General features: G+C 59.3%; 104 protein-coding genes (1 of these 104 only partly in view). 49 read left to right on the top strand and 55 right to left on the bottom strand.

Annotated elements, in window-relative coordinates:
• Positions 1–203 carry the 5' end (the start) of an exodeoxyribonuclease III gene (gene xthA, locus F6R97_RS06300; RefSeq protein WP_123358309.1) on the bottom strand. It extends 610 nt beyond the left edge of the window, so 203 of the gene's 813 nt are visible here — the first part of the coding sequence; the start codon lies at positions 201–203; the stop codon falls past the left edge of the window.
• A 431-nt stretch (positions 204–634) separates the two neighbouring features.
• On the opposite strand from xthA, the gene F6R97_RS06295 reads away from it, so the two are divergent.
• The 7 genes from F6R97_RS06295 (at position 635) to F6R97_RS06265 (ending at position 11,922) form a co-directional block, all read left to right on the top strand.
• Positions 635–1,285, top strand: a complete 651-nt coding sequence (locus F6R97_RS06295; protein WP_123496620.1) for a GNAT family N-acetyltransferase — start codon at positions 635–637, stop codon at positions 1,283–1,285.
• A 64-nt stretch (positions 1,286–1,349) separates the two neighbouring features.
• Complete coding sequence (locus F6R97_RS06290) at positions 1,350–3,077, top strand: autotransporter assembly complex protein TamA (RefSeq protein WP_038982465.1); 1,728 nt, start codon at positions 1,350–1,352, stop codon at positions 3,075–3,077.
• Positions 3,074–6,748 carry a translocation/assembly module TamB domain-containing protein gene (locus F6R97_RS06285; protein WP_315866257.1) on the top strand — a complete coding sequence of 1,225 codons (3,675 nt, stop codon included), beginning with the start codon at positions 3,074–3,076 and terminating at the stop codon, positions 6,746–6,748. The genes F6R97_RS06290 and F6R97_RS06285 overlap by 4 nt, the downstream gene beginning before the upstream one ends.
• Before the next feature lie 291 nt (positions 6,749–7,039).
• Positions 7,040–7,519, top strand: coding sequence for a MarR family winged helix-turn-helix transcriptional regulator (locus F6R97_RS06280; RefSeq protein ID WP_038982469.1), 480 nt, complete (start codon positions 7,040–7,042; stop codon positions 7,517–7,519).
• On the top strand, positions 7,509–8,978 hold the full coding sequence (locus tag F6R97_RS06275; RefSeq protein WP_315866256.1) for an efflux transporter outer membrane subunit: 1,470 nt from the start codon (positions 7,509–7,511) through the stop codon (positions 8,976–8,978). The genes F6R97_RS06280 and F6R97_RS06275 overlap by 11 nt, the downstream gene beginning before the upstream one ends.
• A gap of 15 nt (positions 8,979–8,993) precedes the next feature.
• Complete coding sequence (locus tag F6R97_RS06270) at positions 8,994–10,196, top strand: HlyD family efflux transporter periplasmic adaptor subunit (RefSeq protein ID WP_315866255.1); 1,203 nt, start codon at positions 8,994–8,996, stop codon at positions 10,194–10,196.
• A gap of 196 nt (positions 10,197–10,392) precedes the next feature.
• Positions 10,393–11,922, top strand: a complete 1,530-nt coding sequence (locus tag F6R97_RS06265) for a DHA2 family efflux MFS transporter permease subunit (protein ID WP_315866254.1) — start codon at positions 10,393–10,395, stop codon at positions 11,920–11,922.
• A gap of 124 nt (positions 11,923–12,046) precedes the next feature.
• On the opposite strand, the gene lpxH is transcribed toward F6R97_RS06265, so the two are convergent.
• Positions 12,047–12,799: a UDP-2,3-diacylglucosamine diphosphatase gene (gene lpxH / locus F6R97_RS06260; RefSeq protein ID WP_217857163.1), complete on the bottom strand. Its 753-nt coding sequence runs from the start codon at positions 12,797–12,799 to the stop codon at positions 12,047–12,049.
• Positions 12,796–13,299, bottom strand: coding sequence for a peptidylprolyl isomerase (locus F6R97_RS06255; protein ID WP_315866253.1), 504 nt, complete (start codon positions 13,297–13,299; stop codon positions 12,796–12,798). Before F6R97_RS06255 ends, lpxH begins: the two co-directional genes overlap by 4 nt.
• A 279-nt stretch (positions 13,300–13,578) precedes the next feature.
• Between F6R97_RS06255 and F6R97_RS06250 the strand changes: the two genes are divergently transcribed.
• Positions 13,579–15,276, top strand: a complete 1,698-nt coding sequence (locus F6R97_RS06250) for a glutamine--tRNA ligase/YqeY domain fusion protein (RefSeq protein ID WP_038982478.1) — start codon at positions 13,579–13,581, stop codon at positions 15,274–15,276.
• Positions 15,277–15,300: 24 nt separating this feature from the next.
• Entirely contained in the window at positions 15,301–16,683 is a 1,383-nt protein-coding gene (gene cysS / locus F6R97_RS06245; RefSeq protein WP_038982480.1) for a cysteine--tRNA ligase, read from the top strand.
• A 188-nt stretch (positions 16,684–16,871) separates the two neighbouring features.
• On the opposite strand, the gene F6R97_RS06240 is transcribed toward cysS, so the two are convergent.
• Positions 16,872–18,707 carry a sigma-54-dependent Fis family transcriptional regulator gene (locus F6R97_RS06240; protein WP_315866252.1) on the bottom strand — a complete coding sequence of 612 codons (1,836 nt, stop codon included), beginning with the start codon at positions 18,705–18,707 and terminating at the stop codon, positions 16,872–16,874.
• A gap of 466 nt (positions 18,708–19,173) precedes the next feature.
• On the opposite strand from F6R97_RS06240, the gene F6R97_RS06235 reads away from it, so the two are divergent.
• The 6 genes from F6R97_RS06235 to F6R97_RS06210 are packed head-to-tail and all read left to right on the top strand — an operon-like array spanning position 19,174 to position 25,109.
• Complete coding sequence (locus F6R97_RS06235; protein WP_052967036.1) at positions 19,174–20,268, top strand: ABC transporter ATP-binding protein; 1,095 nt, start codon at positions 19,174–19,176, stop codon at positions 20,266–20,268.
• The gene (locus tag F6R97_RS06230; RefSeq protein ID WP_038982485.1) at positions 20,268–21,365 is read left to right on the top strand and encodes an ABC transporter ATP-binding protein; all 1,098 of its coding nucleotides are present in this window, start codon (positions 20,268–20,270) and stop codon (positions 21,363–21,365) included. The genes F6R97_RS06235 and F6R97_RS06230 overlap by 1 nt, the downstream gene beginning before the upstream one ends.
• Complete coding sequence (locus F6R97_RS06225) at positions 21,362–22,228, top strand: carbohydrate ABC transporter permease (RefSeq protein ID WP_095053159.1); 867 nt, start codon at positions 21,362–21,364, stop codon at positions 22,226–22,228. Before F6R97_RS06230 ends, F6R97_RS06225 begins: the two co-directional genes overlap by 4 nt.
• Positions 22,229–22,236: 8 nt before the next feature.
• Positions 22,237–23,037: a carbohydrate ABC transporter permease gene (locus F6R97_RS06220; protein WP_007896138.1), complete on the top strand. Its 801-nt coding sequence runs from the start codon at positions 22,237–22,239 to the stop codon at positions 23,035–23,037.
• A gap of 10 nt (positions 23,038–23,047) precedes the next feature.
• Positions 23,048–23,320 (top strand): DUF2160 domain-containing protein, encoded by a 273-nt coding sequence (locus tag F6R97_RS06215; RefSeq protein ID WP_038983664.1) that lies wholly within the window; start codon positions 23,048–23,050, stop codon positions 23,318–23,320.
• 46 nt (positions 23,321–23,366) lie between these two features.
• Positions 23,367–25,109, top strand: a complete 1,743-nt coding sequence (locus F6R97_RS06210; RefSeq protein ID WP_038982490.1) for an extracellular solute-binding protein — start codon at positions 23,367–23,369, stop codon at positions 25,107–25,109.
• A gap of 174 nt (positions 25,110–25,283) precedes the next feature.
• On the opposite strand, the gene F6R97_RS06205 is transcribed toward F6R97_RS06210, so the two are convergent.
• From F6R97_RS06205 to F6R97_RS06190, 4 genes are all read right to left on the bottom strand, one after another.
• On the bottom strand, positions 25,284–25,598 hold the full coding sequence (locus F6R97_RS06205; RefSeq protein WP_315866251.1) for a transcriptional regulator: 315 nt from the start codon (positions 25,596–25,598) through the stop codon (positions 25,284–25,286).
• Positions 25,588–25,938: a toxin gene (locus F6R97_RS06200; RefSeq protein ID WP_315866307.1), complete on the bottom strand. Its 351-nt coding sequence runs from the start codon at positions 25,936–25,938 to the stop codon at positions 25,588–25,590. The genes F6R97_RS06205 and F6R97_RS06200 overlap by 11 nt, the downstream gene beginning before the upstream one ends.
• A gap of 191 nt (positions 25,939–26,129) precedes the next feature.
• Positions 26,130–27,527: a heavy metal sensor histidine kinase gene (locus F6R97_RS06195; RefSeq protein ID WP_315866250.1), complete on the bottom strand. Its 1,398-nt coding sequence runs from the start codon at positions 27,525–27,527 to the stop codon at positions 26,130–26,132.
• Positions 27,524–28,198 (bottom strand): heavy metal response regulator transcription factor, encoded by a 675-nt coding sequence (locus F6R97_RS06190; RefSeq protein WP_315866249.1) that lies wholly within the window; start codon positions 28,196–28,198, stop codon positions 27,524–27,526. Before F6R97_RS06190 ends, F6R97_RS06195 begins: the two co-directional genes overlap by 4 nt.
• 467 nt (positions 28,199–28,665) lie before the next feature.
• On the opposite strand from F6R97_RS06190, the gene F6R97_RS06185 reads away from it, so the two are divergent.
• From F6R97_RS06185 to F6R97_RS06160, 6 genes are all read left to right on the top strand, one after another.
• Positions 28,666–29,925, top strand: a complete 1,260-nt coding sequence (locus tag F6R97_RS06185) for a TolC family protein (protein ID WP_315866248.1) — start codon at positions 28,666–28,668, stop codon at positions 29,923–29,925.
• A 49-nt stretch (positions 29,926–29,974) separates the two neighbouring features.
• Positions 29,975–31,168, top strand: a complete 1,194-nt coding sequence (locus F6R97_RS06180; protein WP_315866247.1) for an efflux RND transporter periplasmic adaptor subunit — start codon at positions 29,975–29,977, stop codon at positions 31,166–31,168.
• Positions 31,169–31,220: 52 nt separating this feature from the next.
• On the top strand, positions 31,221–34,373 hold the full coding sequence (locus F6R97_RS06175; RefSeq protein ID WP_315866246.1) for a CusA/CzcA family heavy metal efflux RND transporter: 3,153 nt from the start codon (positions 31,221–31,223) through the stop codon (positions 34,371–34,373).
• 220 nt (positions 34,374–34,593) lie between these two features.
• Positions 34,594–34,794 carry a co-regulatory protein PtrA N-terminal domain-containing protein gene (locus F6R97_RS06170; RefSeq protein WP_315866245.1) on the top strand — a complete coding sequence of 67 codons (201 nt, stop codon included), beginning with the start codon at positions 34,594–34,596 and terminating at the stop codon, positions 34,792–34,794.
• A gap of 79 nt (positions 34,795–34,873) precedes the next feature.
• Positions 34,874–35,206, top strand: coding sequence for a DUF2790 domain-containing protein (locus tag F6R97_RS06165; RefSeq protein ID WP_315866244.1), 333 nt, complete (start codon positions 34,874–34,876; stop codon positions 35,204–35,206).
• A gap of 523 nt (positions 35,207–35,729) precedes the next feature.
• The gene (locus F6R97_RS06160) at positions 35,730–36,110 is read left to right on the top strand and encodes a DUF6124 family protein (RefSeq protein WP_315866243.1); all 381 of its coding nucleotides are present in this window, start codon (positions 35,730–35,732) and stop codon (positions 36,108–36,110) included.
• Between the two features lie 210 nt (positions 36,111–36,320).
• On the opposite strand, the gene F6R97_RS06155 is transcribed toward F6R97_RS06160, so the two are convergent.
• The 23 genes from F6R97_RS06155 to F6R97_RS06045 all read right to left on the bottom strand — a co-directional run bounded on the left by F6R97_RS06155 (position 36,321) and on the right by F6R97_RS06045 (position 64,402).
• Positions 36,321–37,646, bottom strand: a complete 1,326-nt coding sequence (locus tag F6R97_RS06155; protein WP_315866242.1) for an OprD family porin — start codon at positions 37,644–37,646, stop codon at positions 36,321–36,323.
• A 484-nt stretch (positions 37,647–38,130) separates the two neighbouring features.
• Positions 38,131–39,594 (bottom strand): NADH-quinone oxidoreductase subunit NuoN, encoded by a 1,464-nt coding sequence (gene nuoN, locus F6R97_RS06150; RefSeq protein WP_038982501.1) that lies wholly within the window; start codon positions 39,592–39,594, stop codon positions 38,131–38,133.
• 7 nt (positions 39,595–39,601) lie between these two features.
• The gene (gene nuoM / locus F6R97_RS06145) at positions 39,602–41,134 is read right to left on the bottom strand and encodes an NADH-quinone oxidoreductase subunit M (RefSeq protein ID WP_038982503.1); all 1,533 of its coding nucleotides are present in this window, start codon (positions 41,132–41,134) and stop codon (positions 39,602–39,604) included.
• 39 nt (positions 41,135–41,173) lie between these two features.
• Complete coding sequence (nuoL, locus tag F6R97_RS06140; RefSeq protein WP_038982505.1) at positions 41,174–43,027, bottom strand: NADH-quinone oxidoreductase subunit L; 1,854 nt, start codon at positions 43,025–43,027, stop codon at positions 41,174–41,176.
• Positions 43,024–43,332 (bottom strand): NADH-quinone oxidoreductase subunit NuoK, encoded by a 309-nt coding sequence (gene nuoK / locus F6R97_RS06135; protein WP_007940879.1) that lies wholly within the window; start codon positions 43,330–43,332, stop codon positions 43,024–43,026. The genes nuoL and nuoK overlap by 4 nt, the downstream gene beginning before the upstream one ends.
• Positions 43,333–43,334: 2 nt before the next feature.
• Positions 43,335–43,838, bottom strand: coding sequence for an NADH-quinone oxidoreductase subunit J (gene nuoJ / locus F6R97_RS06130; RefSeq protein ID WP_030130915.1), 504 nt, complete (start codon positions 43,836–43,838; stop codon positions 43,335–43,337).
• A gap of 9 nt (positions 43,839–43,847) precedes the next feature.
• Positions 43,848–44,393, bottom strand: a complete 546-nt coding sequence (nuoI, locus tag F6R97_RS06125) for an NADH-quinone oxidoreductase subunit NuoI (RefSeq protein WP_200889382.1) — start codon at positions 44,391–44,393, stop codon at positions 43,848–43,850.
• Positions 44,394–44,405: 12 nt separating this feature from the next.
• Entirely contained in the window at positions 44,406–45,413 is a 1,008-nt protein-coding gene (nuoH, locus tag F6R97_RS06120) for an NADH-quinone oxidoreductase subunit NuoH (protein WP_038982509.1), read from the bottom strand.
• Entirely contained in the window at positions 45,410–48,124 is a 2,715-nt protein-coding gene (gene nuoG / locus F6R97_RS06115; protein WP_315866241.1) for an NADH-quinone oxidoreductase subunit NuoG, read from the bottom strand. The genes nuoH and nuoG overlap by 4 nt, the downstream gene beginning before the upstream one ends.
• Before the next feature lie 137 nt (positions 48,125–48,261).
• Complete coding sequence (gene nuoF / locus F6R97_RS06110) at positions 48,262–49,617, bottom strand: NADH-quinone oxidoreductase subunit NuoF (RefSeq protein WP_008014896.1); 1,356 nt, start codon at positions 49,615–49,617, stop codon at positions 48,262–48,264.
• Entirely contained in the window at positions 49,614–50,111 is a 498-nt protein-coding gene (gene nuoE / locus F6R97_RS06105; protein WP_038982511.1) for an NADH-quinone oxidoreductase subunit NuoE, read from the bottom strand. Before nuoE ends, nuoF begins: the two co-directional genes overlap by 4 nt.
• Before the next feature lie 2 nt (positions 50,112–50,113).
• The gene (gene nuoC / locus F6R97_RS06100; protein WP_048396917.1) at positions 50,114–51,898 is read right to left on the bottom strand and encodes an NADH-quinone oxidoreductase subunit C/D; all 1,785 of its coding nucleotides are present in this window, start codon (positions 51,896–51,898) and stop codon (positions 50,114–50,116) included.
• Positions 51,899–51,970: 72 nt separating this feature from the next.
• Entirely contained in the window at positions 51,971–52,645 is a 675-nt protein-coding gene (locus tag F6R97_RS06095) for a NuoB/complex I 20 kDa subunit family protein (RefSeq protein WP_050682721.1), read from the bottom strand.
• A 10-nt stretch (positions 52,646–52,655) separates the two neighbouring features.
• The gene (locus F6R97_RS06090) at positions 52,656–53,069 is read right to left on the bottom strand and encodes an NADH-quinone oxidoreductase subunit A (RefSeq protein WP_007905050.1); all 414 of its coding nucleotides are present in this window, start codon (positions 53,067–53,069) and stop codon (positions 52,656–52,658) included.
• Positions 53,070–53,712: 643 nt separating this feature from the next.
• Positions 53,713–55,038, bottom strand: coding sequence for an isocitrate lyase (aceA, locus tag F6R97_RS06085; protein ID WP_007905048.1), 1,326 nt, complete (start codon positions 55,036–55,038; stop codon positions 53,713–53,715).
• Between the two features lie 510 nt (positions 55,039–55,548).
• Positions 55,549–56,310 (bottom strand): secretin N-terminal domain-containing protein, encoded by a 762-nt coding sequence (locus tag F6R97_RS06080; RefSeq protein WP_315866240.1) that lies wholly within the window; start codon positions 56,308–56,310, stop codon positions 55,549–55,551.
• Between the two features lie 224 nt (positions 56,311–56,534).
• The gene (locus F6R97_RS06075; RefSeq protein ID WP_007905044.1) at positions 56,535–56,960 is read right to left on the bottom strand and encodes a GNAT family N-acetyltransferase; all 426 of its coding nucleotides are present in this window, start codon (positions 56,958–56,960) and stop codon (positions 56,535–56,537) included.
• Complete coding sequence (locus F6R97_RS06070) at positions 56,953–58,122, bottom strand: cupin domain-containing protein (protein ID WP_315866239.1); 1,170 nt, start codon at positions 58,120–58,122, stop codon at positions 56,953–56,955. Before F6R97_RS06070 ends, F6R97_RS06075 begins: the two co-directional genes overlap by 8 nt.
• Before the next feature lie 86 nt (positions 58,123–58,208).
• Entirely contained in the window at positions 58,209–59,579 is a 1,371-nt protein-coding gene (purB, locus tag F6R97_RS06065) for an adenylosuccinate lyase (protein WP_007905039.1), read from the bottom strand.
• Positions 59,580–59,706: 127 nt separating this feature from the next.
• A complete protein-coding gene (gene hflD / locus F6R97_RS06060; protein WP_038982517.1) occupies positions 59,707–60,330 on the bottom strand; it encodes a high frequency lysogenization protein HflD in 624 nt (207 codons plus the stop codon).
• Entirely contained in the window at positions 60,327–61,460 is a 1,134-nt protein-coding gene (gene mnmA / locus F6R97_RS06055; protein ID WP_038982518.1) for a tRNA 2-thiouridine(34) synthase MnmA, read from the bottom strand. Before mnmA ends, hflD begins: the two co-directional genes overlap by 4 nt.
• Positions 61,461–61,519: 59 nt before the next feature.
• A complete protein-coding gene (locus tag F6R97_RS06050) occupies positions 61,520–61,966 on the bottom strand; it encodes an NUDIX hydrolase (protein WP_038982519.1) in 447 nt (148 codons plus the stop codon).
• Positions 61,967–62,176: 210 nt separating this feature from the next.
• A complete protein-coding gene (locus tag F6R97_RS06045; RefSeq protein ID WP_050682724.1) occupies positions 62,177–64,402 on the bottom strand; it encodes an NADP-dependent isocitrate dehydrogenase in 2,226 nt (741 codons plus the stop codon).
• A gap of 493 nt (positions 64,403–64,895) precedes the next feature.
• On the opposite strand from F6R97_RS06045, the gene icd reads away from it, so the two are divergent.
• Positions 64,896–66,152: an NADP-dependent isocitrate dehydrogenase gene (gene icd, locus F6R97_RS06040; protein WP_038982523.1), complete on the top strand. Its 1,257-nt coding sequence runs from the start codon at positions 64,896–64,898 to the stop codon at positions 66,150–66,152.
• 59 nt (positions 66,153–66,211) lie between these two features.
• Here icd and F6R97_RS06035 read toward each other — a convergent pair whose 3' ends face one another.
• Positions 66,212–66,493, bottom strand: a complete 282-nt coding sequence (locus F6R97_RS06035; protein ID WP_038983666.1) for a cold shock domain-containing protein — start codon at positions 66,491–66,493, stop codon at positions 66,212–66,214.
• 224 nt (positions 66,494–66,717) lie between these two features.
• Here F6R97_RS06035 and clpS point away from each other — a divergent pair, with 224 nt between their 5' ends.
• Together clpS and clpA are read left to right on the top strand one after the other, a co-directional pair.
• Positions 66,718–67,101, top strand: a complete 384-nt coding sequence (gene clpS / locus F6R97_RS06030; protein ID WP_038982524.1) for an ATP-dependent Clp protease adapter ClpS — start codon at positions 66,718–66,720, stop codon at positions 67,099–67,101.
• A 30-nt stretch (positions 67,102–67,131) separates the two neighbouring features.
• Positions 67,132–69,402, top strand: a complete 2,271-nt coding sequence (gene clpA / locus F6R97_RS06025; RefSeq protein WP_038982525.1) for an ATP-dependent Clp protease ATP-binding subunit ClpA — start codon at positions 67,132–67,134, stop codon at positions 69,400–69,402.
• A 259-nt stretch (positions 69,403–69,661) separates the two neighbouring features.
• Here the strand turns inward: clpA and infA are convergent, their stop codons facing one another.
• The 4 genes from infA to trxB all read right to left on the bottom strand — a co-directional run bounded on the left by infA (position 69,662) and on the right by trxB (position 72,484).
• A complete protein-coding gene (infA, locus tag F6R97_RS06020; protein WP_002553999.1) occupies positions 69,662–69,880 on the bottom strand; it encodes a translation initiation factor IF-1 in 219 nt (72 codons plus the stop codon).
• Positions 69,881–69,980: 100 nt separating this feature from the next.
• On the bottom strand, positions 69,981–70,688 hold the full coding sequence (locus F6R97_RS06015) for an arginyltransferase (protein ID WP_008068329.1): 708 nt from the start codon (positions 70,686–70,688) through the stop codon (positions 69,981–69,983).
• Between the two features lie 87 nt (positions 70,689–70,775).
• Positions 70,776–71,456, bottom strand: coding sequence for a leucyl/phenylalanyl-tRNA--protein transferase (gene aat, locus F6R97_RS06010; RefSeq protein ID WP_315866238.1), 681 nt, complete (start codon positions 71,454–71,456; stop codon positions 70,776–70,778).
• 68 nt (positions 71,457–71,524) lie between these two features.
• Positions 71,525–72,484 (bottom strand): thioredoxin-disulfide reductase, encoded by a 960-nt coding sequence (trxB, locus tag F6R97_RS06005; RefSeq protein ID WP_123358351.1) that lies wholly within the window; start codon positions 72,482–72,484, stop codon positions 71,525–71,527.
• Between the two features lie 307 nt (positions 72,485–72,791).
• On the opposite strand from trxB, the gene F6R97_RS06000 reads away from it, so the two are divergent.
• The 6 genes from F6R97_RS06000 to cysG all read left to right on the top strand — a co-directional run bounded on the left by F6R97_RS06000 (position 72,792) and on the right by cysG (position 80,436).
• Positions 72,792–75,200: a DNA translocase FtsK gene (locus F6R97_RS06000; RefSeq protein ID WP_038982564.1), complete on the top strand. Its 2,409-nt coding sequence runs from the start codon at positions 72,792–72,794 to the stop codon at positions 75,198–75,200.
• Positions 75,201–75,267: 67 nt separating this feature from the next.
• Positions 75,268–75,891: an outer membrane lipoprotein chaperone LolA gene (gene lolA, locus F6R97_RS05995; protein WP_007904916.1), complete on the top strand. Its 624-nt coding sequence runs from the start codon at positions 75,268–75,270 to the stop codon at positions 75,889–75,891.
• A gap of 157 nt (positions 75,892–76,048) precedes the next feature.
• Positions 76,049–77,371 carry a replication-associated recombination protein A gene (locus F6R97_RS05985; RefSeq protein ID WP_038982565.1) on the top strand — a complete coding sequence of 441 codons (1,323 nt, stop codon included), beginning with the start codon at positions 76,049–76,051 and terminating at the stop codon, positions 77,369–77,371.
• The gene (gene crcB, locus F6R97_RS05980; protein ID WP_038982566.1) at positions 77,371–77,745 is read left to right on the top strand and encodes a fluoride efflux transporter CrcB; all 375 of its coding nucleotides are present in this window, start codon (positions 77,371–77,373) and stop codon (positions 77,743–77,745) included. The genes F6R97_RS05985 and crcB overlap by 1 nt, the downstream gene beginning before the upstream one ends.
• A gap of 15 nt (positions 77,746–77,760) precedes the next feature.
• On the top strand, positions 77,761–79,041 hold the full coding sequence (gene serS / locus F6R97_RS05975) for a serine--tRNA ligase (protein ID WP_038982567.1): 1,281 nt from the start codon (positions 77,761–77,763) through the stop codon (positions 79,039–79,041).
• On the top strand, positions 79,042–80,436 hold the full coding sequence (gene cysG / locus F6R97_RS05970; RefSeq protein WP_038982568.1) for a siroheme synthase CysG: 1,395 nt from the start codon (positions 79,042–79,044) through the stop codon (positions 80,434–80,436).
• Between the two features lie 113 nt (positions 80,437–80,549).
• Here cysG and F6R97_RS05965 read toward each other — a convergent pair whose 3' ends face one another.
• The 9 genes from F6R97_RS05965 to F6R97_RS05925 form a co-directional block, all read right to left on the bottom strand.
• Positions 80,550–81,557 carry a glutathione S-transferase family protein gene (locus F6R97_RS05965; protein ID WP_315866237.1) on the bottom strand — a complete coding sequence of 336 codons (1,008 nt, stop codon included), beginning with the start codon at positions 81,555–81,557 and terminating at the stop codon, positions 80,550–80,552.
• A gap of 90 nt (positions 81,558–81,647) precedes the next feature.
• On the bottom strand, positions 81,648–82,649 hold the full coding sequence (locus F6R97_RS05960) for a glycosyl transferase family protein (protein ID WP_038982570.1): 1,002 nt from the start codon (positions 82,647–82,649) through the stop codon (positions 81,648–81,650).
• Positions 82,646–82,981 (bottom strand): TusE/DsrC/DsvC family sulfur relay protein, encoded by a 336-nt coding sequence (locus F6R97_RS05955; protein WP_038982571.1) that lies wholly within the window; start codon positions 82,979–82,981, stop codon positions 82,646–82,648. The genes F6R97_RS05960 and F6R97_RS05955 overlap by 4 nt, the downstream gene beginning before the upstream one ends.
• Positions 82,978–83,271, bottom strand: a complete 294-nt coding sequence (tusB, locus tag F6R97_RS05950) for a sulfurtransferase complex subunit TusB (RefSeq protein WP_048396942.1) — start codon at positions 83,269–83,271, stop codon at positions 82,978–82,980. The genes F6R97_RS05955 and tusB overlap by 4 nt, the downstream gene beginning before the upstream one ends.
• Positions 83,271–83,633 carry a sulfurtransferase complex subunit TusC gene (gene tusC, locus F6R97_RS05945; RefSeq protein ID WP_038982573.1) on the bottom strand — a complete coding sequence of 121 codons (363 nt, stop codon included), beginning with the start codon at positions 83,631–83,633 and terminating at the stop codon, positions 83,271–83,273. Before tusC ends, tusB begins: the two co-directional genes overlap by 1 nt.
• Before the next feature lies 1 nt (position 83,634).
• Entirely contained in the window at positions 83,635–84,027 is a 393-nt protein-coding gene (gene tusD / locus F6R97_RS05940; RefSeq protein WP_038983667.1) for a sulfurtransferase complex subunit TusD, read from the bottom strand.
• A gap of 201 nt (positions 84,028–84,228) precedes the next feature.
• Positions 84,229–84,933 (bottom strand): YoaK family protein, encoded by a 705-nt coding sequence (locus F6R97_RS05935; protein ID WP_048396943.1) that lies wholly within the window; start codon positions 84,931–84,933, stop codon positions 84,229–84,231.
• 25 nt (positions 84,934–84,958) lie between these two features.
• Positions 84,959–85,288, bottom strand: coding sequence for a DUF6388 family protein (locus F6R97_RS05930; RefSeq protein WP_038982575.1), 330 nt, complete (start codon positions 85,286–85,288; stop codon positions 84,959–84,961).
• A gap of 2 nt (positions 85,289–85,290) precedes the next feature.
• Positions 85,291–85,545, bottom strand: coding sequence for a hypothetical protein (locus tag F6R97_RS05925; protein ID WP_008008546.1), 255 nt, complete (start codon positions 85,543–85,545; stop codon positions 85,291–85,293).
• A gap of 162 nt (positions 85,546–85,707) precedes the next feature.
• Here F6R97_RS05925 and F6R97_RS05920 point away from each other — a divergent pair, with 162 nt between their 5' ends.
• On the top strand, positions 85,708–86,058 hold the full coding sequence (locus F6R97_RS05920; RefSeq protein ID WP_038982576.1) for a hypothetical protein: 351 nt from the start codon (positions 85,708–85,710) through the stop codon (positions 86,056–86,058).
• 109 nt (positions 86,059–86,167) lie between these two features.
• Here the strand turns inward: F6R97_RS05920 and F6R97_RS05915 are convergent, their stop codons facing one another.
• The gene (locus F6R97_RS05915) at positions 86,168–86,596 is read right to left on the bottom strand and encodes a GNAT family N-acetyltransferase (RefSeq protein WP_050682731.1); all 429 of its coding nucleotides are present in this window, start codon (positions 86,594–86,596) and stop codon (positions 86,168–86,170) included.
• Between the two features lie 147 nt (positions 86,597–86,743).
• On the opposite strand from F6R97_RS05915, the gene F6R97_RS05910 reads away from it, so the two are divergent.
• From F6R97_RS05910 to F6R97_RS05900, 3 genes are all read left to right on the top strand, one after another.
• Positions 86,744–87,181, top strand: coding sequence for a hemerythrin domain-containing protein (locus F6R97_RS05910; RefSeq protein WP_050682732.1), 438 nt, complete (start codon positions 86,744–86,746; stop codon positions 87,179–87,181).
• 203 nt (positions 87,182–87,384) lie between these two features.
• Positions 87,385–87,627, top strand: a complete 243-nt coding sequence (locus tag F6R97_RS05905; RefSeq protein ID WP_019580101.1) for a hypothetical protein — start codon at positions 87,385–87,387, stop codon at positions 87,625–87,627.
• A 244-nt stretch (positions 87,628–87,871) separates the two neighbouring features.
• On the top strand, positions 87,872–88,465 hold the full coding sequence (locus tag F6R97_RS05900) for an NUDIX domain-containing protein (protein ID WP_315866235.1): 594 nt from the start codon (positions 87,872–87,874) through the stop codon (positions 88,463–88,465).
• Between the two features lie 45 nt (positions 88,466–88,510).
• Here F6R97_RS05900 and F6R97_RS05895 read toward each other — a convergent pair whose 3' ends face one another.
• Entirely contained in the window at positions 88,511–89,029 is a 519-nt protein-coding gene (locus F6R97_RS05895) for a methylated-DNA--[protein]-cysteine S-methyltransferase (protein ID WP_038983669.1), read from the bottom strand.
• 152 nt (positions 89,030–89,181) lie between these two features.
• Between F6R97_RS05895 and ggt the strand changes: the two genes are divergently transcribed.
• From ggt to F6R97_RS05880, 3 genes are all read left to right on the top strand, one after another.
• Positions 89,182–90,909: a gamma-glutamyltransferase gene (ggt, locus tag F6R97_RS05890; RefSeq protein WP_038982580.1), complete on the top strand. Its 1,728-nt coding sequence runs from the start codon at positions 89,182–89,184 to the stop codon at positions 90,907–90,909.
• A gap of 217 nt (positions 90,910–91,126) precedes the next feature.
• Positions 91,127–91,660, top strand: coding sequence for a cysteine hydrolase family protein (locus F6R97_RS05885; RefSeq protein ID WP_038982581.1), 534 nt, complete (start codon positions 91,127–91,129; stop codon positions 91,658–91,660).
• Positions 91,661–91,774: 114 nt separating this feature from the next.
• Entirely contained in the window at positions 91,775–92,797 is a 1,023-nt protein-coding gene (locus tag F6R97_RS05880; RefSeq protein WP_315866306.1) for a helix-turn-helix transcriptional regulator, read from the top strand.
• Between the two features lie 125 nt (positions 92,798–92,922).
• Here the strand turns inward: F6R97_RS05880 and F6R97_RS05875 are convergent, their stop codons facing one another.
• Complete coding sequence (locus tag F6R97_RS05875; protein WP_048397258.1) at positions 92,923–93,279, bottom strand: DUF6124 family protein; 357 nt, start codon at positions 93,277–93,279, stop codon at positions 92,923–92,925.
• A 563-nt stretch (positions 93,280–93,842) separates the two neighbouring features.
• On the opposite strand from F6R97_RS05875, the gene F6R97_RS05870 reads away from it, so the two are divergent.
• The 5 genes from F6R97_RS05870 (at position 93,843) to F6R97_RS05850 (ending at position 100,733) form a co-directional block, all read left to right on the top strand.
• Positions 93,843–95,711: an amidohydrolase gene (locus F6R97_RS05870; RefSeq protein ID WP_315866234.1), complete on the top strand. Its 1,869-nt coding sequence runs from the start codon at positions 93,843–93,845 to the stop codon at positions 95,709–95,711.
• 18 nt (positions 95,712–95,729) lie between these two features.
• On the top strand, positions 95,730–97,472 hold the full coding sequence (locus F6R97_RS05865) for an amidohydrolase (RefSeq protein WP_315866233.1): 1,743 nt from the start codon (positions 95,730–95,732) through the stop codon (positions 97,470–97,472).
• Between the two features lie 110 nt (positions 97,473–97,582).
• The gene (locus F6R97_RS05860; RefSeq protein ID WP_315866232.1) at positions 97,583–98,323 is read left to right on the top strand and encodes a TorF family putative porin; all 741 of its coding nucleotides are present in this window, start codon (positions 97,583–97,585) and stop codon (positions 98,321–98,323) included.
• Between the two features lie 181 nt (positions 98,324–98,504).
• Entirely contained in the window at positions 98,505–99,917 is a 1,413-nt protein-coding gene (locus F6R97_RS05855) for a cytosine permease (RefSeq protein WP_315866231.1), read from the top strand.
• 162 nt (positions 99,918–100,079) lie between these two features.
• Complete coding sequence (locus F6R97_RS05850; RefSeq protein WP_315866230.1) at positions 100,080–100,733, top strand: peroxiredoxin; 654 nt, start codon at positions 100,080–100,082, stop codon at positions 100,731–100,733.
• A gap of 139 nt (positions 100,734–100,872) precedes the next feature.
• Here the strand turns inward: F6R97_RS05850 and F6R97_RS05845 are convergent, their stop codons facing one another.
• Together F6R97_RS05845 and F6R97_RS05840 are read right to left on the bottom strand one after the other, a co-directional pair.
• The gene (locus F6R97_RS05845) at positions 100,873–101,370 is read right to left on the bottom strand and encodes a heme-degrading domain-containing protein (RefSeq protein ID WP_038982590.1); all 498 of its coding nucleotides are present in this window, start codon (positions 101,368–101,370) and stop codon (positions 100,873–100,875) included.
• Positions 101,371–101,380: 10 nt separating this feature from the next.
• Entirely contained in the window at positions 101,381–102,382 is a 1,002-nt protein-coding gene (locus tag F6R97_RS05840) for a LacI family DNA-binding transcriptional regulator (protein ID WP_038982591.1), read from the bottom strand.
• Positions 102,383–102,582: 200 nt separating this feature from the next.
• On the opposite strand from F6R97_RS05840, the gene F6R97_RS05835 reads away from it, so the two are divergent.
• From F6R97_RS05835 to F6R97_RS05825, 3 genes are read left to right on the top strand one after another with little or no spacing between them, the layout of a single operon-like run.
• On the top strand, positions 102,583–103,749 hold the full coding sequence (locus F6R97_RS05835) for a Gfo/Idh/MocA family protein (RefSeq protein ID WP_409999786.1): 1,167 nt from the start codon (positions 102,583–102,585) through the stop codon (positions 103,747–103,749).
• A complete protein-coding gene (locus F6R97_RS05830; RefSeq protein ID WP_315866229.1) occupies positions 103,746–104,849 on the top strand; it encodes a sugar phosphate isomerase/epimerase family protein in 1,104 nt (367 codons plus the stop codon). The genes F6R97_RS05835 and F6R97_RS05830 overlap by 4 nt, the downstream gene beginning before the upstream one ends.
• Positions 104,850–104,903: 54 nt before the next feature.
• Complete coding sequence (locus tag F6R97_RS05825; protein ID WP_315866228.1) at positions 104,904–106,136, top strand: nucleoside permease; 1,233 nt, start codon at positions 104,904–104,906, stop codon at positions 106,134–106,136.
• A gap of 309 nt (positions 106,137–106,445) precedes the next feature.
• Here the strand turns inward: F6R97_RS05825 and F6R97_RS05820 are convergent, their stop codons facing one another.
• Positions 106,446–107,306, bottom strand: coding sequence for a CAP domain-containing protein (locus F6R97_RS05820; protein ID WP_038978335.1), 861 nt, complete (start codon positions 107,304–107,306; stop codon positions 106,446–106,448).
• Between the two features lie 240 nt (positions 107,307–107,546).
• On the opposite strand from F6R97_RS05820, the gene F6R97_RS05815 reads away from it, so the two are divergent.
• The 3 genes from F6R97_RS05815 (at position 107,547) to F6R97_RS05805 (ending at position 109,918) form a co-directional block, all read left to right on the top strand.
• On the top strand, positions 107,547–108,359 hold the full coding sequence (locus tag F6R97_RS05815; RefSeq protein ID WP_038978334.1) for an AraC family transcriptional regulator: 813 nt from the start codon (positions 107,547–107,549) through the stop codon (positions 108,357–108,359).
• A gap of 90 nt (positions 108,360–108,449) precedes the next feature.
• A complete protein-coding gene (locus tag F6R97_RS05810; protein ID WP_048397237.1) occupies positions 108,450–108,836 on the top strand; it encodes a cupin domain-containing protein in 387 nt (128 codons plus the stop codon).
• A 260-nt stretch (positions 108,837–109,096) separates the two neighbouring features.
• A complete protein-coding gene (locus F6R97_RS05805; RefSeq protein WP_038978332.1) occupies positions 109,097–109,918 on the top strand; it encodes a MinD/ParA family protein in 822 nt (273 codons plus the stop codon).
• A 174-nt stretch (positions 109,919–110,092) separates the two neighbouring features.
• Here the strand turns inward: F6R97_RS05805 and F6R97_RS05800 are convergent, their stop codons facing one another.
• From F6R97_RS05800 to F6R97_RS05790, 3 genes are read right to left on the bottom strand one after another with little or no spacing between them, the layout of a single operon-like run.
• Positions 110,093–110,578: an adenosine-specific kinase gene (locus F6R97_RS05800; protein ID WP_050683381.1), complete on the bottom strand. Its 486-nt coding sequence runs from the start codon at positions 110,576–110,578 to the stop codon at positions 110,093–110,095.
• 48 nt (positions 110,579–110,626) lie between these two features.
• A complete protein-coding gene (locus tag F6R97_RS05795) occupies positions 110,627–111,130 on the bottom strand; it encodes an SLATT domain-containing protein (RefSeq protein ID WP_048397235.1) in 504 nt (167 codons plus the stop codon).
• Positions 111,131–111,187: 57 nt separating this feature from the next.
• Positions 111,188–111,760: a thioesterase family protein gene (locus tag F6R97_RS05790; protein ID WP_048397233.1), complete on the bottom strand. Its 573-nt coding sequence runs from the start codon at positions 111,758–111,760 to the stop codon at positions 111,188–111,190.
• Between the two features lie 242 nt (positions 111,761–112,002).
• Between F6R97_RS05790 and yfcF the strand changes: the two genes are divergently transcribed.
• A complete protein-coding gene (gene yfcF / locus F6R97_RS05785; RefSeq protein ID WP_174160253.1) occupies positions 112,003–112,635 on the top strand; it encodes a glutathione transferase in 633 nt (210 codons plus the stop codon).
• Positions 112,636–112,650: 15 nt separating this feature from the next.
• On the opposite strand, the gene F6R97_RS05780 is transcribed toward yfcF, so the two are convergent.
• On the bottom strand, positions 112,651–113,448 hold the full coding sequence (locus tag F6R97_RS05780) for an alpha/beta hydrolase (protein ID WP_315866227.1): 798 nt from the start codon (positions 113,446–113,448) through the stop codon (positions 112,651–112,653).
• Positions 113,449–113,481: the final 33 nt, after the last annotated feature.

Here is a 113,481-nt window from a genome sequence, read left to right as displayed (position 1 = left end):
AGCAGGGCCACGCCGTAGTGGCCTTTTTGCCCATGGAAATGCACGTGATAACCCAGTGCCTGAACCTCGGCCAGGGGAAACTGATCGTCGTGGACCTTGGTTTCCTGCAATCCGATCACGTCTGGTTGATGTTTCTCAATCAGCGCCGCCAGCTGATGCGGGCGAGCGCGCAGCCCGTTGATGTTGAAGGAGACGATCTTCATGGTCGGCAGTCCTGGCAAAAGTGCGATGCTAGCTGACATGTAGGAATGGGGCCAGCCTTGGGGTGAGGCGATTCGTTGTGTTCTGTCAGAGATGATGTGTTGGCAGATCGGGCCTCTTCGCGGGCAAGCCACGCTCCCACAGTGTCCGTGGCGTACACAAAATCTGTGAACGCCACTGAAACTGTGGGAGAGATGTGTTGGCAGATCGGGCCTCTTCGCGGGCAAGCCCGCTCCCACAGTGTCCGTGGCGTACACAAAATCTATGAGCGCCACGGATACTGTGGGAGCGTGGCTTGCCCGCGAAGGCGTCAGCCCAGTCGATGAAGATCCCGGCTTGGTCTATACCTGTGTGGGGAACTGTGAAGCCACCCAAAGGCTCGTACCAATAAGAACGCGGCCTTCTGAGCCGCGCCCAGGGGAGATCTACCGTTATGCCCGAAACCTCGACCGCCATTGCCGATATTCACATGCTCGACAGCGGCTATTCCCGCGAAGCACGCTCCCTGTTGTACCAGGCGTACCGGCACGAGCCGACGTTCGGCTACCTGTTCGAAGCCGAGCGCCCTGGTTATGAACAACGGGTAAGGGCAACGGTGCGCGAACTGGTCAAACAACACTTTCTCCAGGATTTGCCGGCCATCGGCCTGTTGGTGAATGACCGCTTGATCGGCATCGCCCTGATCGCGCCGCCGCAACGCCGCCTGGGCATCACCGAAAGCTGGGCCTGGCGCCTGCGGATGGTGCTCAGCACCGGGTTTCGCTGTACCCGACGCTACCTCGATTACCACGCTGCCGTGATGGCGTGTGTGCCGTCTGACTCGGTGCATGTTTTGCCATTACTGGGGGTTCATCCGCAATTCCAGGGCAAGCACTTCGGCGAACAATTGCTGCAAGCGGTCCATAACTGGTGCGCGGTCGATGAGCACTCACAGGGCGTGATCCTCGACACCGGGAATCCTCGTTATCTGGAGTTCTATAAACGTCAGGGATATGAGGAAATCGGCGAAGTGGCGGTAGGGCCGATTCTTGAACACGTGTTTTTCCACGCGAATCCGCAGGTGTTACAAACGGCAACGGCATAGCAGTAGAACTTTCGCAGCAGGTCAGGCTCTATCAGGCCCCCAGGCTCGTGATAGCATCCGCGCTATGAAGTTTTCCGGAAGATTTACCAGTGGCGTGCTGATGCTGATCTCCAGCTGCGCGGCGCTGGCGCAAAGTGAATTGGATGTGCGGATCAAACCGTCCAACGATGAACTGAAGGCCAATATAGAAGGCTATATCGGTAGCCTCGGCGATCGCGATGAAGAAGCCTTGCTGCGCTTCAGTCGTGGCGCCGAAGAACAGGCGCGCAAGGCCGCACAGGCCTTGGGCTATTACCAGCCGCAAATCGAAAGTGACGTAAAGGGCGGCAAGACGCCGCGCCTGGTGCTGAACATCGACCCCGGTGAGCCGATCCATTTGCGCAACGTCACGGTGCGCATCGACGGCCCGGCAGCCTCGTTCAAATCCTTTCGTGTACCGAAAAGCGACCTGCTGAAACCCGGCGCGGTTCTGAACCATGGCCGTTACGAAGACGCCAAGCGGCTGATCCAGAACCAGGCCTCGCGCTACGGCTTTTTCAGTGGGCGCTTCACCCGTCAGAAACTGTTGGTGGACCCGCGTGCCGGCGTCGCCGACATCGAGTTGATCTACGACAGCGGCCCGCGCTATGCGCTGGGCAAGGTCAGTTTTGAAGGCGACACGCCGTTCGACGAAGACCTGCTGCAACGCATGGTACCGTTCAAGGCCGGTACGCCCTATGACTCCGAACTGATCGCCGAACTCAATCAGGCGCTGCAATCGAGCGGCTATTTCGAGGGCGTGCGCGTGGACGCAGCGCCGACCGCGTCCAAGGACGACGTGATCCCGGTGGCGGTCAAACTGGAAACCCGCAAACCACGGACCATGGGTCTCGGGCTGGGCTTTTCCACCGACGTCGGTCCACGGGTCAAAGCCAACTGGACCCGCCATTGGGTTAATCCTCAGGGGCACAGCTATGGCTGGGAGGCCGAGATCTCGGCGCCACGGCAGAACGTCGGGCTGTTTTACGACGTTCCGCTGGACCCGCCATTGACCGACAAACTGCGCTTTGCCGGTGGTTATCAATATGAAGAAATCGCTGGCACCGATACCCTCAGCAAACTGCTGACCCTCGGCCCCGAGTGGCACAGCAAGTTGCCCAGCGGCTGGCAGCGGGTGGTGTCGCTCAAGTGGCAACGCGAGGAATACAAGCTCGGTGACGATTCGGGGCTCAGCACCTTGCTGATGCCCGGCGTGAGTTATTCGTACCTGAAAAGCGACAACCGCATCGATCCGCACAACGGTTATCGCCTGCAATTCGAAACCAAAGTCGCCAAGGAAGGATTGGGTTCGGACACCAACTTGCTCTACGGCACGGCGCTGGTCAAAGGCCTGACCACGGTCTTCGACAAACACCGCTTGCTCGGTCGGGTGCAGGTCGGCGGTAGCGCCACTAATGGCTACAAATCGGTGCCGCCGTCTCTGCGCTTCTTTGCCGGTGGCGATCAGAGCGTGCGCGGTTACGATTATCAGAGCCTGTCCCCGGAAAACTCCGATGGCGACCGTATCGGTGGCCGCTACATGGTGGCCGGCAGCGTCGAGTATCAATACTCCGTCGCCGAAAAATGGCGGGTCGCAACCTTCATCGACCAGGGCAACTCCTTCAACACACTCGAACTGCCGAACCTGAAGACCGGTGTCGGTATCGGCGTACGCTGGGTTTCGCCGGTGGGGCCGATTCGCCTCGACCTGGCCCACGCGATGGACGACGACGGCGGCATTCGATTGCACTTTTCCATGGGGCCTGAGCTGTGAAGCGTGGTTTGAAAATAACGCTGCTGGCGATCCCGGCGCTGCTGATGCTGATCGTGCTGACACTGGTCACCGTGCTGGGCACTCCGACGGGCAGTCGCTGGGCGCTCGGCTTTGTGCCGGGTTTGACCGTGGAGAATTTCCAGGGCCGTTTGGGTGGGCAGTGGAGCGCCGATCATCTGGTGTGGCAGCAGGACAGCAGCCGGGTTGAGCTGAACAAAGCAATTTTTGCCTGGTCGCCGCTGTGCCTGATGCGCATGACGTTGTGCATCGAGCAATTGCAGGCCGAGCAGGTCAGCCTGCAATTCCCGCCGGGCGTGGAAGAGCAAAGCAGCGGCCCGATCAATCTGCCGGACTTGAAATTGCCGCTGGCCATCGAATTGGGCGACGTCAAAATTGGCCGTCTGCTGTTCAACGGCAGTGAAGAGCTCAAGGGGCTGCAACTGGCAGCACACTGGACCGAGAAGGGTTTGCAGATCGACTCGGTGCATTTGCAGCGTGATGAGCTGAGCCTGAACCTGTCCGGCCTGTTGCAACCGAGCGGCAACTGGCCGCTGGCCGCTGAGGGCAAACTGACCTTGCCTTCGCCGGGTACCGAACCATGGTCGCTGGCCCTGAAAGTCGACGGCGACCTGCTGAAAACCCTGAACCTGAAAGCCGACAGCAGCGGCTACCTGAACGGCCAACTCACCGGGGAGCTGCAACCGCTGGTGGAAAACCTGCCGGCCAAAGTGCGCATCACCGCCGACGGCTTCAAGGCTAGCGCTGATCTACCGGATACCCTGCAACTCAATCAACTGGAACTCACCGGCGACGGCGACCTGAAAAACGGTTACCAGTTGCTCGGCAAAGCCACGTTACCCGCAGAACAAGGCCCGGTCGCGTTATCGCTGCAAGGCAAGGTCGACGCCAAGGGCGCGCAGATCGCCGGCCTTGATCTGACGGCGAACGACAAACAAAGCCTCAAGCTCACAGGGCTGGTGGATTGGAGCAAAGGCCTGAGTGCTGAAGCGAAAATCGATTGGCTGGATTTCCCGTGGCACCGTCTCTATCCGCTGATCGACGAGCCGCAAGTGGCGCTGCGCAGCTTCAACGGTGAAGTCTCCTACACCGACGGCAACTACATCGGTAACTTCAAAGCCGCACTGGATGGCCCGGCCGGGGCATTCAGCCTGAACAGCCCGTTCAGCGGCGATCTGACCAAAATCCATCTGCCACAATTCAAACTCGAAGCCGGGCAGGGCAAGGCTGAAGGGCACTTGAACCTGCAGTTTGCCGACGGTATCGCTTGGGATACGGCGCTGGACCTCTCGGCGATCAACCCGGCGTACTGGCTCGCGGAGTTGCCAGGCACGTTGGCCGGTCCCTTGCGCAGCAAAGGCGAGATGAAAAATGAAAGGCTCAGCCTGACCGCCGACCTGGACCTGAAAGGCAAGCTGCGCGGGCAACCGGCCGTGTTGCAAGCCAAGGCCGATGGCGGCGGCGAGCAATGGAACCTCAGCGCATTGCAGATTCGACTCGGTGACAACAGCATCAATGGCCAGGGCAGCCTGCAACAGAAACTCGCCGGCCGGATCGACATCAAGATGCCGCGTCTGGCCCAGCTCTGGCCGCAACTGCGCGGTCAGCTCAATGGCCGGGTCGATGTCGCCGGCACGCTCAAAGCGCCTCAAGGCAAGCTCGGCCTGCAAGGCACGCAACTGGCCTTCGAAGACAATCGCCTGCAAAGCCTCAATCTGGACGCCACCCTCGACAACGCCCAGCGGGCGAAGATCGACCTCAAGGGCAGCGGCATTCGGACCGGCGACACGTCACTGGGCACGTTGACCGCCAGCGGTCAGGGCGACATCAAAAACCAGAAACTCGCCCTCCACCTGCAAGGACCGAAGCTGAAACTGGCGCTCGGTCTCGACGGCACGCTGGATAAGGGCAATTGGCGCGGGCGTCTGGCCAGTGGCGATATCCAGGCTGGCGGGCAGGACTGGAAGCTGCAAAATCCGGCGAAGCTTGAGCGACTGGCGGACGGCAAAATCAACTTCGGCGCCCATTGCTGGATGTCCGGCCCGGCCAGCCTGTGCGGCGAAGACCAGCGCTTGATGCCCGAGCCGAAGCTGCGTTATCACCTCAAGCAGTTCCCCATCGACAGCCTCGCGCAATGGTTGCCGAAGGATTTTGCCTGGAAGGGCAAGCTCAATGCCGACCTGCAACTGGACCTGCCGGCCAGCGGCCCGAACGGCCAGGTCAGCATTGACGCCAGTGGCGGCACCTTGCGTATGCGTGAGAAGGAGCAATGGCTGGATTTCCCGTACCAGACCCTGAAACTCACCAGCAAACTCACGCCAAAACGCATCGACACCGACCTCAATTTTGTCGGCGGCAAACTCGGTGAACTGATGGTTCAGGCGCAGATCAACCCGCTGCCGAAGAACAAACCGCTGACCGGTTCATTCCGCCTCAGTGGTCTGGACTTGTCGGTGGCGCGGCCGTTTTTGCCGATGGTCGAGAAACTCACCGGGCATTTGAGCGGCAGCGGCACATTGTCCGGCGGACTGCTGGCGCCGCTGGTCAATGGCAACCTTGAGCTGCGCGACGGTGAAGTCTCCGGGCCGGAACTGCCGATGGCGCTTGAAGCCTTGCAACTTCGAGCCGTGATTGCTGGCGAAACCGTGCAACTGAACGGCGGCTGGAAAAGCGGCAAGACCGGGCAGGGCAGCCTCAATGGCAACATCGCCTGGGGCCAGGCGCTGGTGGTGGATCTGGCGCTCAAGGGCTCGCAATTGCCGGTCACCGTCGAACCCTACGCCGAGTTGGAAGTCGCGCCAGACCTGAAGATCTCCATGAAGGACGACAAACTGGCAATCGTCGGCAAGGTGCTGGTGCCCAAGGGCGAGATCACCGTGCGAGAACTGCCGCCATCGACGGTCAAGGTCTCCGATGACACGGTGATCGTCGGTCAGCAAACCGAAGAAGGCAAACCGCCGATGGCCATGGCGATGGATATCGATGTAGTGGTCGGGCAGGACAAACTCAGCTTTGCCGGATTCGGCCTGACCGCCAACCTGCAAGGCCAGGTGCACATCGGCGACAACATGGACACCCGTGGCGAGTTGTGGCTCAACGACGGGCGTTATCGCGCCTACGGTCAGCGGTTGACGGTGCGCCGGGCGCGTCTGTTGTTTGCCGGCCCCATCGATCAGCCGTACCTCGACATCGAAGCGATTCGCCAGACCGACGATGTGATCGCCGGCATCCGCCTGAGTGGCAGCGCCGAGCAGCCGACCACGCAGATCTTTTCCGAACCGGCCATGAGTCAGGAGCAGGCATTGTCCTATCTGGTGCTGGGGCGTCCGCTGAGCACCACCGGTGAAGACAACAACATGCTCGCCCAGGCCGCCCTCGGGTTGGGTTTGATGGGCAGTTCGGGGGTGACCAGCGGGTTGGCCAAGGATTTGGGCATTCAGGACTTCCAGCTCGATACCCAAGGCAGCGGCGCCAATACCGCCGTGGTAGCCAGCGGCAATATCTCCGAGAAGCTCAGCCTGCGTTATGGGGTCGGCGTGTTCGAGCCGGCCAACACCATCGCCTTGCGCTACAAACTGAGCAAAAAGGTCTACCTCGAAGCCGCCAGCGGCGTGGCCAGTTCGCTGGACATCTTCTACAAGCGGGATTTCTAACCCCCTCCAATCTGGCGCGGTCCCTGTGGCGAGGGGGCTTGCCCCCGTTGGGGCGCGTAGCGGCCCCCAAAACCTGCAACTTCATTCCTTCTGAAACTCTGCAAATCAAAAAGCGACGACTGCTTCGCAGCCGAACGGGGGCAAGCCCCCTCGCCACAGGGATTTGTGTGGCCGCTCGGGCGCCATTTATCAATCAAATACAAAGCAACCTAACTATTGCGTTGACATTCTCTGCCTAGGCAGTAACATCTCGACATACATTCTCTGCCTAGGCAGCTAATTGGTGGTCAGATGAAACATTTCTCCTCATACGATTTCCATAATTGCCATCTCGGCCTTTTGCTCGGGCGCGCCGCGCTGCTCAAGGACCGGATCATCGATACGCACATGGAACCCCATGGCATCACCGCCGCGCAGTTCAAAGTGCTGATCATCATGGCCCAGTTCGGCGTCGATACGCCGGCCGAGCTGTGCCGTCACCTGTCGCTGGACAGCGGTTCGATGACCCGCATGCTCGATCGTCTGGAACAGAAAGGTTTCCTCGCCCGCCAACGCTCCGAGGCAGACCGGCGTCAAGTTCAGCTGGTGCTGACCGAGCAGGGCCAGCAGCTGACCGACCAGCTGCCGCAGATCGGCGCCGACGCCATGAATGAGCTGGCTGGCGCCATCACCCCGGAAGAATTGAAAACCCTGGAACAGATCCTGAAGAAAATTCTTGTAGCCGCGGGTGACTCGATCACGCTGCTGCGGGTAGGTGGCAATGAACAGTAAAAGCCTGCGTAGCGGCCTGAGCCTGGTGCTGTTGGCCATGAGCCTCGCCGGCTGCGCCAGTTACAGCGGCCTGACCACCGAAGGCGTCAGCCTCAATGCGAAAAATCTCAAGGCCGGTCAATCCCTCAACGGCGTGACCCTGTCGCCCGCGGCATGGCCGAAAAGCGACTGGTGGAAAAGCCTCGGCGACCCGCAACTCGACGGCCTGATCCGTGAAGCCCTGCACGACAGCCCCGACATGCAAATCGCCGACGCCCGCGCCCATCAGGCCAGCGCCGCGGCCTATGCCGCCGACGCCGCGCGGATGCCGACCCTGGATGCCAGCGCCGGTGTCAGCCGTTCGCGTCTGGCTCGCGATCAGGACCCGAGCGGGCAGGGCGGCACCTACTCCACCGTGCGCAACGTTGGCGCCAGTTTCAATTACAACTTCGACCTTTGGGGCGGTCAGCGTGATGCCTGGGAAGCCGCATTGGGCCAGGCCCGTGCCGCCGAAGTCGATCAGCAAGCCGCGCAGCTGACCTTGTCTGCCGACGTCGCCCGCGCCTACAGCGATCTGGGGCAGGCGCACATCATCCATGACCTGGCCAGCGAAGACCTCAAGCGCACCCAACAAATGCTCGACCTCAGCCAGCGTCGCCTGAGCTCGGGGATCGACAGTCAGTACCAGTTCCAGCAGACCGAAAGCCTGGAAGCCAGCGCCGAAGCCAGCCTGATCGACGCCGAAAAACGCCTGCAAAGCGCGAAAATCGCCTTGGCCGTGCTGCTGGGCAAAGGTCCGGATCGCGGCAACGAAATCGCACGACCGAAGGTTCTTCAGGCCAGTGCCGTGGCGTTGCCGTCGGTGCTGCCGGCGGAATTGCTTGGTCGTCGCCCGGACCTGGTGGCGGCGCGCTGGCGGGTTGAAGCCGCGAGCAAAAACATCGCGGCGGGCAAGACCCGGTTCTACCCCAACCTCAACCTGAGCGCGGCGGCGGGTGTCGAGTCGTTGCTGGGCGATGCGATGTTCGGTTCCGCCAGTCGCTTCTTCAATGTCGCGCCAACGATCTCGGTGCCGATTTTCGACGGCGGCCGCCTGCGGGCTGACCTCGATTCCCGCGACGCCGATTACGACCTCGCGGTGGCGCAGTACAACAAAAGCCTAGTGAAAGCCCTGGGCGATGTCAGCGACACCATCAACCAGTTGCGCGATATCGGCCGGCAAATCGGCGCCCAGCAACATGCGACCGACATTGCTCAGGACTCTTACAACACCGTGGTCCAGCGTTACGGTTCCGGCATCGGTAACTATCTGGACGTGCTCAGCATTGAGCAGCAATTGCTCCAGGCCCAGCGTCAGCTGGCCAACCTGAATGCCGAGCAGATCGACCTGTCGATTCAACTGATGCAAGCGCTGGGCGGCGGCTTCCAGGGCGAAACCCTGACCGCAGCCAACGCAACCCCAGCCACGCAGCACAACTAATTCAAGGTACTCGTCATGGCCACTGTCGATGCAACTCAAGCTCCTGACAACTCTCAAGACGCCAGCAACTCGCGCAAACGCAAAGTCATGCTGTTTGTGCTGACAATCATGGTGATCCTCGCCGGGCTCGGCGTCTGGGGTTATCACGAATTCTTCGGTCGCTGGAATGAAAGCACCGACGACGCCTATGTGAACGGCAACGTGGTGGAAATCACTCCGCTGGTCACTGGCACCGTAGTCAGCATCGGTGCCGACGATGGCGATCTGGTCCACGAAGGCCAGGTGCTGGTCAAATTCGACCCGAACGACGCCGAAGTCGGTCTGCAAAGTGCCCAGGCCAATCTGGCTCGCACCGTGCGCCAAGTGCGCGGCTTGTACAGCAATGTCGACGGCATGAAAGCCCAGGTCAACGCGCAGCAGGCCGAAGTGCAAAAGGCTCAGGACAACTTCAATCGCCGGAAAAACCTCGCCGCTGGCGGGGCGATTTCCCAGGAAGAACTGTCCCACGCTCGCGACGACCTGACCTCGGCGCAAAACGCCTTGGCCAACGCCAAACAACAGCTCATGACCACCAGCGCGCTGGTGGATGACACCGTGGTGTCGTCGCACCCGGACGTGATGTCCGCCGCCGCGCAATTGCGTCAGGCGTACCTCACCCATGCCCGCAGCACTTTGATCGCGCCGGTCACCGGTTACGTTGCCAAACGCAGTGTGCAACTGGGCCAGCGGGTCCAACCGGGCACCGCGTTGATGGCGGTGATTCCACTGGATCAGCTGTGGATCGACGCCAATTTCAAGGAAACCCAACTGCGTGACATGCGCATCGGTCAGCCGGTGGACATCGAGGCCGACCTCTACGGCAGCGACGTCAAATACAGCGGCACCATCGACAGCCTCGGCGCCGGGACCGGCAGTGCGTTTGCCTTGCTGCCGGCGCAGAACGCTACCGGTAACTGGATCAAGATCGTCCAGCGGGTGCCGGTACGCATTCACATCAATGCCGAAGAGCTGGCCAAGCACCCATTGCGGGTCGGCCTGTCGACTCAGGTCGATGTGAACCTGCGTGACCAGAGCGGCCCGGTGCTGGCGCAACAGCCGCCGCAAAAGGCGTCGTTCAGCACCAGCGTCTACGACCGTCAGTTGGCTGAGGCCGACGCGATGATCACCCAGTTGATCCACGACAACAGCGCCGCGGTCATTAAAACCGCGCACCGCTGATTGGTCATCACACCGATCCTGTGGGCGCGAGCTTCTGTGGCGAGGGGGCTTGCCCCCGTTGGGTCGCGAAGCGGCCCTAGAAGATGGGACTGCTGCGCAGTCCAACGGGGGCAAGCCCCCTCGCCACAGGTCGCTCCCACAAGGTCAGCTGCGTCTGTAACAGACGCAGCGCCAATCAGGTTTCAAAGGATTTGCGATGAGCAATAACGCGTCTTTCACGCCGCCCAGCCTGCTGCTCAGCACCATCGGCCTGTCGCTGGCGACCTTCATGCAGGTGCTCGACACCACCATCGCCAACGTGGCCTTGCCGACGATTTCCGGCAACCTGGGCGTGAGTTCGGAGCAGGGCACCTGGGTCATCACCTCGTTTGCCGTAAGCAACGCCATTGCGCTGCCGCTGACCGGTTGGCTCAGCCGGCGTTTTGGTGAGGTGAAGCTGTTTCTCTGGGCGACGATGCTGTTCGTGCTGGCGTCGTTTCTCTGTGGCATCTCGACCTCAATGCCGGAGCTGATCGGCTTTCGGGTGCTTCAAGGCCTGGTGGCCGGGCCGTTGTATCCGATGACGCAGACGCTGTTGATCGCGGTCTATCCGCCCGCCAGGCGAGGCATGGCCCTGGCGTTGCTGGCGATGGTCACGGTGGTGGCGCCGATTGCCGGGCCGATTCTTGGCGGCTGGATCACCGACAGTTACAGCTGGCCGTGGATTTTCTTTATCAACGTGCCAATCGGGATTTTCGCAGTGATGGTGGTGCGCCAGCAACTCAAGGCGCGTCCAGTGGTGACCAGTTACCAGCCGATGGATTACGTGGGTTTGATCACGTTGATTATTGGCGTCGGCGCGTTGCAGGTGATCCTCGACAAGGGCAATGACCTGGACTGGTTTGAGTCGAATTTCATCATCATCGGCGCGGCTATTTCAGTGATTGCGCTGGCGGTGTTCGTGATCTGGGAAATGACCGACAAGCATCCGGTGGTCAACCTGCGGCTGTTCGCTTACCGCAATTTCCGCATCGGCACCATTGTGTTGGTGGGCGGCTACGCCGGGTTCTTCGGCATCAACCTGATCCTGCCGCAATGGTTGCAAACCCAAATGGGCTATACCGCCACCTGGGCCGGATTGGCGGTGGCGCCGATCGGTATTCTTCCGGTGCTGCTGTCGCCGTTTGTCGGCAAGTATGCGCATAAGTTCGACCTGCGACTGCTGGCCGGTGGCGCGTTCCTTTGCATCGGTTTGAGTTGCTTCATGCGCGCCGGATTTACCAATGAAGTGGACTTCCAGCACATCGCGCTGGTGCAGTTGTTCATGGGCATTGGCGTGGCGCTGTTCTTCATGCCGACCTTGAGCATTTTGATGTCGGATTTGCCACCGAGCCAGATTGCCGATGGCGCGGGCCTTGCGACGTTCCTGCGGACCTTGGGCGGCAGTTTTGCGGCGTCGTTGACCACCTGGATCTGGATTCGCCGCGCCGATCAGCACCATGCGTATTTGAGTGAAAGCATCACCACGTACGAGCCGGCGACCCGGGATGCCTTGAATGCGTTGGGCGGGGCGGGTAACCCGGCTTACGCGCAGCTGGATCATGTGCTGACCAGCCAGGCGTACATGCTCTCCACCGTTGATTACTTCACGTTGCTGGGATGGGCGTTCATGGGGTTGATTCTGCTGGTGTGGCTGGCGAAACCGCCGTTTGCGGCGAAGGCGGGACCTGCTGCTGCCGGTCATTGAGATAAACACAAACCCCTGTGGGAGCGGGCTTGCCCGCGATAGCGGAATCACATTCAACAACGTTGTTGAATGATCCACCGTCATCGCGGGCAAGCCCGCTCCCACAGGTTCTTTTGTTCGGCCGTTAGTTTGCGGGTGCTGCCAGTTGTGGCGGCGGGGTGAAGTCGAAAGGCGCCAATGCAAACCCTTGCTCATCCACCTGCAACGCCCAGCCCTGACGATCCCAATCCCCCAACACAATGCGTTTGGCCGACTGCTCGCCAATCTGCAATTTGTGGATGGCGGGGCGATGGGTGTGCCCGTGGATCAAGGTCTTCACACCATATTGCTGCATGACCCGCGGCACTTCTTCCGGAGTGACATCAACAATGTCATTGGCCTTCATCCGCGTTTGTGCACGGCTTTCACTTCGCAGCTTGCGCCCCAGTTTGTGGCGAGTGCGCAAGGGCAGATGCCGCAGGATGAACAGGGTAATCGGGTTGCGCAGGTAGCGCCGCAGCTTCATATAAGCTTCGTCGCGGGTGCAGAGGCTGTCGCCGTGCATCAACAGCACTGGCTCGCCGTAAAACTGCACGACACTCGGGTCTTTCAACAACGTGCAGCCGGCCTGTTTGCAGAAGGCCTGGCCAAGCATGAAGTCGCGATTGCCGTGCATCAGAAAAATGGCCGTGCCGCTGTCGCTAAGTTCGCGCAGGGCCTGGCAGATGGAACGCTGGAAGGCTGTCATGGCATCGTCGCCAATCCACGCCTCGAAAAAGTCGCCCAGAATATACAGCGCACTCGCGGAGCGGGCACGTCTAGCGAGCAAATCCAGAAACGCCCGGGTAATGTCCGGGCGCTCCTCTTCCAGATGCAAGTCTGAAATCAGCAGTATCACTCAATGATCTCGGCTTTCTCGATGATCACGTCTTCTGCTGGTACGTCCTGGTGGCCGGCTTTGGAAGTCGTGGCCACGCCTTTGATCTTGTCGACCACGTCGGTGCCTTCGACTACTTTGGCGAATACGGCGTAGCCCCAACCCTGAGCGGTTTTGCCGCTGTGGTTCAGGAAGCTGTTGTCAGCCACGTTGATGAAGAACTGGGCGGAAGCCGAATGCGGCTCCATGGTGCGGGCCATGGCTACGCTGTACTTCACGTTCGGCAGGCCGTTGTCGGCTTCGTTCTGGATGCTTGGGCGCTTGTCTTTCTTTTCTTTCATGCCTGGCTCGAAACCGCCGCCCTGGATCATGAAGTTGCCGATGACGCGGTGGAAAACAGTGTTTTCGTAGTGACCGGCTTTGACGTACTCGACGAAGTTGGCCACGGTGATCGGGGCTTTCTCAGTGTTCAGCTCCAGGACGATGTCGCCATGGTTGGTGGTCAGTTTGACTTGGGTCATGATCGGTACTCTTTATAAGGAGAAGCGTTTTCAAGAAATTCGTGGGTTTCGGGGCGTTCAGGCCCTCAACCAGTCCGGCCAGTGTCGGCCAAGGCACGCAGTTTAGCGTGCCGGGCGCGAATTTCGAGGCTGTTTTTCATTGGCAACCGATTAAATGCAACCGATTGCCGGCCTGCTCTGTCAGCCACTTGACAGCATCGGCTATGATAAGCCCCTTTGATTTATAACAGCCGCTTTGATTTGGCCAACTGGCCGCGCACTTGTACGTTCAAGGATCCTATGAGCAAGCCCACTGTCGACCCTACCTCGAATTCCAAGACTGGCCCTGCCGTGCCGGTCAATTTCCTGCGCCCGATCATCCAGGCGGACCTGGACTCGGGTAAGCACACGCAGATCGTCACCCGTTTCCCGCCTGAGCCCAACGGCTACCTGCACATCGGTCACGCCAAGTCGATCTGTGTGAACTTCGGTCTGGCTCAGGAATTCGGCGGCGTCACGCACCTGCGTTTCGACGACACTAACCCGGCCAAGGAAGACCAGGAATACATCGACGCGATCGAAAGCGACGTCAAATGGCTGGGCTTCGAATGGTCCGGTGAAGTGCGCTATGCCTCGCAGTATTTCGACCAGTTGCACGACTGGGCGGTAGAGCTGATCAAGGCCGGCAAGGCCTACGTCGACGATCTGAGCCCTGAGCAAGCCAAGGAATACCGTGGTAGCCTGACCGAACCGGGCAAGAACAGCCCGTTCCGTGACCGCTCCGTGGAAGAAAACCTCGACTGGTTCGCCCGCATGCGCGCCGGCGAATTCCCGGACGGCGCACGCGTGCTGCGGGCCAAGATCGACATGGCCTCGCCGAACATGAACCTGCGCGACCCGATCATGTATCGCATCCGTCACGCGCATCACCACCAGACCGGTGACAAGTGGTGCATCTACCCGAACTACGACTTCACCCACGGTCAGTCGGACGCCATCGAAGGCATCACCCACTCGATCTGCACCCTGGAATTCGAAAGCCACCGTCCGCTGTACGAGTGGTTCCTCGAGAACCTGCCCGTGCCGGCGAAGCCGCGTCAATACGAGTTCAGCCGCCTGAACCTGAACTACACCATCACCAGCAAGCGCAAGCTCAAGCAACTGGTCGATGAAAAGCACGTTCATGGCTGGGACGATCCGCGCATGTCCACGCTGTCGGGCTTCCGCCGCCGTGGCTACACGCCGAAATCGATCCGCAACTTCTGCGAAATGATCGGCACCAACCGTTCCGACGGCGTGGTCGACTTTGGCATGCTCGAATTCAGCATCCGTGACGACCTCGACCACAGCGCCCCACGCGCCATGTGCGTGTTGCGTCCGCTGAAAGTCGTGATCACCAACTACCCGGAAGGCCAGGTCGAAAACCTCGAATTGGCGTGCCACCCGAAAGAAGACATGGGCGTGCGCGTCCTGCCGTTCGCCCGTGAGCTCTACATCGACCGTGAAGACTTCATGGAAGAGCCGCCGAAAGGCTACAAGCGCCTGGAGCCGAACGGCGAAGTGCGTCTGCGCGGCAGCTACGTGATCCGTGCCGACGAAGCGATCAAGGACGCCGATGGCAACATCGTCGAACTGCGTTGCTCGTACGATCCGGAAACGTTGGGCAAAAATCCGGAAGGCCGCAAGGTCAAAGGCGTGGTGCACTGGGTGCCGGCCGCGGCCAGCGTCGAATGCGAAGTGCGTCTGTACGATCGCCTGTTCCGTTCGGCCAACCCTGAAAAGGCCGAAGACAGCGCCAGTTTCCTGGACAACATCAACCCTGACTCGCTGCAAGTTCTCACTGGTTGTCGTGCCGAGCCTTCGCTTGGCAATGCACAGCCGGAAGACCGTTTCCAGTTCGAGCGCGAAGGTTACTTCGTCGCGGATATCAAGGACTCGAAGCCAGGTGTTCCGGTGTTCAACCGTACCGTGACCCTGCGCGATTCGTGGGGCCAGTGATTCAGCGTTAAGGAAGGAGCATTCGTGCTTACGATCTACAACACGCTCACCAAGAGCAAAGAAGTCTTCAAGCCTCTGGATGGCAACAATGTGCGCATGTACGTCTGCGGGATGACCGTGTACGACTACTGCCACATTGGCCATGGCCGCAGCATGGTCGCGTTCGACCTGGTGACTCGCTGGTTGCGGTTCAGCGGTTATAACCTGACCTATGTGCGCAACATCACCGACATCGAAGACAAGATCATCAATCGGGCGAAGGAGAACGGCGAGCCGTTCGACGCGCTGACCGAACGCATGATCACCGCGATGCACGAGGATGAGGCGCGCCTCAACATCCTCAAGCCGGACATGGAACCGCGGGCCACCGATCATATCCCTGGCATGCTGAACATGATCCAGACCTTGATCGACAAGGGTTACGCCTACGCCCCAGGCAATGGCGACGTGTACTACCGCGTCGCCAAGTTCATGGGTTACGGCAAGCTGTCGCGCAAGAAGATCGAAGACCTGCGCATCGGCGCGCGGATCGAAGTCGACGAGTCCAAGCAGGACCCGCTGGACTTCGTGCTGTGGAAAGCTACCAAGCCGGGCGAACCGAGCTGGGAATCTCCATGGGGCGCCGGGCGTCCGGGCTGGCACATCGAGTGCTCGGTGATGTCCACCTGCTGCCTCGGCGAGACCTTCGACATTCATGGCGGCGGCAGCGACCTCGAGTTCCCGCACCATGAAAACGAAATCGCCCAGAGCGAAGCGGCCACCGGCAAGACCTACGCCAACGCGTGGATGCATTGCGGCATGATTCGCATCAATGGCGAGAAGATGTCCAAGTCCTTGAACAACTTCTTCACCATTCGCGACGTGCTGGAAAAGTACCACCCGGAAGTCGTGCGTTACCTGCTGGTATCCAGCCACTACCGCAGCGCGATCAACTATTCGGAAGACAACCTCAAGGACGCCAAAGGCGCACTCGAGCGTTTCTACCATGCGTTGAAAGGCCTGCCGAACGTGGCACCGGCGGGTGGCGAAGCGTTCGTCGAGCGTTTCACTCAGGTGATGAACGACGACTTTGGCACGCCGGAAGCCTGTGCGGTGTTGTTCGAGATGGTTCGTGAGATCAATCGTCTGCGCGAGAGCGATCTCGATGCGGCGGCGGGTTTGGCGGCTCGTTTGAAAGAGTTGGCCAGCGTGCTGGGTGTGTTGCAGCTTGAAGCCGATGACTTCCTGCAGGCCGGTGCCGAAGGGCGCGTGGACGCAGCCGAAGTCGAGGCGCTAATTGCTGCACGTCTGGCAGCTCGTGCCGGTAAAGACTGGGCCGAATCCGACCGTATCCGCGACCAGCTCACCGCCATGGGCGTGGTGCTGGAAGACGGGAAGGGTGGGACGACCTGGCGATTGGCTGACTGATTGCAGCGTTTGCTACGCCTTTCACAAAAACGAAAACCCGCCTTGTGCGGGTTTTTGTTTGTTTGGTTGAAGATCAAAAGATCGCAGGCTTCGCCAGCTCCTACAGGGTTTTGTTCGCTCACAATGACGCGGATGGACGCGGACCGGTGTAGGAGCTGCCGAAGGCTGCGATCTTTTGATCTTCGCCTTTAACCTTCCAACTGACGCAATCGCTTGTAAAGGGTATTCCGGCTAACCCCCAACCGCCGGGCCAAGTGCGAAATATTCCCCCCAGCCGCCTGCAACTGCCGATTCAATTCCTCGGCATCATTCAAATCAACCGCTACCGGCTCCGGCGAATCCACCGGCTCCATTTCCAGGTCGACAAAAAAATCATCCGGCAAATGCTCCGGCCGCACGGGTTGTTCCTCGGCCATGGCCAGCGCCACCTGCATCACACTGCTGACCTGGCGCAAATTCCCCGGCCACGGATGACGACTGAACAGCTCCATCACTTCGGAACTCAACCCGGCCCACTGCGACGGTTCGCGATGCTGTTCCCACAAACGCTTGAACAGTGCTTGTTTATCGCTGCGTTCCCGTAGCGGCGGCAGTTCCAGGGTCAAACCACCAATGCGGTAATACAAATCCTCACGAAACCGCCCCAGCTGAACCTGTTCGCGCAACGAGCGGTTAGTTGCCGAAATGATCCGAATGTCCACCGGGAACAACTCGCTGCTGCCCACCGGTTGCACGCAACGCTCCTGCAGTACCCGCAGCAACCGGGCCTGGGTCGGCAGCGGCATGTCGCCGATTTCATCGAGGAACAGGGTGCCTTTGTCGGCCTTGCGGATTAGCCCGATGCTGCCTTTCTGATTGGCGCCGGTGAACGCACCTTTCTCGTAGCCAAACAATTCGGATTCCACCAGTTCGGCGGGGATCGCTGCACAGTTGACGGCAATGAACGGCTGTTTGCTGCGTGAACTGGCCTGGTGCAGGGCTTTGACGAAGACTTCCTTGCCGACTCCGGTTTCCCCGTGGATTAACAGCGGAATGTCCTTTTCCAGCAAGCGCTCGGCCTGGCGCACGGCTTTTTCCACGCGGCTGTCGCCAAAATGCAGGGTATTAAGGCTGATCGCTGTGGGCGCCGACACCGTGGGTTCAGCAAACACTCGGGCTTGAATCGGCGCTAGTTTCGGTCGCTTCAACAGGCATTGAAAACGGTTGCGCCCCGAGGCTTGCAGGGCAAACGGCAGGCCGTCCGGCTGGTTCAGCAGTTCCAGCAAAGAGACTTTGAACAGGCTTTCGACGCTGACCCGCGACAGGCTGATACCCAGCAGATTGTCGGCCCGGCGATTGGCCGACAGCACCTGACCGGTTTCGTCGAAGATCAGCAACCCGGCCCATTGGCTGTCGAGGTTATTCAGCCCGGTGTTGAAGGTCAGCTGGAAATGCTGGCCATGGAACAGGTTGAGGATCAGCCGGTTCTCCACGGTCTGACTCATCATCTTGACCATGCCCAAGGTGTGCGACGGCGGCAGGTAGCTGTCGCTGGATACATCCAGTACCGCGATCACCTTGCGCTCGGCATCGAAAATCGGCGCGGCGGAACCGGTCATGAAGCGGTTGGCCTTGAGGAAATGTTCATCGTGCTCGATATGTACGGCCTGTTCGCAAACTAGCGCGGTGCCGATCGCATTGGTCCCGCTGCAACGCTCCATCCAGCTGGCGCCGGCGCTGAAACCTCGGGTCAGGCTCGGCTCGATGAAGCGCTGGGTGCCCCAGGACGTCAGCACCTGGCCCTGATTGTCGGCGAGCATGATCAGGCAGTTGGAGTTGCTGAGGATGTTCTCGTAATACGGCAGGACTTCCTGATGGGTGGTCTGCACCAGCGAGTGCTGGCTCTCCAGCAATTGGGCGATGCCATCGGCCGGCAGCTGATCGAACGCCGGAGCGCTCTGATGATCGAGCCCGAACGCGCGGCAGCGAGACCAGGAGTCCTGGATGATGGCGTCGTGGGAGAGCGGCGAGGCAGGTGCGGCCATGGCAGTCGATCTCTGAGCAAGCTTTTATTGTTTTTATGGGTTTTGCATACGTTGGGCCGTCGCGATATCGCGCCGAAAACAATACCCGTAGGAGCTGCCGAAGGCTGCGATCTTTTGATCTTGGCGCCCGTAAGACCGCGAAGTTCAAGATCAAAAGATCGCAGCCTTCGGCAGCTCCTACCGGGGGACCGCGTACATTTCAGATGAATGTGGGTGACCGCGTAGATCATGGGGTGAATGTGGCGGCCCACGCAAAAGCATCCATAGAGTGTTGTTCACATTTGTTCATTGTCAACCTTTGAACTGTTCAATTGTTCAGTCACGGTTGTTCATTTCTGTTCAGCAACGAACGCGGTTTTCACTTCTTTTTCGTATTTTCCAAGCCAGATCAACCGCTTGGGATTTCTGGCACGAATGTCGCTGTAGTGCTCCGGTCGCTTGACTCCAATAATAAAAAGGCCGAGCCATGTCACTAATCCTGGAGCACGTCAGCCGTACCGTCGAGGGTCAAACCTGGATCGATGATGCGTGCCTTAACTTCGAACCCGGATCGTTCAATGTTTTGCTCGGTCGCACGCTGTCCGGCAAAACCAGCCTCATGCGCCTGATGGCAGGTCTGGACAAGCCGGACAGCGGCCGCATCCTGATGAACGGCGTCGATGTCACCCAGCGCCCGGTGCGTTTGCGCAACGTGTCGATGGTCTATCAGCAGTTCATCAATTACCCGACCATGACAGTGTTCGAGAACATCGCCTCGCCGCTGCGTCAGTCCGGCGTTTCCAGTGAGCTGATCCAGAGCAAAGTGCTGGAAACCGCGAAGATGCTGCGCATCGAGAAATTCCTCCAGCGTTATCCTTTGGAGCTCTCCGGCGGCCAGCAACAACGCACGGCGATGGCCCGGGCGCTGGTCAAGGATGCCGAGCTGATTCTGTTCGACGAGCCGCTGGTCAACCTCGACTACAAGCTGCGCGAAGAGCTGCGCCAGGAGATGCGCGAGCTGTTCAAGGCCCGGCACACCATCGCGATTTACGCCACCACGGAACCCAACGAAGCCTTGGCGTTGGGCGGCACCACCACGATTCTTCACGAAGGTCGGGTGATTCAGAGCGGCAAGTCCTCCGAGGTGTATCACCAGCCGCAAACGGTGCTGGCGGCGGAGCTGTTCTCCGAGCCGCCGATCAACCTGATGCCGGGGCGAATTGCCGGCAACGAAGTCAGTTTCGCCAATTTTGTGCACTTCCCGTTGAACGTCGATCTGCGACCGGTGGGCGAGGGCGAGTTCCGTTTCGGCGTGCGCCCCAGCCACATTTCGCTGGTGCCGAGCAACGACGACGATCTGGAACTGGCGGTGACCGTCGAGGTGGCCGAGATCAGCGGTTCGGAAACCTTCCTGCACGTGCGCAATGAGTATTTCCTGCTGGTGCTGCACTTGCCGGGTGTTCACGAATACGACGTCGATGCGCCGATTCGCATCTATATCCCGACCCATAAACTGTTTGTGTTCGATATGCAGGGGCAGCTGGTTCAGGCGCCCGGTCGCCGTATTGCGAGGGTAGCCTGATGGCCGAAATCCGTTTGCAGAACCTTGCTCATAGCTACACCCCAACGCCGACCGGCCCTGAGGATTACGCGATCCGCGAGATGGACCACGTGTGGGAGCAGGGCGGTGCTTATGCGCTGCTCGGGCCTTCGGGGTGCGGCAAGTCGACCTTGCTCAACATCATTTCCGGGTTGCTCAGCCCGTCTCAGGGCCAGGTGCTGTTCGACAGCAAAGTGGTGAATGAACTGACCCCGGAAAAGCGCAACATCGCCCAGGTTTTCCAGTTTCCGGTGGTCTACGACACCATGACGGTGTTCGATAACCTGGCCTTTCCATTACGCAATCAGGGCATGGACGAGGCGAAAATTCACACCAAGGTGCACGAAATCGCTGAAGTCCTCGACCTCCAGGCATTGCTGTCCAAGAAAGCGCGCAACCTCACTGCCGATGAAAAACAGAAAGTATCCATGGGTCGTGGGCTGGTGCGCGATGACGTGTCGGCGATCCTCTTCGATGAACCGCTGACGGTGATCGACCCGCACCTGAAGTGGAAGCTGCGGCGCAAGCTCAAGCAGATCCACGAGCAGTTCAACATCACCATGGTCTACGTCACCCACGATCAGCTCGAAGCCTCGACTTTCGCTGACAAGATCGCGGTGATGTATGGCGGGCAGATCGTGCAGTTCGGTACACCGCGGGAGTTGTTCGAGCGGCCGAGCCACACGTTTGTCGGTTATTTCATCGGCAGCCCCGGGATGAACCTGATCGAGGTCCAGCCACAAGCCGGCGGTGTCGGTTTTGCCGGGACTCATTTGCCGTTGTCCGACGCGATGCAGAAACGAATCGCCGAGTCCGAATGGAAAACCCTGAAGGTCGGTATTCGTCCGGAGTTCGTCCATGTGTGGGACGAAGCCTGTGATGACGCGATGCGAGCACAAGTCGTACACGTCGAAGACCTGGGCACCTACAAGATCATGACCCTGAACCTCGACGGCGCGCCGCTGAAAGTACGCCTGGCCGAAGACAAACCAGTGCCCGAAGGCACGGCGTACATCAGTTTTCCGGCGCAATGGCTGATGGTCTATGCCGATGATTACCTGTTGGAGGTGCTGCCATGAACAAGGTGCAGAACAACAAGGCCTGGTGGCTGGTGTTGCCGGTGTTCTTGCTGGTGGCATTCAGTGCGGTGATCCCGATGATGACCGTGGTCAATTACTCGGTGCAGGACATCTTCGACCAGTCCAGCCGCTACTTCGTCGGCGCCGACTGGTACAGGCAGGTGCTGCTCGACCCACGGTTGCATGACTCGTTGCTGCGCCAGTTCATCTATTCCGGCTGCGTGTTGCTGATCGAGATCCCATTGGGCATCGCCATCGCCCTGACCATGCCGACCAAGGGGCGGTGGTCGTCGGTGGTGCTGATCATTCTGGCGATTCCATTGCTGATTCCATGGAACGTGGTCGGCACCATCTGGCAGATTTTTGGCCGGGCCGACATCGGCTTGCTCGGTTCGAGCCTCAATGCCATGGGCATCAGCTACAACTATGCGGCCAACACCATGGACGCCTGGGTCACGGTGTTGGTGATGGACGTCTGGCACTGGACGTCGCTGGTGGCGCTGTTGTGTTTCTCCGGGCTGCGGGCGATTCCGGACGTGTATTACCAGGCGGCGCGGATTGATCGGGCGTCGGCCTGGGCGGTTTTCCGACACATCCAGTTGCCCAAGCTCAAGAGCGTGCTGCTGATCGCGGTGATGCTGCGGTTCATGGACAGTTTCATGATCTACACCGAGCCGTTCGTGCTGACGGGGGGGGGGCCAGGCAATGCCACGACCTTCTTGAGTCAGACCTTGACCCAAATGGCCATCGGGCAATTCGACCTCGGCCCGGCGGCGGCTTTCTCGCTGGTGTACTTCCTGATCATCCTGTTGGTGTCGTGGCTGTTCTACACCGCCATGACTCACTCTGACGCCAATCGGTGAGGCCCGCCATGAGCAAGAGAAAGCTTATCCCGTTGCTGATCTACATCCTGTTCCTGCTGGTACCGATCTACTGGCTGCTGAACATGTCCTTCAAGAGCAACACCGAAATCCTCGGCGGTCTGACGCTGTTTCCCCAGGATTTCACCTTCGCCAACTACAAGGTGATCTTCACTGACCCGAGCTGGTACACCGGTTATCTCAACTCGCTGTACTACGTGAGCCTGAACACGGTGATTTCCCTGAGTGTGGCGCTGCCGGCGGCGTATGCGTTTTCGCGCTATCGTTTTCTCGGTGACAAGCACCTGTTTTTCTGGCTGCTGACCAACCGCATGGCGCCGCCCGCGGTTTTCCTGTTGCCATTTTTTCAGCTGTATTCCTCGATCGGGTTGTTCGATACCCACATCGCGGTGGCGTTGGCGCACTGTCTGTTCAACGTGCCGTTGGCGGTGTGGATTCTTGAGGGCTTCATGTCCGGCGTTCCCAAGGAAATTGACGAAACCGCCTACATCGACGGCTACAGTTTCCCCAAGTTCTTCGTGAAGATCTTCGTCCCGCTGATCGGCTCCGGGATCGGCGTCACGGCGTTTTTCTGCTTCATGTTTTCCTGGGTCGAGCTGTTGCTGGCGCGAACCCTGACCTCGGTGAACGCCAAACCCATCGCGGCGGTAATGACCCGCACGGTCTCGGCGTCCGGCATCGACTGGGGCGTGCTGGCGGCTGCAGGGGTGTTGACCATTCTGCCGGGCATGCTGGTGATCTGGTTTGTTCGCAACCACGTGGCCAAGGGCTTTGCCCTGGGCCGGGTATGAGGAACTGATGATGGAATGGATGAGTTGGACTGGCCCCACGGCAGCATTCTTCAGCGTCATTGCCTTGACTTTGGCGGGCATGACAACCTGGGAATTGCGTTCGCCGAGCATCCCTCGGCGTGGTTTTTTGCCGATTGCCACCACCCGTGGCGATCGGCTGTTTATCGGTCTTCTCGGCAGCGCCTACCTGCATTTGCTGGTAATCGGCGTCACCGACTGGAGCATCTGGGTAGCGTTCGCGTTGTCCCTGGTGTGGCTGTTGGCTGTGATGCGTTGGGGCTAGTCGAGTCGCTCGGCAATCGTGCTCCGCCACTTAAACAGGAGGTCTTATGTTCGATAAAAACAATAAGCTGCGACATAGCATTTCATTGGCAGCCATGCTGGCACTCAGCGGTTTGAGCGCATCTGCCTGGGCCGATGCCTACGAAGATGCTGCAAAGAAATGGATCGGCAGCGAGTTCAAGCCGTCCACTTTGACCGAAGCCCAGCAGCTCGAAGAGCTGAAGTGGTTCATCAAGGCATCCGAGCCGTTTCGCGGGATGAGCATCAAAGTGGTCTCGGAAACCATTGCGACTCACGAATATGAATCCAAAACGCTGGCCAAGGCTTTCACCGAGATCACCGGGATCAAGCTGACCCACGACTTGCTGCAAGAAGGCGACGTAGTGGAAAAGCTGCAGACCCAGATGCAATCGGACAAGAACATCTATGACGGCTGGGTCAACGACTCGGACCTGATCGGTACGCACTTTCGCTACGGCAAGACCGAATCGATCACCGACCTGATGGCCAACGAAGGCAAGGCCTACACCTCGCCGACCCTGGACATTAAAGACTTCATTGGCATCTCGTTCACTACCGCGCCAGATGGCAAGGTCTATCAACTGCCCGACCAGCAGTTCGCCAACCTCTACTGGTTCCGCGCCGACTGGTTCGAGCGGGCGGATCTGAAAGCGAAATTCAAAGAAAAATACGGTTATGAACTGGGCGTACCAGTGAACTGGTCGGCCTATGAAGACATCGCCAAATTCTTCAGCGAAGACGTCAAGGAAATCGACGGCAAGCGCGTCTACGGCCACATGGACTACGGCAAGAAAGACCCATCCCTCGGCTGGCGCTTCACTGATGCCTGGTTCTCCATGGCCGGCGCTGGCGATAAAGGCATACCCAACGGTCTGCCAGTGGACGAGTGGGGCATTCGCGTCGAGGATTGTCATCCGGTCGGTTCCAGCGTAACCCGCGGCGGCGACACCAACGGCCCGGCGGCGGTCTATGCAACCACCAAATACGTCGACTGGATGAAAAAATACGCGCCACCGGAAGCGGCGGGCATGACCTTCTCCGAATCCGGCCCTGTGCCGTCCCAAGGCAACATCGCCCAGCAGATCTTCTGGTACACCGCGTTTACCGCCGACATGACCAAACCGGGCCTGCCGGTGATGAACGCCGACGGCACGCCGAAATGGCGCATGGCACCCTCGCCAAAAGGCCCGTACTGGGAGGAGGGGATGAAGCTCGGTTATCAGGACGCCGGTTCCTGGACCTTCCTCAAATCCACGCCTGAAAAGCAAAAGCTCGCGGCCTGGCTGTACGCGCAGTTCGTAACGTCGAAAACCGTATCCCTGAAAAAAACCATCGTCGGCCTGACCCCGATCCGCGAATCGGATATCAACTCGCAAGCCATGACCGACCTGGCACCGAAACTCGGTGGTCTGGTGGAGTTCTATCGCAGCCCGGCCCGCGTGCAATGGACCCCGACCGGGACCAACGTGCCGGACTATCCTCGTTTGGCGCAACTGTGGTGGAGCCACATCGCGGAAGCCGCCAGTGGCGAGAAAACGCCACAACAGGCACTGGACGGTCTGGCCAAGGATCAGGATGCGATCATGACCCGTCTGGAACGCTCCAAGGTACAACCGACCTGCGGGCCGAAAATGAATCCGGAGCGGGATGCGCAGTACTGGTTCGATCAGCCGGGTGCGCCGAAAGCGAAACTGGCGAACGAGAAGCCTAAAGGCGAAACCGTGAGCTATGCCGAGCTGCTGAAATCGTGGGAGGCGGCGCGTAAATAGTCGTCTGTAATGTGAAACGCAAACGGCACCGTAAGGTGCCGTTTTGCTTTGTGCCTGTCCCTATAGATGAAGATCAAAAGATCGCAGCCTTCGGCAGCTCCTACAGGGAACACGAAACCTATGTAGGAGCTGCCGAAGGCTGCGATCTTTTGATTCTAAAAAAACCACCTGAACCTACGTCAGCGCCGCCAACTGCTCCACCGTCTCCGGAAAGCGCTCAACCAGCCGGATCAGCGTTGTCGCCTGAGCATTAGGTTTCGCCCGTCCCTGCTCCCAGTTCTCCAGCGTTCGGGTATTGGTGCGCAAGTACATCGCAAACACCGGCCTGGAAAGATTCAGTTGCTGGCGGATGCCAACCACTTCCTCTGCCGTAATCGGAACCAGTTTGGCCAGTTTTACTTTGTGGGTTCGTAGTGTGACTTTGCCTTGGCGCTCATCGGCCAAGGCTTCGAACCCCTCTACCAGCTCGGAAAAAATGTCACGTTTCATCGTTCGTCCTCGCTTTGATTTCTCGATAAAGCATTTCTTTAAGCAGTTTTTTCTGTTGTGGCGTCAGATCGCTCTGTTCGTTTTTGCCATACAGGGTAAAGAGCCAGAATTGGTCGAAACCGGACCACCAGTAATAAATCACCCTCAGCCCACCGCGCTTGCCCTTGTTTCGCCGCTCATCCACCACTCGAATTTTGCGCAGACCTCCGGTGCCTTCGACGACATCTCCCGCTTCCGGGTTTTGCAGCAGCTCCTGCTGGAACCGGTGAAACAGATCATCATCCAGGTAGTCACTTCGATGTTTTTGAAATACGGGTAATTCGATAAAAAGAGCGTCCATGTTCTGTACGTTACCTGCGTATATTTCTATCACAAGAATCGAATAGGTCAAGGCTTCTGTGCCTGCCCAATTCGGTCAAGTCATTACGTTAAAGTCGCAGGCAGGATCTGGATGTAGGACGCGGCTGATTCATCCGCGAGGCGATTCTGGATATCGCGGGGAGAGGCGGGTCGGTTAAACGTTTGGAGTCATCACTGAGCGTGAGGAAACCCCAACCGAAACACCGTCATCGTCCCCGGCAAGCTCTTAACCTCGGCCACTCCCTGATGCAGGCTCATGATCGAGCGCACGATGGCCAGTCCCAGTCCGGTGCTACCCTGCGAGCGCGAACGGCTGCTGTCGACCCGGTAGAAACGGTCGAACAGATGCGGCAGATGTTGCGCTTCGATGCCCGCGCCAGGGTTGCTGACCAGCAGCGACACCTGTGTCGCCCCTTGTTCAATCAGCAACGTGACCGTTTTCCCGGCCGGGCAGTGACGCAGAGCATTGGACAGCAGATTCGAGATCGCCCGCTGAATCATCAACCGGTCACCCAGTACCCGTGCGCTGCCGAGCACATTCAAATGGATCTGTTTGTCCTGCGCCGACAGGGAAAACATTTCGGCGACTTTTCGCACTTCTTCTTCCAGCGCAATCGATTCGAATGGCGCCAGCGCCGAAGGGTGACTGACCTGCGCCAGAAACAGCATGTCCGAGACTATCCGCGCGACGCGTTCCAGCTCTTCAGTGCACGACACCAGAACGTTTTTGTACTCCTCGGTCGTGCGTTCCCGAGACAGCGTCACCTGCGCCTTGCCCATCAAATTGTTGATTGGCGAGCGCAGTTCATGGGCCAGATCATCCGAGAACTGCGACAACTGCTGCACGCCGTTATCGAGGCGGTGCAGCATGAAGTTGATGCCGTGGGCCAGTTCGCTGAGTTCCTGCGGCATGTTCACCACCGACAGCCGATGGCTGAGGTCTTGCGCCGACACCATAGCTGCCACTTTGCGAAACTCGCGCATGGGCGCCAGGCCTCGTTGCACCGCCGCCCAGGCACTGAGGCCGATGAAGATCAGCAGCAATGGCAATGCCATCAGCGTCGAACGCAAATAGGCGCTGAGCAAGGCCTGATCGTGAGCATTGTCCATCGACATCAGCACCGGGACGCTGGTGCCGTCTTTCAGGCGAATCAGACGTGTAGCGGTGAGGAATCTTTTGCCCTGGCTGTCGGTGCTACGGGCGTAGGCCAACTGATCGGTGGTCGCTCGCACCGCTTTGAGTTCAAGGCGTGGATCGGTCATGCCAGTGCCTGATTTCAACAGTGGCGAACGCAGGTTACTCCGGTCATAAATGGTCAGCGTGAGGTTGTCATGCCCCATGACCTGATCGAGCAAAATGTGTGGTTTCGAACTGATTTCGCCAGGATCGGTGTACAGCGACAGACTGTGTTCAACCTGTTCCATTTTGCTGGCCAGACTGTCCCGGGACAGCGCATTCAGTTCGTGGGTCAGGGCAAAGTAGGCCAGGATCGCAAGGAACACCACCAGCAGCGCCCCGAGAATACTGACCGTCAGACCGAGGCGCAGCGACAGGCTCATCGGCTTCATTCTCGTGCCTCCAGAACGTAGCCGACACCGCGCAGGGTATGGATCAGTTTGTTGTCGAACGGGTCGTCGATTTTTGCCCGCAGACGCCGGATCGAGACTTCGACCACGTTGGTGTCGCAGTCGAAATTCATGTCCCACACCAGCGAGATGATTTGAGTGCGGGTGAGTACCTCGCCGGACTGGCGCATCAACAGATGCAGCAGGGCGAACTCCTTGGTGGTCAGGTCGATGCGCTGCTCGCCACGGAAGGCGCGGTGACGTCCCGGATCAAGTTCCAGATCGGCGACTTTGAGTACCTGCGGCACCGGCGTGTTATCGCTGCGGCGCATCAGGCTGCGCACCCGGGCGAGCAATTCGGGGAACTCGAACGGCTTGACCAGATAGTCGTCGGCGCCCAGGTCGAGGCCACGAATCTTGTCGGCCAGACGACCGCGCGCAGTAAGCATCATCACCCGGGTAGGGTGGGTGCGACGCAATTGTTCCAGCACGCCCCAGCCATCGAGCTCCGGCAGATTCACATCCAGAATCACCAGGTCATACGCCTGCTGTTGCGCCAGATGCAGTCCATCGGCGCCGGTGGCCGCGTGGTCAACGATATAACCACTTTCCGTCAGTCCCTGATGCAAGTATTCGGCAGTTTTAAGCTCGTCCTCGACGACAAGGATTCGCATGATCAATCACCACTTTTATTTAATGGATATTTAATTAAGGTGGCCGGGAAAGTTGTTGTTTTTGTAGGGTCTTCCGGACGGGATTTAATAACGACTAGATGTTGTGAGTTCCTGGTCTCCTACAGAGTTTTCCCTGTGTGATGGCGTGCAAGGTAAAGGCTGTAGTGGCTACAGGGTCAACTGAAATGCTGGGTCTTGAGCCCTTAAAATGGCGATCTGCGACAGCCTGTCGCAGCAGGAAAGCCCGAATGCCCATACGCCGCATTCAGGCAAGTGCTGTTTGGCAGATAACTACCGTGTATTTGTTTCCATGTATTGCTATGTCGTCTTTCGCACTTCGCATCCTAGACCAAAACAACTTCCACAAACCGCGGATAACGGATTTGTAATGTTCCAGTCACCTTGCCGATAAGTTCAAAACCCTACCGTGGCGGCATCAAAGATTCTTGAATATAGGAAGTCTTCCATTGCCCGGTTTAAAAGAACTGACGGCGCGATCACGCCTGAAAAAAACAGCGAGGACAGTAACGGCCAGCGTTGTGTTGCTGGCCGGCACGGGTCTTGTGCATGCATCGACCCTGACCCTCGATCAAGCCCTGCAAACGGCATTCGCCGGTAACCCGGATCTGGCGGCTGCCCAGTGGGAAATCGGTATCGCCGAAGGTGACCGCAAGCAGGCCGGTCTGATCCCCAACCCCGAAGTGTCATGGGAGGCTGAGGACACCCGCCGCGATTCGCGAACCACCACCGTGATGATCAGCCAGCCGATTGAACTGGGCGGCAAACGCGGTGCGCGGATCGACGTCGCCAGCCGCGCGCAGGACGCGGCCGGGATCGAACTGGAGCGCAAGCGCAATACCTTGCGCGCCGATGTGATTCAGGCGTTCAACAGCGCCCAGACCGCGCAACAACGCTTGCAGTTGTCGCGCCAGTCGCTGCAACTCGCCGAACACGGTTTGCGCGTCGCCCAAGGACGCATCGAGGCCGGTAAATCATCGCCAGTCGAAGGCACCCGTGCGCAAGTGCAACTCTCCGAAGTGCGCCTGGAACTGAGCCGCGCAGAACGCGATCAGGCCAACGCCTATCAGCAATTGGCGCAGGTCATGGGCTCACCGTTGCCAACCTCGACCACCGTGCAAGCGGCCACGCAAAGCATGCCCACCGTGCCACCGCCGACCCGATTGCTTGAGCGCCTGAACGAGACCGCCGAGCTGCGTCTGGCCACATTACAGATCGATCAGCGCGAAGCCTCATTGGGTCTGGAAAAAACGCAACGCATTCCCGACCTGACCGTGAGCATTGGTAGCCAATACAGTGAAACCGAGCGCGAGCGGGTGAACGTGGTCGGGCTGTCGATGCCGATTCCGCTGTTCAATCGCAATCAGGGCAACGTGCTGGCGGCGGCGCGGCGCACTGATCAGGCGCGGGATCTGCGCAACGCCACCGAGCTGCGTTTGCGCACGGAAATCCAGACCACGGTTGCGCAGTGGCAGACCGCCAACGGCGAAGTCAAAGCGTTCAACCAAACAATCCTGCCCGCCGCGCAAAGTGCGGTCGACAGCGCCACGCGCGGCTTCGAAATGGGCAAGTTCGGATTCCTCGACGTGCTCGACGCCCAACGCACCCTGATCAGCGCGCGCAGCCAATACATCCAGGCCGTCAGCGAGGCGACGGATGCGCGAGTTCGCATCGAACGCATCTTCGGCGACCTCTCCGTCAGCCCTTGAATTTCATCTTTTAGATCACTGCGCGATGGTATGGCGTAGAGGAGTTCCCATGGAAAAAAAACTGATCGTGGTTGCTGCGGCGACGTTGGCGCTGGGCATTGGTATTGGCTCGATGTGGCCGGGCAATGCGTCCATCGACGCTCACGCCGATGAAGCGGCGGAACACGCTGATCACGCTGAAGAAGGCGCAGCAGCCGACGGTGAACATACAGAAGAAGGGCACTTGGAGTTGAGCACCGAACAGATCACAGCGGCGGGTATTCAACTGGCCGAAGCGCGGGCGCAGAACATCAGCCTCGGCTTGCCGTTCCCCGGCGAAGTGCGCTTTGACGAAGACCGCACCGCGCATGTGGTGCCGCGAGTGCCGGGGGTGGTCGAGTCGGTGTCGGTCAACCTAGGGCAGTCGGTAAAGAAGGGCCAGTTGCTGGCGGTGATCGCCAGTCAGCAGATCTCCGATCAGCGCAGTGAACAGGCTGCCGCACAGCGTCGCCTGACCTTGGCGCGCACCACCTACGAACGCGAGAAAAAACTGTGGCAGGACAAAATCTCCGCCGAGCAGGATTTCCTCCAGGCCCGCCAGGCATTGGAAGAAGCCGAAATCGCCCTGAACAATGCCCGGCAGAAAATCAGCGTACTCAGTGGCAGCGTCGTCGCCAGCGGCGGCAGTCGCTATGAGTTGCGCGCACCGTTCGACGGCGTGGTCGTGGAAAAACACCTGACGCCGGGGGAGGTGGTCGATGAAACCACGGCGGCTTTTACGCTCTCCGACCTGTCCCGGGTATGGGTGACCTTCGGCGTTTCGCCCAAGGACCTGAACAAGGTGCAAGTGGGCAAACCGGTCACCGTCAGCGCCCCGGAACTCAATGCCGAAGTCGCCGGCGCCGTGGCCTACGTCGGCAGTTTGCTGGGTGAACAGACCCGCACTGCAACGGTTCGCGTGACCCTGGAAAATCCGCAAGGTTCGTGGCGTCCCGGGCTGTTCGTCACCGCACTGGTCGCCACCGACAGCCGCCAAGCCAAGGTCGCCGTACCTGAAACCGCGATCCAGACCGTCGAGGACAAGCCCACGGTGTTCGTGCGCACCGCCGACGGCTTCAAGGCGCAAGCGGTGGAACTGGGCAGTCGCGCGGCCGGTTTGGTGGAAGTCACCCAAGGGCTGGAACCGGGCGTGCAAGTCGCCAGTGCCGGCAGCTTCGTCCTCAAATCGGAATTGGGTAAAGCCTCGGCCGAGCACTCTCATTGAAGAAGCACCTGAAGGCTCCCACTGATCCGTCACCCTCGACCGGAAGGTTCTCATGTTCGAACGCCTGATCCAGTTTGCCATCGAGCAGCGCATCATCGTGCTGCTCGCCGTTCTGCTCATGGCCGGCCTCGGCATCGCCAGTTATCAAAAACTGCCGATCGACGCCGTGCCCGACATCACCAACGTCCAGGTGCAAATCAACACCGGCGCCGCCGGGTTTTCGCCGCTGGAAACCGAGCAGCGCATCACCTTCCCGATTGAAACCGCCATGGCCGGTTTGCCAGCGCTGGAGCAGACCCGTTCACTGTCGCGTTCGGGGCTGTCGCAGGTCACGGTGATCTTCAAGGACGGCACCGACCTGTTCTTCGCCCGGCAATTGGTCAACGAGCGTTTGCAGATCGCCAAGGAGCAATTGCCCGAAGGCGTGGAAGCGATGATGGGGCCGATTTCCACCGGGCTTGGCGAGATTTTCCTGTGGACGGTGGAGGCGCAAGACAGTGCGCTCAAGGACGACGGCACGGCCTACACGCCGACCGACCTGCGGGTGATTCAGGACTGGATCATCAAGCCGCAATTACGCAACGTCCCCGGTGTGGCCGAGATCAATACCATCGGCGGGTTTGCCAAGGAATACCAGATCGCCCCCGACCCGAAACGGCTGGCAGCTTACAAACTGACCCTCACCGATCTGGTCACGGCGCTGGAACGCAACAATGCCAATGTCGGCGCCGGTTACATCGAGCGCAGCGGCGAGCAGTTGCTGATTCGTGCGCCCGGCCAGGTGGCGAGCGTCGAGGACATCGCCAACATCGTCATGGCCAACGTCGACGGTACGCCGATCCGGGTCAAGAACGTCGCGACCGTGGACATCGGCCGCGAGCTGCGCACCGGTGCCGCCACTGAAAATGGCCGGGAAGTGGTGCTCGGTACGGTGTTCATGTTGATCGGCGAAAACAGTCGCACGGTCTCCCAGGCAGTGGCCGGCAAACTTGAGCAGATCAACCGTTCCCTGCCCAAAGGCGTGATTGCGGTGCCGGTGTACGACCGCACGCACCTGGTGGACAAAGCCATCGCCACGGTGAAAAAGAATCTGGTGGAAGGCGCGATTCTGGTGATCGCGATTCTGTTCCTGTTTCTCGGCAACATCCGCGCGGCGCTGATTACTGCGATGGTGATTCCGCTGTCGATGCTGTTCACCTTCACCGGCATGTTCACCAACAAAGTCAGCGCCAACCTGATGAGCCTCGGCGCGCTCGACTTCGGCATCATTGTCGATGGCGCGGTGGTGATCGTCGAAAACACCCTGCGGCGCCTGGCCCATGCGCAGCAGCATCACGGGAGATTGCTGACGCGTTCCGAGCGTTTTCGTGAAGTGTTCGCTGCCGCCAAAGAAGCGCGTCGTCCGCTGATTTTCGGCCAGTTGATCATCATGGTCGTGTACCTGCCGATCTTCGCCCTGAGCGGTGTCGAAGGGAAAATGTTCCACCCGATGGCCTTCACCGTGGTCATCGCGCTGCTCGGTGCGATGCTGTTGTCCGTGACTTTCGTCCCGGCGGCCATTGCGCAGTTTGTCACCGGCAAGGTTAAGGAAGAGGAAGGCGTGGTCATGCGCGGCGCGCGCCAGATGTATGCGCCAGCGTTGGCCTGGGTGATGAGCCATCGAGCAGTGGCCGTGGGCGCAGCGTTGGGCGTGATCGTGCTCAGTGGTGTGCTGACCAGCCGCATGGGCAGTGAGTTCGTGCCGAGCCTCAGCGAGGGCGATTTTGCCCTGCAAGCCTTGCGCGTACCGGGCACCAGCCTGACCCAATCGGTGGACATGCAGCAGCGTCTGGAAACCCTGATTCTCAACAAAGTGCCGGAAGTCGAACGCGTGTTCGCCCGCACCGGCACCGCCGAAATCGCCTCCGACCCGATGCCGCCGAACATCTCCGACAGCTACGTGATGCTCAAGCCGAAAGAGCAGTGGCCGGACCCGGGCAAGTCCCGCGAGACCCTGATGGCTGAACTGCAACAAGCCGCCGCGATGCTGCCTGGCAGCAACTATGAACTGTCGCAGCCGATCCAGTTGCGCTTCAACGAACTGATCTCCGGTGTGCGCAGTGATGTGGCGGTCAAGGTGTTCGGCGATGACATGGCCGTGCTCAACGCCACCGCGGCGAAGATCGCCGCCGCCATGCAGAAGGTCAACGGCGCGTCGGAGGTCAAGGTCGAACAAACCACCGGCCTGCCGGTGCTGACCATCAACATCGACCGCGACAAGGCGGCGCGTTACGGGCTCAACGTCGGCGATGTGCAAGACACCATTGCGGTGGCGGTCGGCGGGCGCCAGGCGGGGACGTTGTACGAGGGTGATCGGCGTTTCGACATGGTGGTGCGCCTGTCCGATGCCATGCGCAAGGATATTGAAGGTTTGTCAGCGTTGCTGATTCCAGTGCCGGCGCCGCTCAATACTGCTGCCGACCAGATCGGCTTCATCGCCCTCAAGGAAGTTGCCAGCCTTGATCTGGTGTTGGGGCCGAATCAGGTCAGCCGTGAGAACGGCAAGCGGCTGGTGATTGTCAGCGCCAACGTGCGTGGGCGGGATATTGGCTCCTTCGTTAAAGAGGCCGGCGAGGTGATCGAGCGCGATGTTCAGGTTCCGGCCGGTTACTGGACCAGTTGGGGCGGGCAGTTCGAGCAGTTGCAGTCGGCGGCCAAACGCTTGCAGATCGTGGTGCCGGTGGCTTTGTTGCTGGTGTTTGGGCTGCTGTTCATGATGTTCAACAACCTCAAGGACGGCCTGCTCGTATTCACCGGGATTCCGTTTGCGTTGACTGGTGGAGTCATGGCGCTGTGGCTGCGGGATATTCCGCTGTCGATTTCGGCGGGTGTCGGTTTTATTGCGCTGTCGGGGGTGGCGGTGCTTAACGGGTTGGTGATGATTGCGTTTATCCGCAATTTGCGGGAGGAGGGGCGTTCACTCTCTGATGCAATCAATGAGGGGGCGCTCACACGACTGCGCCCGGTGTTGATGACGGCGCTGGTCGCGTCCCTGGGCTTCATTCCGATGGCCCTGGCAACCGGCACAGGTGCGGAAGTGCAGCGTCCGTTGGCGACGGTGGTGATCGGCGGGATCCTGTCCTCGACCATCCTGACGCTGCTGATATTGCCTGCGTTGTATCAGTTCGCTCACCGACGCGACGAAGACGCAACTTCAACTAAGTAGGTGATCCCCCTGTGGGAGCGAGCTTGCTCGCGATTGCAGTTTGTCAGTCAGCAATGATGCTGGCTGATCCACCGCTATCGCGAGCAAGCTCGCTCCCACAGGTTTTGTGTCTTGTATCAGAGCTGCGGCCACATAACGGATATGTAATCTCCACGCCACCGTCACGAAAGGTTCGGATTGTTACCTTGACCTCGTTAGTTAATTAAACGAGGAATCAAACATGAAACTTGCACAACTGAGTGCGTTCGCGGCGGCGTTGGTGATGTCTTCTGTGGTCTTGGCTGAAGGCGGTGGCGACCGGGCATTCGAAAAAATGATGGCGGCCAATGACCGGTCGGTAGAGAAGTTTGTCGCGAAAGAGCAGGCGCGCGACCCCATCGTTGTGAATGAAAAGAAGGACGACAAGACCAAATACCTGTAAGCGTGCCGCACTTGAACAAGCCCGTCATCGAGTCCCGATGCCGGGCTTTTTTATGAGCCATGTTTTGAAGGAAGTGGATATGAAGTTCTTTAAGTTGATTACGTTTGCCGGGGTGATGGCGATGTCCCTGAATGTGTTCGCTGAAGGTGGCGGTGACAGGACGTTCGAGAAGATGTTGAGCGCCAATACCAAAGCCATGGCGCAATACGCCGCCAACCAGGGCAAACCGGCGCCGGTGGTGAAAGAGTATGAATACGGGATGACGCTGGATGTGGTGAAAGTGGTGAGCGTCGTGCGTCCGCAGGTGGCTTGCGCTGTGGTGCCCGCCGTAATGACCTATGAGGATTCTCAGGGCCAGCTCAACACCATCAAATACACCGTGGCAGGCGATTGCCGCCGACAGGGTGGGTGAGGGCGCATGACCGACATCCAATCCCCGCGCGCACCGTGACGACTGCCCCCCCGTAGGAGCTGCCGAAGGCTGCGATCTTTTGATCTTGAATTTTCAAAGCAAATCAAAAGATCGCAGCCTTCGGCAGCTCCTACAGGTGCGTATTTCAATCGGAATTCCGGTTTGTCCGCGCACCGCACAGATCGTATTTCAATTCGGGATGTTTAAAAGTTGTGGAGAAAACGCAGAACCTTCCCACAATGTTTTCAGGTTGTCCGTCGGACGTCCGGTCTCTAGCCTGTGCACGTCGCTGCCAATTCAGCGACCGGGATTGGAAACCCCGAGGCGAACTGAGCGCACAAGCGCCTTTCATAACGTATGCTTGCGCACCTTCAATGTGTGCACTCCGTTATGGCGGCTGTGCGCGGGAGACCTTCGGGTCAACCGGGTTCTCCGTTCCCCGGGTTTCCAACCTGCGTACAGCTGCCACCCCTTCGTTCGGAAACCGAATGGGCCAGCTCCACCGCTAGACCGGAGAAACATCATGAAAAAACCAACACCCAACCCTCCCGAAGCAAACACAGCTACGGACACCGACACAACATCCCCCTACGCCTCCCTCGACTCCAAAAAACTCCACGAAGCTGCCGAACGTGCGCTTGATTACTACCTGAACCCTACCGCCCACGTCATGGCCACGCCCTACACCCCCAACCAGATGTATTTCGCCAATCCCAAAGCCGACACCGAATCCCTGCTGGCCAATGCCAGCGAGTCATTGTCCTCGGCCACGGTCATGCTCGGTGACTTCGCCGCGCTGCTGGAAGGCAGCCACCGCAAGACGCTGTTGGGGATTGCGCAGGTGGTCATGTTGGGAGAGTTGGCGGTGAATCAGGCGTTGGATAACGTCGAGCCGGGTGAGTAACCCTCCCGCAACGCGATCCCTGTAGGAGCTGCCGAAGGCTGCGATCTTTTGACTTTGATTTTAAGGATCAAAAGATCGCAGCCTACGGCAGCTCCTACAGTTCTCAACTGTCGACCAAAAAAAAAGGCGCCCCGAAGGACGCCAAAAGATTCACCTCTTACCAAAGGAGCAAGGAGCTTCTAAAGGTGAATTTGCATCAACCAAATGAAGTCAGAGAATCGCCAGCGGGTACTCGACAATCACCCGCACTTCATCCAGATCCGATTCAAACGCCGTGGCGCGGGTATTGGCCTGGCGCAGACGCAACGACATGTCTTTCAGCGAGCCGCTCTGCACCACGTATTTGACTTCGATGTCGCGCTCCCAGCGTTTCTGGTCGGTCAGCGGGTTGCCGTCAGCATCGCGGCGCATGTACACGGCGTTGGCGTTGGAATAATCGGCGTCGGTGCCGCGGCCGTAACGGGTCATGAACGACAGCCCCGGAACGCCGTAGGTCGTCATGTCGAGGTCGTAGCGCACCATCCAGGAACGTTCCTTGGGCGAGTTGAAGTCGCTGTACTGGATGGAGTTGTCGAGGAAGATCGAATCGGACTGGCGCAGATAATCGAAATCGTCATTGCCGTTGTTGCGCTGATGCGACAGCGCAACGGAATGTGCCCCGAGTTTCACCCCGACCCGGCCGCTCCAGATGTTGTTGTCGAACTTGCCGAGCAACTGTTTGCCTTCGTCGACCGCTTTGTAATAGTTGAGGCCGCCAAACAGCGTCAGGTCATCCGACAGTGAGTAAGTCCATGCAGTGCCGGCGTAGTACTGATTCCAGGCGTCCTTGAGGCGGCTGGAGTACAGGCTGAAACTGAGGTTCTTGTTCAGCGCGTAGTCACCACCGAAATAACCGACCCACGGCGAGTCGACCGGGCCGGCGTAGAAGGTCGCGAAGTTCTCGCGCATGTCGCTGGACACCGGTTGGCTCATCGCATGCAGGCGACCGCCCTGTACCGACAAGCCTTCGATACTGGTGTTGGTGGCCGTGACACCCCGGAAGCTTTCGGGCAACAGTCGGGAGTCACCGGCTGCGACGACCGGGTTGGCGGGGAACACATCGCCGACCTTCACCACCGTATCGAAGGCACGCACTTTGGCGGCGCCACCGACTTTGGTGTATTCGTCCCGCGCCTGGCCATCACTGTTGACCGGCAGCACATCAAACGAACTGCGGCCACCGTTACGACCGTCGCCGGTGTCGAGCTTCAAGCCGATCATCGCAAATGCATCGACACCGACCCCAACGGTGCCTTGGGTAAACCCGGACTCGAACTTGCTGATGACCGCGTGGGACCAGGCCTCAGAATAACCATTGCCGGTGGGGCTGGACTGGCCGTTGCGGTGATCACGATTGAAGTAGAAGTTGCGGTTGAGCACCGTCAGGCTGCTGCCCTCGATAAACCCCTCGGCTTTATCTTCCGCCAGCACCATGGACGGCCCGGCGCCGACAACCACCGCTAAAGCGGCCATCGACATTTTTGTATTGTTAACCATCAATCACTCCTTGGGTTCGGCAGAACGGGAACGTGCTTCGGCGTAGGTTTTATTGTTCGGCGGGCAAGGGCCCGCCGGCATGGTCGCCGGGTGACATCGTTGCAATCTGCGGATAACGCCAAGGTGATGGGGGAATTACAATTTCGTCATGTAGGTGTGGCGGGAAGCGAATGGCGGAGTTGTTGGTTCGGGGCAGGTACTTCCTCGGCAGTGATTGGCACCAATTTTGGCATGGTCTTCGAATTTAACGGTAAATGCCTCCCGCCGAATGTCAGCTATTGCCCACTGCCTTGCAGGTAACTTCCTAAAAGAGAGGAGGGCGCTGAAAAGCAAAAGATCGCAGCCTTCGGCAGCTCCTACAGGACGTATGTCATCCCAATGTAGGAGCTGCCGAAGGCTGCGATCTTTTGATGTTGAATCCCCAAACGCAAAAACGGCACCCTGAAGGTGCCGTTTCTGTTTTCTACCAAGTACCGCTAAACAATCAACCCGCCAACCCCGATTGCTGAACCAGGTTCAGCAGCGGCTGTGGATACAGGCCGAGGAAGAATGCCAGTACGGCAATCGCCAGCAGCATCACGCCGCCTGCACGTTGTTCCCAGTGCAGTTGCGCATCGTGGCGGCGCAGGTTCGGTTCCATCAGGTACAGGGTGACCATCACACGCAGGTAGTAGAAAACGCCGATGGCGCTGCCCAGTACCAGGGAGCCGACCAGCCACCATTGCTGCGACTCGACACCGGTGGCGATGATGTAGAACTTGCCGATGAAGCCCGCGGTCAGCGGGATACCGGCCAGCGACAGCATCATCACGGTCAGGACAGCGGTCAGGTACGGACGGCGCCAGAACAGGCCGCGGTATTCGTACAGGGCATCCGCGTCACGGCCGTTGTACGGCGAGGACATCAGGGTGATCACGCCGAACGCGCCGAGGCTGGTGATCACGTAAGTGACCAGGTACACGCCGATGGCTTCCAGGGCCAGACCCTTGCTCGCCACCAAGGCGATCAGCAGGTAGCCGAAGTGAGCGATGGACGAGTAACCCAGCAGACGCTTGAGGTTGCTTTGGGTCAGTGCCAGCAGGTTACCGAACAGGATCGACGCGATGGCGATGATGGTCAGCACGTCGCTCAGCACGCCACTGCTCGCCGCTGGCGAGATCTGGAACAGACGCACCATCACCGCGAATACAGCGACTTTCGACGCGGTGGCCAGGAACGCTGCCACCGGTGCCGGGGCACCTTCGTAAACGTCCGGGGTCCAGAGGTGGAACGGTACCAGCGACAACTTGAACGCCAGGCCGATCAGCATCATGCCCAGGCCCAGTTGAGCCAGAGAGCTTGGCAGACCGGTGGCCGCCAGGGCCTGACCGATGCCGTTGAAGCTCAGGCTGCCAGCGTCGGCGTAGAGCAGGGCCATGCCGAACAACAGGAACGCGGAACCGGCGGCCGACAGCACCATGTACTTGATACCGGCTTCCAGCGAGCGCTTGTTGAAGAAGGCATACGCCACCAGACCGTAAACCGGTACCGAGAGCAGTTCCAGACCGATGAACAAGCCGGCCAGGTGCTGCGCGCTGACCAGTACCAGGCCACCGGCGGCGGCCATCAGGATCAGCAGGTAAAGTTCTTCACGGTTGCCCGGGTAACCCGAACCGCCATCGCCCAGGTAGGCGTGGGCGAGAGTCACACAAGCGAGGGTGGCGACCAGGATCAGCGCCATGTACAAGCAAGCGAACGTGTCGATCTGCAGCAGTGGAGTCACGGCCAGCGGCGCGACTTTCAGGGCTGGCAGGATCGACAGCAGAGCCAGGTTCAGACCTGCCACCGACAGCAGGAAGGTCTGTGAGTGGTTGCGGCGCCATGCGATAGCCAGCATCACCACGATGATCGTGGCGCTGGTGATCAACAACGGCGCAAGCGCGATAAAGTGTTGAGTCGTGAATTCCATAGCGCTCTTACCGGGCCGAAGCGAGTTGAGTGAAGGCGGTGCCGAGCCACTGCTGCACGCCATGCATCGTCGCGGCAGAGGTATCGAGGAACGGTTGCGGGTACACGCCGATGTAGATCAGCAGCGCCGCAAGCCCGACCACCATGATCATTTCGCGACCGTCCATGCCATGCAGTACCGCGTCCGATTTGGCCGGGCCGAAGTACGCACGGTGGATCATGATCAGCGAGTAGACCGAACCGAACACCAGGCCCGACGTCGCGATGATGGTAACCACAGGCGCCGCGGGGAACGTGCCGAGCAGGATCAGGAACTCACCGACGAAGTTACCGGTACCCGGCAAGCCCAAGGAAGCTGCTGCGAAGAACAGGCTGAGGGCCGGCAGGTAAGCGATCTTCGACCACAGGCCACCCATTTCCCGCATGTCACGGGTGTGGGTGCGTTCGTACAGCTGACCGGAGAGGATAAAGAGTGCTGCCGCCGACAGACCGTGCGCCAGCATCTGCATCACTGCGCCCTGCAGCGCCAGTTGGCTGCCGGAGTAGATGCCGATCAGCACGAAGCCCATGTGGGAAACGGACGAGAAGGCAATCAGACGCTTGATGTCGGTTTGCGCGAAGGCCAGGAACGCACCGTAGAAGATCCCGATCAGACCCAGGGTCATGGCGATCGGCGCGAACTCGGCCGAGGCGTTCGGGAACAGCGGCAGGGCGAAACGCAGCAGACCGTAAGCCGCTGTCTTCAGCAAGATACCGGCCAGGTCGACCGAGCCCGCGGTTGGTGCCTGGGCGTGAGCGTCAGGCAACCAGGAGTGGAACGGTACGACCGGCAGCTTGACCGCGAAGGCGATGAAGAAACCGAGCATCAGGATGTACTCGGTGGTGAGCGACATCTTGGTCTTCAACAGGTCGGCGTAGTTGAAGGTAATCACGCCGGTGTCGTTGAAGTTGACCAGTACCAGCCCCAGGATCGCCACCAACATGATCAGGCCGGAAGCCTGGGTGAAGATGAAGAACTTGGTCGCCGCGTAGATCCGGGTTTTCTTGCCGTCCGAAGAACTGTGACCCCAGAGCGCGATGAGGAAGTACATCGGCACCAGCATCATTTCCCAGAAGAAGAAAAACATGAACAGGTCGAGGGCGAGGAACACGCCGACGACACCGCCCAGGATCCACATCAGGTTCAGGTGGAAGAAGCCAACGTGACGTTGAATCTCTTTCCACGAGCAGAGGACCGAGAGCACGCCCAACAGACCGGTCAGCATGATCATCAGCAGCGACAGGCCGTCGAGGGCCAAGTGCACGCTGATGCCGAAGCGCTCGATCCAGATGTGCTTGAACTCACGCACCCAGGTCGGGTCGGCGCCAGGCGCCGGGGCAAATGAATAGTCACCGTTCGCCCACAGCCAGAGGCCGAGAGAGAGCAATAGGGACATGGTGATCAGCGCAATCCAGCGCGGGAGGGTAGCGCCGAAGCGCTCACCCATCCAGCACAGCAGGCCGCCGATGAAGGGGATCAGGATTAGCCAAGGCAGAATCATGACGGGCTCGTTTCCTTTCGCAAGTTCGCAAGGTTCATATCAGACCGCTACCAGCACGACGGCGCCGATTACCAGCACGGCACCAGCAGCCATCGAGGCGGCATACCAACGCAATTGACCGGTCTCGGTGCGGCTCAGGGCGGTGTGACCGCCTTTGGCCATACGCGGGATCAGACCGATAGTCTGGTCGAGCGGGTCTTTGCGCAGAATGTGGCTGATCGCAAGGTAAGGCTTGACGAACAGTTTGTCGTAGATCCAGTCGAAGCCCCAGGCAGCGAACCACCAGGCCGAAAGGAAGCGGCCGACGCCGCTGTTGGCGACGGCGGTGACGAAGCGACGCTTGCCGAGGAACAGCAGCGCGGCCAGCAGGATACCGGCCAGGGCGATGGCGCCCGAGGCGATTTCCAGACTGTGCTTGGCGTCGCCGCCGGCATGGCCGACGCTTTGTGGCAGTACACCGTGCAGCGGCGGAACGATCATCGCGCCAACGAACGTCGACAGTACGATCAGCACCGACAGTGGCAGCCAGTGAGCGATACCGTGACCGGCGTGCGCTTCGGTCTTCGCTTCACCGTGGAACGCGATGAAGATCAGGCGGAAGGTGTACAGCGAGGTCATGAAGGCACCGACCAGACCTGCATAAAGCAGACCCTGGTTACCGCTGGCGAACGCTTCCCAGAGGATTTCATCCTTGGAGTAGAAGCCCGCGGTCACCAGAGGCAAGGCCGCCAGGGCCGCGCCGCCGACGATGAAGCTGGCGTAGGCCAGTGGCAGTTTCTTCCACAGGCCGCCCATCTTGAAGATGTTCTGCTCGTGGTGGCAGGCAACGATCACCGCACCGGAGGCAAGGAACAACAGCGCCTTGAAGAAGGCGTGAGTCATCAGGTGGAAGATCGCGCCGTCCCACGCACCTACGCCCAAAGCCAGGAACATGTAGCCGATCTGACTCATGGTCGAGTAGGCGAGGATACGTTTGATGTCGGTCTGAACCAGTGCGGCAAAACCTGCCAGCACCAGCGTCACGCCACCCACAACGCCCACCAGGTGCAGGATGTCCGGCGCCAGGGCGAACAAGCCGTGAGTACGGGCGATCAGGTAGACACCGGCGGTTACCATGGTCGCGGCGTGGATCAGTGCCGAAACCGGAGTCGGGCCGGCCATCGCATCCGCCAGCCAGGTTTGCAGCGGCAGTTGCGCGGATTTACCGACAGCCCCGCCCAGCAGCATCAGGGTGGCCATGACCATCCAGAAGTCGCCAGCCTGGAATTTCTGCGGCGCCAGCACCAGCAGTTCCTGGATGTTCAGCGTGCCCAGTTGCGCGAACAGGATGAACAGGCCGATGGCCATGAACACGTCGCCGACGCGGGTCACGATGAAGGCTTTGAGTGCCGCGTTACCGTTGTTGCGGTTGCTGTAGTAGAAACCGATCAACAGGTACGAGCACAGGCCCACGCCTTCCCAGCCGAAGTACACGAACAGCAGGTTATCGGCCAGGACCAGGAACAGCATGCTGGCGATAAACAGGTTGGTGTAGGCGAAAAAGCGCGAGTAACCGGCTTCACCGCGCATGTACCAGGACGCGAACAGGTGGATCAGGAAGCCGACGCCGACGACCACACCGAGCATGGTCAGGGACAGACCATCCAGGTACAGCGCGAAGTTAGGCGTGAAGCCTTCCACCGCCATCCACTGCCACAACACCTGGGTGTAGTGACCGCCTTCAGGGGGCGCAACGTTGAACTGCCAGATGATGTAAGCAGTGACGATTGCCGACAGGCCAATGGAGCCGACGCCGATCAGCGCCGAAAGGTTTTCCGACCAGCGACCGCGTGAGAACGACAGCAGCAGGAAACCTATGAGAGGGAATACGAAAGTCAGATAGAGAAGGTTCATCCGCGCATCTCGCTGGCAGCGTCGATATCGAGAGTGTGGAAGCGGCGATACAGCTGCAACAGAATCGCCAGGCCAATACTGGCCTCGGCGGCTGCCAGGCTGATCACCAGGATGAACATGATCTGTCCATCCGGCTGCGCCCAGCGGCTACCGGCAACGATGAACGCCAAAGCGGAGGCATTCATCATGACCTCCAGGCTCATCAGCACGAAAAGAATGTTGCGCCGGACCATCAGGCCGACCAGACCGAGGCAGAACAGGATGCCGGCGACCGCCAGACCATGCTCCAAAGGGATAGCAGGCATCGTCATTGCTCCTTGGCTTCGTTGCGGCCCAAGTGGAACGCCGTGACGGCTGCGGCGAGCAGCAGCATCGAGGCAAGTTCGACCACCAGCAGATAAGGACCGAACAGGCTGATGCCCACGGCCTTGGCGTCTACGGTGGTGTGGCCGATGGCCTGACCGCTGGCGTCGCTGAACAGCACATACAGCAGTTCAGCCAGCAGCAGGGCGCCGAGTGCGACCGGGCCCAGCCAGATACCGGGTTTGAGCCAGACGCGCTCTTGCTGAACCGAGGCGGGGCCCAGGTTCAGCATCATCACCACGAACACGAACAGCACCATGATGGCGCCAGCGTAGGCGATCACTTCCAGTACACCGGCAAACGGTGCGCCGAGGGCGAAGAACGTCATGGCCACGGCGATCAGCGAAATGATCAGGTAGAGCAGGGCGTGCACGGGGTTGGTGTTGGTGATCACGCGAAGCGTGGACACAACAGCGATACCCGATGCGAAATAGAAAGCGAATTCCATCTTTCTTCCTTAAGGCAGCAAGCTCTTCACGTTGATCGGTTCGGCTTCATTCTGCGCGGAGCCTTTTGGCTTACCGGCAATCGCCATACCTGCAACACGATAGAAGTTGTAATCAGGGTTTTTGCCGGGGCCGGAGATCAACAGATCTTCTTTCTCGTACACCAGGTCCTGACGTTTGAACTCGGCCATCTCGAAATCCGGTGTCAGCTGGATCGCGGTGGTCGGGCAGGCTTCCTCGCAGAGGCCGCAGAAAATGCAGCGCGAGAAGTTGATACGGAAAAACTCCGGGTACCAGCGACCGTCATCGGTTTCAGCTTTCTGCAGCGAGATGCAACCGACCGGGCACGCCACGGCGCACAGGTTGCAGGCTACACAACGCTCTTCGCCGTCGGGGTCGCGGGTCAGCACGATACGGCCACGGAAGCGCGGCGGCAGGTACACGGCTTCTTCCGGGTACTGCAGCGTGTCGCGCTTGCGGAAGGCGTGGCCGAAAATCATCACCAGGCTGCGAAGCTGGGTGAAGAAGCCATGCACGATGTCAAATATGTACTTCATGATTCTCTATCCTCACTGAGCCGCGACGGCGGGCGTGTTGAGCAACACGATCGCAGCGGTCACCAGCATGTTGACGAGGGTCAGCGGCAGGCAGAACTTCCAGCTGAAATCCATCACTTGGTCATACCGTGGGCGCGGAATCGAGGCGCGCAGCAGGATGAAGAACATGATGAAGAACGCGGTTTTCAGTGCAAACCAGATGAACGGGATCTGCGGCAGAATGCCGAACGGGCCGTGCCAGCCACCGAAGAACAGGGTCACCAGCAGCGCCGAAATCAGCACGATGCCGATGTACTCACCGACGAAGAACATGCCCCATTTCATGCCGGCGTATTCAATGTGGTAACCGTCGGCCAGTTCCTGTTCCGCTTCCGGCTGGTCGAACGGGTGACGGTGAGTCACCGCGACGCCAGCGATGAAGAAGGTCAGGAAACCGAAGATCTGCGGAATGACGAACCACAGGTTCTGCGCCTGGTATTCAACGATGTCGCGCATGTTGAACGAGCCAACCTGGATCACGATGCCCATCAGCGACAGGCCCATGAACACTTCGTACGACACGGTTTGTGCCGAGGCCCGCAAGCTGCCCAACAGGGCGAACTTGTTGTTACTCGACCAGCCGGCGAACAGCACCGCGTAGACCGACAGACCCGCCATGGCGAAGAAGAACAGGATGCCGATGTTGATGTCCGCCACGCCCCAGGTCGGGGTGATCGGGATGATCGCGAAGGCAATCAGCAAGGCGCTCATGGCCACGACCGGTGCCAACGTGAAGATCACTTTGTCGGCGAACGGCGGGGTCCAGTCTTCCTTGAAGAACATCTTGATCATGTCGGCAGCGATCTGGAACGCACCGAACGGGCCGACGCGGTTCGGACCGTAACGGTCCTGCCAGAGGGCGAGCAGACGACGCTCGACCCAGCTCAGCAGCGCGCCGCACACCACCACGGCGAGCAGAATCACGATGGCCTTGAGGACCGCGATGATTACGTCGATCACTTCAGGAGTGAACAAGGTCATAGCGCTGCCTCCTGCAGACCGTCAACGGATTTGCCAAAGATCGCGGGCGGAATGCCGGCGATACCGGCCGGCAATGCGATCAGACCGGCACCCAGCTCTTCGTTGATGCGCAGCGGCAGACGCAAGGTCTGGCCGGCCACGTTCAGGCTCAGCAGGGCACCGTCATTGACACCCAGACGATCGGCTTCGGACTTGGCCAGCGACAGGTAAGCGGCTGGAATGCGTTCTTGAACCGGCGCGGCTTTGGAAGAGTTCTCTTCGCTGCCGAACAGGTGGAAGAACGGCACGACCTGCCAAGTGCCCGGAGCCGGGTTGAACGCGCGCGGAACACTGGAGAACCAGTTCAGCGAATCACCGGTGCTTTCGATCAGGCGAGTGCCCGGGTCGCCAGCGCGGATGTGACCACCGACTTCGTCCTGGAACTTGTTCCAGGCTTGCGGCGAGTTCCAGCCCGGAGACCAGGCGAAAGGTACTTGCTGACGCGGTTCGACCGAGCCCGAGTAACCTTCCATGGAGAACGAGAACGCGGTGTCGTTGTCCTGGGAAGTACGCGGTTCGTGCACGCTGATGTCGGCGCGCATGGCAGTCCGGCCGCTGTAACGCAGCGGTTCGCGAGCCAGTTTCAGGCCTTTGATGCGGAATGCGGCGGACGGTGCGGCGTCGACGATGCGCGCCAGTTGCGGTTTGCTCGCAGCAACGGCAGCGGTGACGTGGTCCAGTTGGGTCCAGTCGATCGGCTGGTTCAGCAGGGTCGAACGCAGGGCATGCAGCCAGCGCCAGCCTTCGTGAACCAGAATGCTTGCGTCGAGGTAAGTCGGGTCGAAGACCTGGAAGAAACGCTGGGCGCGGCCTTCCTGGCTGACCAGCGTACCGTCGCCTTCAGCGAAGCTGGCGGCTGGCAGAACCAGGTGCGCGCGATCGCTGGTGGCGGTCTTCTGATGGTCCGCCACGATCACCACTTTCGCGGCGTTCAGGGCAGCATCGACCTTAGCTTTGTCGGTACGGGTGTAGAGATCGTTTTCCAGCACCACGATGGCGTCAGCCTTGCCGTCGATCACCGCTTGCAGGGCTGCATCGACCGAGTCACCACCAAGCATGGCCAGGCCGAGGCTGTTGGCCTCTGGCACGATCAGGCTGATGGAACCGTTCTTCTCGCGCAGCTTCAGGGCCTTCGCAATGTTTGCAGCAGCCTCAATCAGTGCCTTGGAACCCAGCGAGGTACCGGCAATGATCAATGGACGCTTGGCAGCGAGCAGGGCGTTGGCGATGCGCTGAGCCAGTTCGAGGGCTTCAGCGTCCAGGCCTTCAACGGCCGGCGCGCTGGCATCGAGGGCGTGAGCCACGGCGAAACCGATGCGGGCCAGGTCGTCGGGCGCTGCGTGAACGCATTCTTCAGCCACGTCGTCGAGCTTGGTTTCAGCCAGGCTGGCGATGAACAGCGGGTTCAACGCGTTCTGACCGATGTTCTTCACCGCGGCATCGAGCCACGGCTGAACGCGCATGGCGTCGGCCATGTCTTCGGCTTTGCCCTTGACCGATTGACGCAGGGCCAGGGCCATGCGCGCAGCAGTCTGGGTCAGGTCTTCGCCGAGGACGAAAATCGCATCGTGATCTTCGATGTCGCGCATGTTCGGGATTGGCAGCGGGCTGTCTTTGAGCACCTGCACAACCAGACGAATGCGTTCCAGCTCAGCGGCTTCGATACCGGAGTAGAAGTGCTCGGCACCGACCAGTTCAAGCAACGCGTAGTTGCTTTCGAGGCTGGCGCGCGGCGAACCGATACCGACGATATTGCGACCGCGCAGCAGGTCAGCGGCTTTATCCAGCGCTTCGTCGAGGCCCAGCTTGGCGCCGTTGGCCAGCAATGGCTGACGCGGGCGGTCTTCGCGGTTGACATAGCCATAGCCGAAACGGCCACGGTCGCACAGGAAGTACTGGTTCACCGAACCGTTGAAACGGTTTTCGATGCGACGCAGTTCGCCGTAACGCTCGCCCGGGGAAATGTTGCAACCGCTGGAGCAGCCATGGCAGATGCTCGGCGAGAACTGCATGTCCCACTTACGGTTGTAGCGCTCGGAGTGAGTCTTGTCGGTGAACACACCGGTCGGGCAGACCTCGGTGAGGTTGCCGGAGAACTCGCTTTCCAGGGTGCCGTCTTCAACGCGACCGAAGTACACGTTGTCGTGGGCGCCGAACACACCGAGGTCGGTGCCGCCGGCGTAGTCTTTATAGAAGCGCACGCAGCGATAGCAAGCGATGCAGCGGTTCATTTCGTGGGAAATGAACGGCCCCAGTTGCTGGTTCTGGTGAGTACGCTTGGTGAAGCGATAACGGCGCTCGTTGTGGCCGGTCATCACGGTCATGTCTTGCAGGTGGCAGTGACCGCCTTCCTCACAGACCGGGCAGTCGTGAGGGTGGTTGGTCATCAACCATTCAACAACACTGGCGCGGAAGGCCTTGGATTCTTCATCTTCGATGGAGATCCAGGTGCCGTCGGTGGCAGGGGTCATGCAGGACATGACGATACGACCACGGGTGTCGTTCTCGTCGGTGTACTGCTTGACCGCGCACTGGCGGCACGCGCCAACGCTGCCTAGGGCAGGGTGCCAGCAGAAATAAGGGATATCGAGGCCTAGCGACAGACATGCCTGTAACAGGTTGTCTGCCCCATCGACTTCGAGCTCTTTGCCGTCTACGTGGATAGTGGCCATGGTTCAAAGTTCTTCGTTGGCCCGGTGTCAGCGGGCGTGGCTAATGGAATCTTGTTATCCGCATGAATCAACACAGCCGTTAAAGGCGTCATCACACGAAAAGCGAAGGGCACGGACCCTTCGCCTTTGTTAAGCGTTTACGCGCCGACTACGATCGGCTTTGCCAGAGGCGGGACGACGGCGCTGGTAGGCGCGATGCCGGCTTCGAACTCATGGCGGAAGTATTTGATTGCGCTGCCCAACGGCTCCACGGCGCCCGGTGCGTGAGCACAGAAGGTCTTGCCTGGGCCGAGGAAACCGACCAGACCCAGCAGGGTCTCGATATCGCCGGCTTGCCCTTCACCGTTCTCGATCGCGCGCAGCAGCTTGACGCTCCACGGCAAACCGTCACGGCACGGGGTGCAGAAGCCGCAGGATTCGCGGGAGAAGAACTCTTCCATGTTGCGCAGCAAGGACACCATGTTGACGCTGTCGTCCACCGCCATGGCCAGGCCGGTACCCATACGGGTGCCCACTTTGGCGATGCCGCCGGCATACATTTGTGCGTCCAGGTGTTCCGGCAACAGGAAACCGGTACCGGCGCCGCCTGGCTGCCAGCACTTGAGCTTGTAACCGTCGCGCATGCCGCCGGCGTAGTCTTCGAACAACTCGCGACCGGTGACGCCGAACGGCAATTCCCACAGGCCCGGGTTCTTGACCTTGCCGGAGAAGCCCATGAGCTTGGTGCCCATGTCTTCACTGCCTTCGCGGGCCAACGATTTGTACCAGTCCACGCCGTCGGCAATGATCGCCGGTACGTTGCACAGGGTTTCAACGTTGTTCACGCAAGTCGGCTTGCCCCACACGCCCACTGCGGCAGGGAAGGGCGGTTTGGAGCGCGGGTTGGCGCGGCGACCTTCGAGGGAGTTGATCAGTGCGGTTTCTTCACCGCAGATGTAACGCCCGGCACCGGTGTGGACGAACAGCTCGAAATCAAAACCCGAACCCAGGATGTTCTTGCCCAGCAGGCCAGCAGCCTTGGCTTCTTCCACGGCACGGTTCAGGTGCTTGGCGGCGGTGGTGTATTCACCACGCAGGAAGATGTAGCCACGGTAGGTTTTCAGCGCGCGAGCACTGATCAGCATGCCTTCGATCAGCAGATGGGGCAGTTGCTCCATCAGCATGCGGTCTTTCCAGGTGTTCGGCTCCATTTCATCCGCGTTGCACAGCAGGTAGCGGATGTTGATGGATTCGTCCTTGGGCATCAGGCCCCACTTCACGCCCGTGGGGAAGCCTGCACCGCCGCGGCCCTTGAGGCCGGAGTCTTTCACGGTCTGGACGATGTCGTCCTGGGCCATGTCGGCGAAGGCCTTGCGCGCAGCCGCGTAACCGTTCTTGGCCTGGTACTCGTCGAGCCATACGGCTTCGCCGTCGTCACGCAGACGCCAGGTCAGCGGGTGAGTCTCGGCCGAACGCTTGATGCGGTTGGCAGGACCGAAGGAAGTCAGGGTCATACGTAGCCCTCGAGCAATTTGGCAACGCCGGCAGGCTGCACATCACCGAATGTGTCGTCGTCGATCATCAACGCCGGCGCCTTGTCGCAGTTGCCGAGGCAGCAGACCGGCAGCAGGGTAAAACGACCGTCGGCGGTGGTCTGACCCAGGCCGATGCCCAGATTGCTCTGGATTTCGCTGACTACCGATTCATGGCCGCCGATGTAGCAGACCATGCTGTCGCAGACGCGAATGATGTGACGGCCGACCGGCTGACGGAAGATCTGGCTATAGAACGTCGCCACCCCTTCAACGTCGCTGGCCGGGATGCCGAGGATCTCGCCGATGGCGTAGAGCGCGCCGTCAGGCACCCAGCCACGTTCCTTCTGGACGATCTTCAGGGCTTCGATCGACGCCGCGCGCGGGTCTTCGTAGTGATGCAGCTCATGCTCGATGGCCGAGCGCTCGGTTTCGCTCAGGGCGAAACGGTCTGTCTGGATAAGCGGGCTGTTCATGCTTAGCGGTCCACGTCGGCCATAACGAAATCGATACTACCCAGGTACGCGATCAAGTCCGCGACCATGCTGCCTTTGATCACCGAAGGGATCTGCTGCAGGTGCGGGAAGCTTGGAGTACGAATCCGGGTGCGGTAGCTCATGGTGCCGCCATCGCTCGTCAGGTAATAACTGTTGATGCCCTTGGTCGCTTCGATCATCTGGAAGGATTCGTTGGCCGGCATGACCGGGCCCCACGAAACTTGCAGGAAGTGCGTGATCAGGGTCTCGATGTGTTGCAGCGTGCGCTCTTTTGGCGGCGGCGTGGTCAGCGGGTGATCCGCCTTGTACGGGCCTTCCGGCATGTTGCGCATGCACTGCTCGATGATCTTGAGGCTCTGGCGCATTTCTTCGACGCGAACGATGCAACGGTCGTAGGCATCGCCATTGGCCGCCAGCGGCACTTCGAATTCGAAGTTCTCGTAACCGGAGTACGGGCGAGCTTTACGCAGGTCGAAATCGCAACCGGTCGAACGCAGGCCGGCACCGGTGACGCCCCATTCCAGGGCTTCTTTGGTGTTGTAGGCGGCGACGCCGATGGTCCGGCCACGCAGGATGCTGTTGTCCAGTGCGGCTTTCTGGTATTCGTCCAGACGCTTTGGCATCCACTCGACGAAATCCTTGACCAGTTTTTCCCAGCCGCGCGGCAGGTCGTGAGCGACGCCACCGATGCGGTACCAGGCCGGGTGCAGACGGAAACCGGTGATGGCTTCGATCACCGTGTACGCCTTCTGGCGGTCGGTGAAGGTGAAGAACACCGGGGTCATGGCGCCGACGTCCTGGATGTAAGTACCCAGGAACAGCAGGTGGCTGGTGATCCGGAAGAACTCGGCCATCATGATGCGGATGACGTCGACCTTCTCGGGCACCTTGATGCCGGCCAGTTTCTCGACCGAGAGCACGTACGGCAGGTTGTTCATCACGCCGCCGAGGTAGTCGATACGGTCGGTGTACGGAATGAAGCTGTGCCAGGACTGACGCTCGGCCATCTTCTCGGCACCACGGTGGTGGTAACCGACGTCCGGCACGCAGTCGACGATTTCTTCACCGTCCAGCTGCAGGATGATGCGGAACGCACCGTGCGCCGAAGGGTGGTTAGGGCCGAGGTTGAGGAACATGTAGTCCTCGTTCGCACCGGAGCGCTTCATGCCCCAGTCTTCAGGCTTGAAGCGCGCGGCTTCTTCCTCAAGTTGTTGCTTGGCCAGGGTCAGGCTGAACGGGTCAAACTCGGTGGCACGGGCGGGGAAGTCCTTGCGCAGCGGGTGACCTTCCCAGGTCGGCGGCATCATGATGCGGGTCAGGTGCGGGTGACCGGCAAAGTTGATGCCGTACATGTCCCACACTTCACGCTCGTACCAGTTGGCGTTGGGCCAGAGACCGGTAACGGTCGGCACGCTGAGGTCGCTCTCGGACAAGGCGACCTTGATCATTACGTCACTATTACGCTCGATCGACATCAAGTGATAAAACACAGTGAAGTCGGCACCGCTTGGCAGCCCTTGACGCTTGGTGCGCAGACGCTCGTCCACGCCGTGCAGGTCATAGAGCATGACGTACGGCTTGGGCAGGTTGCGCAGGAAGGTCAGGACTTCGACGAGTTTGGCACGGGCAACCCAAAGTACCGGCATGCCGGTGCGGGTAGGCTGGGCGGTGAACGCCTCCGGGCCAAAACGGTTGTTCAGTTCGACGACCACATCCTGGTCGTCTGCCTTATAAGGCGGGATGTACAGAGCACTGCCTGTAGTCATGGTTATTTATCGCTTTCGGTCAACGTAAAGAATGAAGCCAGTTTCTCGTTTCTTTGTAAGAACAGATCTGGATCAGACTTCGTCGGGGCTGCGCAGGTTGGTGACTGCGATTCGCTGTTCGCGGCGCTGTTCCTTTTGCGAAGGCATCTCGGCGCGGTACACGCCTTGATCGCCGACGACCCAGGAAAGTGGGCGACGCTCCTGTCCAATCGACTCTTGCAAGAGCATCAAGCCTTGCAGAAAAGCTTCAGGGCGGGGCGGGCAGCCAGGCACGTAGACGTCCACGGGCAGGAACTTGTCCACCCCTTGAACGACGGAGTAGATGTCGTACATGCCACCGGAGTTGGCGCACGAACCCATGGAGATAACCCATTTAGGCTCGAGCATTTGCTCGTAGAGACGCTGAATGATCGGCGCCATCTTGATGAAGCAGGTACCGGCGATAACCATGAAATCCGCCTGACGCGGCGATGCCCGGATGACCTCGGCGCCAAAGCGCGCGATGTCGTGGGGCGCCGTGAAGGCGGTGGTCATTTCCACGTAGCAGCACGAAAGACCGAAGTTATACGGCCACAGGGAGTTCTTGCGCCCCCAGTTGATCGTGCCGTTGAGCACGTCTTCGAGCTTGCCCATGAAAATGTTTTTGTGGACTTGATCTTCTAACGGATCGGAAACGGTTTCCCGTTGGCCAATCGGATACTGCTCGTTAGGAGCATCGGGGTCGATCCTGGTGAGATTGTATTGCATTGCCAAAGCCTCATTGTTTCAGCTTCGCTTGCCGCTTACGACGAGCTTCCGGAGCCCAGTCAAGGGCGCCCACTCGGAATAGGTAGACAAGGCCTGCCAACAGAATTGCTATGAAAACGAGAGCTTCGACGAATCCGGTCCAGCCGCTTTCGCGGACGGACACAGACCAGGCAAAGAGAAAAAGGGCTTCGATATCGAAGATCACGAAGAGCATCGCGACCAGATAGAATTTGGCTGAGAGCCGCAAGCGGGCGCCACCGGTAGGTAGCATGCCGGACTCGAACGGTTCGTTTTTGCTGCGACCCCAGGCTTTTGACCCGAGGAGGCTGGATACGCCGAGCATGAAGGCGCAAAGGCCGCCGACACCCAGAAGGAAAATGGCAAAGCCCCAGTTGTGGGCCATGAGTCCGGTCGCTTCGGGCATGCTGGTAATCCTTAACAGAGAGCAAAGGTCTCTGAGCTTGAAAAGAAACAAAGCAGTGACGATATGTCGCAGCAATCAATCGCGGTGATTTTATGGCTAAACACCGAGCAAGTAAAATTCAGATAGCGAAATTATTTACAAGAATAAGGACATAGCGTGCCTCCAAAGCCCTGTAGCCCATGCCGCTCGGGCATTAGCGGGGGTTTCGTCAAATATGTTTTGTAGGGAATGTAACGAACATAGTTGCCGCTAAATGATAATCAATATTATTTGACGCGATTTTCAAACTGTTTAACGGGGGAGTGGCTGGGAAGTTGTCTTATATGCGCGTTACTGCAAGTAGCGAGCACGGTCGTTTTACCTGATTTTCCGGGCCGTGAAACTGCTCTGGATCAATGTTTTTGCCCGAGCTGCCGCTGACCCTGTAGGAGCTGACGAGTGAAGCGAGGCTGCGATCTTTTGACTTTGTTGCTTAGAGGCAAGATCAAAAGATCGCAGCCTGCGGCAGCTCCTACAGGGGATTGCGATGGCCGAAAAATCGCAGGCAAAAAAAACGCCCCGAACCAGTCGGGGCGTCAGATGAGCGGCTTTGCGGTTAGCTTTTTATTCGGTCCGCAAGGGCCGTTTGCTTAAGCGAAGCAGATCAGTGGAACTGTTCTTCTTCGGTCGAACCGGTCAGCGCGGTCACCGAGGACGTGCCACCTTGAATCACGGTGGTCATGTCGTCGAAGTAGCCGGTGCCCACTTCCTGCTGGTGAGCCACGAAGGTGTAACCCTTGGCAGCGTCAGCGAACTCTTGCTCTTGCAGCTTCACGTAGGCAGTCATGTCGTTGCGGGCGTAGTCGTGCGCCAGGTTGAACATGCTGTGCCACATGTTGTGAATGCCGGCCAGGGTGATGAACTGGTGCTTGTAACCCATGGCGGACAGTTCGCGCTGGAACTTGGCGATGGTCGCGTCGTCCAGGTTTTTCTTCCAGTTGAAGGAAGGCGAGCAGTTGTACGACAGCAGTTGGTCCGGGTATTCCTTTTTGATCGCTTCAGCGAAGCGACGAGCCTCGTCCAGATCCGGCTTGGCGGTTTCGCACCAGATCAGGTCGGCGAACGGTGCGTAGGCCAGGCCACGAGCGATGGCCTGGTCGAGACCGGCGCGCACTTTGTAGAAGCCTTCCTGGGTACGTTCGCCAGTCACAAATGGCTGGTCGTACGGGTCGCAATCGGACGTCAGCAAGTCGGCTGCGTTAGCGTCGGTACGGGCCAGGATGATGGTCGGTGTACCGGCAACGTCAGCTGCCAGACGAGCAGCGGTCAGCTTCTGCACAGCTTCCTGGGTCGGAACCAGTACCTTGCCGCCCATGTGGCCGCATTTTTTCACGGAAGCCAGTTGGTCTTCGAAGTGAACGCCGGCGGCGCCTGCTTCGATCATGCTTTTCATCAGCTCGTAGGCGTTCAGAACGCCACCGAAACCGGCTTCAGCGTCAGCCACGATCGGAGCGAAGTAGTCGATGTAACCTTCGTCGCCCGGGTTCTTGCCTGCTTTCCACTGGATCTGGTCAGCGCGACGGAACGAGTTGTTGATGCGCTTGACCACGGTCGGAACCGAATCCACCGGGTACAGCGACTGATCCGGGTACATCGATTCGGCGGAGTTGTTGTCCGCAGCCACTTGCCAGCCCGACAGGTAGATCGCCTGAATGCCGGCTTTGACTTGTTGCACAGCCTGGCCGCCGGTCAGGGCGCCCATGCAGTTGACGAAATCTTTCTCAGGACGGAAGGACGGCTTGGCACCCTGGGTTACCAGGTTCCAAAGCTTGTCGGCGCCCATTTTTGCAAAGGTGTGCTCAGGTTGAACCGAGCCACGCAGACGGACGACGTCAGCAGCGGAGTAATTGCGTGTCACGCCTTTCCAGCGCGGGTTTTCAGCCCAATCTTTTTCGAGGGCTGCAATTTGCTGTTCGCGTGTCAGTGCCATGGGGATAAACCTCGTCGCGTCTTTAATCGAAAGTGGTTCTGGGTGGACAATTCCTGCGTGCCAAATACGCATTTCAAAGGGGCGTAAAAGGCTGCTCGCTGACCAGAAGCTTAGGCGGTCAAGTCGGGTTCGGCGGGGATGGCGACGGGATGAACGATGGGCTCGAGGGGAAGTGAGCAGGTAAGGGCGAACTGGCGAGCGCATTCAGGCGTCGTGGGCCTTGGTGCGAACTTCAGTGTGGAGCCGGGTTACCTAATTACGCTTCCGTCCCTCGGGACAACTTCGTTCCAGTCGGCAACCTCGTCAAACACACCTTGTGGGCGGTACAGACACGAATCGGCTCGCGGGGTAGGTGCGAACAGCGACTCGAAAGCCCTTGCCAGGGCCTCTGATTAGCGGGAGCGAGGCCATCATGCCTTTGCTTTTTTGGCTCGTCAAACGTTTTGTAGTGCTTTTTTTCAAGCACTACATCTTTGGTCTAATACGACTAATCAGTCAGTTTTTGGTGCTTTAGTCCAACGTATCGACTTTCACTCGCAGAGTCATGTCATCCCGGCCCTGAGTCGAGTAGCTGCGGTTCAGGCCCTGTTTGTCGGCCTGAGTCTGGCGATTTACGCCGGCCAGGGTGATCCACTCGCCCAGTCGGCCGCTGACAGTTGTGTCGGTACTTTGCACGTTCACTACATCGGGACGTTCCTGGCTCATCCGGTCACGGTTGGTACTGATTGCCAGATGAACGATGTCGCCGGTGACGCTCGCGGTGACGTAGAAGCCTTGGGTGACGTTGCGGTATTCAGTTTGGCTGCGCAGGTCGCCATAGCTGTCGCTCTGGGTGCTGGTCAGCGGCACGCTCTGGCCGACCTGGATCAGCGCCGGTGTGCCTTCGCTGGCCTGAACCTGCTGGATACCACCTTCACGGCTGTCGGTGCTGCGGTTGATGATACGAGTCTGGCTCGGCTTGGCACCGTTCACCGAGTAACCCTGATCGCCCTGGAAGTTGTTTTCGTTGGTGTCGACGGTGATCAGCAAGCGCTTGGCGGCCACGTCGAGTTGGCTGATCAAGGCCTTGAGTTCGTCGATCTTGCGCTGTTCTGCGTTGACGATCAGCTGATTGCCATAGGCGCTGACCTGACCGTCCTTGCCGATGAAATTCTGCGCCACCGGCAGCAGGTCGGCGCTGGTGCGATAGTTCAGGGGCACGATCTCGGTGGCGGCCATGACCGAAAAATTGCAGGTCAGCAGCAGCGTGGTGAGCAGGGTGCGTAGGGACATATCCGTTATCTCCGGCCTTTGAAGTCTTGATATTGCCAGTTTGTCGGCCCGCGGTGGGGCAAGTTGAATCGTAGACAGCAAAACGCCCCGGCATCGAGGATGGCGGGGCGTTTTGTGGTGTTCCTGATGGCCTCTTCGCGAGCAAGCCCGCTCCCACACTTGATCTGTGAACGACACAGAACCAATGTGGGAGCGGGCTTGCTCGCGAAGGAGGCACCTCGGTCTCAAGCCGAATGACGCACCATGTCCACATGCGGAATCCCTGCTTCCAGGAATTCCTCACTGACCATGCTGAAACCCAAGCGCTCATAGAACGCCGTGGCCTGCACTTGCGCGCTCAGCATCTGCTGCTTCAGTCCGCGTTCCTCGGCTTCGCCGATCACCGCTTGCATCAGCGCATCGCCGACTTTCAAGCCGCGCCAGTCCTTCAGTACCGACACCCGGCCAATGTGGCCATCTGGCAACAGTCGAGCGGTGCCGATCGGAAAGTCGCCTTCAAAGGCCAGAAAGTGGACTGCCGTTGCGTCATCAGCATCCCATTCCAGCTCAGGCGGAACGGATTGCTCGGCGATGAATACCGTCTCACGAATGCGCCGGATCTCGGCGTTGTCCTTTTGCCAGTCTGCGACACGTACGTGAATTTTATTCATCAGCAAACCCCAGGCTGCCTTGCTTGACCAGCTCGCACAGCAGGCCGCGACCGTCTTCGTCGTTCAGCCAGTCGCCGAGGTTGTCGGTGTGCAGGGCGTCGGCGGCGCAGATCAGTTTCAGCAGCTCGCGCAGTTTGCCCGGCAGGTAACGGCTCTGGCCGCTGGCGAACAGCAGCAGGTCGTCATCGACTTCGGACCAGGCCATGCGCGCGCTCGGGTTGCGGATCAGCACGGCGCCTTGTTCAAGGCTGGCGAGGAAGTCTTCTTCTTCGACTTCTTCCGGGCCGACGACCAGCTCCGGGTAGCGCGGCTCGGTCATGTACTGGCCGAACCAGGTCAGCAGCAGGCGCTCATCGCTCATGTGCTCGGCCAGCAACGCTTTCAGGCGATCAAGGGCGTCGTGCTGAATCTGGTGCGGATCGACCGCCGGCAATGCGTCGGCATCGGTGTAGCGCTCTTCATCGGTCAGGAACTGGCTGAGGAAGTCGGTGAAGTGAGTCAGCACTTCAGAGGCGCTCGGGGCGCGGAAGCCGACCGAGTAGGTCATGCAGTCATCCACCGCAACGCCGCAATGGGCCAGGCGCGGCGGCAGGTAGAGCATGTCACCGGGTTCCAGGACCCACTCATCGGTGGCCTCGAAGTCGGCGAGGATGCGCAGGTCCGCGTGCGGCAGCAGCTTGCTCTCGGCATCGCACATCTGGCCGATTTTCCAGTTGCGCTTGCCGTAGCCTTGCAGCAGGAACACGTCGTAGTTATCGAAGTGCGGACCCACGCTGCCACCCGGGGCGGCAAAGCTGATCATCACGTCGTCGACGCGCCAGCTCGGCAGGAAGCGGAAGTTTTCCAGCAGTTCGCTGACTTCCGGCACGAATTGGTCGACCGCTTGCACCAGCAGCGTCCAGTCGCGTTCCGGCAGTTTGCTGAATTCGTCTTCGGCGAACGGGCCGCGGCGCAATTCCCAAGGGCGCTCGCCGTGCTCGATCACCAGGCGCGACTCGACTTCTTCTTCCAGTGCCAGGCCGGCCAGTTCGTCGGCGTCGATCGGGCTTTCGAAATCAGGAATCGCCTGGCGGATCAGCAGGGGTTTTTTCTGCCAGTAGTCGCGCAGGAATTCGCGCGCCGTGATGCCGCCCAGAAGTTGAAGAGGAATGTCAGGATTCATGTGTAACCTATTGAAAAAAAGCACTTTTCAGACGGGAATAAAAACGCCCGGCGCTGCCGGGCGTCTCAAACGGGTAGAGCGGTCGATCAGATGCGTTTGGCTTGCGCTACAGCGTTACCGATGTAGTTTGCCGGGGTGAGCAGTTTCAGCTCAGCCTTGGCGGCGGCTGGCATGTCCAGGCCGTCGATGAAAGTCTGCAGCGCTTCAGGGCTGATGCCCTTGCCACGAGTCAGTTCTTTCAGCTTTTCGTACGGGTTTTCGATGTTGTAGCGACGCATCACGGTCTGGATTGGCTCGGCCAATACTTCCCAGCACGCGTCCAGGTCGGCAGCAATCTTCTGAGCATTGAGCTCCAGCTTGCTGATGCCTTTGAGGCTGGCTTCGTACGCGATCACGCTGTGGGCGAAGCCGACACCGAGGTTGCGCAGTACGGTGGAGTCGGTCAGGTCGCGCTGCCAGCGGGAGATCGGCAGCTTGCTCGCCAGGTGCTGGAACAGTGCGTTGGCGATACCCAGATTGCCTTCGGAGTTTTCGAAGTCGATCGGGTTGACCTTGTGCGGCATGGTCGACGAACCGATTTCACCAGCGATGGTGCGCTGTTTGAAATAACCCAGGGAGATGTAGCCCCAGATGTCGCGGTCGAAGTCGATCAGGATGGTGTTGAAGCGCGCGATCGCGTCGAACAGCTCGGCGATGTAGTCGTGCGGTTCGATCTGCGTGGTGTACGGGTTGAAGCCCAGGCCCAGCTCGTCTTCGATGAAGGCGCGGGCGTTGGCTTCCCAGTCGATCTCAGGGTAGGCCGACAGGTGAGCGTTGTAGTTGCCGACAGCGCCGTTGATCTTGCCCAGCAGCGGAACGGCGGCGACTTGAGCGATTTGACGCTCCAGACGGTAAACCACGTTCGCCAGCTCTTTGCCCAGGGTGGTCGGCGAGGCCGGTTGACCGTGGGTGCGCGACAGCATCGGCACGTCAGCGAAACGGATGGCCAGTTCGCGAATGGCTTCGGCAGTCTGGCGCATCAGCGGCAGCATCACATCATCACGGCCTTCGCGCAGCATCAGGGCGTGGGACAGGTTGTTGATGTCCTCGCTGGTGCAGGCAAAGTGGATGAATTCGCTGACGGCAGCCAGTTCTGGCAGCTTGGCCGCTTGCTCTTTGAGCAGGTACTCAATGGCTTTGACGTCGTGGTTGGTGGTGCGCTCGATCTCTTTGACACGCTCGGCGTGCTCCAGAGAGAAGTTTTCCGCCAGGGTGTTCAACACCGCGTTGGCTTCGGCGGAGAACGCCGGCACTTCGCTGATGGCAGGGTGAGCGGCCAGGCGCTGGAGCCAGCGCACTTCAACCAGGACGCGAGCACGGATCAGACCGTATTCGCTGAAAATTGGGCGCAGGGCCTGGGTTTTGCCGGCGTAGCGGCCGTCAACAGGGGAAACCGCAGTGAGCGAAGAGAGCTGCATGGGGTGTTCTCGGACAGTCGGGCAACGAAATGGGGCGCGTATCATACATGAAAAAATCCGCCGGTCCGTTGCCAACTGACCGGCGTATTACGCGTTACTGACTACAAAGCGGTATTGCGGGCGCGGTTCAGCTGCTGCGCATCAGCGGGTAAAGCTCTTTAAGCAATTTGCGCCGGCTGATCACCAACTGCCAGCGATGACCGCCCAACTGCCGCCACAGGCGTGCCGAACGGATCCCGGCCAGCAACAGCGCGCGAATCTTCGAGGCATTGCTCGGTTGCTGCAGGTTGCGCATGTCGCCATGCACCTGAATCCGTTGGCGCAGGGTGCTCAGGGTGTCCTGATACAGCGCACCGCAGGCGGCGATTACGTTTTCATGAGCCGGGCCGAAGTGTTCGACCTGAGACTGGATCTGCGGCAGACGCTTGCCGATCACTTCCAGCATGTCTTCGCGCTTGGCCAGTTGACGCTCCAGCCCCAGCATTGACAGGGCATAGCGCAGCGGTTCGCGCTGAAGGGTGCTAGGGTCGCGCTCCAGGGCGCCGATCAACGCGCGGTAGCCTTCGCGCAGGTTGATGTCGTCACCGCCATAGACTTCCAGTGTGTCCTTGGGGTCGCGAATCAACAGGCTGCCAAGCATGCAGGTCAGGCCGGCTTCGTTGGTCTGGCCGGTCTTGGCGATCTTGTCGACCAGCACGGCGGCGAGAAACACACCGCCCAGGGCTGTCAATTGCTCCTGAGTCGGGCTCATGAACGCTGACCCTTGCTGGTCCAGGGTTCGGCCACTTCGATCACGCCGCCGCCGAGGCAGATTTCACCGTCGTAGAACACCACGGATTGGCCTGGGGTGACCGCGCGTTGCGGGTCATCGAAGGTCGCGCGGTAGCCAGTGGCGGTTTTTTCCAGCGTGCAGGGCTGATCGCTTTGGCGATAACGAACCTTGGCGGTCAGCTTGCGCGGCTCGGTCAAATCGATCGGGTTGACCCAATAGATGTCCGAGGCGAGCAGGGCGCGGGAGAACAGATAAGGGTGATCATTGCCCTGGCCAACGATCAGCTCGTTGTGTTCCAGGTCCTTGATCAGCACGTACCACGGCTCATCACCGGCGTCTTTCAAACCGCCGATGCCCAGGCCTTGGCGCTGGCCGATGGTGTGGTACATCAAGCCGTGGTGACGGCCGATGACTTCGCCTTCGGTGGTCTTGATCTCGCCTGGCTGGGCCGGCAGGTATTGCTTGAGGAAGTCGCTGAAGCGGCGTTCGCCGATAAAGCAGATCCCGGTGGAATCCTTTTTCTTCGCGGTGGCCAGGTCGTGTTTCTCGGCAATCGCGCGCACTTCGGGTTTTTCCAGCTCGCCGACCGGGAACAGGGTCTTGGCGATCTGTTCGCCGCCGACGGCGTGCAGGAAGTAGCTCTGGTCCTTGTTCGGATCCAGGCCCTTGAGCAATTCGGTGCGACCATCGATGTCGCGGCGGCGCACGTAGTGGCCGGTGGCGATCAGGTCGGCGCCGAGCATCATGGCGTAGTCGAGGAACGCCTTGAACTTGATTTCGCGGTTGCAGAGGATGTCCGGGTTCGGCGTGCGACCGGCCTTGTATTCGGCCAGGAAATGCTCGAAGACGTTGTCCCAGTACTCGGCGGCGAAGTTGGCGGTGTGCAGCTTGATGCCAATCTTGTCGCACACGGCTTGAGCGTCCGCCAAGTCATCCATGGCGGTGCAGTATTCCGTTCCATCGTCTTCTTCCCAGTTCTTCATGAACAGGCCTTCCACCTCATAACCCTGCTCGATCAGCAGGAGAGCGGAAACGGAAGAGTCCACGCCGCCGGACATGCCGACAATGACGCGCTTCTTTTTTGTGTCAGAAGGGGCTGGATCACGCATAGGGATTCAATGAGTGTCTTGAAAAAGGACGCGATTCTAGCAGGCCGAAGCCCGCAAGGCTAAAGAGAAGGGCGGATCAGTTCGAGACCGAAGTGTTTGCCGTCCAGATAATCATCGATACAGCGGATGATCAGCTCACTGCGCCAGTTTGCGCGCTGTTGCAGCAGTTCGTCACGCGTCAGCCATTTTGCGCCGACGATGCCGTCATCCAGCTGATAGTCCGGGTGGTGTTTGAGCGGTTTTGCGGTGAAACAGACCCGTTGGTAGGTCACGCCATTGCTTGGCGCGGTGTAGAGGTAAATGCCCACTACGCCGGTGGGTTCGACGTCCCAGCCGGTTTCCTCAAGGGTTTCGCGCACGGCGGCTTCGATCAGGGTTTCGTCCGGGTCCAGATGACCGGCGGGTTGGTTGAGCACCGTTTGTCCGTGCTTGAGTTCTTCGACCATCAGGAAGCGACCATTGTCTTCGACGATGGTGGCGACGGTGATGTGGGGTAGCCAATCCATGAAGCTTCCTCGTTTTGAATGTTGAAGTCCGATCCTGTGGGAGCTGGCTTGCCTGCGATGGCGGTGGGTCAGTCGACATCAATGTTGAATGATAAACCGCTATCGCAGGCAAGCCAGCTCCCACAGGGTTTTGTTTCGGCAGATAGATATGTAGAAACCAGAAACAGAAACCCCGGCACTGGGCCGGGGCTTCTTTGCATCCTTACAACCTTAAACCAACGCAGCGATCGCGGCGTTGAAGGTGTTGCTCGGGCGCATGGCCTTGCTGATCAGCTCGGCATTGGCGTGGTAGTAACCGCCGATGTCCACTGGCTTGCCCTGAACGGCGTTGAGCTCGGCAACGATGGTCGCTTCGTTCTCGGTCAGGGTTTTGGCCAGTTCGCCGAACTGCGCTTGCAGTGCAGTGTCTTCGGTCTGGGCGGCGAGGGCTTGAGCCCAGTACAGCGCCAGGTAGAAGTGGCTGCCGCGGTTGTCGATGTTGCCGACTTTGCGCGATGGCGACTTGTTGTTGTCCAGGAACTGGCCAGTGGCCTGATCCAGGGTCTTGGCCAGCACCAGCGCTTTAGGGTTGTTGTAAGTAACACCCAAGTGCTCGAGGGAAGCAGCCAGGGCCAGGAACTCGCCCAGGGAATCCCAGCGCAGGAAGTTCTCTTCCAGCAGTTGCTGAACGTGCTTCGGTGCCGAACCGCCGGCGCCGGTTTCGAACAGGCCGCCGCCGTTCATCAGCGGAACGATCGACAGCATCTTGGCGCTGGTGCCCAGTTCCATGATCGGGAACAGGTCGGTCAGGTAGTCGCGCAATACGTTGCCGGTCACCGAAATGGTGTCCTTGCCTTCGCGAGTGCGCTGCAGGGTGAACTTCATCGCATCGACTGGCGCCATGATCTGGATGTCCAGGCCTGCAGTATCGTGATCCTTCAGGTAGGCCTGAACTTTCTCGATCACTACGCCATCGTGGGCGCGCATTGGGTCCAGCCAGAAAATGGCCGGAGTTGCGCTTGCACGGGCACGGTTAACGGCCAGTTTGACCCAATCCTGGATCGGCGCGTCTTTGGTCTGGCACATGCGGAAGATGTCGCCGGCTTCAACCGACTGTTCCAGCAGAGTGCGGCCAGCGCCGTCGGAAACCCGAACTACGCCGTTTGCCTTGATCTGGAAAGTCTTGTCGTGGGAGCCGTACTCTTCGGCTTTTTTCGCCATCAGGCCAACGTTTGGCACGCTGCCCATGGTGGTCGGATCGAAAGCACCGTTAGCCTTGCAGTCTTCGATCACCGCCTGGTAGATGGTGGCGTAGCAGCGATCCGGGATCACAGCCTTGGTGTCGTGCAGCTGACCGTCAGTGCCCCACATCTTGCCGGAGTCACGGATCATCGCCGGCATCGAGGCGTCGACGATGACGTCGCTCGGCACGTGCAGGTTGGTGATGCCTTTGTCGGAGTTGACCATGGCCAACGACGGACGAACGGCGTAGACCGCCTGGATGTCCGCTTCGATCTGCGCTTGTTGCTCGGCAGGCAAAGCCTTGATGCGAGCGTACAGATCGCCGATGCCGTTGTTCAGGTTGAAGCCGATCTGTGCCAGCACGTCAGCGTGCTTGGCCAGTGCGTCTTTATAGAACTCGGCAACGATCTGGCCGAACATGATCGGGTCGGAGACCTTCATCATGGTGGCTTTCAGGTGAACCGACAGCAGCACGCCTTTGGCTTTGGCGTCTTCGATCTCGGCCGCGATGAAGCTGCGCAGCGCTTTTTTGCTCAGAACGGCGCAATCGAGGATCTCACCGGCTTGCACGGTGGTTTTTTCTTTCAGGACGGTGGTGGTGCCGTCTTGAGCGATCAGTTCGATTTTGACGGCGTCAGCGGCGTCGATCAGGGCGGCTTTTTCGCTGCCGTAGAAATCGCCGGTGCTCATGTGAGCCACGTGGGACTTGGAGTCTTTGGCCCATGCGCCCATTTTGTGCGGGTGCTTGCGCGCGTAGTTCTTGACCGACAGTGGTGCGCGACGATCAGAGTTGCCTTCGCGCAGAACCGGGTTCACGGCGCTGCCCTTGATTTTGTCGTAACGCGATTTGGCGAGCTTGTCGGCATCGCTGGTCACGGTTTCCGGGTAGTCCGGCAGTGCGAAGCCCTGGGCTTGCAGCTCTTTGATCGCGGCCTGCAGTTGCGGAACCGAAGCGCTGATGTTCGGCAACTTGATGATGTTGGCTTCAGGCGTAACGGCCAGGTCGCCCAGTTCGGCGAGGTGGTCGGCTACGGCTTTGTCACCCAATTGCTCGGGGAAGCTGGCCAGAATGCGCCCTGCAAGAGAGATATCGCGGGTTTCAACGGCGATATCAGCCGAGGCGGTGAAAGCCTCTACGATAGGCAACAGTGAATAGGTGGCGAGGGCTGGGGCTTCGTCGGTGAAGGTATAGATGATCTTCGAGCGGGTGGGCATATTCGGATTAACTCTCTCTTCTTTGCTAAAGCGTGCGCAGAAACTCGAGGGGCGCCGGGTAAGCGCGTTCGTTCAAAGTCATCCATGAGCCGAATGTCGAGGTTTCTTCGCGGTGATGTTGGGTGCATCAGTCGAGCGTCAAGCGGGTGGACTGCGATAACAATCCGGCTTATTCGGGCCCAACGTCTTGTGATAGAGCGGTCGGCCGTCGTGACTCTGTGGTCAGCGGCGGCATTATACATAGGTAGCTGGCAATCTGCCGATGGTTCATAGGCAACGTTTTTCGTCCATTGGTCTAAAGGTCGCAGGGGAGTGCGGCGCGTAGAGTCGTTCGCCGTGCTTGAGTTTGGCGCTTTTCCCTTTGCTTTCAGGCTTGTACGTCGCGAACTGTGCAGCTTTGCGGCAGATGGGCGGAACATAGGGTTTGCGCGCCGATTTAACTGGGGTACGCTCGAACGCAGCCAGATGTTCAATCCAAACAATGGAGTTCAGCATGGGATACAAGAAGATTCAGGTTCCAGCCGTCGGCGACAAAATCACCGTCAATGCGGACCATTCTCTCAATGTTCCTAACAACCCGATCATCCCCTTCATCGAAGGCGATGGTATTGGCGTTGATATCAGCCCGGTCATGATCAAGGTTGTCGATGCTGCTGTTAAGAAGGCTTACGGCGGCGAGCGCAAAATTTCCTGGATGGAAGTCTACGCCGGGGAGAAAGCAACTCAGGTTTACGATCAGGACACCTGGCTGCCTCAGGAAACCCTGGACGCGGTCAAGGATTACGTGGTTTCCATCAAGGGCCCTCTGACCACGCCGGTCGGTGGCGGCATCCGTTCGCTGAACGTAGCCCTGCGCCAGCAGCTCGACCTGTATGTGTGCCTGCGTCCGGTGCGCTGGTTCGAAGGTGTGCCGAGTCCGGTCAAGAAGCCAGGTGATGTCGACATGACTATCTTCCGCGAAAACTCGGAAGATATTTATGCCGGTATCGAATGGAAAGCCGGTTCGCCGGAAGCGACCAAGGTCATCAAGTTCCTTAAAGAAGAAATGGGCGTCACCAAGATCCGTTTCGACGAAAACTGCGGTATCGGCGTCAAGCCGGTTTCCCTGGAAGGCACCAAGCGTCTGGCGCGCAAGGCTCTGCAGTATGTGGTCGACAACGACCGCGACTCGCTGACCATCGTGCACAAAGGCAACATCATGAAGTTCACCGAAGGTGCCTTCAAGGAATGGGCCTACGAAGTGGCCGCTGAAGAATTCGGCGCGACCCTGCTCGACGGCGGTCCGTGGATGCAGTTCAAGAACCCGAAAACCGGCAAGAACGTCATCGTCAAGGATGCCATCGCCGACGCCATGCTCCAGCAGATCCTGCTGCGCCCGGCGGAATACGATGTGATCGCGACCCTGAACCTGAACGGCGACTACCTCTCCGACGCCCTGGCGGCCGAAGTGGGCGGTATTGGTATTGCACCGGGTGCCAACCTGTCCGACACCGTGGCCATGTTCGAAGCCACCCACGGTACTGCGCCGAAGTACGCCGGCAAGGACCAGGTCAACCCGGGTTCGTTGATCCTGTCCGCCGAGATGATGCTGCGTCACATGGGCTGGACCGAAGCGGCCGACCTGATCATCAAAGGCACCAACGGCGCGATTTCCGCCAAGACCGTGACCTATGATTTCGAGCGCCTGATGGAAGGCGCCAAACTGGTTTCGTCTTCAGGGTTTGGTGATGCGCTGATTTCACATATGTAAGCGCGTCGGTACAAAAAAACCGCCTTCGGGCGGTTTTTTATGACTGGATGAGAGCTGCGTCAGCTCGACACTGTTTCTTGCCGGATGGCAGGGGCGCTCTGTTCGTTCGGGGAGGTGGCAGACGCAATCTTCACTGCATGCAGCCCTTTGGGGCCCTGAATGATCTCGAAGCTAACGCTTTGCCCAGCCTTGAGGGTTTTGTATCCATCCATCTCAATGGCCGAATAGTGGGCAAAGAAATCGATTTCCTTGCCATCCTCGTCACGACCTTCTCTGGCGTCGGTGTTAATGAAACCGAACCCCTTGGCATTGTTGAACCATTTCACCTTACCGACAGCCATACCCATATCCCTCTGCAACAGACTCCATCACTGGAGTATCATCCAGTTAATCCGCAGTCTAATCTTGTAAATAGATTGACTCCGCGGACCTTTTTTACCCACTGTGGGCTCTATTGGTTGTAACACCGATTTTCCGATAGTCAAGGTGACCGGGCAGTCGGAGTTGAAAACGTTCATAACCGCCCCCATCACTGAATTCGCACAACTGACGAACCTTTCTTTCCATGCATGCAATCAGCCAGATTCGACTAACATTCAATCAGGATCGCCCGGCTCTCCAAAAAGATCACCCGGAGGAACACGACGACGATTCCGCAGGCATTGCTGTTCAGGAGGCTAAGCCTGCTTTACAGGCGCCACCGATGTACAAGGTGGTTTTGTTCAACGATGACTACACACCGATGGATTTCGTCGTCGAAGTGCTCGAGGTGTTTTTTAACCTGAATCGCGAGCTGGCGACCAAGGTCATGCTGGCCGTCCACACAGAAGGACGGGCAGTATGTGGAGTGTTTACCCGCGACATCGCCGAGACCAAGGCCATGCAGGTCAACCAGTACGCCAGGGAAAGCCAGCATCCGCTACTCTGTGAAATCGAGAAGGACGGTTAATCGCCGACCACTTGGGTATGAGGTGAAGCTATGTTAAACCGCGAGCTCGAAGTCACCCTCAATCTTGCCTTCAAGGAGGCTCGTTCGAAGCGTCATGAATTCATGACCGTCGAGCACCTTCTGCTGGCCCTATTGGATAATGAGGCTGCCGCCACCGTTTTGCGTGCCTGCGGCGCAAACCTCGACAAACTCAAGCATGATCTGCAGGAGTTCATCGACTCCACCACGCCATTGATCCCTCTTCATGACGAGGATCGTGAAACCCAGCCAACCCTGGGCTTCCAGCGTGTGCTGCAACGTGCTGTCTTTCACGTACAGAGCTCGGGCAAACGCGAAGTGACTGGCGCTAACGTGCTGGTCGCAATCTTCAGTGAGCAAGAGAGTCAGGCAGTGTTTCTGCTGAAACAGCAGAGCGTTGCGCGCATCGATGTCGTCAACTACATCGCCCATGGCATTTCCAAAGTGCCGGGGCATGGCGATCACTCTGAAGGTGAACAAGATATGCAGGACGACGAGGGCGGTGAGTCTTCTTCTTCAGGCAATCCTCTGGATGCTTATGCCAGCAACCTCAACGAACTCGCGCGCCAGGGTCGTATCGATCCGTTGGTAGGCCGTGAGCTGGAGGTCGAGCGCGTCGCGCAGATCCTCGCGCGTCGTCGCAAAAACAATCCGCTGCTGGTGGGCGAGGCGGGCGTGGGTAAAACCGCGATTGCCGAAGGCCTGGCCAAACGCATTGTCGACAACCAGGTGCCGGATCTGCTGGCCAACAGCGTGGTGTATTCCCTCGATCTGGGGGCTTTGCTGGCCGGGACCAAATACCGCGGCGATTTCGAGAAGCGCTTCAAGGCGCTGCTCAATGAGCTGAAAAAACGTCCGCAGGCGATCCTGTTCATCGACGAGATCCACACCATCATTGGTGCGGGCGCTGCGTCCGGTGGCGTCATGGATGCTTCGAACCTGCTCAAGCCATTGCTGTCTTCGGGCGACATTCGCTGCATCGGTTCGACCACGTTCCAGGAATTCCGTGGGATCTTCGAGAAGGACCGTGCTCTGGCCCGGCGCTTCCAGAAGGTCGATGTGTCGGAACCTTCAGTGGAAGATACCATTGGCATCCTGCGTGGCCTGAAAGGGCGTTTCGAAGCGCACCACAACATCGAATACAGCGATGAAGCCCTGCGCGCCGCTGCTGAACTGGCCTCGCGTTACATCAATGACCGGCACATGCCGGACAAGGCCATCGATGTCATCGACGAGGCGGGCGCCTATCAGCGTCTGCAACCGATCGAGAAGCGCGTGAAACGTATCGAAGTGCCTCAGGTCGAGGACATCGTTGCGAAAATCGCGCGAATTCCGCCAAAACACGTCACCAGCTCCGACAAAGAGCTGCTGCGTAACCTTGAGCGTGACCTGAAGCTCACGGTATTTGGCCAGGATGCGGCGATCGACTCGCTGTCGACTGCGATCAAACTGTCCCGTGCCGGCCTCAAGTCACCTGACAAGCCTGTCGGTTCGTTCCTGTTCGCAGGGCCGACCGGTGTTGGTAAAACCGAGGCCGCGCGGCAACTGGCCAAGGCGTTGGGTGTCGAACTGGTTCGCTTCGACATGTCCGAGTACATGGAGCGCCACACCGTATCGCGTCTGATCGGTGCGCCTCCAGGCTATGTCGGATTCGATCAGGGCGGTCTGCTGACCGAAGCCATCACCAAACAGCCTCACTGCGTGCTGCTGCTCGATGAAATCGAGAAGGCGCATCCGGAAGTCTTCAACCTGCTGTTGCAGGTCATGGACCACGGTACGCTGACCGATAACAACGGGCGCAAGGCGGACTTCCGTAACGTGATCGTCATCATGACGACCAACGCCGGTGCCGAGACCGCAGCGCGTGCTTCGATCGGTTTCACCTATCAGGACCACTCGTCCGATGCGATGGAAGTGATCAAGAAGAGCTTCACGCCGGAATTCCGTAACCGTCTGGACACCATTATCCAGTTTGGTCGCCTCAGCCATGAGGTCATCAAAAGCGTGGTGGACAAGTTCCTTACCGAACTTCAGGCGCAGCTGGAAGACAAGCGTGTGCTGCTGGAAGTCACCGACGCTGCTCGCAGCTGGCTGGCGGCGGGTGGCTACGACTCGGCAATGGGCGCTCGTCCAATGGCGCGTTTGATTCAGGACAAGATCAAGCGTCCGCTGGCGGAGGAGATTCTCTTTGGCGAACTGGCCGAACATGGCGGTGTGGTACACATCGACATCAAGGACGGCGAGCTGACCTTCGAGTTCGAGACCACGGCTGAAATGGCCTGACGTTAAACCGCAACAAAGCAAAAAGGCGCCGATTGGCGCCTTTTTGCTGTCTGGTCGATTTCAAGCGATAAACACAAAACCCTGTGGGAGCGGGCTTGCCCGCGAAGGCGGCGGCACATTCAGCATCCAGGCAAGCAGACCCACCGCTATCGCGGGCAAGCCCGCTCCCACAGGATCTGTGCAACGGTTCGAAATGTGGCAGCTAATTTCCACACAAACAAAAACGCCCGGCATAGCCGGGCGTTTTGTATTGACTTGATTAGCGAGCGCGGTAGGTGATGCGCCCTTTGCTCAAGTCATAGGGCGTCAGCTCGACGCGCACTTTGTCGCCGGTAAGAATACGGATGTAGTTCTTGCGCATCTTGCCGGAAATATGCGCGGTTACGACGTGCCCATTTTCCAACTCCACACGAAACATGGTGTTGGGCAGGGTGTCGACGACAGTGCCTTCCATTTCGAAGCTGTCTTCTTTCGACATGCAGTAAAGCCCTCGGTGTCCAATGAATGGCCCGGTGCAACTGCGCCAGGCAAAAGCGGCGTGCATTGTGCCCGAAAAATGGGGTTTAAGCCAAGGGGTTCTAGCTCAGGATGACCCAACGCTGATTAATCAGCAGTTCGATAGGGCGATATTGGGTCTTGTAGCTCATTTTTTTGCAGTTTTTGATCCAGTAGCCGAGATAGACCGCTTCCAGCCCCAGGCGCCGGGCTTCGCCGATCTGCCAGAGAATCGCGTAACGCCCCAGGCTGCGACGCTCCTCGCCGGGCTCGTAGAAGGTGTAGACCGCCGACAAACCGTTGGGCAGCAAGTCAGTGACGGCTACTGCCAGCAGTCGGCCTTCGAGACGGAATTCGTAGAAGCGGGAGAAAGGCAGGTCACGCACCAGGAAGGTCGAAAACTGGTCGCGGCTCGGCGGATACATATCGCCATCGGCGTGACGTTGTTCGATGTAGCGCTGATAAAGGTCGAAATACTCTTCGCTGAACTTTGGTCTGGCCGGACGCACCTGTAAGTCGGCATTGCGTTTGACAATGCGTTTCTGCTGACGGTTGGGGGTAAATTGCGCCACAGGAATGCGCGCTGGTACGCACGCATTGCAATGCTGGCAATGGGGCCGGTAGAGATGATCGCCACTACGACGAAAGCCCATTTCCGACAGATCTGCGTAGACATGCACATCCATGGGCTGACTAGGGTCGAGGAACAGCGTCGTGGCCTGCTCCTCGGGCAGATAACTGCAAGAGTGGGGCTGAGTGGCATAGAACTTCAAACGCGCCAACTCGGTCATGATCAACCCTCGGGATAAGCTTTTGATTAGGGGGCGCTCTCAATTCGTTTCCCCGCATTAAGTGTAAGCCACGCGCGCAAAAGTCGCTCAGCAAACCCAGTTGGAGCAGCCCGGTTGATCCAGGTGCCGCGCAAGGTAGCCGGCAAATTCGCGGCGTGGAATCGCGCGGGCACCCAAACTGTGCAGATGATCGGTAGGCATCTGGCAGTCGATCAGCACAAAACCTGAGTCTTTCAGGTGTCGCACCAGGGTGGCGAAACCATATTTGGAGGCGTTGTCGGCGCGGCTGAACATCGATTCGCCAAAAAACAACTGCCCCATAGCCAGGCCGTAGAGCCCGCCGACCAGCACGCCATTGTCCCAGACCTCCACCGAATGGGCGTAACCACGCCTGTGCAGTTCGACGTAGGCGTCCTGCATCGCTTGGGTGATCCAGGTGCCGTCAGCGTACTCGCGCGGTGCGGCGCAGGCGCTGATGACCGCGGCAAAATCCCGATCGAAGGTCACTTGGTAGCGCTGTTGACGCAACAGTTTGTTCAAGCTGCGGGAGACATGCAGTTCGTCGGGAAACAGTACCGTGCGCGGATCTGGCGACCACCAGAGAATCGGCTGGCCTTCCGAGAACCACGGAAAGCAGCCATGACGATAGGCTTGAATCAGGCGATCGGCGGACAAATCGCCGCCCGCGGCCAGCAGCCCGTTGGGGTCGCGCATGGCTTTTTCCAGCGGCGGGAAGGTCAGGGTGTTGCGTTGTAACCAAGTCAGCATGGCATCCGGGCTTGCAGAAGGGGAGGGCGGTAGCGGGCCGTTGAGCCCGCCTTGAAGCAGGTTAACCGTCAAACAGTGGGGATGTCATCGAGATACTTCTCGGCATCCAGCGCGGCCATGCAGCCGGCCCCGGCGGACGTCACCGCCTGGCGGTAAATATGATCGGCCACATCGCCGGCAGCGAACACGCCTTCGATGTCGGTGGCAGTGGCGTCACCTTCACTACCGCCCTTGATCAGCAGGTAGCCGTCACGCATTTTCAGCTGGCCCTGGAACAGGTCGGTGTTGGGCTTATGGCCGATGGCGATGAATACACCGGCCAGCGGCAATTCATTGGTTTCGCCCGTATGACTGTGCCGCAGGCGGGCACCGGTCACACCGCTGGCATCGCCCAGCACTTCGTCCAGATTCTGGTTCCAGTGCAGGCGGATATTGCCGTTGGCGGCTTTTTCGAAGAGTTTGTCCTGGAGGATCTTCTCCGAGCGCAGTTTGTCGCGACGGTGAATCAGATGAACTTCCTTGGCGATGTTCGACAGGTACAGCGCTTCTTCAACGGCCGTGTTACCTCCGCCGACCACCGCGACCACCTGGTTGCGGTAGAAGAAGCCATCGCACGTGGCGCAGGCCGAAACCCCTTTGCCGGCAAAGGCTTCTTCCGATGGCAGCCCCAGGTATTGGGCCGAAGCGCCGGTGGCGATAATCAGCGCATCACAGGTGTAGGTGCCACTGTCGCCGATGAGCTCGAACGGGCGCTGTTGCAACTTGGCCGTGTGGATGTGGTCGTAAACGATCTCTGTGTCGAAGCGTTCGGCGTGTTTTTGCATGCGTTCCATCAGTACCGGGCCGGTCAGGCCTTCGACGTCGCCGGGCCAGTTGTCGACTTCGACGGTGGTGGTCAGCTGGCCACCTGCCTGTATGCCGGTGATGACAACGGGTTTGAGGTTGGCGCGAGCGGCATAAACGGCTGCGCTGTAACCGGCAGGGCCGGAACCCAGAATGATCAGGCGGGAATGCTTCGCTTCAGTCATAAAAACACCTCATAAGCCTTTGTCACAAAAGAGAATGCATGCTCAAATTGGACTGCGCGTACTGTGCTGTTGGCTATGCTTGCACCCAAGGGTCTCAAGCATGGCATCGGGTGAACAAACCCGTACAATGCTCGCTTGTAACAGTGTTTGTATCAAAAAAGCGGTGCGTGCCGTATTTCGAAAAACCGGGGCGCAGTGTTAAAAGTAGTCCCAGTTGCGCCTGTTAACTTTTTTACCTGCCTGGATTGGGCAGTTTTTATAGTCATTCAACAGATGGACGCGCCATGGGCGCAGGAAAAGAAGCGTTTTGAAGAAATCCACCGCAGCACCTAAAACAGTCGTCCCGCTCTGGCGCCAGCAATTGCACTACCGGCTCAAGGAAGGTGCATTGATCGCCATCGGCGCCTTGTGCCTGTTCCTGATGATGGCTTTGTTGACCTACGGCAAAGACGATCCGGGCTGGAGCCATAACAGCAAGATCGACGATGTGCAGAACTTCGGCGGGCCGGCCGGCTCGTACAGCGCCGACATCCTGTTCATGGTCCTGGGTTACTTCGCCTATATTTTTCCGCTGCTGCTGGCGATCAAGGCGTATCAGATCTTCCGCCAGCGGCACGAGCCGTGGCAGTGGAGCGGCTGGCTGTTCTCCTGGCGCCTGATCGGCCTGGTGTTTCTGGTGCTGTCGGGTGCAGCGCTGGCCCACATCCATTTCCATGCGGCGACCGGTCTGCCGGCCGGCGCAGGTGGCGCTTTGGGCGAAAGCCTCGGCGATCTGGCCCGGAACGCGCTGAACATCCAGGGCAGCACGTTGTTGTTCATCGCGCTGTTCCTGTTCGGCCTGACAGTATTCACCGATCTGTCGTGGTTCAAGGTGATGGACGTCACCGGCAAGATCACCCTAGATCTGTTCGAACTGTTTCAGGGTGCGGCCAATCGCTGGTGGGCGGCCCGTATGGAACGCAAGCAACTGGTCGCCCAACTGCGTGAGGTCGACGATCGCGTGCATGACGTGGTCGCGCCGACTGTCACCGACAAACGCGAGCAGGCCAAGGTCAAGGAGCGCCTGATCGAGCGCGAGCAGGCCCTGAGCAAGCACATGTTCGAGCGCGAGAAACAGGTACCGCCGGTGATTGCCCCGGCTCCGCCCAAACCCGCAGCGCCGAGCAAGCGCGTGGAAAAAGAGAAACAGGCGCCGTTGTTCGTCGACAGCGCCGTGGAAGGCACCTTGCCGCCGATCTCGATTCTCGACCCCGCGGAAAAGAAACAACTCAATTATTCGCCTGAATCCCTGGCGGCCGTCGGCCACTTGCTGGAAATCAAGCTCAAGGAATTCGGCGTCGAAGTCTCGGTGGATTCGATTCATCCGGGCCCGGTCATTACCCGTTACGAAATCCAGCCAGCAGCCGGCGTCAAAGTCAGCCGCATTTCCAACCTGGCGAAAGACCTGGCCCGTTCCCTGGCCGTGACCAGTGTGCGTGTCGTCGAAGTGATTCCGGGCAAGACCACGGTCGGTATCGAGATCCCTAACGAAGACCGGCAGATCGTGCGGTTCTCCGAGGTCTTGTCGACCCCCGAGTACGATAACTTCAAGTCCCCGGTCACCCTGGCCCTGGGTCATGATATCGGCGGCAAACCGGTCATCACCGACCTGGCGAAAATGCCGCACTTGCTGGTGGCCGGTACGACCGGTTCCGGTAAGTCGGTGGGTGTGAACGCGATGATCCTGTCGATTCTGTTCAAGTCTGGTCCTGAAGACGCCAAACTGATCATGATCGACCCGAAAATGCTCGAGCTGTCGATCTACGAAGGCATTCCGCACCTGCTGTGCCCGGTGGTCACTGACATGAAGGACGCCGCCAACGCCTTGCGCTGGAGCGTCGCCGAGATGGAACGGCGCTACAAACTGATGGCGAAGATGGGCGTGCGTAACCTGTCGGGCTTCAACGCCAAGGTCAAGGAAGCCCAGGACGCCGGCGAGCCGTTGAGCGATCCGCTGTACAAGCGCGAAAGCATCCACGACGAAGCGCCGCTGCTGCAAAAACTGCCGACCATTGTCGTGGTCGTCGACGAATTCGCCGACATGATGATGATCGTCGGCAAGAAGGTTGAAGAGCTGATCGCCCGTATCGCCCAGAAGGCCCGTGCGGCCGGTATCCACTTGATCCTCGCGACCCAGCGGCCGTCGGTGGACGTGATCACTGGTCTGATCAAGGCGAACATTCCGACCCGTATGGCGTTCCAGGTATCGAGCAAGATCGATTCGCGAACCATCATCGACCAGGGCGGCGCCGAACAACTGCTGGGCCACGGTGATATGTTGTACATGCCGCCGGGCACCAGCCTGCCGATTCGTGTTCACGGCGCGTTCGTGTCCGATGATGAGGTTCACCGGGTGGTTGAAGCCTGGAAACTGCGCGGCGCGCCTGAATACAACGATGACATCCTCGCCGGTGTCGAAGAGGCCGGTAGCGGCTTTGAAAACGGCGGCGGTGGCGGTGGCGACGATGATGCCGAAACCGATGCGCTCTACGACGAAGCGGTGCAGTTCGTACTGGAAAGCCGTCGCGCGTCCATCTCCGCGGTTCAGCGCAAGCTGAAAATCGGCTACAACCGCGCGGCGCGCATGATCGAAGCCATGGAAATGGCCGGGGTCGTGACGTCCATGAACACCAACGGCTCGCGTGAAGTCCTGGCCCCTGGCCCGGTGCGCGACTGATCCGGTTTTGAAAGGGGCGGTGTCTGAGATGCCGCCCGCACTCCCACGAATGTTTATGAGGACTCCCATGCGTCTTATCCGCATGCTGTTGCTGCCGGTACTGGCTTTGACCACGCTCTCGGCCCACGCCGATGACAAGGACGTGGCGCGTCTGACTCAACTGCTGGAAAAATCCCAGACCCTGACCGCGCGTTTCTCCCAGCTGACTCTCGATGGCAGCGGCACCCAGTTGCAGGAAACCGCCGGTCAAATGTCTTTGCAGCGCCCGGGCCTGTTCTACTGGCACACCGATGCGCCGCAAGAGCAGCTGATGGTGTCCGATGGCAAGAAGGTTTCCCTGTGGGACCCGGACCTGGAGCAGGTCACTATCAAGACCCTCGACCAGCGCCTGACCCAGACTCCGGCCCTGTTGTTGTCCGGTGACGTGTCCAAGATCAGCCAGAGCTTCGACATCAGCGCCAAGGAAGCCGGCGGCGTGATCGACTTCACTCTGAAGCCGAAAACCAAAGACACCCTGTTCGACAGCCTGCGCCTGTCGTTCCGCAACGGTCTGGTTAATGACATGCAGCTGATTGATAGCGTCGGTCAGCGCACCAATATTCTGTTTACTGGCGTGAAGGCCAACGAGCCGATTCCTGCGTCCAAGTTCAAGTTCGACATCCCTAAAGGGGCGGACGTGATTCAAGAGTAAGACGCATAACCTGTGGGAGCGGGCTTGCTCGCGAAGAGGGAGTGTCAGTCACCATCAATGTTGTCTGACACACCGCATTCGCGAGCAAGCCCGCTCCCACAGGGATCAGCGGTGTTCAGATTATTGACTGATAGGCAGTGAGGTTTCGCAAGTAGTGATGGACCTGTTTCGCAGCGCCCCGATTGCTCAGCCCTTGGCCGCCCGTTTGCGTGCGGCCAATCTGGACGAGTACGTCGGTCAGGAACACCTGCTCGCTCGCGGCAAGCCTTTGCGCGAAGCGCTGGAGCAGGGTGCTCTGCATTCGATGATTTTCTGGGGCCCGCCGGGGGTGGGTAAAACCACGTTGGCGCGGCTGCTCGCGGAAGTCTCTGATGCGCACTTCGAAACGGTTTCGGCGGTACTGGCCGGCGTAAAGGAAATCCGCCAGGCGGTGGAAGTCGCCAAGCAACAGGCCGGGCAGTACGGTAAACGCACCATCCTGTTTGTCGATGAAGTGCACCGCTTCAACAAGTCCCAGCAGGATGCGTTCCTGCCGTACGTTGAAGACGGCACGCTGATTTTCATCGGCGCGACCACCGAAAACCCCTCGTTCGAACTCAATAACGCGCTCCTGTCCCGGGCGCGTGTCTATGTGCTCAAAAGCCTCGACGAAGCGGCCCTGCGCAAGCTGGTGCATCGCGCATTGACCGAAGAGCGTGGGCTGGGCAAGCGGCAACTGACTCTCAGCGATGAAGGTTTCCAGATGCTGTTGTCCGCCGCCGATGGCGATGGCCGGCGTCTGCTAAATCTGCTGGAAAACGCCTCGGACCTGGCCGAAGACAACAGCGAAATCGGCGTCGACCTGCTGCAAAGTCTGCTCGGCGATACCCGTCGGCGCTTCGACAAGGGCGGCGAAGCCTTCTACGACCAGATCTCCGCGCTGCATAAGTCGGTGCGTGGCTCCAATCCCGATGGCGCGTTGTATTGGTTTGCGCGGATGATCGACGGCGGTTGCGACCCGCTGTACCTGGCCCGACGCGTGGTGCGCATGGCCAGCGAAGACATCGGTAATGCCGACCCTCGCGCTCTCAGCCTGTGCCTGGCGGCGTGGGAGGTGCAGGAGCGCCTCGGCAGCCCCGAAGGGGAATTGGCGGTGGCCCAGGCCATTACGTATTTGGCCTGCGCGCCGAAAAGCAACGCGGTGTACATGGGCTTCAAAGCCGCGATGCGCAGCGCCACGGAACACGGTTCGCTCGAAGTGCCGCTGCACCTGCGCAACGCGCCGACCAAGTTGATGAAGCAATTGGGCTATGGTGACGAATACCGTTATGCCCACGATGAACCGGATGCCTACGCCGCTGGCGAAGACTACTTCCCGGACGAGCTCGAACCACAACGGTTCTATCAACCCGTGCCCCGCGGCCTGGAGCTGAAAATCGGCGAAAAGCTTAACCACCTCGCGCAGCTTGATCGCCTAAGCCCCCGACAGCGGAGAAAATAGTGATTCCATTGATCGTTGCCGTTTCTGTCGGCGGTGTCGCCGGTACGCTATTGCGCTTCGCCACGGGTAACTGGATCAACGCGAATTGGCCGCGGCACTTCTATACCGCGACGCTGGCCGTTAATATCGTGGGCTGTTTGCTGATCGGCGTTCTATACGGTCTGTTTTTGCTACGCCCGGAAGTACCGATAGAGGTGCGCGCCGGGTTGATGGTCGGCTTCCTCGGGGGGCTGACGACTTTTTCATCCTTTTCACTGGATACGGTGCGCCTGCTGGAAACCGGGCAAGTGCCGCTGGCCCTGGGCTATGCGGCCATCAGCGTATTCGGCGGGCTGCTCGCCACCTGGGCTGGCCTGTCCTTGACCAAACTTTGATAACGAGAAACCGACATGCTCGATTCCAAACTGTTACGTAGCAACCTTCAGGACGTAGCGGACCGCCTGGCATCCCGTGGCTACACGCTGGATGTTGCGCGCATCGAAGCGCTGGAAGAACAGCGCAAGACCGTCCAGACCCGTACCGAGGCACTGCAGGCTGAACGTAACGCGCGCTCCAAGTCCATCGGTCAGGCCAAGCAGCGCGGCGAAGACATCGCGCCGTTGATGGCGGACGTCGAGCGCATGGCGGGTGAGTTGAGCGCCGGTAAAGTCGAGCTGGACGCAATCCAGACCGAGCTGGATTCGATCCTGCTGGGCATCCCGAACCTGCCGCACGAATCGGTGCCGGTCGGCGATGACGAAGAAGGCAACGTTGAAGTGCGCCGCTGGGGCACGCCTAAGGCCTTCGATTTCCCGGTTCAGGACCACGTGGCCCTGGGCGAGAAGTTCGGCTGGCTGGACTTCGAAACCGCCGCCAAGCTGTCCGGCGCCCGTTTCGCCCTGCTGCGCGGCCCGATCGCCCGTCTGCACCGTGCGCTGGCACAGTTCATGATCAATCTGCACATCAACGAACACGGTTACGAAGAGGCTTACACCCCGTACCTGGTGCAGGCGCCTGCATTGCAGGGCACCGGTCAGCTGCCGAAGTTCGAAGAAGACCTGTTCAAGATCAGCCGCGAAGGCGAAGCCGATCTGTACCTGATTCCGACCGCTGAAGTGTCGCTGACCAACATCGTCGCTGGCGAGATCGTCGATTCGAAACTGCTACCGATCAAGTTCGTGGCGCACACGCCGTGCTTCCGCAGCGAGGCCGGTGCATCGGGTCGCGACACTCGCGGCATGATCCGTCAGCACCAGTTCGACAAGGTCGAGATGGTCCAGATCGTTGAGCCATCGACTTCGATGGACGCGCTGGAAGGCCTGACTGCCAACGCCGAGAAAGTCCTGCAACTGCTGGAGCTGCCATACCGCACCCTGGCGCTGTGCACGGGCGACATGGGTTTCAGCGCGGTCAAGACCTACGACCTGGAAGTGTGGATTCCGAGCCAGGACAAATACCGCGAGATTTCGTCGTGCTCCAACTGCGGCGATTTCCAGGCCCGTCGCATGCAAGCGCGTTTCCGCAACCCGGAAACCGGCAAGCCTGAACTGGTTCACACCCTGAACGGTTCCGGCCTGGCGGTCGGTCGTACCCTGGTGGCGGTACTTGAGAACTACCAGCAGGCCGACGGTTCGATCCGTGTGCCTGAGGTGCTCAAGCCGTACATGGGTGGCCTTGAGGTCATCGGCTAAATGGACTATCTGCCGCTGTTTCATAACCTTCGCGGCAGTCGTGTATTGGTCGTCGGCGGAGGGGAGATTGCCTTGCGCAAATCCCGCCTGCTGGCCGAAGCCGGTGCGCTGCTGCGGGTGGTCGCGCCTGAAATCGAACCGCAACTGCGCGAGCTAGTGGTCGGCAGCGGTGGCGAGTGCCTGTTGCGTGGCTACGCCGAAACGGACTTGGACGGTTGCGGGCTGATCATCGCCGCCACCGACGACGAACCGTTGAACGCGCAAGTCTCCGCCGATGCCCATCGGCGTTGCGTGCCGGTCAACGTGGTGGACGCGCCGGCCCTGTGCAGCGTGATTTTTCCGGCGATCGTCGACCGTTCTCCGTTGATCGTCGCGGTGTCCAGCGGCGGCGATGCACCGGTGCTGGCGCGGTTGATCCGCGCCAAACTGGAAACCTGGATTCCCTCCACCTACGGTCAACTGGCCGGCCTGGCGGCGCGTTTCCGCCATCAGGTCAAAGGACTGTTTCCGGATGTGCAGCAGCGTCGGGCGTTCTGGGAAGATGTGTTCCAGGGCCCGATTGCCGACCGGCAATTGGCCGGGCAGGGCGCCGAGGCCGAGCGCTTGATGCTGGCGAAAATCAATGGCGAAGCACCTGTCGCTACCGGCGAAGTTTATCTGGTGGGCGCCGGGCCGGGTGACCCCGACCTGTTGACCTTCCGCGCCTTGCGTCTGATGCAGCAAGCCGACGTGGTGCTGTATGACCGTCTGGTGGCGCCGGCGATTCTGGATTTGTGCCGTCGCGATGCCGAGCGGGTCTACGTTGGCAAGCGCCGCTCTGATCACGCCGTGCCTCAAGAGCAGATCAACCAGCATCTGGTGGATCTGGCCAAGGCCGGCAAGCGCGTGGTGCGCTTGAAGGGCGGCGATCCGTTTATCTTCGGGCGCGGCGGTGAAGAGATCGAAGAACTGGCGGCTCATGGCATTCCGTTCCAGGTGGTGCCGGGCATTACCGCCGCCAGCGGTTGCGCGGCGTATGCCGGGATTCCGCTGACTCACCGCGATTACGCGCAGTCGGTGCGGTTCGTCACCGGGCACCTCAAGGACGGCTCCACCGATTTGCCGTGGGCCGACCTGGTCGCGCCGGCGCAGACCCTGGTGTTTTACATGGGGTTGGTGGGCCTGCCGATCATCTGCGAGCAGTTGATCAAGCACGGTCGCGCGGCCGATACCCCTGCGGCGTTGATCCAGCAGGGCACCACGGTCAATCAGCGGGTGTTTACCGGCACCCTGGCCGACCTTCCACGGCTGGTGGCGGAGCATGAAGTGCATGCGCCGACGCTGGTGATCGTCGGGGAAGTGGTGCAATTACGCGAGAAATTGGCGTGGTTTGAAGGGGCTCAGGCGCAGGTCTGAGGACCGCATCGCCCCCATTCGCGGGCAAGCCTCGCTCCTACAGGTGATCGCGTAACTCTGTAGGAGCGAGGCTTGCCCGCGAAGGGTCCCTCAAAATCGATACAAGGCTCAAATCAGGCGTTGTTATTGCGCCAAACCCCTTTCCCAATCAACCGCGCCCGATCATGAGCCGCAGTGAAGTCCTGCGCCGGCCCTTTAGGCACGATCCCGGTCGGATTGATGGTCTTGTGGCTGCCGTAGTAGTGGTTCTTGATGTGCTCAAAATCCACCGTCTCGGCTATCCCCGGCCACTGATAAATCTCCCGTAGCCAGTTCGACAGATTCGGATAATCGGCAATCCGTCGCAGGTTGCACTTGAAGTGCCCGAAGTACACCGCATCGAAGCGAATCATCGTAGTGAACAGCCGAATATCCGCTTCCGTCAGGTATTCACCCGTCAGGTACCGGTTCGCGCCCAGCAATTGCTCCAGTCGATCCAGCTCACCAAACAACTCATCGAACGCTTCTTCATAAGCCTGCTGCGACGTAGCAAACCCGGCGCGATAGACGCCGTTATTCACTGCCGGATAAATCCGCTCGTTCAGGGCGTCGATCTCGGCCCGCAATGGCGCCGGGTAGAAATCCAGGTCATTGCCGGTCAAGTCATCGAACGCACTGTTGAACATGCGGATGATCTCCGCCGATTCATTGTTGACGATGCGATTTGTCTGTTTGTCCCAGAGCACCGGCACAGTGACGCGACCGGTGTAGTCGGCGGTATCGGTGGTGTAGCGCTGGTGCAAAAATCTCAGATCGCCAAGCTTGTCGCCGGTTGATCCAAGATGTTTATCAAAGGTCCAGCCGTTCTCCAGCATTAAAAAGCTGACCACCGACACATCGACCAGGTTTTCCAAGCCTTTGAGCTTACGCAGGATCAGCGTGCGATGAGCCCACGGGCAGGCGAGGGATACGTAGAGGTGATAGCGACCAGCCTCGGCGGCAAAACCACCGACACCGGTCGGGCCTGGCTTGCCGTCGGCGGTCAGCCAGTTGCGACGTTGTGCCTGTTCACGCTGGAACGTGCCGTCCTTGCTGCTTTCGTACCATTGATCCTGCCAGCGTCCTTCGACTAACAAACCCATGTTCAAAACTCCTCAACCGATAAGCGTTGGAGAGGAGTCTATGCGCATAGGTTCGAACAAAAAGCGCAAAGGTTGGGCGTTTATGATCGGTTAAATCGATCGGTCCCTTGCATCCCAATACTGCTGGGCGGTTTCGAACGCTTGCTCGCGGGTTCGGCCGAGGCCGCGCAACGCCAGGGCCATGGTCGAGATCAACGCCATTTGCGGGTAGCTGTCGACCACGTCGCCACGCCACACCGCTTTCAAATGCTCTGGATCGAGCGTGGCCGGTTTGACGTGGCGCTGGGTCGACAGCTGTGGCCATTCTTCATCCCAGCTTTCGCCGCCAGTGGTGCCATACAGGTGACTGTCAGCATCGGGATTGATCTCGATTTCGCCGCCATCGCCCTTGATGACGATAGCGGTATCGCCCAGCAAACCGCTGGCATCGCGATGCACGGCCTGATAGCCGGGGTGGAAAATGCTTTGCAGACCGCAGCGAGCGGCCAACGGATTAAGAATTCGCGCCAGGGAATGGATCGGCGAGCGCAGGCCCAAGGTGTTGCGCAGGTCGATCATTCGCTGAAGTTGCGGAGCCCAGTCCACCAATGGCATGAACGCCAGACCGCCCTGATCAAGCGCCGCGCCGACCTGCTGCCAGTTGCGGCACAGTGGAATGTTCAGCGTCTCGAGCAGTTGTTCGCTGTACAGCCGACCGGCCGTGTGCGCGCCGCCGCCATGCATGAAGATGCGCACGCCGTTCTGTGCCAGGCACTTGGCCGCCAGCAGGTACCACGGCAGGTGACGCTTCTTGCCGGCATACGTCGGCCAGTCCAGATCGACCGTCAGCGCCGGTGGATTCAGGCGTTCACGCAAGGCTTCGGTGAACCCGGCCATTTCCTCGGCGCTTTCTTCCTTATGCCGCAACAGCATCAGGAACGCGCCGAGCTGGGTGTCCTCGACCTTGTCGTCGAACACCATGCCCATGGCCTCGCGGGCTTCCTCTCGGGTCAGGTCGCGGGCGCCGCGTTTGCCTTTACCAAGGATCCGCACGAACTGGGCGAACGGGTGCTCGGCGGGCGTTTCGAGGGTCAATGCTGGATAGTCGGTCATAAGCAATTCGTCGGTTTGGGCAGGCCCGCCAGTTTCGCGGCGAGTTTGGCAGGGGTGCCTTTGAACAGTCGGTTCAGGTGCAGGCTGTTGCCCTTGTCGGGGCCGAGTTTCAATGCGGTGTACTTGATCAGCGGGCGGGTCGCCGGGGACAGCTGGAATTCGTCGTAGAAACTGCGCAGCAGTTCGAGGACCTCCCAGTGTTCCGGGCTCAACTCGATGTCTTCGGCAGCGGCGAGGGCGGCGGCCACTTCGGCAGACCAGTCACTCAGTTCGACCAGGAAACCGTCCTTGTCCAGTTCAATGGCGCGGGCGCCGACCGTCAGGGATTTCATAGCCAACTGTTGACCTTGTCGTAGTGAATCGACAGCTCGACGAAGGCCGGGTAATCGATGGCCTTGGCCCAATCCGGGACTTCCAGAGCCCGTGCTTGAGCATCTTCGGCCAGTACGAACAGTTTCGGCTGGCGGGCGTGCAGCGCGCTGAACGGTGCGGTGCCTGGCTGCAAGGCATAAGCCGCGTCACCACTCAGCAGCAGCGCATCGTCAGGGCCGATCACGCGCAGGCAACTGCTCAGGCGGTCGTCGCCGAAAGGGGAATGAGACAACACATGCAAAGTCGACATCAGAGGGTGATCACCTGGTCGTAACGGTCAATAAGGGCGGTGATTTCCTGGGCGGCCAACACCTGGGCTTCTTCAAGCGACAGACCTTTTGGGTCCAGACCACGGGCCGCGGCGCTTTCAGCGCACACGAACAGGTCTTCGACACCAAACATCGGCAAGGCTTGCAGGTTGGCGCTCAGGTCTTTCTGTTGCAACGCCTTGGCGTCCTGCTTCGCGGCGAGCTGGAACACGCCGTCATCGAGGAACAGCAGGCCGATCGGCAGATCGAAGGCACCGCCGGCCAGCACGATGTCCAGCGCTTCTCGCGCATTAGGCCCGGACCACGGTGCCTGACGGCTGATAATCAGCAAAGATTTAGCCATCTCACGCGCCTCCGAAACAGATCAAGCGGTCAGCGTCCTGCACCGCGTCATGCAACTGGCCGAGGCCGGACAATTCCCATGGCGCACCCACCGCTACCGCTTCACGCTGATAACGCTGGGCTTCTTCCTCGTTCAACACCCCACGGCGCAGGGCGGCGGCGATACAGACCACGCCATCGAGTTGATGCTCAGCGACAAAGTTGCGCCACTGCTTGGGCAAATCCTGCTCATCCTGAGGCGTGACCACGCTGCCGGACGCGTTGTAGACGCCATCCTGATAGAAAAACAGCCGGACAATCTCATGCCCGCCGGCCAGCGCGGCCTGGGCGAACAGCAAGGCACGGCGCGAGGAGGGCGCATGGGCAGCGGAAAACAGCGCAATGGCAAACTTCATGACGGACTCGATCAGCGAAACTGCGGCCATGATAAAGCTTTATCGACGGGGCGGCGAAGGGCTTTGCCGCGAAGATGGTCTGTCAGGTGTACCCAATCCAACCGTAGGAGCTGCCGCAGGCTGCGATCTTTTGATCTTGTTTTTAAAATGCAAAGTCAAAAGATCGCAGCCTGCGGCAGCTCCTACAGTGAGATCGAAGAGTCAGCGCGGCATATAACCCAACTGCCAACGCCGCGGTATCTTCAGCGACAGCAATCCCAGCACCCCGGCCAGCAGCCCGCTGACAAACAGGGCTTTGAGCCCAAGATGATGTTCCAGCAAAGCCCCAATCACCGCACCGGCAAACATCCCGGCCCACGGGATCAGTTGCACCCGCCAGCCGTTGCGCCGCTCGCCAAGCATCCACCGACCCAGCCCACGGCCAAACCGCGACAACGCCCCGGTGACGTAGGTCAGGCCGACCGGCAGGCCGTTCACTTCTTCCACGGCGGCATTGAGCATGCCCATGGCGATGATCGCCGCCAGCAGCGCCGGCAATTGCGTTTCGTAGGGCCAGGCCGCAGCGCCGCAGAGCAGGGTGGCGATGCACAGCAGCAACGGCAACGCCCGTCGGCCACCGAGCCGGCTGACGACGATGCCCAAGGCGTTGCCGGCGACAAATGTGGCCACGAGGATTACCAGGCGCAGGGTCAACCCGAGGTCGCCATCGCTGATCGCCACGGCCAGGCGGGTGGTGTTACCGCTCATGAAGGACACGAAGTCGCCACTGGCCATGAAGCCGATGGCATCGGTCATGCCGGCGAGCACCGACAAACTGGCGACCAGCGACAGGCCGATGCGCCCGCGCCATTTATGGGTATGCAAATGGCCCGGCGTGGCTCGGGTACTTGAAGGCGAAGGCAGCATCGAAAGCTTCCTTGAGCAGCGATGATTATTTGGTTAACCCATATAACTCGCAATACTCCAGCCAGTCCATGCCGGCCATCTCCGCGACTTCCTTGTGCACCTCCAGGCGTTGGGCCTGGTAATCCTCAGGCGTGGCGGCGGTCAGTTGTAGCGTCAACTCCCAGGCAAACAAACCCAGACGCTCCGCCTCGGCTTCGAACGCTTCATGCAAGCGCTCGTCGCGGTACTGCGCCACTGTCACGCCCTTGGCTTGGGCCAACAGTGGATTCAGGTTGTCCAGTTCGATGCGCAGTTCAGGACGCTCATCGAGAAACTTTTTCAGCGCCTGCTCGTGTTGCTGTTCGGTTGCCGCCATGGTCACTCCTTAGAAGACTGCTTTTTGCTCGCCTTGGCGGCCGCGGCCAGACACTCCAGAGCAAACTGCTCGGGGTAGGTCATCTGGATCGGCGTGGTTTCGCCTTTGACGGTTCTTTCGCCATCGAGAATGTAACGAATCCGCTTGTCGGTGACGCCAATTCGCTTGGCGATCCAGGACGGCGTCTGGCCGATCTGGCTGATCAGCTTGTCGGCGTATTCAGCGGTCGGTTTGTAGTATTCGGCGTTGGGTGTCATGACCTTTCCAGAAAAATGCGCCCGGAAAAATGGGCGATGCGGCGTTAATGGCGCGACAGGGTGCGCGAATCGTTGCGCGGTGTCGCGGTATAAATGAAGTAAAGCAGAACGATACGCCGCGCCGCGGTGATACAGTCCGCTTTTTCTTGATGAGCGAACGCAATGCGAATTCTGATGGTGGCGCTGGCCGCAACCTTGCTGGCGGGCTGCGCCGGATCGGCGATGAATGACGCCCGCACCAAAACCCCGTACAAAACCCTGACCTCGGACAAGCCGGAAAAAATCGTCGCCCAGTGCGTGCAATTTGCCTGGCAGGACGAAGCGGTGTTCGGCGTCGATGCGGGCGCGTATTTGCAGCCGGGCAAGAAGGGTGGCTCCACGGTGTATACCCGTTCGGCCGAGTCCTTTGTGGACGTGACCACCGACGCCTCGGGTACAGCGTTGAGTTACTACGCGCAGCATGACGATTTTGTCGCCAAGCGCCGATTGGCAGCGTTGGCTACCTGTTTGTAAGCAAGATCAAAAGATCGCAGCCTGCGGCAGCTCCTACATGGGATTGTGTTCACCCTGTAGGAGCTGCCGCAGGCTGCGATCTTTTGGTGGCACCCCCGAAAATCGAAGGTTACAAATCCACCAAACGCTTCTGGAAAAAGAAGCGCTTGTGGCCCGGCGGGTAGTCGGCGATGTGCCCCAACTCGCTGTAGCCGTGTTTCTTGTAAAACTCCGGCGCCTGGAAGTCGAAGGTGTCCAGCCAGATCCCGATACACTCCTTTTCCCGCGCCAGGTCTTCGGCCATCTGCATCAGCTTCGAGCCCATCCCTTGTCCCCGGGCCTGCTCCGGCACCGACAACAACTCAATGAAAAACCACTGGTAAAACACTCGACCATAAAGCCCGCCGAGAATCTCGTCGCTGTCATTGCGTACCAGCAAAGCAATCTGCTCCGACACCGTGGCCCCGGCCTTTGAGGCGTTGTAGGCGCGCAGCGGTGTGAGGATCGCCTCGCGTTCTTCCTGGGTGGCATTTTTCGACAATTCGATTCGCAGGGTCATAAGCTACACATCCTTATGGCAGTGAACACGGAGCCTATCCCGGTTGCGGCGATTGTTCTATCCCCCGAAGCCCAAGGAACCCCCGGGGCCCCGGTAATGTCTAGCCTGAACAGCATCATTGCTGAACGCAGCCAATGAGGACAGCCTGTGAACATTTTTGAAGCCTTGCGCGAAAGCCACGACCTTCAGCGCCGCTATGCCGATGCACTGATTCAAACCAGTGGCGACACCCCGGAACGGGTCGAGGCTTACAAGCGACTCAAATCCGAGCTTCAGGCCCACGCAACTGCTGAAGAGCGCCATTTCTACATGCCGCTGATGGCGTTCGACAACGGCGTGGATCTTAGCCGCCACGCCATTTCCGAACACCACGAAATGGACGAGATGATGGAAGCGCTGGATGCGACCGAAATGTCCAGTCCATCCTGGTTGGCAACGGCGAAAAAGCTCTCGGAGAAGGTCCATCACCACCTCAAAGAGGAGGAGCAGAAGTTCTTTCAGATGGCCGGCAAGTTACTCGACGACCAACAGAAAGAAACCCTCGCCGGGCAGTATCAGAAAGAATACAAGGCGCAACTTTCCTGAGGATGAAAGCGCCGCAATGCTGTTCACTCAAGAGAGTCTGGAGTCAGTAAGAACTTGTGGCGAGGGAGCTTGCTCCGTAAGCGCCCGGCCAACACACCTTGCCGGCAAGGTGAAATGATTTGAGTCCAATGCGCTCCTTGTAGAGAATCGCCATCTTTGCCTCGAAAGGATGCGCGATGAAGTTCGAAGGGACTTACCAATACATGTCCGAAATTACCCAGACGGTCATCGTTGTGGCGCTGGCCTTTCTACTTGATCGGTTTCTTAAGCCGTACCCGCTGCGCAAGTGGCTAGGGGTGACGCTGGTGGTGGCAGGCGCAATCGGCTGCGTTGCAGTGAGCCAGACCCAGTTGCTGGGCTTTGACTTGGGATTGATGTCGGTCCTTGCCGTGCCGGTGGGCGCGGGGCTGTTCGTGACCAGGCGGCGGTTCGAGCAGATTGGCTGAAGGTCAGGAAGGTGTGTTGGCTGGACGGATACCTTGCTCCCGCCTGAGTGCGTAGCGCTCACAAAAATCGCAATGGTTGTCAGATTTTTGGGGCCGCTACGCAGCCCAGCGGGAGCAAGCTCCCTCGCCACAGGTTTCTCTGACTCCAGATTCTCTTAAATGAACAAGCATTGCGGCAGTCGCCGGGCTTTTCTGTTTTCGCCTAACATGGGCGCTTTCTGACGAACATAAGGATGGGATTGTCATGTCGAATACAGCCGAGCGGGTCAACATCATCGAGTCCCAGGTGCTGTCCCACGACTGGTATCTGCTGAAGAAAATCACTTTCGATTATTTGCGCAACAACGGCGACTGGCAGCGTCAGACTCGCGAGGTCTACGACCGTGGCAATGGCGCGGCGATTCTGCTGTTCAATCGCGAGAAGAAAACCGTTGTGCTGACCCGCCAGTTCAGGCTGCCGGTGTTCGTCAACGGCCATGATGGTTTGCTGATTGAAGTGGCGGCGGGGCTTCTGGAAGGCGCTGCGCCTGAAGAGCGCATTCGTGCTGAGGCCGAAGAGGAAACCGGCTATCGCGTCCACCATGTGCAGAAGGTTTTCGAGGCTTACATGAGCCCCGGTTCAGTGACCGAAAAGCTGCATTTCTTCATCGCCGAGTACGACGCCTCTTCGAAGGTCAGCGATGGCGGCGGGCTTGAGGAAGAAACCGAAGAACTGGAAGTGCTGGAGTGGAAGTTCGACGACGCGCTGGCGGCGTTCTATCGCGGGGAGATCTGCGATGCCAAGACCATCATGCTGCTGCAGTATGCAGCGATGAGGGATGTCTTCGGACCGGTTTGAGCTGCGGGGGGGCGATTTAGGTTCCCTGTCTTTTTGTAGGGGCCGTCAGATAAACAAATCATCCATTCTGCCGGCTCCGCGACACTCGTATCCCTCCAGCGTCAGCAACCGCTCTTTCGCCTCAAGCCCACCGGCAAACCCCGTCAGTTTCCCCGACGCACCAATCACCCGATGACACGGCGCGACAATCGAAATCGGATTCTTGCCATTAGCCGCGCCCACCGCCCGAACCGCACTGGGATTGCCGATCTGCCGGGCAATCTCGCTGTAGCTGCGCGTTTCGCCAAACGGAATGGTCAGTAGCGCCTGCCACACCTTTTGCTGAAATTCCGTCCCGGCAAAATCCAGTTCCAGCTCGAAACGGTTACGCGTGCCGGCGAAGTATTCCTGCAACTGCCGCGTGGTGTGCACCAGGATCGGGTTGTCCGCCGCTTCCGTCATCGGTCCCAGTTTTACCCGGCCAGGTTTGTCGTTTTCCCAGAGGATGGCCGCCAGTCGCGTGCCTTTCGCCACCAGTTTCAATTCGCCGACCGGAGACGCCAGGGTGGTGAAGGTGTAGGACATGCCGGCGGACTCCGTAAAAGTGCTGAACAGGGGCCCCAGCATACTGCCTCGTCGGGGAGGCGCAATACGCAATCCCAGCCATACTTGCCTACTGCTCTTGAAACGTTCCCTCTGTCTTTGAACAGAATCTAAAAACAAAAAGAGACCGACTCATGAAGTTCGAACCTTTTACCAAATCGCTCGTGGCAACCACATTGGCGCTGAGTTGCCTGACGGCCCACGCGGCCTCCGTCGCCCCGGTCGCAGCCGAAAACGGCATGGTTGTCACCGCCCAGCATCTGGCCAGCCACGTCGGCGTCGATGTGCTCAAGAATGGCGGCAACGCCGTCGATGCCGCCGTTGCGGTAGGTTATGCGCTGGCGGTGGTGTACCCCGCGGCGGGCAACCTGGGCGGCGGCGGTTTCATGACGATTCAATTGGCGGACGGGCGCAAGACCTTCCTCGACTTCCGTGAAAAAGCCCCGCTGGCCGCGACCCCCGACATGTACCTCGATAAAGCAGGCAACGTCGTCCCGGACCTGAGTACCCGCGGCCATCTTGCCGTTGGTGTGCCGGGCACCGTTTCGGGCATGGAACTGGCCCTGAAGAAATACGGTACCAAACCGCGCAAGGAAGTGATCGCTCCGGCGATCAAGCTTGCCGAAGACGGTTTTGTGCTGGAGCAGGGCGATGTCGACTTGCTGGAATACGCCACGGACGTCTTCAAGAAAGACATGCGCGACTCAGGCTCGATTTTCCTGAGCAATGGCGAGCCGATGCAGGTCGGCCAGAAACTCGTACAAAAAGACTTGAGCAAAACCCTGCGGGAAATTTCCGAAAAGGGCGCCGACGGTTTCTATAAAGGCTGGGTGGCCGACGCCATCGTCACCTCCAGTCAGGCCAACAAGGGCATCATCACCCAGGCCGACCTCGACAAATACCAGACCCGCGAACTGGCGCCGATCGAGTGCGATTACCGTGGCTATCACGTGGTCTCGGCGCCACCGCCAAGCTCCGGTGGCGTGGTGATCTGCGAGATCATGAACATCCTCGACGGCTACCCGATGAAAGACCTGGGCTTCCGCTCGGCTCAGGCGATGCACTATCAGATCGAAGCGATGCGCCACGCGTATGTGGACCGCAACAGCTACCTCGGCGACCCGGACTTCGTGAAAAATCCGATCGCTCATCTGCTGGATAAAAACTACGCGACCAAAATCCGCGAAGTCATCGATCCGCAGAAGGCCGGCGTGTCCCGCGAGATCAAACCCGGCGTAGCGCCGCACGAAGGCAGCAATACCACCCATTACTCGATCGTCGACAAATGGGGCAACGCGGTGTCGGTGACCTACACCCTTAACGACTGGTTCGGTGCCGGCGTCATGGCGAGTAAAACCGGGGTCATCCTCAACGATGAAATGGACGACTTCACCTCGAAAATCGGCGTGCCGAACATGTACGGTCTGGTGCAGGGCGAAGCCAACGCCATCGCCCCCGGCAAGGCACCGCTGTCGTCCATGAGCCCGACCATCGTCACCAAGGACGGCAAGGTCGTCATGGTTGTCGGCACCCCCGGTGGCAGCCGCATCATCACCGCGACCCTGCTGACCATCCTCAACGTGATCGACTACGGCATGAACATCCAGGAAGCGGTGGATGCGCCGCGTTTCCACCAGCAATGGCTGCCGGAAGAAACCAATCTGGAGAACTTCGCCACCAGCCCGGACACCAAGAAGATGCTCGAAAGCTGGGGGCATAAATTTGCCGGGCCGCAGGACCCGAACCATATCGCAGCTATTCTGGTAGGTGCGCCTTCGCTGGAAGGCAAGCCAGTGGGCAAGAACCGCTTCTATGGAGCGAACGATCCACGGCGTAATACCGGGTTGTCACTCGGTTACTAAAACGGGCGATCACCGGCCACCTGAACTCCCCGGGTGGCCCTGATCCCCGTAGGAGCTGCCGAAGGCTGCGATCTTTTGCCTTTGATGTCAGCGAAGATCAAAAGATCGCAGGCTGCGCCAGCTCCTACAGGGGCTCGAACGCAGCCTCGACAGCTGCTACAGACCAGAAAGGGAGTTGTAATCCATCGTTTTACCGACCTCTCTAAGGAAGGAAGCCATGAGCACCGCACTCCTGATCATTGATGTCCAACGCGCGCTGTGCACCGGCGAGTATGAATGCTTCGACATCAAGCGCGTCATCGACACCATCAACGATCTCAGCACCAGAGCCCGAGCCGCCGACATCCCGGTCATCCTGATCCAGCACGAAGAAGAGGGCGACCTGCTGCAATACGGCAGCGAAGGCTGGCAACTGGCCGACGGTCTGAAGACCTCCCCCCAAGACCTGCGCGTGCGCAAAACCACCCCGGATTCGTTCTACCAGACCCACTTGCATGAACAGCTGCAAGAACTGGACGCCGACCGCCTGATCATCTGCGGCCTGCAAACCGACTACTGCGTCAACGCCACCGTTCGCCAGGCGCATCAATTGGGCTACGACGTCGTGCTGGTGGCCGACGCCCATTCCACCATCGACAACGGCATGATGAGCGCCGAAGACATCATCGCCGAACACAATAAGGATCTGGCGCACCTGACCGGCTCCGTGGCGCGGATCGACGTTATGCCTGCCAGTGAAATCAAAGTCTGAAAATACCGTCAGCCCCGTGGCGAGTGAGTTTGCTCGCCAGGTGCTGGACGCAATCGCTACGCCTATGGCATGGTCAAAAAAACAATACGCCATGTAGCGAACAGGATCAGAACGATGGAGGAGGGTGATGAGGTCGGCGCCAAGGCGTCGATGGCAACATTGCAGGCATTCAATCTCTGCGTATTGCACCTGGGGCGTCTTGCCCGAGATCGCGGTGCATCCCGGTTCATCACCGACGGCCTGCAGGCCTTCAGCCAACTGGTGCCCTTCGCTTCGGCCTGGTGGGGCGAGATGTCCGGGTCAGGCGTCGATGTTTCGCCCAGAAACTGGATGCACGGGCGAATCAATCTGCCCGAGTCGTTTGCCGCCGAGTGGCACACGTGTGCGCGTAACGACAAATTCTCCCATGACACCATAAGTCGACCCGGCGAGGTCGTGCGCGACAGCGGCTTCAACGACCCCAATGAAGACGTGAATGTATTCGCTCGGCGCTACGACCTCTACTACCTGATGTGCATCACCTTCGAGTTACCCGAAAGCGGCATGATGTTCTTCGTCTGTCTCTATCGAGGCATTGATGCCTCGGCTTTCAACGAAAGCGAGGCCGATCTGTTTTCGGCCTTCTGCGACCACCTGTTGCAGCTGTGGCGATTCCAGGTGCAGGACATGATCCGCTTCGACACGGGCAACGGGGCGTCGGACTTTGGTGTCGCGCGCATGGACGGCAGTTTGCTGTACGTGGGGGCAACGCTGTGTGCAGCCATCGAACGTGAGTTACCCGGCTGGAACGGTTCAATGCTTCCCTCGCAGGTGATCGCGCAACTGCAAAAGGCACCCTGCGTCATGCGCCTGGGCCGCTGCGCCCTGACACTGAGCCCTAACGCCGAACACGTCATCCTGTCGCTCGAAGCCCAGTCGCGCGGGGCGATGCTTGCGCCACGCGAGCGAACGGCAGCCATGCTGTTTGCCGCCGGCCATTCCTACAAGGAAATTGCCAAAATCCTTGAATTGAGCCCTGCGACAGTGCGCACCTATCTGCGCAACTGCTACCTGCAACTGGGCGTGAAGAGCAAGGTGGAACTGGGTTCTGTGCTGCGTTCAGCGACCTCGCTCGCGGAGGCGACGCGCCGCGATTAAATCCGCCTACAACGCGTCCCCCTGTAGGAGCGAGGCTTGCCCGCGAAGAACGATAACGCGGTGTGCCAGACCTGACGCCTTCGCGGGCAAGCCTCGCTCCTACAAAGGGAATGGAGCTCACATTTCTAAGGTGTATCGATTTTATCCAGCACCCGGTTCGCGGTGATCTCCGCCACCATGATGCTGTTTGAAATGCCCAGCAGGGCATAGCGCGACTCACCCTCCAGATGATCCACCAACTGGTGGACCATCACATCGACCGAGGCCAGCGTCTCAACCAAAAAAACCGCCAGGGTTTCGGCTGTGGCTTCTGGGTTCACGCAAAGCAAAGTGCTGGGTCTACGTGCGGTGGCTTTGATGTCGGCATTCGATGGGAAGTGGAAGTTGAGGGCGCGTTCGGCGGCCTCGTTGAGTTTTTTTGAATCGGGTTCGTACGGGGACACTGGATCGGTGGCCGGTGGGTTCGGTGTTACCTTGAACATATTTACGTCTCCAACAATATGGAGCCATCACCGAATCGCTGCTAAACGAAGGTGGCAGCTGTGTGCAGGTTAGCAGACCGGTAGAGACGAATCCGGCGCGCCCGAAGGCGCCCTGCGCACAGCTACCATAAAGTGCAGGCATGAAATGGCCTGACTGTCTGGATGCAAATGCGCTTCGTCACGACGGGCTGCTAAACCCGATCACTGGGAATCAGTGATGCGAATCAAGTTACCGAGTGGATCCAAAGCGCACAAGCCGGCGGATTCTGGTGCAGCCGTAGGCAATGGCGCAAGGTTTTGTAGCTTTCAGGACGTAACTTTGGGGTCTTTTAAACAAGCCTCTTCAATCAATGTTGACTGTGCCGCCGCCTTCGCGAGCAAGCCCGCTCCCACAGGTTCCGCCGCTACACCCGATCGGACCCCTGTCATTTAATTACCTCACCCCTCCTCATTTGTGGAGGTCCATCCGACGCCCGCGCCCTATAGGGTAGGCCCTGCATATCAGAGGCTTGCGGCCGTCTGTTCGGGCCACTTCCAAAACTATAAAAATAGAGGTGAGGCAGTTGAAATTTTCCAGGCTGTTTATCGCCGTTGCGTCGACAACGGCATTTTCCTGCATGGCGCTGGTGGGGTGTCAAACACAGGGTTCGACACCGGCTGACATGGTGATGCGCAACGGCTATGTCTATACCGTCGATGGCAAGAACTCCGTGCAGCAGGCGATCGCCGTCACGGGCGGGAAAATCGTCTATGTCGGCAGCGATGAAGGCGCTGCTTCGTACATCGGCACGCAGACACAGCTGATCGATCTGGCGGGACGCATGTTGATGCCGGGCTTCGTCGATGCGCATATGCATCCGGGGGATGGCGGTCGCGCCATGACGTTGTGCGACCTGAAATATCAGACGATGACCCGCAAGGTTTTCCAGGAAACCATTCAGGCGTGTCTGGATGCCGACAAGGGCAAGGGCCCGGATGTCTGGCTTGAAGTGGGCAGTTGGGACCGCATGGGCATGACCGGGCTCGACGGCGATCCTGACAAGTCGACGCTGGATGCACTCAAGACCCATCGCCCGATTCAGGTCCGTTCCACCGACTTCCATACCGTGCTCACAAACTCCCGTGGTCTGGCGGTCGCTGGCATCAACAAGCACACCGCCAATCCGGGTGATGGCAAGTACGTGCGCGACAGCGCCGGCAACCCGACCGGTATCTGCGAAGACGGTGCCGCCGATGCCATGGCCGCCGTGGTGCCGCCGGCCAGCGATGCAGAAAAACTCAACCAGACCCGCGCGGCGCTCGACGCCATGCGCCAGCAAGGCATCACCAGTTTCTTCGATGCCTTGTCGGGACCTGAAAATGGCAAAGCGTTTACCACCCTGCAAGAGTCAGGCGAGTTGACCGCACGGGCCTTGCTGGCGATCAAACTCGACCCTGCCGCGGCTGCTGCAGACCCGGCGAAATCCATTGCCGAGGCCAAGGCACTGGCCAACACCTACGACCAGGGAGAAGCCAAAGTCGCGCCGGGCGTGAGCATGCGCCACGTCAAATTGTTCATGGACGGCATCATCAACGCTCCAGCGGATACCGGGGCAATGTTGGCGCCGTACCTGCGCAATGCCGGCACCGATGTCGCGCCCAAGTGGACGCCTGGCAAGAATACCGGTGAGCTGTATTTCCCGCCGCAAGTACTCAATCCGCTGCTGTTGCAAGCGGTGCAGGCCGGTCTCGATCCGCATCTTCACGCCACCGGGGACCGAGCGGTGCGTGACTCGTTGAACGGTATCGAATACGTGCGCCAGCAACTGCCGGGCAACGGTTTTCGTCCGGCCATTACTCACGCTGAATCGGTGGACCCCGCCGACTATTCACGTTTCAAGGCGCTCGACGTGACCGCCAACATGTCGTTCCAATGGGCCCAGCAGGCGCCTTCCACGGTTGACGGCACCAGCGATCATCTTGGACCTGCGCGTTTTGCCCGCATGGAACCATCGGGCAGCATCAGCCGCGCTGGCGGTCGGGTTGCTTATGGCAGCGATTGGCCCGTCGACCCGCTCGACGAATTCCTGGCGCTGAAAATCGGTGTCACCCGCTCAGGCGATCCGCTGAACCCGCACAGCTATGGCCCCAAGTATGCGGGCAGGTTGAATGCCGACCCGGCGCTGTCGCGCACTGACGTGCTGCGCACCATCACCATGAACGCCGCCGAGCAACTGAAACTGGAGGCTGTCGTCGGTTCGGTCGAAGTGGGCAAGTTCGCCGACTTGATCGTGTTGGACAAGAACTTCATGCAGGTGCCAGAGGATGAGCTGGGCCGAAACGAGGTACTGCTGACGGTGGTCGGCGGCAAGGTCGTGTGGGCCAAGGCGCCGTTCCTTGGACTTGACCCGAAGGCGTTGTCACAAGCTTCCACATCCCGAATCGCCCAATAAAAACAAGAGAGTGTTCCGATGCAACTATTCATTCCCAACCTGTTGGCCGCAGCCCTGGCCCTTTCCTCGGTGCAGGCCATGGCCGCCGCTGATCTTGTACTGTTCAACGGCAAGGTTTTTACCGCCGAACCCGGTCAAGCGCTGGTTCAGGCCGTGGCGGTGCAAGACGGCAAGATTCTTAAAGTGGGCAGCGATGCCGAGATCAACGCCCTGGCCGATGCCCAGACGCAACGAATCGATCTGGCGGGCAAAGTACTGATGCCTGGAATGATTGATACCCATAGTCACCCGGTCGTTGCGGCTTTCAACAGCCAAGGGGCCAACCTGCTGGATGAAGTAAAGCCGTTGCCGGAACTCGAGCAATGGGTGATCGAACAGGATGAAGCGGGGCGTGCACGGGCCGGTGACGTGATCAGCATTGCCGGGGTGAGTTCGGCCTATTGGGAGAAAAGCCGCGAGCTCGGTCAGCGCTTCAATCAGGGCCGCTGGGTGGACCAACCGGTGGTCCTCAGCGGGATTGACGGGCATACCGGCTGGGCCAACAACGCGATGCTCAAGCGTCTGAAAATCGACGCGGCATTGGTAAAAGGTCTGTCGGAACAGGACCGCAGTTTCGTGGGGCACGCAGCGGACTTCACTCCCAATGGCTTGTTCGCCGAGTCGCGCTGGGACAAGGTGCGCAGTCAGATCCCCGCGCCCGGCAACGAGGTCATGCTGAAGGCCGCCCGCGAGGCGGTGAAGGTCAATCATCAATATGGCGTTACCGCCTGGATGGACGCGGCAGCGAATGCCGGAAGTGGTGATTCGCTGTTCGATTTCCAGGCCACCGAAAAGAGTTACGGTGTTCTACCGCTTTACCGCGAACTGGCCGAGAAGGGCGAGCTCAATGCCCACGTCGCGGCGCTGCTGCTGGCCAACCCAAAAAGCCGGCCGGCCGATCTGGAAATGCTGGCCAAGGTGATGAAGAAATTCGAGGGCGTGCCCAACCTGAGCTTCCCTGGCATCAAGGTCTTCGCTGACGGCGTTCTGGAGTTTCCAGGGCAGACGGCAGCGGTGATTGTTCCGTTCACCAACAGTCACAAAAACGGTCAGTTGCTGATCGACCCGGCACACTTTGGTGAGTTGGTAGTGGCGGCGGAGAAGCGTGACTGGATTGTGCACACGCATGCAGTCGGCGACCGCGCCGTACGTGAGTCACTCAATGGCATTGAATACGCGCGCAAGCTCAACCCGACACCGATGGCCCACAGCATCACTCACTTGCAACTGGTCAATCCAAAGGAATTCCCGCGTTTCAAGCAGCTTGGCGTGATCGCTTCCATGCAACTGCTGTGGGCTACCGGCGAGTCTTACACGGTGGAGTTGGTCAAACCGTATATCAGCGCGTTCGCTTACGGTTATCAGTATCCCGCCAGGTCTCTGCATAACGCCGGTGCGCTCATCGCCGGTGGCAGTGACTGGCCGGTGTCCAGCCCCAACCCGTGGAATGCCATCGCCCAGGCAAGCACTCGCAAAGGGCCGCTGGGTGTGTTGAATGCCAATGAAAGCATTGATCGCCAGACCATGTTCTATGCCTACACCCTCAATGCCGCCAAAGTCCTGCGGCTGGATCAACAGATTGGTTCGCTGGCGCCCGGCAAACAGGCCGATCTGATCATCCTCGACCGCGATGTGTTCAAGGTCAGCGACGACGAACTGTTCGACACCAAGGTCCTGAAGACTTTCTTCGCTGGCAAGCAGGTTTACGCGCCCGCGTCCTGACGACTACCCGCCGGCAGCACCGAAAAAATGCTCCTGCTCCTCGCATTGCGAGGGGCTGGGCAACGCCATGCCCGAAATCACCCGCTGATCCATAAAAATAAGAGACTTGTATGAACGTACGCTCAGCATTGACCCTTGCCAGCCTTGTATTGGCTCCCCTGACCAGCCAGGCACTGACACTTGACGACAACTTCAGCCTGGACGTGACCTTGGGCGTTGTCAGCGACTACCGCACGCGTGGCATTTCGCAAACCCTGGGGGATCCGGCGGTTCAGGCCGGCGCCACGCTGGTGCACAGCAGCGGCTTGTACATTGGCGCCTGGACCTCGAATGTCGATTTCGGCGGCCCCTACAAGACCCGGCAGGAACTCGAGTACTACGCGGGCTACTACTGGCAGGCGACCGAGGCAATCAGTCTCGATCTGGGGTACCTCAAATACGACTATCCAAAGGAAGGCCAATTCAACATGAGTGAGGTCTACGCCGTCCTTGACGTTTATGGCGTGAAGCTCGGCGCCAGCTACTCAAACGATACGCCGAATTTCTTTGGCGAGGACCAGGACACCCTCTACACCTACCTCAGCTACAAAATCGAATTGCCGGCCGAGATCGGCCTGGACCTGCGCGTGGGTCGCAACGATGTCAAAGACCCGGCGTTCTGGTCCGCCAACGGTGAAAGCCGTGATGCCTACACCGAGTGGGAAGCCAAATTAACCCGTGATTTCGTCGGCGTGACCTGGGGCCTCAGCTACATCGATACCGACCTGTCGAAAAGCGAATGCGCGAGCTGGTACGGCTATGGCGATCTATGCACTGCCACCGTGGTAGCCAGTGCCAGCAAGGCCTTCTAAACGTTAAAAAACCCAGGGTCGAGCGATCAGCTGTGGCGAGGGGGCTTGCCCCCGTTCGGTTGCGCAGCAGCCGTCGATTTTGGGGCCGCTTCGCAGCCCAACGCGAGCAAGCTCGCTCGCCACAAAACAGTATTCGACTTGAGACCCCTAGCCCGTCTGCCCCTCAGAAGAGAACACCGTAATGACCCAGGTCAGCGATAGTCAGCAGCGAAGTCCCCTGATCGAGACACGTTCGATCGATTACATTCCCGAGGCCGAGCGTCATGGCAGCCTCTACAGCCAGTTCACCCTGTGGCTCGGCGCCAACCTGCAGATCACCGCGATCGTCACCGGCGCCCTGGCCGTGGTGCTGGGTGGCGATGTGTTCTGGTCACTGATTGGTTTGCTGATCGGCCAGTTGCTTGGCGGTGCGGTAGTTGCCCTGCATGCGGCACAAGGACCGAAGCTTGGGCTGCCGCAGATGATCTCCAGTCGCGTGCAGTTCGGCGTCTATGGGGCGGCGATCCCGATTGTGCTGGTGTGCCTGATGTACCTCGGTTTCAGCGCCACCGGCGCGGTATTGTCGGGGCAAGCCATTGCCCAGCTGATCGATGTCAGCGACAGCGCCGGCATCCTGATTTTCGCTTCGTGCATCGCGTTTCTGACGATCTTCGGTTATCGGGTCATCCACTTGGTCGGACGGGTGGCCAGCGTGCTGGGCATCATTGCTTTCGTGTATCTGTTTACCCGATTGATGACGCTCAACGACATCGGTCTGTTGCTGGAAAATCGCCATTTCGGCTGGAGCACTTTCCTGCTGGCGGTGTCCCTTTCCGCGTCGTGGCAGATCGCGTTTGGCCCTTATGTGGCTGACTACTCGCGTTATCTGCCAAGCAAGACCTCATCCTGGAAGACGTTCACCGCCGTAGGCCTGGGGACGGTGCTAGGCGCTCAGGCGTCCATGGTGCTGGGGGTGTTCGCCGCGGCGTTGGCGGGCACGGGTTTTCGTGGGCATGAAGTCGCCACCATCGTTGGGTTGGGCAGTAGCGGCGTGATCGCTTCTCTGCTGTATTTGAGCGTGGTATTCGGCAAGGTCACCGTATCGACTCTCAATGCCTATGGCAGCTTCATGTGCGTGGCCACCATTATCAGCGGCTTCCGTCGTGGCTTCGAGATATCCGCCGGCAAACGCATGCTGTTTGTGCTGGCGATTGTCGGCGTGTCCACCGCGCTGGCATTGCTGGGGCAGCACTCGTTTCTCACCACGTTCAAATACTTCATTCTGTTTTTGTTGACCTTCTTCACGCCGTGGAGCGCGATCAACCTGGTGGATTATTACTTCATCAACAAAGAGCGTTATGACATTCCCGCGTTGTCCGACCCGGCGGGGCGTTATGGCCGCTGGAATGGGTTGGGGATCAGCGTGTATGTCCTCGGTGTGCTGGTTCAGCTGCCTTTTGTCGACACTCACTTCTATTCCGGACCGATGGTTACGCAGCTTGGCGGTGTCGATATTTCCTGGATCGTCGGGCTGGTGGTGCCGGGCATTCTTTACTACTGGGTGGCCAGGACAACCGGGCTTGCGGTGTCGGTCGAAGGTAACTCGAAGGCTTGAAGGCCCCGTCGATCAAGGGCGGCAGAGTGGGCGCGGCGATAACTACCTTGTGTTCAAGCGTCTCCTATACTGATCCGCGTTGACAGGTTCAACGCAGATTCTGAAGGCCGTTGGAACAGCAGTCAGCGGCTTCCCTACGACTCAACAGTAAGGAGAACGAACATGGCAATCCGTATTGGCGACGAAGCACCGGACTTTACCGTCGAAAGCACCGAAGGCCCGCTGCATTTCCACGAGTGGATCGGCGACAAGTGGGCGATCCTGTTTTCGCATCCCAAGGACTTCACCCCGGTGTGCACTACTGAGCTTGGCTACATGGCAGGGCTCAAGCCGGAGTTCGATAAACGCAACACCAAGATCGTCGGGCTCAGCGTCGACCCTGTCAGTAATCACCAGACCTGGGCCAAAGACATCGAAGAGACCCAAGGGCATGCGGTCAGCTATCCGATGATCGGGGACGAGAACCTGGTGGTGGCGAAGCTCTACGACATGATTCATCCGAATGCCAGTGGCGGCGCACGGACTGCCGTGGACAACGCTACGGTGCGTTCAGTGTTCATCATCGGCCCGGACAAAAAGGTCAAGGCGATGCTGATCTACCCGATGAGTGCCGGGCGCAACTTCGATGAAGTGCTGCGTCTGCTCGATTCTCTACAACTGAACGCCAAGCACACTGTTGCTACCCCAGTGAACTGGCGTCCGGGCGAGGACGTGATCATTCCCACCTCGGTCTCCGATGAAGACGCCAGGAAGAAATATCCGGATGGCTTCAAAACTGTGAAACCTTATTTGCGCACGGTGGCGCAACCGAAGTAACGATCTGTTGGGAGACCCCAATGCCAGTCAATTAAGCGAAATCCATGTGGGAGCGGGCTTGCTCGCGAAAGCGGCGGCATAGTCAACATCGATGTCGCCTGACACACCGCTTTCGCGAGCAAGCCCGCTCCCACAGGTGTTACTCGCCCTCAAGCGCAAGTTCGCTCAGGTCAGCCCCGCACATCTGTGCCAACACCTGAACCACCAACGCATGATCCTCACGCTGGGGCAGCCCTGAAACGGTGACGGCGCCAATGCACCCCACGCCCTTGACCGACACCGGGAAGCTGCCGCCATGATCGGCGTAATCACGCAGCGGCAACCCCATCAAACCTTCGAGTGAATCGCCCTGAAGCTTAAAGGACAGGCCTACGCGGTATGAGCTGAGTTCCATCAGTTCCACGACATTTCGCTTGCGTCGTGCCCAGTCGGCATTGCTGGCGGAGGTGCCTGGCATCGAGTAGAAAAACACGGTGTCCCGCGCCAGCCTGACCTCAATCGTGGTGGACACGCCTTGCTCCTCGCAGGCGGTTTTCAAACGGGTGCCCAAGTCCCAGGCTGTCGCTTTGTCGAAGCGCTCAAACTTCAGGGTTTCTTCCTGGAGTGCGATGCGTTGCAGGTTGGATTTAATGTCCATGATTGCTCCCTCATCCCTTTCGGGCGGTCGTACTGTTACGCACGGTTAATGTGAACGGCAGCACCACATGGCGCTCGGGGATGGGCTTTTTTTCGATGAGGGCGATCAGCATTTCAACGGCTTTTTGGCCGAAGATTTCGGCGGGTTGCGCAATGGTCGTCAACGCCGGATCACAGTAGGCCGCGAACGGAATGTCATCGAAACCGACCAACGAAATATCGTCGGGTACCCGCAAACCCTGTTGTTTGATGCGCTTCAATGCACCGATCGCCATTTCATCGTTTTCACAAAAGAACGCGGTCGGACGGTCGGCCAAATCCAGAAGCATTCCCGCGCCATCAAAACCGGCCTGCAACGTGAAGTCCCCGTGGCAGATCAATTGCGCATCCGACTCGATACCGGCCTGGTGCAATGCATCTTGATAACCGGCCACGCGGTCGCGTGTGAGCGGGCTGCTTTTCGGGCCTTTGATCAGGCCGATCCGGCGATGGCCCAGATCGATCAGATGCTCGGTCATGGCCTTGGCCGCTGCCCGGTTGTCGAGGCTGATCGTCGGATGCCGCCCGCCTTGAATCACCTCGCAGGCGTTAACCAAGGGCAGTGATTCGCCGTGGGGGAAGGGCGATTCAAACGGGTCGTAGGCGCGCAACTGAATCACGCCGTCGGCCTGGTGGGCGTACACCAGCGCGGCAAATTCCCGTTCGATTTCCTCGCGGCCCTGGGTGTCGCACAGCAGCAGTCGATATCCGGCCGCCTGTGCCGCCTGTTGAGCGCCGCTGATCACCCGCGCGAAAAACGTGTTGGCGATGGCCGGGACCAGAATCACCAGGTTGCCGGTTCTGCGCGAACGAAACTGCACAGCCATGAGGTTCGGCCGATAGCCGGCCTGTTCCACGGCTGCGTTGACCTTGTCCCGGGTTTCGGGGAGTACGCGCTCGGGCGACTTCAGCGTTCTGGACACGGTAGCCACCGAGACGCCGGCCAGCCGGGCTACTTCACGGATATTGGACAAGACGACCTCGTTATCGAACCGGCAGATGTAAACATGGCCGGCGAGCTTACCGCAGTCCGGCCGTGCGCTGAAATGACCTTCATTTTTAATCCCGGGTTTGACACCCGAAGTAACTGAGCTTAAATTTCCGGCATGATGTAACCGGTTACATCATAGTCAAACCTGAGCGCTAATCCGCCCCGAACAAGAGAAAATTCGCGATGAACGTTGCAACGGCAAAAATAAGAATGGGGTTTGTCGGGGGCGGCGAGGGCGCTTTCATCGGCAAAGCCCACCGCCAGGCCGCCGGCCTCGATGGTCGTTTTGAACTGGTGTGCGGTGCATTCAGCCGAGACGCCCGCAACAATCAGGACACCGGTGCCACGCTGGGATTGTCCGCTTCACGCTGCTACAGCGACTGGCAGCAGATGCTGGACAGCGAGCGCGCACTGCCTGCCGACCAGCGCATGGAGCTGTTGGTCATCGTCACGCCCAATCACTTGCACGCGCCAATCGCCAGCCAAGCACTGAGCGCGGGTTTTCATGTGTTCAGCGAAAAGCCCGCGGCACTGAATCTGTCCGAGCTGCTGGCCCTCAAGGCAGTGGTGAAAAGCAGCGACCGCCTCTATGGACTGGCCCACACGTATCTGGGTTATCCGATGGTCTGGCAGGCGCGCAAGATGGTGCGTACTGGCGTGATCGGCGCTGTGCGCAAGGTCATCGTCGAGTACCCGCAGGGCTGGCTGAGCCGGGATGTGGCCAAGCAGGGCAACAAGCAGGCGAGTTGGCGCGATCAGCCTGAGCAGTCCGGGCTGGGCGGCTGCATTGGCGACATCGGCACCCATGCCTTTTCACTGGCCGAATTCGTTGCTGACCAACCCATCGAACAGGTGTGCGCAACCTTGGGTTCGCACATTGCCGGGCGGCAACTGGACGATGACGCGGCGATGCTGTTCAAGATGGCCGCCGGGGCCAGCGGGGTGTTGATCGCCAGCCAGGTCTGCGCTGGCGAAGAGAACCCGTTGAAGATCCGCGTCTATGGCGACAAGGGCGGGTTGGAGTGGCGTCAGGAAGAGCCTGCGAGCCTGATCCATCGCTCCCTCGATCAACCGTTGAGCATCCTTCGCTCCGGTGTCGGTCAGCCCTGGTTGTGCGAGGCCGCCAGCCAGCGCATGCGTTTGCCTGCCGGGCATCCCGAAGGCTATCTCGAGGCCATGGCCAATCTCTATGGTGATTTCGCCACCGCGATCCGCAGCAACGTCGAAGGCAACGATGCCCCCGGCGTGCCGGGCATCGACGTCGGGTTGCGTGGCATGGCCTTCATCGAGGCAGTGATCGCCAATCATCGCGGCGACGCGAAGTGGACCGATCTGGTCTGCAATCCATGAATCCGGAGAACCCTCCCGTGAACCACACCTCCCCAGCACCGACAGGCCTGCGCGGCCCGGGTATTTTCCTCGCGCAGTTCATGTCCGCCGAAGCGCCCTTCGACACGCTCGCCAACATTGCCCGCTGGGCCGCAGCGCAGGGTTACAAAGCCATTCAGTTGCCGACTCTGGGCACGCAATACATCGACCTGGCGCGCGCCGCCGACAGCCAGGATTACTGTGATGAATTGAAAGCCGTCTGCGCCCAGGCAGGAGTCGAAATCAGCGAGCTGTCGACGCATCTGCAGGGCCAACTGGTGGCGGTGCATCCGGCGTTCGATACGTTGTTCGATGACTTCGCCCCCGCGCATTTGCGCGGCCAGCCTCAGGCACGAACCGAATGGGCCATCGATCAGTTAAAGCTCGCCGCGCGCGCCAGCCAACGCTTGGGGCTGAAGGCGCACGCGACGTTTTCCGGTGCGCTGCTCTGGCCTTACGTCTACCCGTGGCCGCAACGCCCGAGCGGTCTGGTCGAGCAGGGTTTTGCCGAACTGGCCAAGCGCTGGTTGCCTATCCTTGACAGTTTCGAGCAAGCCGGCGTCGACCTCTGCTACGAGATCCATCCCGGCGAAGACCTGCACGACGGCGCCTCGTTCGAGCGTTTCCTTGAGGCCGTCGATCACCATCCGCGCGCTGCGATCCTCTACGACCCGAGTCATCTGCTGCTTCAGCAAATGGACTATCTGGGCTTCATCGATCGCTACCACGAGCGCATCCGCATGTTCCACGTCAAGGACGCCGAGTTCCGGCCCGACGCCCGTTCGGGTGTCTATGGCGGTTATCAAGGTTGGGTCGAGCGGCCTGGCCGCTTCCGTTCTCTGGGCGATGGGCAGATCGATTTCAAATCGATTTTCAGCAAATTGACTCAGTACGACTTTGCCGGCTGGGCGGTTCTGGAATGGGAGTGTTGCCTGAAGGATTCGGAGCAGGGCGCCGCAGAAGGAGCGGCCTTCATCCGGCAGCACATGATCAGCAAAACCCGAAAGGCGTTTGACGATTTCGCCAGCGTGGCGTCCGACGAAGGTTTCAATCGTCGACTGCTGGGTTTGCCCGACGCCTGAATACAACCTTGTTCGTTCCTCTCTCCGCAAAAAAACAATAAGACGGTGACTGATATGACCACGATGACTGCGCGATTAAGCGTAATGATGTTCTTGCAGTTCTTCATCTGGGGCGGATGGTTCGTGACCCTCGGCACCTTTCTCTCCAGTAACCTGGGGGCCAGCGGCGGGCAGATCGGCATGGCGTTCTCGACGCAGTCCTGGGGCGCGATCATCGCGCCCTTTGTGATCGGGTTGATTGCCGACCGCTACTTCAATGCCGAGCGCATTCTTGCGGTGTTGCATCTGATCGGCGCGGTGCTGCTGTTGCAACTCTATCGAGCGCCTGACTTCAGTGCGTTTTACCCGTTTGTGCTGGCCTACATGATGATCTACATGCCGACGCTGGCATTGGTGAATTCGGTGGCGTTCCGGCAGATGCGCGACCCGGCCCTGGAGTTCTCGCGGATCAGAGTGTGGGGCACCATTGGCTGGATCGTGGCGGGCGTGGTGATCAGCTTTGTGTTTGCCTGGGATTCGCAACAAGCGATCTCATCCGGTGGCTTGCGCAATACGTTTCTGATGTCGGCCATCGCCTCCCTCGTGCTCGGGCTCTACAGCTTCAGCCTGCCGCGCACCGCGCCGCTCAAACCTGAGCCGGGCAGTGTCGGCTTAAAGCAAATGCTGGGGCTGGACGCCTTGGGTTTGTTGAAGGACCGCAGTTACCTGGTGTTCTTCATCGCCTCTATTTTGATCTGCATTCCACTGGCGTTTTATTACCAGAATGCCAACCCGTTTCTGGCGGAAATCGGCGTGACCAATCCAACCGCCAAGATGGCGATCGGGCAAGTCTCGGAAGTGCTGTTCATGTTGCTCCTGCCGCTGTTCATTCAGCGTTTCGGCATCAAGATCGCGCTGTTGGTGGGGATGCTGGCGTGGGCGTTGCGCTATCTGCTGTTCGCCTACGGCAACAACGGCGACCTGGCCTTCATGTTGTTCACCGGCATTGCCTTGCATGGAATCTGCTACGACTTCTTCTTTGTTTCGGGGCAGATCTACACCGATGCCAAAGCGTCGGAGCGTTTCAGAAGCTCCGCGCAAGGGTTGATCACGCTCGCGACGTACGGCTTGGGCATGCTGATTGGCTTTTGGGTGGCCGGGGCGGTGACCGATCACTATGCGTCGGCTGAGAGCCATGACTGGAAAAGCATCTGGCTGTTCCCGGCAGGGTTCGCGTTGGCGATATTTTTCTGTTTTTCGCTGGCCTTCAAAGGACGGCAACGCGTGGCAGCGCCGTCGAGTATTTGAATAATGCCCCGAGTCTGAAAAACACCGTCGGACCCTGTGGGAGCGGGCTTGCTCGCGAAAGCGTATGTCAGGCGACGCCAATGTTGACTGTGCCGCCGCCATCGCGGGCAAGCCCGCTCCCACAGTGGCCGGTGTTGTTTGCAAAATTTGTGTATTCGCCAATCCCCTTGTGGGAGCGGGCTTGCCCGCGATGGCGGTGTGTCAGGCGACATCAATGTTGATTGTGCCGCCGCTTTCGCGAGCAAGCCCGCTCCCACAGGGTTTGCGATTAACCGACTGGCATTTCAGGGGTTATGGAACGCGCTTCACTCAAGGCGCGCCGAACAGCATCGTCCAATAAACACCCTCGTCACTGCGCGAATCGGCGGCATAGGCCGCGCCCACTTGGGTAAACATCGGGTTCATCAGGTTGGCGCAATGCCCAGGGCTGGCCAGCCAGCCGGCCATTGCCTTGCTCGGTGAGCTTTGCCCGGCGGCGATGTTCTCGCCAATCTGCCGGCCTCGATAACCGGCGGCTTTGGCTCGATCCAATGGCATATCACCGTCGGGATCGCGGTGGGCGAAGTAATTGCCGTAGGCCATCGCCTTGCTGTGCCCTTGCGCGGCGGCCCCGAGGGCGGCATTCCAGGTCAACGGCCGTGCGGCGGCAAAGCGTTTGCGCCCGCACAGGCGCGGCCTGGCCCGTGCCGCATTGACCTGTGCCAGCAACGCCTTGCCCGCTTCTCGCGAATCGCCGACACGTCCGTCGAGCACCGGTTGTGCCAGCACCACCTGCCATTCGCTACGGGAGCGAGTGACGCCGATATCGGCATACTGGGTATCGAGCAGCGCCCCGCAGTAGTCGCTCTCAAGCATGTCAAACGCCTCATCGGCATCTTGCGCGCCGACCACGCGAATGGTGCGCACCGTCACCGCTTGATAGCCCTTAGCTTTCAAGGCGCTCCGCAAACCGCCGCCATAGCCGACCGGCAGCGCCAGGTTCGATTTCAGCGACAGCGGCCGCAACGGCTTGACCGAACGCCCGGCACAGCGATCGGGATCGGCGCGGTAGTCGTTGATGACTTCCACCAGTTGCCGCTCCCCACTGGCATGGGCGGGGCTGGCGAATAGCGGGAGCAAAGGCATCAGGCACAGAGAGATAAAGCGACAGCGGCGGACGGTTGGGCGCATGAACGGACAGCTCTGATGAGATGACGACGATAGGGGGACAGAAACGAGCAATGACCGTAGGAGCGCTTCGTTGGATGAGCTTCTTTTACGGCACGGCTAAGACTGCGGGTCTGAAGACTGGTTCACGAGGGGAGGAGACAAATTTAGCGCCGCCGCCGTGGGGGCTGATCCGGCCATTCACCCAAGGACATCAGGCTCTCGGGCTGGTACCGTACTGGCATCCTTCAGGAGTACAGGGACATGACGAAAACCAGGGGTGACAACGACTGGGTAAAGCGCTCGGCTCAGCCGTTGAAGATGGAGCGTATCGAAGCCTTTTTTGGCGGCCATGGGTTTACGCCGCATCGCCACGATACGTACGCCATCGGACGAACGCTGTCGGGTGTTCAAAGCTTCCAGTACCGCAACACCAAGCGTCACAGCCTGCCCGGGAAAACCGTCGTTTTGCATCCGGACGAAGTGCATGACGGTGAAGCCGGCACCGAAGCGGGTTTTCATTATCGGATGATCTACATCGAACCCGCTTTGATTCAGCAAGTATTAGGCGGCAAACCCTTGCCCTTCATCGAGGGTGGTATATCGAGCGACCCACGGCTTTATGCCGCGACCCAAGTGCTGCTGCAGAGCCTCGACGCTTGCATCGAGCCTCTGGAAGAAGACGATGCCATTTACGATCTCGCGCAAGCGCTGGATGTGAACTCGGGGCAACGCGGGCGGCGCAAGTCGTTTGACTTTGTAGCGGCCGAACGCGCGCGCGCGTTGATTCATGAGTCGCTGGATCGAGTCATTACCCTGGAGGAGTTAGCGCAGGCCAGTGGTCGAGACCGCTGGAGCCTGAGCCGTGATTTTCGTGCGCTGTACGGTACGAGCCCCTATCGATACATGACTCAACGACGCCTCGATCTGGCAAGAGCACTGATGTTCGGGGGCCACTCGATGGCGGAGGCGGCCGTCTCCGCAGGCTTTTTCGATCAAAGCCACATGACGCGTCAATTCACCCAGACCTACGGCGTCTCACCCGGTCGATGGATGAAAAGGCTGGGCCTTGTTTAAGGGCGCTCGACTTGCACAATCATGCAATACGCAGTGCTGATCCTCTCCTAAAGTCAGCCCTCGATAACTTGGCTAGTGAGGGCGACTCAAATGCATTCCCAACCCGGCGTGACAACCTGCACCGCGATTAACTTTGCCGAAAAACTGGCTTTGTTCAGCGAGCAATGGGCGCCCAAGGTCATTGCCGAAATGAACGACTACCAGTTCAAGGTGGTGAAAATCGAAGGCGACTTTGTCTGGCATTCCCATGCCGACACCGATGAAACCTTCATTGTCCTCGAAGGCGTGCTTCGCATCGATTTTCGAGAGGGGGCCGTCGTGGTCAGGCAGGGGGAAATGTACGTCGTCCCCAAGGGCGTCGAACACAAGCCTTATGCTGAGCGAGAGGTGAGGATGCTACTGATCGAGCCGCGTGGCGTGCTGAATACCGGCGATCAGGAGGGAGAAAGAACCGCAATCAATGATGTCTGGATTTAAACGCTTCAGTTTTTTCTCCATTTTTGTATGAGGGCTTTGAGACTCTATCGGTACATCTGCCAGCAAGCATTCAGGAACGCAGTGTCATTCTCTGAATCAACGAATTAGCGGCGTTTTCGTTGAAAAGGCTCGATGACGGGTGGCGAAGTGCCTCTCGTCGGAAGACAACGCGGCTATTTCGCGCTTTTCAGCTATTCTTGCGGCATCTGGACGGTGGCCATGACGTACTGGCACACGATGCGCAAGGAAGGGATGACAAAATGGATGATGTGCATTGCGTGCAAGTTATCGCTGTAACGGGCGGTAAAGGTGGCGTGGGCAAGACAACGGTGGCGGTTAACCTTTCGTTGGCGCTGGCGAAAATGGGGCGGCGCGTCGTATTGCTGGACGCCGATCTGGGCCTGGCGAATATCGATATTCTGTTGGGGCTGACGCCGCGCTACACACTGGCCGATGTCATCGAAGGGCGTTGCGAGCTGTCCGAGGTGCTGTTGCCTGGGCCTGGAGGCATTCGTGTGGCCCCGGCCTCTTCGGGATTGCAGAGCATGATTCATCTGGAGCCGGCGCAATACCGTGCGCTGATCCAGTCCTTTAGCGATATTGGCGATAAGCTGGATGTGCTGGTGATCGATACGGCCGCCGGTATCGGTGGCTCAGTGGTCAATTTCATCCGCGCGGCACAGGAAGTGATGGTGGTTGTGTGCGATGAACCCACCTCGATCAGCGGCGCCTACGGGCTGATCAAACTACTCAATCTGAACTACGGTATGCACCGTTTTCGCGTGCTGGCCAACATGACGAACAGCCCGGCGGAAGGTCGCAATCTGTTTGCCAAGCTGGAAAAAATTACCGATATGTTCCTTGATGTCTCGCTGCAGTACGTCGGCGCGGTGCCGAACGACGAATGTGCGCACAAGGCCGCGCAGAAGGGGCGTGCAGTGGTTGAAGCCTTTCCCCGCTCCAAATGCGCTCAAGCCTTCCAGGCCCTTGCTCACAACGTCGATACCTGGCCTTTGCCGACTCATCCGCGAGGGCATGTGGAGTTCTTCGTTGAGCAACTTGTGCAGAATTCGGGCAGGTGAGCCTGCTCGATGTTTAAAACCCGCGAGTAAACCGCTTTTCGTAGGAGCCAGGCTTGCCGGCGAAGGCGCTCTTAAAGACGCCTTCGCCGGCAAGCCTGGCTCCTACATGTCCGATTTGCCCTTAACTGACTGGCATTACGCCTTGTGCGGGCTTTTCGTCTGTACAAGTTCAAATCACAACTTGTAGCCGATCTGCCGCAGCAAATTCTTGCGCCACAGAATGTCTTCATCGCCTTCAATGTCTTTGGCACAAAAGCCATCCACCACGCCCAAAATCCCGCGCCCCTGTTCCGTCTCAGCAACAATCACTTCAGTCGGATTGGCCGTTGCACAAAAAACACGGCACACCTCTGGAACCATTTTGACGGCGTTCAACACGTTCAGCGGATAGAAACCGTCGCCGAGGAAAATGATGAAGCTATGGCCCGCGGCAATGGCTTGCGCATTTTTCTGTGCAAGTTCGATCATGGCGGTATCGGTGCCAGACCATCGCACCAGGCATTTGCCGGAGGCTTCACAAAAGGCCAGGCCAAACTGGATGCCTGGCACGGCGTTGACCAAGGCTTCGTGGATGTCCTCGACGGACTTGATGAAGTGCGTCTGTCCCAAAATGAAGTTCGTCTCTTGCGGCTTGTCGATTTTCAACGTGATGAGTTGCATTTCAAACGCCTCCTTTCACGATGCTGCGAACCAGAGTCTGGCCTCTAATCAAGCCGGGACGGTGTCTTGCTCAGCGGGCGGTGTCTCTGTGTAGACGCGAACTTCACCCAGTTTTCTTATAGTCGACTTGGGCAAGGTCGGTGCATCAAGAAGAATCGAATCAATGCGCTTGCGGATGTCAAAAACGATTGGGCCCAGGATAGCCTCGTCCTTGCCGCTGGCGATTTCGTCCTGAATCTCACGAGATATCGCCCCGAGTTTCTCGGCGGTGTCTTTGTGCCCGGCAGCCCGGGTGTCAAAGTTCAGGAAGGTCTGGACCGAACTCAACACCAGGGTCAGGAGTGACAGGACGCCGGCTAGGTATTGGAGCCATACGGGCGAGGAGTCACTGATTGAGCCAAAGACACTGGCGCTGACGATCGCCGACAGCACCACGCAGGGGATACCCAGTTTCCAGCTGAACTTCTCGAAATCCCGGGCACTGATTTCGTGTTCAATCTGCAACCGAACGATCATGCGATTCCATTTGGTCAGTAGCTCTAGCCGGCTCATGGTTGCAGTCCTTGGCAGGGGGATTCAGAGGAATATTAGCTTCTATTTGGCCGCCTGTTAGGGTTCGCAGACAGTATGACGCTGAGGCGCCAGGCCTTCTTCCTCTCGGAGCTGGCGGCTCATGTCGTCGCAGCTCTGCGACCAGGTTGTCAGCCACGGCGACATCTGGGGTGACTGTTCAGCCAATCCCAGCTCCCGGACAAACTCGGCAGGTGAGACCGTGCCCTTGGCCGCGCGGAACAGACCCCGCATGATGACGACGCCAACTACCCGTCCTTTGCTCACGAAGCGGTGTTCCATAAAGCTCCACTTATCGTCCCAGCCGAGTATGCGGGTATGAATCTCAAACGATTCGAACAGCTTCAGCTCCCGCCGAAACTTGCCCCAGGTATCCCCAACAATCGGCACCGCCTTGTGGCGCAGGGCTACGCGGTAGGCACCACTGCGCAGGACGAAATCCATGCGACCCACGTCGGCCATAGTGAAATAACGGCCATTGGTGACGTGCCGGTTGAGGTCAAGATCGAGCGGCCAGACGCGCATGCGGATGACGGTAGTGGCCAGCCCATCGACCGGCTTGCGCCAAGGGCGACGAAACAGCATCAGGAACAGTCGAAACCAGAGATTCATAAATACGCCGAGGGTTGAGTAGAGCGGTGCACTTTAGGGCGGAGAATGTGAGCGAGATAGGTGCGCAAATGACTTTTTTCATGTGAAAAGCGCAATTGGATCATTTCACGCGCGGTGTCAGCCATTTCAGGCACTGCCCGCCAACAGGTATTCCGCTCAGGAATGCCCCCATAAAAATCATGCATTTTCCTTATGACATTGGATCTCGTAGCGTGTCTGCTCACCATATGGAGATGACCGCCGTGAATGATTCCCGCCTGCGCCTGTACGTTGATGCTCAATTCACCAGCCCCTATGCCATGTCGGTTTTCGTGGCCCTTCGCGAAAAGGGCATCGAGTTCGAACTGAGCCCGCTGGATCTCGACGCGTTCGAAAACCAGTCAGAAGACTATGCCAGCCTCTCGCTGACCCAGCGCGTACCGACGCTCGTGCATGGCGATTTTGCCTTGTCTGAATCGTCGGCGATCACTGAATACCTGGAAGATGTTTTTCCTCAGACGCCGGTTTACCCGCAAGACCAGATGCAACGCGCGAAGGCACGACAAGTCCAGGCGTGGCTGCGCAGTGATCTGCTGCCCATTCGGCAGGAACGATCCACACTGGTGGTGTTTTATGGCCTCAAATCAGCGCCCTTGTCGCCCGCTGCCGAGTCGGCTGCGCGCAAGCTGATCGCTGCCGCACAAGCGCTGCTGGCTGACGGCCGCGAGTACCTGTTCGGCCAATGGTCGATCGCCGATGTGGACCTGGCCTTGATGCTCAACCGGCTGATACTCAACGGTGACGCCGTGCCATCCGCGCTGGTGGAATACGCGCAGCGTCAATGGCAGCGGCCTACGGTGCAGGAGTGGGTCAAATTGCAGCGTCCTGCGCTGTAGCGGTGTGAAGTCAGGTCAACTGCGCTCAATAAATTGCACGATGACCTGATTGACGATCTCCGGATGCGTCACCGGCCCCATATGACCGAGCCCCTCGAGTTCCACCACTTCAACGTTCGGCAGTGCGCCGGTCAGCAGCCGTGCCACTGCCCGTGACGATGCCGGCGAGTCCTTGCCGACCATGAAAAGCACCGGCAGGTTGAGCGAGCGGAATGCCTGCAAGGGCGTCGGCTCGTTCAACAGCGCGTGGGCCCAGCCCTGGACGTTGGCCACCGCGGCGGCAATGGAGGGCTTGCGTTGTTCCGGGGTTTGCTCCCAGGCCCCGGCACCCATCCAGTAGTCAATGAAGTGCTGGGCCGCTGCGTCCAGGTTACCCGCCTCAAGCGCGAGCCCGGCGTTTGCGACGACTTCACGGATGGCATCCGCCTCATTGGGTGGAGGCGATTCAGCGTCGAGCAGGGCAAATAATGTTGGCTCATATAAAACCAGGGCGCGCACCCGGCCGGGGTTCTGCAACGCCGCGATCAATGCCACTGCCCCGCCATAAGAGTGACCGACCAGAATGAGCGGTTCGCCGGCGCGGGCGAGCACAGGCTCGGCGAAACGCGCTTCTTCACTGAGGGTGACGATCCGATCGGTGGGCCACGCCGGGCTCTTGCCGGCCCCAAATGAATCGAGCGCCAGAACCCGAAACTTTGCGGCCAGGTGATCTTGCAATCCACGCCACTGCACCGAGTGACTCGCATTGGCGTGAAAGCAGACAATGCCCGGTCCCACGCCAGCGTCCCGATAAAAGGGTTCGACGGGTTTCATTCTGGCTCTCCTGCAACGACGTTAAAGGGACGA

Origin of the sequence: Pseudomonas sp. JV414, assembly GCF_032424305.1 — a bacterium.
GTDB classification, from domain to species: Bacteria; Pseudomonadota; Gammaproteobacteria; order Pseudomonadales; family Pseudomonadaceae; genus Aquipseudomonas; species Aquipseudomonas lini.
The sequence above is the reverse complement of the archived record's forward strand: the minus strand, read 5'-3'. Positions and strand labels throughout refer to the sequence as shown.

What these genes read in the sequence shown, in the direction of transcription:
- F6R97_RS06070 (WP_315866239.1), bottom strand. Translation starts at nt 58,122, where the DNA reads ATGAATCCTGACATTCCTCTTCAACTTCTGGGCGGCATCACGGCGCGC.
- F6R97_RS05875 (WP_048397258.1), bottom strand. Translation starts at nt 93,279, where the DNA reads ATGTTCAAGGTAACACCGAACCCACCGGCCACCGATCCAGTGTCCCCG.
- F6R97_RS06195 (WP_315866250.1), bottom strand. Translation starts at nt 27,527, where the DNA reads ATGAAGCCGATGAGCCTGTCGCTGCGCCTCGGTCTGACGGTCAGTATT.
- nuoE (WP_038982511.1), bottom strand. Translation starts at nt 50,111, where the DNA reads ATGAACAGCCCGCTTATCCAGACAGACCGTTTCGCCCTGAGCGAAACC.
- nuoN (WP_038982501.1), bottom strand. Translation starts at nt 39,594, where the DNA reads ATGGAATTCACGACTCAACACTTTATCGCGCTTGCGCCGTTGTTGATC.
- F6R97_RS05900 (WP_315866235.1), top strand. Translation starts at nt 87,872, where the DNA reads ATGTCGAATACAGCCGAGCGGGTCAACATCATCGAGTCCCAGGTGCTG.
- F6R97_RS06280 (WP_038982469.1), top strand. Translation starts at nt 7,040, where the DNA reads ATGAAACATTTCTCCTCATACGATTTCCATAATTGCCATCTCGGCCTT.
- F6R97_RS06160 (WP_315866243.1), top strand. Translation starts at nt 35,730, where the DNA reads ATGAAAAAACCAACACCCAACCCTCCCGAAGCAAACACAGCTACGGAC.
- F6R97_RS06165 (WP_315866244.1), top strand. Translation starts at nt 34,874, where the DNA reads ATGAAGTTCTTTAAGTTGATTACGTTTGCCGGGGTGATGGCGATGTCC.
- F6R97_RS05865 (WP_315866233.1), top strand. Translation starts at nt 95,730, where the DNA reads ATGCAACTATTCATTCCCAACCTGTTGGCCGCAGCCCTGGCCCTTTCC.
- clpA (WP_038982525.1), top strand. Translation starts at nt 67,132, where the DNA reads ATGTTAAACCGCGAGCTCGAAGTCACCCTCAATCTTGCCTTCAAGGAG.
- trxB (WP_123358351.1), bottom strand. Translation starts at nt 72,484, where the DNA reads ATGACTGAAGCGAAGCATTCCCGCCTGATCATTCTGGGTTCCGGCCCT.
- tusB (WP_048396942.1), bottom strand. Translation starts at nt 83,271, where the DNA reads ATGTCGACTTTGCATGTGTTGTCTCATTCCCCTTTCGGCGACGACCGC.
- mnmA (WP_038982518.1), bottom strand. Translation starts at nt 61,460, where the DNA reads ATGCGTGATCCAGCCCCTTCTGACACAAAAAAGAAGCGCGTCATTGTC.
- F6R97_RS05790 (WP_048397233.1), bottom strand. Translation starts at nt 111,760, where the DNA reads ATGAATCTCTGGTTTCGACTGTTCCTGATGCTGTTTCGTCGCCCTTGG.
- F6R97_RS05805 (WP_038978332.1), top strand. Translation starts at nt 109,097, where the DNA reads ATGGATGATGTGCATTGCGTGCAAGTTATCGCTGTAACGGGCGGTAAA.
- F6R97_RS05880 (WP_315866306.1), top strand. Translation starts at nt 91,775, where the DNA reads ATGGAGGAGGGTGATGAGGTCGGCGCCAAGGCGTCGATGGCAACATTG.
- F6R97_RS06080 (WP_315866240.1), bottom strand. Translation starts at nt 56,310, where the DNA reads ATGTCCCTACGCACCCTGCTCACCACGCTGCTGCTGACCTGCAATTTT.
- F6R97_RS06250 (WP_038982478.1), top strand. Translation starts at nt 13,579, where the DNA reads ATGAGCAAGCCCACTGTCGACCCTACCTCGAATTCCAAGACTGGCCCT.
- tusD (WP_038983667.1), bottom strand. Translation starts at nt 84,027, where the DNA reads ATGAAGTTTGCCATTGCGCTGTTTTCCGCTGCCCATGCGCCCTCCTCG.
- F6R97_RS05925 (WP_008008546.1), bottom strand. Translation starts at nt 85,545, where the DNA reads ATGACACCCAACGCCGAATACTACAAACCGACCGCTGAATACGCCGAC.
- F6R97_RS06075 (WP_007905044.1), bottom strand. Translation starts at nt 56,960, where the DNA reads ATGAATAAAATTCACGTACGTGTCGCAGACTGGCAAAAGGACAACGCC.
- F6R97_RS06035 (WP_038983666.1), bottom strand. Translation starts at nt 66,493, where the DNA reads ATGGCTGTCGGTAAGGTGAAATGGTTCAACAATGCCAAGGGGTTCGGT.
- infA (WP_002553999.1), bottom strand. Translation starts at nt 69,880, where the DNA reads ATGTCGAAAGAAGACAGCTTCGAAATGGAAGGCACTGTCGTCGACACC.
- F6R97_RS05920 (WP_038982576.1), top strand. Translation starts at nt 85,708, where the DNA reads ATGCGAATTCTGATGGTGGCGCTGGCCGCAACCTTGCTGGCGGGCTGC.
- F6R97_RS05930 (WP_038982575.1), bottom strand. Translation starts at nt 85,288, where the DNA reads ATGGCGGCAACCGAACAGCAACACGAGCAGGCGCTGAAAAAGTTTCTC.
- F6R97_RS06180 (WP_315866247.1), top strand. Translation starts at nt 29,975, where the DNA reads ATGGAAAAAAAACTGATCGTGGTTGCTGCGGCGACGTTGGCGCTGGGC.
- F6R97_RS06175 (WP_315866246.1), top strand. Translation starts at nt 31,221, where the DNA reads ATGTTCGAACGCCTGATCCAGTTTGCCATCGAGCAGCGCATCATCGTG.
- F6R97_RS06090 (WP_007905050.1), bottom strand. Translation starts at nt 53,069, where the DNA reads ATGCCCGAAGCGACCGGACTCATGGCCCACAACTGGGGCTTTGCCATT.
- F6R97_RS06210 (WP_038982490.1), top strand. Translation starts at nt 23,367, where the DNA reads ATGTTCGATAAAAACAATAAGCTGCGACATAGCATTTCATTGGCAGCC.
- F6R97_RS05935 (WP_048396943.1), bottom strand. Translation starts at nt 84,933, where the DNA reads ATGCTGCCTTCGCCTTCAAGTACCCGAGCCACGCCGGGCCATTTGCAT.
- F6R97_RS05825 (WP_315866228.1), top strand. Translation starts at nt 104,904, where the DNA reads ATGACCACGATGACTGCGCGATTAAGCGTAATGATGTTCTTGCAGTTC.
- F6R97_RS06230 (WP_038982485.1), top strand. Translation starts at nt 20,268, where the DNA reads ATGGCCGAAATCCGTTTGCAGAACCTTGCTCATAGCTACACCCCAACG.
- F6R97_RS06205 (WP_315866251.1), bottom strand. Translation starts at nt 25,598, where the DNA reads ATGAAACGTGACATTTTTTCCGAGCTGGTAGAGGGGTTCGAAGCCTTG.
- F6R97_RS05780 (WP_315866227.1), bottom strand. Translation starts at nt 113,448, where the DNA reads ATGAAACCCGTCGAACCCTTTTATCGGGACGCTGGCGTGGGACCGGGC.
- nuoJ (WP_030130915.1), bottom strand. Translation starts at nt 43,838, where the DNA reads ATGGAATTCGCTTTCTATTTCGCATCGGGTATCGCTGTTGTGTCCACG.
- F6R97_RS06225 (WP_095053159.1), top strand. Translation starts at nt 21,362, where the DNA reads ATGAACAAGGTGCAGAACAACAAGGCCTGGTGGCTGGTGTTGCCGGTG.
- nuoM (WP_038982503.1), bottom strand. Translation starts at nt 41,134, where the DNA reads ATGATTCTGCCTTGGCTAATCCTGATCCCCTTCATCGGCGGCCTGCTG.
- nuoK (WP_007940879.1), bottom strand. Translation starts at nt 43,332, where the DNA reads ATGCCTGCTATCCCTTTGGAGCATGGTCTGGCGGTCGCCGGCATCCTG.
- F6R97_RS05915 (WP_050682731.1), bottom strand. Translation starts at nt 86,596, where the DNA reads ATGACCCTGCGAATCGAATTGTCGAAAAATGCCACCCAGGAAGAACGC.
- aceA (WP_007905048.1), bottom strand. Translation starts at nt 55,038, where the DNA reads ATGGCACTGACACGCGAACAGCAAATTGCAGCCCTCGAAAAAGATTGG.
- F6R97_RS06235 (WP_052967036.1), top strand. Translation starts at nt 19,174, where the DNA reads ATGTCACTAATCCTGGAGCACGTCAGCCGTACCGTCGAGGGTCAAACC.
- lolA (WP_007904916.1), top strand. Translation starts at nt 75,268, where the DNA reads ATGCGTCTTATCCGCATGCTGTTGCTGCCGGTACTGGCTTTGACCACG.
- F6R97_RS05965 (WP_315866237.1), bottom strand. Translation starts at nt 81,557, where the DNA reads ATGGGTTTGTTAGTCGAAGGACGCTGGCAGGATCAATGGTACGAAAGC.
- F6R97_RS06240 (WP_315866252.1), bottom strand. Translation starts at nt 18,707, where the DNA reads ATGGCCGCACCTGCCTCGCCGCTCTCCCACGACGCCATCATCCAGGAC.
- nuoL (WP_038982505.1), bottom strand. Translation starts at nt 43,027, where the DNA reads ATGAACCTTCTCTATCTGACTTTCGTATTCCCTCTCATAGGTTTCCTG.
- F6R97_RS05810 (WP_048397237.1), top strand. Translation starts at nt 108,450, where the DNA reads ATGCATTCCCAACCCGGCGTGACAACCTGCACCGCGATTAACTTTGCC.
- F6R97_RS05820 (WP_038978335.1), bottom strand. Translation starts at nt 107,306, where the DNA reads ATGCGCCCAACCGTCCGCCGCTGTCGCTTTATCTCTCTGTGCCTGATG.
- hflD (WP_038982517.1), bottom strand. Translation starts at nt 60,330, where the DNA reads ATGAGCCCGACTCAGGAGCAATTGACAGCCCTGGGCGGTGTGTTTCTC.
- tusC (WP_038982573.1), bottom strand. Translation starts at nt 83,633, where the DNA reads ATGGCTAAATCTTTGCTGATTATCAGCCGTCAGGCACCGTGGTCCGGG.
- F6R97_RS05795 (WP_048397235.1), bottom strand. Translation starts at nt 111,130, where the DNA reads ATGAGCCGGCTAGAGCTACTGACCAAATGGAATCGCATGATCGTTCGG.
- F6R97_RS06220 (WP_007896138.1), top strand. Translation starts at nt 22,237, where the DNA reads ATGAGCAAGAGAAAGCTTATCCCGTTGCTGATCTACATCCTGTTCCTG.
- F6R97_RS05815 (WP_038978334.1), top strand. Translation starts at nt 107,547, where the DNA reads ATGACGAAAACCAGGGGTGACAACGACTGGGTAAAGCGCTCGGCTCAG.
- F6R97_RS05845 (WP_038982590.1), bottom strand. Translation starts at nt 101,370, where the DNA reads ATGGACATTAAATCCAACCTGCAACGCATCGCACTCCAGGAAGAAACC.
- F6R97_RS05800 (WP_050683381.1), bottom strand. Translation starts at nt 110,578, where the DNA reads ATGCAACTCATCACGTTGAAAATCGACAAGCCGCAAGAGACGAACTTC.
- nuoI (WP_200889382.1), bottom strand. Translation starts at nt 44,393, where the DNA reads ATGAAGTACATATTTGACATCGTGCATGGCTTCTTCACCCAGCTTCGC.
- F6R97_RS06215 (WP_038983664.1), top strand. Translation starts at nt 23,048, where the DNA reads ATGGAATGGATGAGTTGGACTGGCCCCACGGCAGCATTCTTCAGCGTC.
- F6R97_RS06015 (WP_008068329.1), bottom strand. Translation starts at nt 70,688, where the DNA reads ATGACCGAGTTGGCGCGTTTGAAGTTCTATGCCACTCAGCCCCACTCT.
- nuoF (WP_008014896.1), bottom strand. Translation starts at nt 49,617, where the DNA reads ATGACCCTGACTTCCTTCGGTCCTGCCAACCGCATCAAGCGTTCGGCC.
- F6R97_RS05960 (WP_038982570.1), bottom strand. Translation starts at nt 82,649, where the DNA reads ATGACCGACTATCCAGCATTGACCCTCGAAACGCCCGCCGAGCACCCG.
- F6R97_RS05860 (WP_315866232.1), top strand. Translation starts at nt 97,583, where the DNA reads ATGAACGTACGCTCAGCATTGACCCTTGCCAGCCTTGTATTGGCTCCC.
- F6R97_RS06270 (WP_315866255.1), top strand. Translation starts at nt 8,994, where the DNA reads ATGGCCACTGTCGATGCAACTCAAGCTCCTGACAACTCTCAAGACGCC.
- clpS (WP_038982524.1), top strand. Translation starts at nt 66,718, where the DNA reads ATGCATGCAATCAGCCAGATTCGACTAACATTCAATCAGGATCGCCCG.
- icd (WP_038982523.1), top strand. Translation starts at nt 64,896, where the DNA reads ATGGGATACAAGAAGATTCAGGTTCCAGCCGTCGGCGACAAAATCACC.
- F6R97_RS05855 (WP_315866231.1), top strand. Translation starts at nt 98,505, where the DNA reads ATGACCCAGGTCAGCGATAGTCAGCAGCGAAGTCCCCTGATCGAGACA.
- F6R97_RS05895 (WP_038983669.1), bottom strand. Translation starts at nt 89,029, where the DNA reads ATGTCCTACACCTTCACCACCCTGGCGTCTCCGGTCGGCGAATTGAAA.
- F6R97_RS06045 (WP_050682724.1), bottom strand. Translation starts at nt 64,402, where the DNA reads ATGCCCACCCGCTCGAAGATCATCTATACCTTCACCGACGAAGCCCCA.
- F6R97_RS06200 (WP_315866307.1), bottom strand. Translation starts at nt 25,938, where the DNA reads ATGGACGCTCTTTTTATCGAATTACCCGTATTTCAAAAACATCGAAGT.
- ggt (WP_038982580.1), top strand. Translation starts at nt 89,182, where the DNA reads ATGAAGTTCGAACCTTTTACCAAATCGCTCGTGGCAACCACATTGGCG.
- nuoH (WP_038982509.1), bottom strand. Translation starts at nt 45,413, where the DNA reads ATGACCTTGTTCACTCCTGAAGTGATCGACGTAATCATCGCGGTCCTC.
- F6R97_RS05885 (WP_038982581.1), top strand. Translation starts at nt 91,127, where the DNA reads ATGAGCACCGCACTCCTGATCATTGATGTCCAACGCGCGCTGTGCACC.
- F6R97_RS06290 (WP_038982465.1), top strand. Translation starts at nt 1,350, where the DNA reads ATGAAGTTTTCCGGAAGATTTACCAGTGGCGTGCTGATGCTGATCTCC.
- F6R97_RS05905 (WP_019580101.1), top strand. Translation starts at nt 87,385, where the DNA reads ATGTCCGAAATTACCCAGACGGTCATCGTTGTGGCGCTGGCCTTTCTA.
- serS (WP_038982567.1), top strand. Translation starts at nt 77,761, where the DNA reads ATGCTCGATTCCAAACTGTTACGTAGCAACCTTCAGGACGTAGCGGAC.
- F6R97_RS06050 (WP_038982519.1), bottom strand. Translation starts at nt 61,966, where the DNA reads ATGGATTGGCTACCCCACATCACCGTCGCCACCATCGTCGAAGACAAT.
- F6R97_RS06255 (WP_315866253.1), bottom strand. Translation starts at nt 13,299, where the DNA reads ATGACCCAAGTCAAACTGACCACCAACCATGGCGACATCGTCCTGGAG.
- F6R97_RS05850 (WP_315866230.1), top strand. Translation starts at nt 100,080, where the DNA reads ATGGCAATCCGTATTGGCGACGAAGCACCGGACTTTACCGTCGAAAGC.
- F6R97_RS05955 (WP_038982571.1), bottom strand. Translation starts at nt 82,981, where the DNA reads ATGAAATCCCTGACGGTCGGCGCCCGCGCCATTGAACTGGACAAGGAC.
- F6R97_RS05985 (WP_038982565.1), top strand. Translation starts at nt 76,049, where the DNA reads ATGGACCTGTTTCGCAGCGCCCCGATTGCTCAGCCCTTGGCCGCCCGT.
- F6R97_RS05830 (WP_315866229.1), top strand. Translation starts at nt 103,746, where the DNA reads ATGAATCCGGAGAACCCTCCCGTGAACCACACCTCCCCAGCACCGACA.
- F6R97_RS06275 (WP_315866256.1), top strand. Translation starts at nt 7,509, where the DNA reads ATGAACAGTAAAAGCCTGCGTAGCGGCCTGAGCCTGGTGCTGTTGGCC.
- F6R97_RS06170 (WP_315866245.1), top strand. Translation starts at nt 34,594, where the DNA reads ATGAAACTTGCACAACTGAGTGCGTTCGCGGCGGCGTTGGTGATGTCT.
- F6R97_RS06155 (WP_315866242.1), bottom strand. Translation starts at nt 37,646, where the DNA reads ATGGTTAACAATACAAAAATGTCGATGGCCGCTTTAGCGGTGGTTGTC.
- cysG (WP_038982568.1), top strand. Translation starts at nt 79,042, where the DNA reads ATGGACTATCTGCCGCTGTTTCATAACCTTCGCGGCAGTCGTGTATTG.
- F6R97_RS06265 (WP_315866254.1), top strand. Translation starts at nt 10,393, where the DNA reads ATGAGCAATAACGCGTCTTTCACGCCGCCCAGCCTGCTGCTCAGCACC.
- nuoG (WP_315866241.1), bottom strand. Translation starts at nt 48,124, where the DNA reads ATGGCCACTATCCACGTAGACGGCAAAGAGCTCGAAGTCGATGGGGCA.
- purB (WP_007905039.1), bottom strand. Translation starts at nt 59,579, where the DNA reads ATGCAGCTCTCTTCGCTCACTGCGGTTTCCCCTGTTGACGGCCGCTAC.
- F6R97_RS06190 (WP_315866249.1), bottom strand. Translation starts at nt 28,198, where the DNA reads ATGCGAATCCTTGTCGTCGAGGACGAGCTTAAAACTGCCGAATACTTG.
- nuoC (WP_048396917.1), bottom strand. Translation starts at nt 51,898, where the DNA reads ATGACTACAGGCAGTGCTCTGTACATCCCGCCTTATAAGGCAGACGAC.
- F6R97_RS06095 (WP_050682721.1), bottom strand. Translation starts at nt 52,645, where the DNA reads ATGCAATACAATCTCACCAGGATCGACCCCGATGCTCCTAACGAGCAG.
- F6R97_RS05835 (WP_409999786.1), top strand. Translation starts at nt 102,583, where the DNA reads ATGAACGTTGCAACGGCAAAAATAAGAATGGGGTTTGTCGGGGGCGGC.
- F6R97_RS06295 (WP_123496620.1), top strand. Translation starts at nt 635, where the DNA reads ATGCCCGAAACCTCGACCGCCATTGCCGATATTCACATGCTCGACAGC.
- aat (WP_315866238.1), bottom strand. Translation starts at nt 71,456, where the DNA reads ATGCTGACTTGGTTACAACGCAACACCCTGACCTTCCCGCCGCTGGAA.